At 60.8% G+C, this 115,343-nt stretch carries 99 protein-coding genes (1 of these 99 only partly in view); 48 read left to right on the top strand and 51 right to left on the bottom strand.

Going from position 1 to position 115,343, the window contains the following annotated elements; translation table 11 throughout:
• Window positions 1–14: 14 nt before the first annotated feature.
• Window positions 15–515: a phosphate-starvation-inducible protein PsiE gene (locus KVQ82_RS25305; RefSeq protein WP_003221775.1), complete on the top strand. Its 501-nt coding sequence runs from the start codon at window positions 15–17 to the stop codon at window positions 513–515.
• Here KVQ82_RS25305 and KVQ82_RS25300 read toward each other — a convergent pair.
• From KVQ82_RS25300 to KVQ82_RS25290, 3 genes are all read right to left on the bottom strand, one after another.
• Window positions 512–829: a DUF3509 domain-containing protein gene (locus KVQ82_RS25300; protein ID WP_108181719.1), complete on the bottom strand. Its 318-nt coding sequence runs from the start codon at window positions 827–829 to the stop codon at window positions 512–514. The two genes, KVQ82_RS25305 and KVQ82_RS25300, sit on opposite strands and share 4 nt — an antisense overlap.
• A 295-nt stretch (window positions 830–1,124) precedes the next feature.
• Window positions 1,125–2,426 carry an HAAAP family serine/threonine permease gene (locus KVQ82_RS25295; protein ID WP_222016478.1) on the bottom strand — a complete coding sequence of 434 codons (1,302 nt, stop codon included), beginning with the start codon at window positions 2,424–2,426 and terminating at the stop codon, window positions 1,125–1,127.
• 86 nt (window positions 2,427–2,512) lie between these two features.
• Window positions 2,513–3,889 (bottom strand): L-serine ammonia-lyase, encoded by a 1,377-nt coding sequence (locus tag KVQ82_RS25290; protein ID WP_222016476.1) that lies wholly within the window; start codon window positions 3,887–3,889, stop codon window positions 2,513–2,515.
• A gap of 135 nt (window positions 3,890–4,024) precedes the next feature.
• On the opposite strand from KVQ82_RS25290, the gene KVQ82_RS25285 reads away from it, so the two are divergent.
• Window positions 4,025–4,972 (top strand): LysR substrate-binding domain-containing protein, encoded by a 948-nt coding sequence (locus tag KVQ82_RS25285; RefSeq protein WP_123587209.1) that lies wholly within the window; start codon window positions 4,025–4,027, stop codon window positions 4,970–4,972.
• A 200-nt stretch (window positions 4,973–5,172) separates the two neighbouring features.
• Window positions 5,173–5,577, top strand: a complete 405-nt coding sequence (locus KVQ82_RS25280; protein WP_007968091.1) for an HPF/RaiA family ribosome-associated protein — start codon at window positions 5,173–5,175, stop codon at window positions 5,575–5,577.
• A 112-nt stretch (window positions 5,578–5,689) separates the two neighbouring features.
• Here KVQ82_RS25280 and fecA read toward each other — a convergent pair whose 3' ends face one another.
• The 3 genes from fecA to KVQ82_RS25265 all read right to left on the bottom strand — a co-directional run bounded on the left by fecA (window position 5,690) and on the right by KVQ82_RS25265 (window position 9,615).
• Entirely contained in the window at window positions 5,690–8,020 is a 2,331-nt protein-coding gene (gene fecA / locus KVQ82_RS25275) for a TonB-dependent Fe(3+) dicitrate receptor FecA (protein WP_222016475.1), read from the bottom strand.
• Window positions 8,021–8,197: 177 nt separating this feature from the next.
• The gene (locus tag KVQ82_RS25270; RefSeq protein ID WP_222016473.1) at window positions 8,198–9,130 is read right to left on the bottom strand and encodes a FecR domain-containing protein; all 933 of its coding nucleotides are present in this window, start codon (window positions 9,128–9,130) and stop codon (window positions 8,198–8,200) included.
• Window positions 9,127–9,615: a sigma-70 family RNA polymerase sigma factor gene (locus KVQ82_RS25265; RefSeq protein ID WP_086793825.1), complete on the bottom strand. Its 489-nt coding sequence runs from the start codon at window positions 9,613–9,615 to the stop codon at window positions 9,127–9,129. The genes KVQ82_RS25270 and KVQ82_RS25265 overlap by 4 nt, the downstream gene beginning before the upstream one ends.
• Before the next feature lie 179 nt (window positions 9,616–9,794).
• Here KVQ82_RS25265 and KVQ82_RS25260 point away from each other — a divergent pair, with 179 nt between their 5' ends.
• The 6 genes from KVQ82_RS25260 to KVQ82_RS25235 all read left to right on the top strand — a co-directional run bounded on the left by KVQ82_RS25260 (window position 9,795) and on the right by KVQ82_RS25235 (window position 16,205).
• On the top strand, window positions 9,795–10,100 hold the full coding sequence (locus tag KVQ82_RS25260) for a DUF3649 domain-containing protein (protein WP_041073980.1): 306 nt from the start codon (window positions 9,795–9,797) through the stop codon (window positions 10,098–10,100).
• Window positions 10,097–11,683 carry a PepSY domain-containing protein gene (locus KVQ82_RS25255; protein ID WP_222016471.1) on the top strand — a complete coding sequence of 529 codons (1,587 nt, stop codon included), beginning with the start codon at window positions 10,097–10,099 and terminating at the stop codon, window positions 11,681–11,683. The genes KVQ82_RS25260 and KVQ82_RS25255 overlap by 4 nt, the downstream gene beginning before the upstream one ends.
• Window positions 11,683–12,009: a DUF3325 domain-containing protein gene (locus KVQ82_RS25250; RefSeq protein WP_222016469.1), complete on the top strand. Its 327-nt coding sequence runs from the start codon at window positions 11,683–11,685 to the stop codon at window positions 12,007–12,009. Before KVQ82_RS25255 ends, KVQ82_RS25250 begins: the two co-directional genes overlap by 1 nt.
• A gap of 1 nt (window position 12,010) precedes the next feature.
• The gene (locus KVQ82_RS25245) at window positions 12,011–12,577 is read left to right on the top strand and encodes an RNA polymerase sigma factor (protein WP_041073983.1); all 567 of its coding nucleotides are present in this window, start codon (window positions 12,011–12,013) and stop codon (window positions 12,575–12,577) included.
• Complete coding sequence (locus KVQ82_RS25240; RefSeq protein WP_222016467.1) at window positions 12,574–13,563, top strand: FecR family protein; 990 nt, start codon at window positions 12,574–12,576, stop codon at window positions 13,561–13,563. Before KVQ82_RS25245 ends, KVQ82_RS25240 begins: the two co-directional genes overlap by 4 nt.
• Before the next feature lie 212 nt (window positions 13,564–13,775).
• Complete coding sequence (locus KVQ82_RS25235) at window positions 13,776–16,205, top strand: TonB-dependent receptor (RefSeq protein ID WP_222016465.1); 2,430 nt, start codon at window positions 13,776–13,778, stop codon at window positions 16,203–16,205.
• A 99-nt stretch (window positions 16,206–16,304) separates the two neighbouring features.
• Here the strand turns inward: KVQ82_RS25235 and KVQ82_RS25230 are convergent, their stop codons facing one another.
• The gene (locus KVQ82_RS25230) at window positions 16,305–17,180 is read right to left on the bottom strand and encodes an AraC family transcriptional regulator (RefSeq protein ID WP_222016463.1); all 876 of its coding nucleotides are present in this window, start codon (window positions 17,178–17,180) and stop codon (window positions 16,305–16,307) included.
• A gap of 253 nt (window positions 17,181–17,433) precedes the next feature.
• Between KVQ82_RS25230 and KVQ82_RS25225 the strand changes: the two genes are divergently transcribed.
• Complete coding sequence (locus tag KVQ82_RS25225; RefSeq protein ID WP_222016461.1) at window positions 17,434–18,336, top strand: DMT family transporter; 903 nt, start codon at window positions 17,434–17,436, stop codon at window positions 18,334–18,336.
• A gap of 26 nt (window positions 18,337–18,362) precedes the next feature.
• Here the strand turns inward: KVQ82_RS25225 and KVQ82_RS25220 are convergent, their stop codons facing one another.
• The 4 genes from KVQ82_RS25220 to KVQ82_RS25205 form a co-directional block, all read right to left on the bottom strand.
• A complete protein-coding gene (locus tag KVQ82_RS25220) occupies window positions 18,363–18,872 on the bottom strand; it encodes a DUF2165 family protein (RefSeq protein WP_222016459.1) in 510 nt (169 codons plus the stop codon).
• A gap of 148 nt (window positions 18,873–19,020) precedes the next feature.
• Entirely contained in the window at window positions 19,021–19,995 is a 975-nt protein-coding gene (locus tag KVQ82_RS25215; protein ID WP_222016457.1) for a D-glycerate dehydrogenase, read from the bottom strand.
• 958 nt (window positions 19,996–20,953) lie between these two features.
• Window positions 20,954–21,328, bottom strand: a complete 375-nt coding sequence (locus KVQ82_RS25210; protein ID WP_222016455.1) for a DUF6124 family protein — start codon at window positions 21,326–21,328, stop codon at window positions 20,954–20,956.
• Window positions 21,329–21,573: 245 nt separating this feature from the next.
• Window positions 21,574–22,542, bottom strand: coding sequence for a LysR family transcriptional regulator (locus KVQ82_RS25205; protein WP_025112118.1), 969 nt, complete (start codon window positions 22,540–22,542; stop codon window positions 21,574–21,576).
• A gap of 282 nt (window positions 22,543–22,824) precedes the next feature.
• On the opposite strand from KVQ82_RS25205, the gene KVQ82_RS25200 reads away from it, so the two are divergent.
• From KVQ82_RS25200 to KVQ82_RS25185, 4 genes are all read left to right on the top strand, one after another.
• Window positions 22,825–24,324 carry an efflux transporter outer membrane subunit gene (locus KVQ82_RS25200; RefSeq protein WP_222016452.1) on the top strand — a complete coding sequence of 500 codons (1,500 nt, stop codon included), beginning with the start codon at window positions 22,825–22,827 and terminating at the stop codon, window positions 24,322–24,324.
• A 233-nt stretch (window positions 24,325–24,557) separates the two neighbouring features.
• The gene (locus tag KVQ82_RS25195) at window positions 24,558–26,750 is read left to right on the top strand and encodes an FUSC family protein (RefSeq protein WP_222016450.1); all 2,193 of its coding nucleotides are present in this window, start codon (window positions 24,558–24,560) and stop codon (window positions 26,748–26,750) included.
• Window positions 26,740–26,940 carry a DUF1656 domain-containing protein gene (locus tag KVQ82_RS25190; RefSeq protein WP_003221811.1) on the top strand — a complete coding sequence of 67 codons (201 nt, stop codon included), beginning with the start codon at window positions 26,740–26,742 and terminating at the stop codon, window positions 26,938–26,940. Before KVQ82_RS25195 ends, KVQ82_RS25190 begins: the two co-directional genes overlap by 11 nt.
• A gap of 10 nt (window positions 26,941–26,950) precedes the next feature.
• Window positions 26,951–27,817 (top strand): HlyD family secretion protein, encoded by an 867-nt coding sequence (locus KVQ82_RS25185; protein ID WP_222016447.1) that lies wholly within the window; start codon window positions 26,951–26,953, stop codon window positions 27,815–27,817.
• Between the two features lie 129 nt (window positions 27,818–27,946).
• Here KVQ82_RS25185 and KVQ82_RS25180 read toward each other — a convergent pair whose 3' ends face one another.
• Entirely contained in the window at window positions 27,947–28,345 is a 399-nt protein-coding gene (locus tag KVQ82_RS25180) for a DUF4440 domain-containing protein (protein WP_222016445.1), read from the bottom strand.
• Entirely contained in the window at window positions 28,342–29,712 is a 1,371-nt protein-coding gene (locus KVQ82_RS25175; RefSeq protein ID WP_222016442.1) for an MFS transporter, read from the bottom strand. The genes KVQ82_RS25180 and KVQ82_RS25175 overlap by 4 nt, the downstream gene beginning before the upstream one ends.
• A gap of 109 nt (window positions 29,713–29,821) precedes the next feature.
• On the opposite strand from KVQ82_RS25175, the gene KVQ82_RS25170 reads away from it, so the two are divergent.
• Window positions 29,822–30,703: a LysR family transcriptional regulator gene (locus KVQ82_RS25170; RefSeq protein WP_222016439.1), complete on the top strand. Its 882-nt coding sequence runs from the start codon at window positions 29,822–29,824 to the stop codon at window positions 30,701–30,703.
• A 134-nt stretch (window positions 30,704–30,837) separates the two neighbouring features.
• Here KVQ82_RS25170 and KVQ82_RS25165 read toward each other — a convergent pair whose 3' ends face one another.
• Together KVQ82_RS25165 and KVQ82_RS25160 are read right to left on the bottom strand one after the other, a co-directional pair.
• Window positions 30,838–31,662 (bottom strand): SDR family oxidoreductase, encoded by an 825-nt coding sequence (locus KVQ82_RS25165; RefSeq protein ID WP_222016437.1) that lies wholly within the window; start codon window positions 31,660–31,662, stop codon window positions 30,838–30,840.
• Window positions 31,663–31,696: 34 nt separating this feature from the next.
• Window positions 31,697–32,161, bottom strand: a complete 465-nt coding sequence (locus tag KVQ82_RS25160) for a multidrug transporter (protein ID WP_095667447.1) — start codon at window positions 32,159–32,161, stop codon at window positions 31,697–31,699.
• Window positions 32,162–32,349: 188 nt separating this feature from the next.
• On the opposite strand from KVQ82_RS25160, the gene KVQ82_RS25155 reads away from it, so the two are divergent.
• Window positions 32,350–35,175, top strand: coding sequence for an RHS repeat domain-containing protein (locus KVQ82_RS25155; protein WP_222016435.1), 2,826 nt, complete (start codon window positions 32,350–32,352; stop codon window positions 35,173–35,175).
• 87 nt (window positions 35,176–35,262) lie between these two features.
• Here the strand turns inward: KVQ82_RS25155 and KVQ82_RS25150 are convergent, their stop codons facing one another.
• From KVQ82_RS25150 to yaaA, 13 genes are all read right to left on the bottom strand, one after another.
• Entirely contained in the window at window positions 35,263–36,714 is a 1,452-nt protein-coding gene (locus KVQ82_RS25150) for a mannose-1-phosphate guanylyltransferase/mannose-6-phosphate isomerase (protein WP_041064843.1), read from the bottom strand.
• Between the two features lie 211 nt (window positions 36,715–36,925).
• Window positions 36,926–37,582: an alginate O-acetyltransferase AlgF gene (locus KVQ82_RS25145; protein ID WP_202370116.1), complete on the bottom strand. Its 657-nt coding sequence runs from the start codon at window positions 37,580–37,582 to the stop codon at window positions 36,926–36,928.
• 15 nt (window positions 37,583–37,597) lie between these two features.
• Entirely contained in the window at window positions 37,598–38,770 is a 1,173-nt protein-coding gene (locus KVQ82_RS25140; RefSeq protein ID WP_222016433.1) for an alginate O-acetyltransferase, read from the bottom strand.
• A 10-nt stretch (window positions 38,771–38,780) separates the two neighbouring features.
• Window positions 38,781–40,358: an MBOAT family protein gene (locus KVQ82_RS25135; protein ID WP_222016431.1), complete on the bottom strand. Its 1,578-nt coding sequence runs from the start codon at window positions 40,356–40,358 to the stop codon at window positions 38,781–38,783.
• A 210-nt stretch (window positions 40,359–40,568) separates the two neighbouring features.
• Window positions 40,569–41,693, bottom strand: a complete 1,125-nt coding sequence (locus tag KVQ82_RS25130; RefSeq protein WP_222016429.1) for a mannuronate-specific alginate lyase — start codon at window positions 41,691–41,693, stop codon at window positions 40,569–40,571.
• A gap of 8 nt (window positions 41,694–41,701) precedes the next feature.
• Complete coding sequence (locus KVQ82_RS25125; RefSeq protein WP_222016427.1) at window positions 41,702–43,162, bottom strand: alginate O-acetyltransferase; 1,461 nt, start codon at window positions 43,160–43,162, stop codon at window positions 41,702–41,704.
• Between the two features lie 10 nt (window positions 43,163–43,172).
• Window positions 43,173–44,759 (bottom strand): mannuronan 5-epimerase AlgG, encoded by a 1,587-nt coding sequence (gene algG / locus KVQ82_RS25120; protein ID WP_108184363.1) that lies wholly within the window; start codon window positions 44,757–44,759, stop codon window positions 43,173–43,175.
• 26 nt (window positions 44,760–44,785) lie between these two features.
• On the bottom strand, window positions 44,786–46,267 hold the full coding sequence (locus KVQ82_RS25115) for an alginate export family protein (RefSeq protein WP_086792226.1): 1,482 nt from the start codon (window positions 46,265–46,267) through the stop codon (window positions 44,786–44,788).
• Window positions 46,264–47,775 carry an alginate biosynthesis TPR repeat lipoprotein AlgK gene (gene algK / locus KVQ82_RS25110; RefSeq protein WP_222016425.1) on the bottom strand — a complete coding sequence of 504 codons (1,512 nt, stop codon included), beginning with the start codon at window positions 47,773–47,775 and terminating at the stop codon, window positions 46,264–46,266. The genes KVQ82_RS25115 and algK overlap by 4 nt, the downstream gene beginning before the upstream one ends.
• 9 nt (window positions 47,776–47,784) lie before the next feature.
• Entirely contained in the window at window positions 47,785–48,954 is a 1,170-nt protein-coding gene (locus KVQ82_RS25105; RefSeq protein WP_047292670.1) for an alginate biosynthesis protein Alg44, read from the bottom strand.
• A 35-nt stretch (window positions 48,955–48,989) separates the two neighbouring features.
• On the bottom strand, window positions 48,990–50,474 hold the full coding sequence (gene alg8, locus KVQ82_RS25100) for a mannuronan synthase (RefSeq protein WP_169843210.1): 1,485 nt from the start codon (window positions 50,472–50,474) through the stop codon (window positions 48,990–48,992).
• A 193-nt stretch (window positions 50,475–50,667) separates the two neighbouring features.
• A complete protein-coding gene (locus KVQ82_RS25095; RefSeq protein WP_041064820.1) occupies window positions 50,668–51,984 on the bottom strand; it encodes a nucleotide sugar dehydrogenase in 1,317 nt (438 codons plus the stop codon).
• An 810-nt stretch (window positions 51,985–52,794) separates the two neighbouring features.
• Window positions 52,795–53,574, bottom strand: a complete 780-nt coding sequence (gene yaaA / locus KVQ82_RS25090; RefSeq protein ID WP_108181747.1) for a peroxide stress protein YaaA — start codon at window positions 53,572–53,574, stop codon at window positions 52,795–52,797.
• A gap of 250 nt (window positions 53,575–53,824) precedes the next feature.
• On the opposite strand from yaaA, the gene KVQ82_RS25085 reads away from it, so the two are divergent.
• From KVQ82_RS25085 to KVQ82_RS25060, 6 genes are all read left to right on the top strand, one after another.
• A complete protein-coding gene (locus KVQ82_RS25085) occupies window positions 53,825–54,949 on the top strand; it encodes a polysaccharide deacetylase family protein (RefSeq protein ID WP_222016424.1) in 1,125 nt (374 codons plus the stop codon).
• 337 nt (window positions 54,950–55,286) lie between these two features.
• Window positions 55,287–56,681 carry a PhoH family protein gene (locus tag KVQ82_RS25080; protein WP_041064814.1) on the top strand — a complete coding sequence of 465 codons (1,395 nt, stop codon included), beginning with the start codon at window positions 55,287–55,289 and terminating at the stop codon, window positions 56,679–56,681.
• A 249-nt stretch (window positions 56,682–56,930) separates the two neighbouring features.
• A complete protein-coding gene (gene moaC, locus KVQ82_RS25075) occupies window positions 56,931–57,404 on the top strand; it encodes a cyclic pyranopterin monophosphate synthase MoaC (RefSeq protein ID WP_007972660.1) in 474 nt (157 codons plus the stop codon).
• Window positions 57,401–57,643: a MoaD/ThiS family protein gene (locus tag KVQ82_RS25070; RefSeq protein WP_222016422.1), complete on the top strand. Its 243-nt coding sequence runs from the start codon at window positions 57,401–57,403 to the stop codon at window positions 57,641–57,643. Before moaC ends, KVQ82_RS25070 begins: the two co-directional genes overlap by 4 nt.
• 3 nt (window positions 57,644–57,646) lie before the next feature.
• Window positions 57,647–58,099: a molybdopterin synthase catalytic subunit MoaE gene (moaE, locus tag KVQ82_RS25065; RefSeq protein ID WP_007965204.1), complete on the top strand. Its 453-nt coding sequence runs from the start codon at window positions 57,647–57,649 to the stop codon at window positions 58,097–58,099.
• 269 nt (window positions 58,100–58,368) lie between these two features.
• On the top strand, window positions 58,369–59,145 hold the full coding sequence (locus KVQ82_RS25060; RefSeq protein WP_222016419.1) for an ABC transporter substrate-binding protein: 777 nt from the start codon (window positions 58,369–58,371) through the stop codon (window positions 59,143–59,145).
• Between the two features lie 124 nt (window positions 59,146–59,269).
• Here the strand turns inward: KVQ82_RS25060 and KVQ82_RS25055 are convergent, their stop codons facing one another.
• The 5 genes from KVQ82_RS25055 to KVQ82_RS25035 all read right to left on the bottom strand — a co-directional run bounded on the left by KVQ82_RS25055 (window position 59,270) and on the right by KVQ82_RS25035 (window position 64,559).
• Entirely contained in the window at window positions 59,270–59,896 is a 627-nt protein-coding gene (locus KVQ82_RS25055; RefSeq protein ID WP_047292678.1) for a transcriptional regulator, read from the bottom strand.
• A 92-nt stretch (window positions 59,897–59,988) separates the two neighbouring features.
• A complete protein-coding gene (locus KVQ82_RS25050; protein ID WP_222016418.1) occupies window positions 59,989–61,116 on the bottom strand; it encodes an FAD-binding oxidoreductase in 1,128 nt (375 codons plus the stop codon).
• Between the two features lie 135 nt (window positions 61,117–61,251).
• Complete coding sequence (locus KVQ82_RS25045; protein ID WP_222016416.1) at window positions 61,252–62,196, bottom strand: ornithine cyclodeaminase family protein; 945 nt, start codon at window positions 62,194–62,196, stop codon at window positions 61,252–61,254.
• A gap of 137 nt (window positions 62,197–62,333) precedes the next feature.
• Window positions 62,334–63,806 (bottom strand): ATP-dependent RNA helicase RhlB, encoded by a 1,473-nt coding sequence (rhlB, locus tag KVQ82_RS25040; RefSeq protein WP_222016412.1) that lies wholly within the window; start codon window positions 63,804–63,806, stop codon window positions 62,334–62,336.
• 96 nt (window positions 63,807–63,902) lie between these two features.
• The gene (locus KVQ82_RS25035; RefSeq protein WP_222016410.1) at window positions 63,903–64,559 is read right to left on the bottom strand and encodes an alpha/beta hydrolase; all 657 of its coding nucleotides are present in this window, start codon (window positions 64,557–64,559) and stop codon (window positions 63,903–63,905) included.
• Window positions 64,560–65,027: 468 nt separating this feature from the next.
• On the opposite strand from KVQ82_RS25035, the gene KVQ82_RS25030 reads away from it, so the two are divergent.
• From KVQ82_RS25030 to KVQ82_RS25015, 4 genes are all read left to right on the top strand, one after another.
• Complete coding sequence (locus KVQ82_RS25030; RefSeq protein WP_047292688.1) at window positions 65,028–66,059, top strand: amino acid ABC transporter substrate-binding protein; 1,032 nt, start codon at window positions 65,028–65,030, stop codon at window positions 66,057–66,059.
• A 65-nt stretch (window positions 66,060–66,124) separates the two neighbouring features.
• Window positions 66,125–67,306 carry an amino acid ABC transporter permease gene (locus KVQ82_RS25025; protein WP_041064783.1) on the top strand — a complete coding sequence of 394 codons (1,182 nt, stop codon included), beginning with the start codon at window positions 66,125–66,127 and terminating at the stop codon, window positions 67,304–67,306.
• 10 nt (window positions 67,307–67,316) lie between these two features.
• Entirely contained in the window at window positions 67,317–68,414 is a 1,098-nt protein-coding gene (locus tag KVQ82_RS25020; RefSeq protein ID WP_095667440.1) for an amino acid ABC transporter permease, read from the top strand.
• A gap of 13 nt (window positions 68,415–68,427) precedes the next feature.
• On the top strand, window positions 68,428–69,192 hold the full coding sequence (locus tag KVQ82_RS25015) for an amino acid ABC transporter ATP-binding protein (protein ID WP_003221897.1): 765 nt from the start codon (window positions 68,428–68,430) through the stop codon (window positions 69,190–69,192).
• Window positions 69,193–69,262: 70 nt separating this feature from the next.
• Here KVQ82_RS25015 and KVQ82_RS25010 read toward each other — a convergent pair whose 3' ends face one another.
• Window positions 69,263–70,888 carry a S8 family serine peptidase gene (locus tag KVQ82_RS25010; RefSeq protein WP_222016408.1) on the bottom strand — a complete coding sequence of 542 codons (1,626 nt, stop codon included), beginning with the start codon at window positions 70,886–70,888 and terminating at the stop codon, window positions 69,263–69,265.
• A gap of 248 nt (window positions 70,889–71,136) precedes the next feature.
• Here KVQ82_RS25010 and KVQ82_RS25005 point away from each other — a divergent pair, with 248 nt between their 5' ends.
• From KVQ82_RS25005 to KVQ82_RS24985, 5 genes are all read left to right on the top strand, one after another.
• Window positions 71,137–71,796, top strand: a complete 660-nt coding sequence (locus tag KVQ82_RS25005; protein ID WP_222016406.1) for a FadR/GntR family transcriptional regulator — start codon at window positions 71,137–71,139, stop codon at window positions 71,794–71,796.
• Window positions 71,786–73,072: a CynX/NimT family MFS transporter gene (locus KVQ82_RS25000; RefSeq protein WP_222016404.1), complete on the top strand. Its 1,287-nt coding sequence runs from the start codon at window positions 71,786–71,788 to the stop codon at window positions 73,070–73,072. The genes KVQ82_RS25005 and KVQ82_RS25000 overlap by 11 nt, the downstream gene beginning before the upstream one ends.
• A 193-nt stretch (window positions 73,073–73,265) precedes the next feature.
• Window positions 73,266–73,736 carry a nuclear transport factor 2 family protein gene (locus KVQ82_RS24995; RefSeq protein WP_003221901.1) on the top strand — a complete coding sequence of 157 codons (471 nt, stop codon included), beginning with the start codon at window positions 73,266–73,268 and terminating at the stop codon, window positions 73,734–73,736.
• Window positions 73,737–73,775: 39 nt separating this feature from the next.
• Entirely contained in the window at window positions 73,776–74,078 is a 303-nt protein-coding gene (locus tag KVQ82_RS24990; RefSeq protein ID WP_047292696.1) for a GIY-YIG nuclease family protein, read from the top strand.
• Window positions 74,079–74,162: 84 nt separating this feature from the next.
• Complete coding sequence (locus KVQ82_RS24985) at window positions 74,163–75,098, top strand: glutathione S-transferase family protein (RefSeq protein ID WP_222016402.1); 936 nt, start codon at window positions 74,163–74,165, stop codon at window positions 75,096–75,098.
• Between the two features lie 158 nt (window positions 75,099–75,256).
• Here KVQ82_RS24985 and KVQ82_RS24980 read toward each other — a convergent pair whose 3' ends face one another.
• Complete coding sequence (locus tag KVQ82_RS24980) at window positions 75,257–75,607, bottom strand: glutaredoxin family protein (RefSeq protein WP_139053793.1); 351 nt, start codon at window positions 75,605–75,607, stop codon at window positions 75,257–75,259.
• On the bottom strand, window positions 75,607–76,611 hold the full coding sequence (gene yejK / locus KVQ82_RS24975) for a nucleoid-associated protein YejK (RefSeq protein WP_047292700.1): 1,005 nt from the start codon (window positions 76,609–76,611) through the stop codon (window positions 75,607–75,609). The genes KVQ82_RS24980 and yejK overlap by 1 nt, the downstream gene beginning before the upstream one ends.
• A gap of 542 nt (window positions 76,612–77,153) precedes the next feature.
• Between yejK and KVQ82_RS24970 the strand changes: the two genes are divergently transcribed.
• Entirely contained in the window at window positions 77,154–77,435 is a 282-nt protein-coding gene (locus KVQ82_RS24970; protein WP_003221909.1) for an HU family DNA-binding protein, read from the top strand.
• Between the two features lie 179 nt (window positions 77,436–77,614).
• Here KVQ82_RS24970 and rlmF read toward each other — a convergent pair whose 3' ends face one another.
• The 5 genes from rlmF to KVQ82_RS24945 form a co-directional block, all read right to left on the bottom strand.
• Window positions 77,615–78,634, bottom strand: a complete 1,020-nt coding sequence (rlmF, locus tag KVQ82_RS24965) for a 23S rRNA (adenine(1618)-N(6))-methyltransferase RlmF (protein ID WP_222016400.1) — start codon at window positions 78,632–78,634, stop codon at window positions 77,615–77,617.
• A 226-nt stretch (window positions 78,635–78,860) separates the two neighbouring features.
• The gene (locus KVQ82_RS24960; protein ID WP_222016397.1) at window positions 78,861–81,707 is read right to left on the bottom strand and encodes a valine--tRNA ligase; all 2,847 of its coding nucleotides are present in this window, start codon (window positions 81,705–81,707) and stop codon (window positions 78,861–78,863) included.
• 252 nt (window positions 81,708–81,959) lie between these two features.
• Window positions 81,960–82,346: a DNA polymerase III subunit chi gene (locus KVQ82_RS24955; protein WP_222016395.1), complete on the bottom strand. Its 387-nt coding sequence runs from the start codon at window positions 82,344–82,346 to the stop codon at window positions 81,960–81,962.
• An 8-nt stretch (window positions 82,347–82,354) separates the two neighbouring features.
• Window positions 82,355–82,783 carry a DNA polymerase III subunit chi gene (locus tag KVQ82_RS24950; protein WP_222016393.1) on the bottom strand — a complete coding sequence of 143 codons (429 nt, stop codon included), beginning with the start codon at window positions 82,781–82,783 and terminating at the stop codon, window positions 82,355–82,357.
• A gap of 60 nt (window positions 82,784–82,843) precedes the next feature.
• A complete protein-coding gene (locus KVQ82_RS24945) occupies window positions 82,844–84,334 on the bottom strand; it encodes a leucyl aminopeptidase (RefSeq protein WP_047292705.1) in 1,491 nt (496 codons plus the stop codon).
• A gap of 308 nt (window positions 84,335–84,642) precedes the next feature.
• Between KVQ82_RS24945 and lptF the strand changes: the two genes are divergently transcribed.
• The 8 genes from lptF (at window position 84,643) to pdxJ (ending at window position 93,062) form a co-directional block, all read left to right on the top strand.
• Complete coding sequence (gene lptF / locus KVQ82_RS24940; RefSeq protein ID WP_222016391.1) at window positions 84,643–85,764, top strand: LPS export ABC transporter permease LptF; 1,122 nt, start codon at window positions 84,643–84,645, stop codon at window positions 85,762–85,764.
• Window positions 85,757–86,818, top strand: a complete 1,062-nt coding sequence (lptG, locus tag KVQ82_RS24935; RefSeq protein ID WP_222016389.1) for an LPS export ABC transporter permease LptG — start codon at window positions 85,757–85,759, stop codon at window positions 86,816–86,818. Before lptF ends, lptG begins: the two co-directional genes overlap by 8 nt.
• Before the next feature lie 172 nt (window positions 86,819–86,990).
• Window positions 86,991–88,787 (top strand): translation elongation factor 4, encoded by a 1,797-nt coding sequence (gene lepA / locus KVQ82_RS24930; RefSeq protein WP_222016387.1) that lies wholly within the window; start codon window positions 86,991–86,993, stop codon window positions 88,785–88,787.
• A 9-nt stretch (window positions 88,788–88,796) separates the two neighbouring features.
• Entirely contained in the window at window positions 88,797–89,651 is an 855-nt protein-coding gene (gene lepB / locus KVQ82_RS24925) for a signal peptidase I (protein WP_041064734.1), read from the top strand.
• A 183-nt stretch (window positions 89,652–89,834) separates the two neighbouring features.
• Window positions 89,835–90,524 (top strand): ribonuclease III, encoded by a 690-nt coding sequence (gene rnc, locus KVQ82_RS24920; RefSeq protein ID WP_024011703.1) that lies wholly within the window; start codon window positions 89,835–89,837, stop codon window positions 90,522–90,524.
• Window positions 90,517–91,419: a GTPase Era gene (era, locus tag KVQ82_RS24915; RefSeq protein WP_041064729.1), complete on the top strand. Its 903-nt coding sequence runs from the start codon at window positions 90,517–90,519 to the stop codon at window positions 91,417–91,419. The genes rnc and era overlap by 8 nt, the downstream gene beginning before the upstream one ends.
• Window positions 91,420–91,586: 167 nt before the next feature.
• Entirely contained in the window at window positions 91,587–92,276 is a 690-nt protein-coding gene (recO, locus tag KVQ82_RS24910; protein WP_222016385.1) for a DNA repair protein RecO, read from the top strand.
• Between the two features lie 39 nt (window positions 92,277–92,315).
• A complete protein-coding gene (pdxJ, locus tag KVQ82_RS24905; protein ID WP_222016383.1) occupies window positions 92,316–93,062 on the top strand; it encodes a pyridoxine 5'-phosphate synthase in 747 nt (248 codons plus the stop codon).
• 87 nt (window positions 93,063–93,149) lie between these two features.
• On the opposite strand, the gene mltF is transcribed toward pdxJ, so the two are convergent.
• Window positions 93,150–94,610: a membrane-bound lytic murein transglycosylase MltF gene (gene mltF, locus KVQ82_RS24900; protein ID WP_080963251.1), complete on the bottom strand. Its 1,461-nt coding sequence runs from the start codon at window positions 94,608–94,610 to the stop codon at window positions 93,150–93,152.
• Window positions 94,611–94,895: 285 nt separating this feature from the next.
• Here mltF and purL point away from each other — a divergent pair, with 285 nt between their 5' ends.
• The 3 genes from purL (at window position 94,896) to KVQ82_RS24885 (ending at window position 100,624) form a co-directional block, all read left to right on the top strand.
• On the top strand, window positions 94,896–98,792 hold the full coding sequence (gene purL, locus KVQ82_RS24895) for a phosphoribosylformylglycinamidine synthase (RefSeq protein WP_222016381.1): 3,897 nt from the start codon (window positions 94,896–94,898) through the stop codon (window positions 98,790–98,792).
• Between the two features lie 5 nt (window positions 98,793–98,797).
• Window positions 98,798–99,109 carry a YqfO family protein gene (locus tag KVQ82_RS24890; protein ID WP_222016379.1) on the top strand — a complete coding sequence of 104 codons (312 nt, stop codon included), beginning with the start codon at window positions 98,798–98,800 and terminating at the stop codon, window positions 99,107–99,109.
• A gap of 1,152 nt (window positions 99,110–100,261) precedes the next feature.
• Window positions 100,262–100,624, top strand: coding sequence for a DUF6124 family protein (locus KVQ82_RS24885; protein WP_041063089.1), 363 nt, complete (start codon window positions 100,262–100,264; stop codon window positions 100,622–100,624).
• Between the two features lie 247 nt (window positions 100,625–100,871).
• Here the strand turns inward: KVQ82_RS24885 and nagE are convergent, their stop codons facing one another.
• From nagE to KVQ82_RS24850, 7 genes are all read right to left on the bottom strand, one after another.
• Entirely contained in the window at window positions 100,872–102,587 is a 1,716-nt protein-coding gene (gene nagE / locus KVQ82_RS24880) for an N-acetylglucosamine-specific PTS transporter subunit IIBC (RefSeq protein ID WP_222016377.1), read from the bottom strand.
• Window positions 102,588–102,622: 35 nt separating this feature from the next.
• A complete protein-coding gene (gene ptsP, locus KVQ82_RS24875; RefSeq protein ID WP_222016375.1) occupies window positions 102,623–105,136 on the bottom strand; it encodes a phosphoenolpyruvate--protein phosphotransferase in 2,514 nt (837 codons plus the stop codon).
• Between the two features lie 142 nt (window positions 105,137–105,278).
• Window positions 105,279–106,301, bottom strand: a complete 1,023-nt coding sequence (locus KVQ82_RS24870; RefSeq protein ID WP_222016373.1) for an SIS domain-containing protein — start codon at window positions 106,299–106,301, stop codon at window positions 105,279–105,281.
• Window positions 106,282–107,388 carry an N-acetylglucosamine-6-phosphate deacetylase gene (gene nagA, locus KVQ82_RS24865; RefSeq protein WP_222016371.1) on the bottom strand — a complete coding sequence of 369 codons (1,107 nt, stop codon included), beginning with the start codon at window positions 107,386–107,388 and terminating at the stop codon, window positions 106,282–106,284. The genes KVQ82_RS24870 and nagA overlap by 20 nt, the downstream gene beginning before the upstream one ends.
• 30 nt (window positions 107,389–107,418) lie before the next feature.
• On the bottom strand, window positions 107,419–108,159 hold the full coding sequence (locus KVQ82_RS24860) for a GntR family transcriptional regulator (RefSeq protein ID WP_161794889.1): 741 nt from the start codon (window positions 108,157–108,159) through the stop codon (window positions 107,419–107,421).
• 273 nt (window positions 108,160–108,432) lie between these two features.
• A complete protein-coding gene (locus tag KVQ82_RS24855) occupies window positions 108,433–108,948 on the bottom strand; it encodes a murein L,D-transpeptidase family protein (RefSeq protein ID WP_041063109.1) in 516 nt (171 codons plus the stop codon).
• A gap of 92 nt (window positions 108,949–109,040) precedes the next feature.
• A complete protein-coding gene (locus KVQ82_RS24850) occupies window positions 109,041–109,592 on the bottom strand; it encodes an NUDIX hydrolase (protein ID WP_041063112.1) in 552 nt (183 codons plus the stop codon).
• 146 nt (window positions 109,593–109,738) lie between these two features.
• On the opposite strand from KVQ82_RS24850, the gene KVQ82_RS24845 reads away from it, so the two are divergent.
• From KVQ82_RS24845 to purT, 5 genes are all read left to right on the top strand, one after another.
• Window positions 109,739–110,338, top strand: a complete 600-nt coding sequence (locus KVQ82_RS24845; RefSeq protein ID WP_007967803.1) for a CoA pyrophosphatase — start codon at window positions 109,739–109,741, stop codon at window positions 110,336–110,338.
• A 47-nt stretch (window positions 110,339–110,385) separates the two neighbouring features.
• The gene (locus KVQ82_RS24840) at window positions 110,386–110,910 is read left to right on the top strand and encodes a gamma carbonic anhydrase family protein (protein WP_084321873.1); all 525 of its coding nucleotides are present in this window, start codon (window positions 110,386–110,388) and stop codon (window positions 110,908–110,910) included.
• Complete coding sequence (locus KVQ82_RS24835; protein WP_108181779.1) at window positions 110,907–111,122, top strand: DUF1289 domain-containing protein; 216 nt, start codon at window positions 110,907–110,909, stop codon at window positions 111,120–111,122. The genes KVQ82_RS24840 and KVQ82_RS24835 overlap by 4 nt, the downstream gene beginning before the upstream one ends.
• A gap of 136 nt (window positions 111,123–111,258) precedes the next feature.
• Window positions 111,259–111,726: a preQ0 transporter gene (locus tag KVQ82_RS24830; RefSeq protein WP_086792211.1), complete on the top strand. Its 468-nt coding sequence runs from the start codon at window positions 111,259–111,261 to the stop codon at window positions 111,724–111,726.
• A gap of 99 nt (window positions 111,727–111,825) precedes the next feature.
• Window positions 111,826–113,007: a formate-dependent phosphoribosylglycinamide formyltransferase gene (gene purT, locus KVQ82_RS24825; RefSeq protein ID WP_041063124.1), complete on the top strand. Its 1,182-nt coding sequence runs from the start codon at window positions 111,826–111,828 to the stop codon at window positions 113,005–113,007.
• Between the two features lie 114 nt (window positions 113,008–113,121).
• On the opposite strand, the gene KVQ82_RS24820 is transcribed toward purT, so the two are convergent.
• Together KVQ82_RS24820 and KVQ82_RS24815 are read right to left on the bottom strand one after the other, a co-directional pair.
• Complete coding sequence (locus KVQ82_RS24820; protein ID WP_222016369.1) at window positions 113,122–114,438, bottom strand: MFS transporter; 1,317 nt, start codon at window positions 114,436–114,438, stop codon at window positions 113,122–113,124.
• Between the two features lie 309 nt (window positions 114,439–114,747).
• Window positions 114,748–115,343, bottom strand: partial view of an HlyC/CorC family transporter gene (locus KVQ82_RS24815; RefSeq protein WP_222016367.1) — the 3' portion only. 646 nt of this gene lie beyond the right edge of the window; only the last 596 of its 1,242 coding nucleotides appear in the window; its start codon lies beyond the right edge, outside the window; it ends in the stop codon at window positions 114,748–114,750.

Genomic DNA, 115,343 nt, shown 5'->3' with positions numbered 1-115,343 from the left:
TAAGGAACATCATCGTGAAAATCAACTGGGCCGAGAAATTGCGGCAAAACGTGCATCAACTGGCCGAGTCCCTGGGCAACCTGTTTGTCGAGACCTTCCACTACCTGGCGCTGTTCGCCATCGGTGCGGTGACCGCGTGGGCGGCGGTGATGGAATTTCTCGGCATGCTCGAAGAAGGCCACATCAAGATCGATGACATTCTGTTGCTGTTCATCTATCTGGAACTGGGCGCAATGGTCGGGATTTACTTCAAGACCAACCACATGCCAGTGCGCTTCCTGATCTACGTGGCGATCACTGCGCTGACTCGCCTGCTGATCTCCAACGTCTCGCACCACAACCCGCCGGACATGGGCATCATCTACCTGTGCGGCGGCATTCTGCTGCTGGCGTTCTCGATTCTGGTGGTGCGCTACGCCTCGTCGCAATTCCCGTCGGTGAAGATCGAAAAACCGCAACGCAAACTCGGCGCCGGTTCCGGTGAACACCCCGAGATCGAGAAGGGCGAGCTTTAAAGTCCCATCGACGGCCGAGGCTGGCCGTTGTTCTGCTGCGGTGGCGGGGGCAGCCCGTCGCCGCTGGTCATCGCTTCGAGGATCGCCATGGCACTGTGGCCCTGTTCGATGGCAATGCCGAATTGAATGCTTTGCACCAGCCGCTTAAGCCGTACCGGGTCGTTGCGCTGTTCGGCGCTGATCATCCGTTTGGCCACGATCCGGCCGCTGTTGGACAGGGTCAGCATGATGCTGCCGTCCAGTCCCTGAATGCTCAGGTTGATCTGATAGTCCGGCGCGAAGGCATCGGTAATGATCTGAAAAGGGTTGTCCATGATGCGTCACCGCCTGATTGAACGTGCAGTTGTTGACCGGCCGTGATCGGGTTGGTTCGCAATACCTGATCATCGGCGATTCCGTGGCCTGTGTTGTTGCGTTTTGTAGGAGCTGCCGAAGGCTGCGATCTTTTGATCTGCGCTGTTTTGACTTCGGTCATGAAGATCAAAAGATCGCAGCCTGCGGCAGCTCCTACATAGGAATTGCAAGGGCTGTGCCGGGAAAATTGTTGGACAATGGATACGGCGTAAAAAAGGCGAGCCCATGGCTCGCCTTTGTCATTTGTGGCCCGTTTCAGGGCAGAACCGAGTAGATGATCGCCGACAGTGCAATCAGGCCGATCAGCACCACGAACACGTTGGAGGCCTGTCCCGAGTACTGGCGCAAGGCTGGCACTCGGCGGATGGCGTACATCGGCATCAGGAACAACAGGCAGGCAATCACCGGCCCGCCGAGGGTTTCGATCATGCCCAGAATGCTCGGGTTGAAGGTGGCCACGGCCCAGCAGCTGAGGATCATGAACAGCGCGGTCGCACGGTTCAGCCAGCTCGCCGACATCACCTTGCCACGGCCGCGCAGGCTCTTGACGATCATGCCCTGAAAGCCTTCGCTGGCGCCGATGTAGTGGCCGAGGAAGGATTTGGTGATCGCCACCAGCGCAATCAGCGGCGCGGCGTAGGCGATGACCGGGGTCTGGAAGTGGTTGGCCAGGTACGACAGGATCGATATGTTCTGCGCCTTCGCTGCTGCAAGATCCGCCGGCGACAGCGCCAGCACGCAACTGAAGCAGAAGAACATCACCGTCACCACCATCATGCCGTGGGCCATGGCGAGGATGCCGCTGCTCTTGCGTTCGGCCTCCGCGCCGTAACGCTGTTTCTGATCGACCGCGAAGGCGGAGATGATCGGCGAGTGGTTGAACGAGAATACCATCACCGGGATCGCCAGCCACAGGGTCTTGAGGAACGTCGACAGCGGCATTGCCTCTTGAGCGCTGGCGAAGAACGCGCCGTTCCAGTTTGGAATCAGACTGAGGCCGAGTAACAGCAGCGCGGCGACGAACGGGTAAACCAGCACGCTCATGGCTTTGACGATCACGTTCTGGCCGCAGCGCACGATCGCCATCAGGCCGAGGATCAGCACCAGCGACAGGATTGCCCGTGGTGGCGGGGCGATGTGCAACTGGTGTTCGAGAAAACTGCTCAGGGTGTTGGTCAGCGCCACGCTGTACACCAGCAGGATCGGAAAAATCGCAAAGAAATACAGCAGGGTAATCAGCTTGCCGGCGCCGATACCGAAGTGTTCTTCGACGACTTCGGTGATGTCGCCGGAACGCCCGGACAGCACGAAGCGGGTCAGGCCTCGGTGAGCGAAGAAGGTCATCGGGAAGGCCAGCAGCGCCAGAATCAGCAACGGCCAGAAACCGCCAACGCCGGCATTGATCGGCAAGAACAATGTGCCGGCACCAATCGCGGTGCCGTACAGACCGAGCATCCAGGTGGTGTCGGATTTGCTCCAGCCCTTGTGAGCGGTTTCGGTGTTGCGTGTGCGATCTACAGCGGGATTTTCGGCAGCAGGTGTACGTACATCGGTCATCGTTTTTGCCTCGTTATTATTTTTGCTCGGGCTCACGGTTGGCAGGCCGTTGTCTGCGGCCTGCCGGGGCGGTCAGGGAATGCGCGTCAGCACTCCACCCAGCTCACGGCCAGGCCGCCCCGTGAAGTCTCTTTGTATTTGTCGTGCATGTCGGCGCCGGTGTCGCGCATGGTGCGGATCACCCGGTCGAGGGAAATGAAGTGTTTGCCGTCGCCGCGCAGGGCCATTTGTGTGGCATTGATCGCTTTCACCGCGGCGATGGCATTGCGCTCGATGCACGGCACCTGCACCAGGCCGCCGACCGGGTCGCAGGTCAGGCCGAGGTTGTGTTCCAGGCCGATTTCGGCGGCGTTTTCCAGTTGTTCCGGAGTCGCACCCAGCACTTCAGCGAGGCCCGCCGCGGCCATCGCGCAGGCCGAACCGACCTCGCCCTGGCAGCCGACTTCAGCGCCGGAGATCGAGGCATTTTTCTTGCACAGAATGCCGACGGCGGCGGCGCCCATGAAGAAAGCGACCACGTCATCGTCAGACGCGTCCGGATTGAATTTCATGTAGTAGTGCAGAACGGCCGGAATGATCCCGGCCGCGCCATTGGTCGGCGCGGTGACCATGCGCCCGCCAGCAGCGTTCTCTTCGTTGACGGCGAGGGCGAACAGGTTGACCCACTCCATCGCCGACAGCGTCGAACTGATCACGTTCGGCTTGCCGATTTCCAGCAGGCTGCGGTGCAATTTCGCCGCGCGGCGCGGCACGTTCAGCCCACCGGGCAGGATGCCTTCGTGGCGCAGGCCCTGTTCGACACACTCGCGCATCACCGACCAGATGTGCAGCAGACCGTTACGGATTTCAGCGTCACTGCGCCAGGCCCGTTCGTTGGCCATCATCAGCTCCGACACGCGCAAGTTGTGCTGCTTGCACAGGCTGAGCAGTTCGGCGGCGCTGGAAAAATCGTACGGCAGCACCACGTCGCCGGCCGGCGCCACACCGGACTCGGCTTGCGCCGCTTCGATGATGAAACCGCCGCCAATCGAGTAGTACGTTTGCGTAAACAGCTCGACGCTTTCGCCAAAGGCTGTCAGCGACATGGCGTTGGGGTGGTAGGGCAGGCTTTCGTCCAGCAGCAGGAGATCGTGCTGCCAGTTGAAGGAAATTTCTCTCTGGCCGGCCAGAAGCAACAGGCCGCTTTCGCGCAGTTGCTGGATGCGTGGGTCGATGGTCGCCGGATCGATGCTGTCCGGCCATTCGCCCATCAGGCCCATGACCGTGGCGCGGTCGGTGGCGTGGCCGACGCCGGTGGCCGACAGCGAGCCGTACAAACGGATTTCCACCCGACGCACATCGTTGAGCAAGTGCTGCTCGATCAGCGCCTGGGCGAAGGTCGCGGCGGCGCGCATCGGGCCGACGGTGTGGGAACTGGACGGACCGATGCCGACTTTGAATAGATCGAAAACACTGATAGCCATGCTAAACCCTTACAAGCAATGGAGTAGGAATCGCTGCCATTTTTTGTAGGACAAGCGCAATGTCGGCGATACTGCCCACCTCGGTCCTACGTGACCAACGAAACTTCCTAAGAAAGCCTTTAGCAGGACTAAACGATGAGTCGTCAATTGCACGCCCAGACCTATGTCTGGCTGCAGGTGTTTTCCTGTGCCGCGCGGCACCTGTCGTTCACCCGTTGCGCGGAAGAGCTGCACATCACTCCGGGGGCGGTCAGCCAGCAGATTCGTCAGTTGGAAGAGCGTCTTGGTTTTCGCCTTTTCCATCGCCGGGCGCGAGGGGTCGAGTTAAGTGCGGAAGGCCAGCGGCTGGCCATCACCGTCAATGAGGCCTACGGCAGCATCGATGCTGAATTGCGTCGTCTGGATGCGGGGATGATCAGCGGGATTCTGCGGGTGCGTTCGATTCCGTCGTTCCTCAGCAAATGGCTGACCCCGCGTTTGCCGCGCCTGCAACAGCGCTATCCGGACATCCAGTTACGGCTGGTGGCCGAGGACAGCAGCGTGCCGTTGCACGAGGGCGATTTCGATCTGGCGATTGACCTGAACGACGGCAGTTATCCGGGACTGTTATCCACAACCTTGCTCGACGAGCAGATTTTCCCGGTGTGCGCGCCGAGTTTGCTGCGCGGGCGCCCGCCGCTGCATGGGCCGGCGGATCTGGTGCATTTCCCGTTGTTGCACGACATCACCGCCTGGCGCGGCAGTTATGAATACGCGGAGTGGGAGTTCTATCTGAACGCGATTGGTTTTGAGGGCGCCGACGTACGGCGTGGGCACACGTTCAATCGCAATCACCTGACCATCGAAGCGGCGATCGCCGGTATGGGCGTGGCGATTGCACGGCGCACGTTGCTCAACGATGAGCTGGAGCGCGGGACGTTGATCGTGCCGTTCGGCCTGTCGGTGCCCAACCACAAACGCTACGTGCTGCTGTATGCGCCGGGGGCCTTGAGCCATCCGGGCGTGCGCGCCGTGCATGACTGGCTGGTGGAGGAGGCGGGGATTTTCCGCAGTTTGCACCCGCTGAATGACGGGCAATTGTGAGCAGATTTTGCAGGGTTGCCAGGCGACCCAACTCCCGACCTTACCAGTGACTTGCTCGGTTGTCCGGCTTTTTTTGCGAATGAATATTTATCTTTTTTCAGGGGTTGAAATGTTCGCCGGTCGGGCCGATTGTTGTAACCAGGAGGTCAGGAAATTCAATTCAAGGCCTCTGGCGAGCTAGCTGAAATAAGGGATGAACTATGCAAATCCAAGTCAACAGCGATAACCATATTCAAAGCAGTAAGCGACTGGAGGAGTGGGTACGTACAACTATTGAGAGCACGCTCGACCGTTATGAAGAAGACCTGACCCGTGTCGAAGTCCACCTGAGCGACGAGAACGGCGACAAACCAGGTCCCCATGACTTGCGCTGCCAACTGGAAGCGCGGCCAAAAGGCCATCAACCGATTTCCGTCACCCATAAAGCCGATTCGCTGGAACAGGCGATCGACGGTGCAGCCGAAAAACTGGAACACGCGCTGGAGCACCTGTTTGGCAAACTGCGAGGCAAGCCCCGCGCCGCCATCGTGCCATTCAGCAAGGCGAACGACGCACTGCTGGAAGAAGAGTTTCTGGAGAACGAACAGGCAGCGATCAACAGTTGATGCGCTGATTTTTCAAGCCACCCCATGAGAACGGGCCTGCGCAAGCAGGCCCGTTTTTGTTTGTGTTGCTGAACAGTGTGGCGAGGGAGCAAGCTCCCTCGCCACAGTTTTTTTAGAAAGCTACAGACGTTTGTACATACACCGTGCGCGGTTCACCCACGTACTTGCCCTTGTTGTTGTCATCAAACGAGCGGGTGAAATACTGCGTGTTGAAGATGTTCTTCACCCCCACTGCCACGTTCAGATCCGACAGTTGCGGGCCGAAGTCGTAACCGGCGCGGCTGCTGAACAGCATGTAGCCGGGGATTTTGCCGGTGCTGCCGTCAGCACTTTCCTTGGAGGTGTTGGCGTTGTCGGCGAACTGGTCGCTCTGGAAGCTACTGTCAAAGTTGAGCTTCCACGACCCTTCGGTGTAACCGACGCCAATCGTGCCTTTGTGTTTCGAAGAGAACGGTACGCGGTTGCCCTTGTTCGGCCCGTCTTCGCGGATGGTCGCGTCGACATAGGCATAAGTGGCGTATACATCGAAACCGGCCAGTGCCGGGCTCAAGTCATCCAGTGCGTAATTGACGCTGGTCTCGATGCCCTGATGACGGGTCTCGCCACGGGCGATCACTGAATCATTGGTCTGGTTGCTTTCGTACTGGTTGTCGAAGTTGATCAGAAATGCGCCGATCTCCGCGCGCAATGCACCGTTGTCGTAACGGGTGCCGAGTTCCCAGGTGCGAGCCTTCTCCGGTTTCACTTCGCCGCTGCTCACGCGGTTAGGCATCTGGCTGTACTGCACGCTGCCGAACGAGCCTTCGGTGTTGGCGTACAGATTCCAGCTGTCGGTCAGGTGATACAGCACGTTCAGTGCCGGCAGCGCGGTGTTGTAGTCGCCTTGATATTTGACGTTGGTCAGATTGTTGGTCTGCTGCGACTCGATCATCTCGTAGCGCATGCCCGGGGTGATGGTCCATTTGCCGATGTCGATGCGATCGTCGACGAAGAGTGCATTGGCTTCGGTGCCACCGCGGGTGTCGCGGTCGTTGCGGCTGTTGGTGGTCGGGTATTGGTTGCTGCTGATCGGCGTGCGATAGCGCAACTCGTGGCCGGCCTCGTTGATGTAGCGATAACCGACGCCGACTTCGTGGCTGGTCGGGCCGAGGTCGAAGCCTTGGGCGAAACGTGTTTCGAAACCGCGCACCCAATACTCGCGTGGCGACAGCGAAAGGAAGCTGCCCTGATCCAGATAGCCGCTGCGCAAAGTCTTGGTGAAGAACGTGTTGGCGGTGAATTCGCGGCGATCCTCCTGATAGCGATAGCCAAAGTTGAACATTGTGCGGCGACCCCAGAACTGGTCTTTCAGGCGCGTCGACTGGTACGGATCGGCGTCGTAATCGGCGACGCTCAGGCCACCGGGCATGTCGGCCTTGCCTTCGTAATACTGGGCCATGGCGTTGAAGCTGTTGGCCTCGTCGAGCTGGTATTTGCCCTTGAGAATCAGGTCGTCGATCTCGCTGTCGCTGTGTTCACGCCAGTCGCCACCGCGAGTGCCAGAATACAGCAACGCGCCGCCCAGACCGTTGGCATTGGTGCCGCCGGCCAGCAGATTGGCGCTGGTCTTGAAGCCGTCATGGCTCGACGACGGACTGGTTTCTGTCTGGAACCCACCCTTGACCGTCGGCTCATCGGGGATGGCACGGGTGACGAAGTTGACCACACCGCCGACGTTTTGCGGGCCGTAACGTACCGCGCCGCCGCCACGCACCACATCCACCGCGTCCATGTTGCCCATGCTGATCGGCGCAAACGACAACTGTGGCTGGCCGTAAGGGGCGAACGGCACTGGAATGCCGTCCATCAGTACCGTCGAACGTGCAGCCAGGCGCGGGTTAAGACCGCGAATGCCAAAGTTCAGCGCCATGTCGTGGCTGCCGGTGCCGTTCTTTTCCGGCGCGTTGACCCCGGGGATGCGGTTGAGCACATCGCGCGCCTGGGTCGCGCCTTGGCGTTCGAAGTCTTCACGGCGGATCACGTCGCGGGCGCCCGGATGCTCGAACACGTTGACCTGCGCCGCGTCACCGAGCCAGTCACCGACGACTTTCGAGGCGTCCAGCTCCAGCGCGGTGTCGCCGACCGGTTGCAGGCTGAACGCGTTGTTACCTTCGGCGCGGGCTTGCAGGCCGGTGCCCTCGAGCAATGCATCGAGACCTTGGGCGGCGGTGTAGCTGCCTTCCAGGCCACGACTTTGCACGCCGCGGGTGATCGGCGAACCGAAGGAAATCAGCACGCCGGCCTCACGACCAAACTGGTTGAGGGCGTTTTCCAGCGACGCCGGAGCGATGTGGTAAACCTTGGTTTCGGTGGCCATGGCTGGCAGAGCGCTGAAGCTCAGGCTGGCGCCCAGTACGAGGTTGCGCAGGCGGCGGGCCAGTGGCGTGAGGCGGGTGGGGTGCATGAAGGTTGATCCTGAGAAGGTTGAATCAAAGGGGCTTTCCTTCTCTGTCACGCCAGATCTGAAAAACGGCTCATTTATTTTTCGAGAGCAAAAGATCGCAGTCTTCGCCAGCTCCTTCAGGATGTACACCGAGCCAATGTAGGAGCTGCCGCAGGCTGCGATCTTTTGATCTTGCTGCTAAACCCGAGCCTCGACGCTGACCCAATAGCGGGTAAACCGCCGTACGTTCACCGGCAGACTGATTTGCAGCAGATCCAGAATCCGCTCGCTGTCGTCCAGTGGATAAGTCCCGGAGATCAGCAAGTCGGCCACTTTCGCATCGCAATGCAACTGGCCGCGACGGTAGCGCCCAAGCTCTTCAAGGAAGTCGCCCAGGCGCATGTGCGCGGCGATCAACATGCCGTCCGCCCAGGCGCCGCTGTTGGCGTCCAGTGGCCTGGCTTCGCTGATCGAGGTGGCGCTGAAGCTCAGCTGACGGGCGATGGGCAATAACATCGGCGCACGCCCTTGGGCATTCAACTCCACTTGACCCTCAAACACTGCCACCTGCGTGCGATCGGCGAACTGCCTCACGTTGAGGCGTGCCGCCCGGGTTTGCAGAGTGCCTTGCGCCGTGCGCACTTCGAACGCTTGCGTGGTGCTCAGGAGGATCTCGCCTTCCAGCAGACGGATCAGTCGTTGCGTGCTGTCCACGTCCGCTGCACTGGCGGTATTGAGCTGCAACTGGCTGCCCGTGCCCAGCGCCACCTTGCGGCGCTGACCCAACGGGCTGCGGTAATCGGCGAGCAGCGTCGGCAGCGGATTGTGCTCGCGCATGCCCCAGGTGACGGCGGAACCGGCACCGAGAAGCAGGAGCAATTTGAGCGCCTGACGGCGGCTGGAGGACTTCGGCCCGTTCAACGCGGCATGGGCCAATGGCGAAGATACACCGCGCAAGCGCTGGTTGACCCGCTGCATGTGCTCCCACGCGCGACGGTGTTCGCTGTGGGCGTCCAGCCATTGCTGCCAGGCTTGTTGCTGGCGCGGGGAGAGCGTCCCCTGCTGCATTTCCATCAGCCAGTGCACGGCCTGTTCGGCCACTTGCGCAGAGAAATCCGGGACGCGGTTCATAGGGCGAAATAGCAGCGCAGGGCGGCTTTTTGCAAATGACGCTTGACCGTGGCTACGGAGATGCCCAGCTCGGCGGCGATTTGCGGATAAGTCAGGCCATCGACCTGCGCCAGCAAAAAGGCGCGTTTGACCAAGCGCGGCAAGCCATCGAGCAACTGGTCCAGCTCGATCAGGGTTTGCAGGATGATCGCTTTGTCTTCTTCCGATGGCGCAACCATTTCCGGCATCTGCGCCAGGGTCTCGAGATAGGCGCGTTCCAGGTCCTGGCGACGGTAATGATTGAACAGCACGCGTTTGGCGAGGGTAGTGAGAAAGGCGCGCGGTTCGATGATCGCTGCAGGTTCGCGGGCGCTGAGCACGCGAATGAAGGTGTCCTGGGCCAGATCTGCGGCGCTGTCCGGGCAGCCGAGTCTGCGCCGCAACCAGCCGGTGAGCCAGCTGTGGTGGTCGTGGTAAAGCGATTCGACGGGATGGGCGGACGACAAGGGTATTACTCCGGGCGCATGATCGATGCGTTAGAGAACAAGAACTGTTCGCATTGTAGGGGTGTGTAGCGCTGCCCGGCAATCAGATGCTTTTGCGTATGAGAATATTTATCATTAATATTGCTCGCCTGTTGGTTCGGCTTTATCGGCTGGACGTTTTTTCGTTTCAGGGTCGAAACATGAAAGGCAAACTCGCCTCACTTCCCATGTCCTATCGTCTGGCCATCACCTCGCGGGTGCTGGCGGCGGTGTTCGGCGGCTATCTGGTTGCGGCGCTGGCCAGTGTCGCCCTGACGCTGTGGCTACCGTTGAGTCGTGCCGAAGCGGTGGTGACCGGCATGACCATTTCCTTTCTGGTTTATCTGGTCGCGGTGCTCTGGTGTTTCGCCTGTCGCACGGCGTGGTCGGCGTGGGTCGGTCTGCTGGTGCCCAGCGTGATTCTGGCGACGGTATCCGGCGCCGCGCGGGGCTTGGGCTACGCATGAAGGAGGGCTTTCGTCAGTCGATGGCCTGGCTGCATACCTGGACGGGACTGGTGTTTGGCTGGCTGCTGTTTGCGATTTTCCTGACCGGAACGCTGGCCTATTTCAAGGATGAAATCAGCCACTGGATGCAGCCGGAAATTCCCGTGCACGCCATCGATTCAGCGAACAGCCTGAGCCTGGCGCAAGGCTATCTGCAGCAGCACGCGCCGGCTGCTTCGCGTTGGTTGATTGATTTGCCGAATGCCCGTGATCCTGCGTTGACTGTGCGCTGGCAAGACACACCGGCCGAAGCCGGCAAGCGCGGAAGCTTCACGCAAAAAACACTCGATGCGCAGACCGGTGCAGAAATACACGCCCGGGACAGCCGGGGCGGCGAGTTCTTTTATCGCTTCCATTTCCAGCTGCAAATGCCTTATCCGTGGGGCCGCTGGCTGGCGACGACAGCCGCGATGGTAATGTTCATTGCGCTGATCACCGGCATCATCACCCACAAGAAAATCTTCAAGGACTTCTTCACCTTTCGCCCGCGCAAAGGCCAGCGTTCATGGCTCGACGGGCATAACGCGGTCGGCGTGCTGGTGCTGCCGTTTCATCTGATGATCACTTACAGCAGCCTGGTGATTTTCATGGCGATGGTCATGCCGGCCAGCATACTGGCGTCCTACGGCACTGATCGCGAAGCGTTTTACCAAGACATGTTTCCCGAAACGCCAACCCCGCGACGCGCCGCTCAAGCGAGTTCGCTGCCACCGCTGGCACCCTTTTTGGTACGGGCAAGCGAGCAGTGGGCGGGGGGGCATACGGCGCGGGTCAGCGTCATCAACCCCGGCGACGCCAATGCCACGGTGCAGCTGTCGCGCGCGAGTTCTGACCGGATCGCCTATGAGTACGCCAGCAACCTGACCTTCAACGGCGTCACCGGGCAGATGCTCGGCGCCACGCCCGACAAGCCGCTGCCGATGACGATCGCCAGTGGTTTCTACGGTTTGCACATCGGTCATTTCGCCGGCCCGATCCTGCGTTGGCTGTACTTCATCTGCGGTCTGGCGAGTACCGCGATGATCGGCACCGGGCTGGTGATCTGGCTCGGCAAGCGCCAGCTCAAACATGCCAAAAGCGGCGTGATGCCGTTCGAATTGCGCGTGGTGGAGGTGCTGAACATCGCCAGCATGGCCGGGCTGACAGCGGCGGTGGCGGTGTTCTTTTTGGCCAATCGCCTGTTGCCGGCGGACCTGGCCGGGCGCGCCGATCAAGAAGTGAATGCGTTTTTTATCGCCTGGGCCTTGAGCGTGGTGCATGCGCTGCTGTGCAAGGGGCGAACGGCCTGGGTCGAACAGCTGGGGCTGGCTGGCGTGCTGTTTATCGCGGTGCCACTGATCAATCTGGCCACGCCATGGAGTCTCGGCGTAACGCTGGCGCAAGGCGACTGGACGCTGGCGGGTTTCGATCTGACGTGCCTGGGCGCAGGCCTGTTCCTCGGTTGGGCCGCCTGGAAAATGCAGCGTGCCGGCAGCGCCGTCAGCGTGAAAAAAACTCCCCGCGAAAAGCCGCGGCCGATCACGCTTGAGCAGGAGGTGAGCTGATGTTGCTGGCGTTGTTGCTGTGCTATGCCGGGTTCAGCGCGTTGTGTCTGTCGATGCCACGGCACCACGATGAGCTGCTTGGCAACAAACCCTCGGCCCGACGTGCACGGGTTCTGAAACTCGCCGGGTGGCTGTTGCTCGGGCTGTCGCTCTGGGCAGCTGTCGGGGCGAACGGCTGGGGTTTCGGTCTGGTCGACTGGTTCGCGGTGCTCATGCTCAGCGCCTTGGCGTTGGTGTTGTTGCTGCCCTATCGCCCACGTCTGGCACTCGCACTGGCCGGGTTGAGCCTGCTGGCCAGTCCGGTCGCTGCTTGGGCGCGGTGCTGAGATGCTGATCGGTCATCCTCCGGAATCTCGCGACGACGAGCCGCACGGCGCGCGTGCGCATTTTCTCCAGGTGTTCCTGTCGCAGCGCTCGCAAATGGAAGCGCTGGTCAACCGGCGCGTTGGTTGCCGGGCCACGGCGGCGGATCTGGTGCAGGACCTGTTCCTGCGTTTCTGGCGGCGGCCGCTGGTGCAGGTCGAAGAACTCAGCACCTACCTGTTGCGTTGCGCCGGCAACATCGCCATCGATCATTTGCGCAGCGAAGGCACGCGGGTGCGGATCAACGAGGGCTGGCAACCGGATGCGCCGGACAGCCACGGCAGCGAACCGCAAGCCGCGCTCGAAGCGGGCAATGATCTGCGCCATGTCGAGGCGGCGTTGCGCGCCTTGCCCGAGCGCACCCGGCAGATTTTTTTGCTCAATCGCATTCACGGTCGCAAGTACGCAGACATCGCCAAGGCGATGGGCCTGTCTCAAAGTGCCGTGGAAAAACATATGATGCGCGCCCTTGAGGCCTGCAAGGCCAGCCTGCGCGAACCCGCGCCACGCCTGCCAGGGAAAGCACCGTGAAAGCCACCGACCGCGTCATCCCCACGCCCGCTCAGGAACAGGCCGCACTCGCCTGGCTGAGTCTGCTGCACGACCGCCCGAGCACCGGCGATCAACTGACCTTCAGCCAGTGGCTGCGCGCCGACCCGGCTCACGCCGAGGCCTACGCCCAGGCGCAAGTCGTGTGGGAGTTGAGCGAAAGTCCGGCGCGCACCCTGGCCGATGAGGACGCGTTTGCGTTGCAGGGCTACCTCAATGCAATGGAGCGTCCACGTCGTTCAACGCTGCTGCGCTGGTCGGGCGCGCTGGCGATGGCCGCGTGTCTGATGCTGATGATCAGCCTTGGCACGGGTTGGCAGCCGCAGCGCTGGATCGATGATCTGGGTGCCGATTACGTTTCGGCACCGGGGGAAGTCCGCACGGTGACCCTGGCCGATCAATCGCAAGTCACGCTGGATGCCGACAGTGCCATCGCGGTGGATTTCAGTCATGGCGAGCGGCATGTGCAATTGCGTCGCGGTGCCGGATTTTTCAGTGTGACGCACACCGGTGACCCCTTTGTGGTCGAGGCTGAGAAAGGCGAGGCGCGGGTCCTCGGTACGCAGTTCGAAGTGCGTCTGCAACCGCAGGGCGCGCAGGTCACGGTGTTGTCCGGGCGCGTTGGCGTGACGGCGGATCGCAATGCGCAACAGCAGATTCTGACGGCTGGCCAGCAAGTGGCTTACGGACAAGGCCGCGCAGAAAAACTGCACGCCGTGGACAGCGAAGCACAACTGGCCTGGCGGCAGGGCTGGCTGACATACTACAAGGCGTCGCTGGCCGATGTGGTGCAGGATTTGCGTCGCTATTACCCAGGGCGGATTGTTGTACTCAACGATGAGTTGGCTGCGCGCAAGGTCAGCGGCAGTTTTCCGAGCGAGGATCCGCAGGCTGTTTTGAGTTCGCTGCAAGGGGTGATGGGGTTTGAGCAGCGTCAGGTGTTGGGGCATCTGATTATTCTGCGATGAGGGGGCTGGCCCTTTCGCGAGCAGGCTCGCTCCCACCTTTGGAATGCATTCCCTGTGGGAGCGAGCCTGCTCGCGAAGGCGTCGGCACTGAAAACGCACGTCCCAAAAAATATTTTCAAGTTTGTGGTGAGGTAAACCACAGCCCCATCCGTGTAGTGACTGAAACTGCGAGTCATTCGCATCCGTTGCGGTTCTACACAGGTCATTGAGCAATGAAGTCCAGGGCAAAATCGGGTTCGGTCAAACAGTGGTTGGGCGTTTCGGCATTGAGTTTTTCAGCATTGGCGCTGTTGCCGATGAGCGTTGCACTCGCCGCTGAAGCCGTCAGCAGCCCCGCGCAGAAGCAGTTCAATTTTTCCCTGAGCGCCAAACCGCTGCCCCAGGCCCTGAGCGATTTCAGCCGCGTCACCGGGCAGAGCGTGGTCTACACCGATGAGGCGCCGTACGGCATTAACGCCCCGGCCGTCAGCGGCCAGATGAGCGCCGAACAAGCGCTGCAACGCCTGCTCAGTGGTTCGGGCATGACCTTCCGCCGTACCGACAGCCACACCCTGGCGCTGGAACCGCAGCCCACCGCCGGTGCGCTCAACCTCGGCGCCACCACCATCACCTCGTCCCGCGACGAGTCGATGAGCTACCAGCCGCCGCAGACCAGTTCGGTGATGCGCTCCTCGGCGTCGCTGCAGGAAATCCCGCAGACCGTCAACGTGATCCCGGCCCAGGTGATCCGCGATCAGGCCCCGCGCAATCTCGACGATGCGCTGGCCAATGTCAGCGGCATCACCCAGGGCAACACCTTGGGCAGCACCCAGGACTCGGTGATGACCCGCGGCTTCGGCGACAACCGCAATGGCTCGATCATGCGCGACGGGATGCCGATCGTGCAGGGCCGTGGCATGAACGCGACGGTCGATCGGGTCGAAGTGCTCAAGGGCCCGGCCTCGTTGCTCTACGGCATTCAGGACCCGGGCGGGGTGGTCAATCTGGTGAGCAAAAAGCCGGAATTGACCCAATACAACGCGCTGACCCTGCGCGGTTCGAGCTACGGCGACGGCAAGAATGGCAGCGGCGGCACCTTCGACAGCACCGGGGCACTGGGTGAATCCGGGCTGGCCTACCGGCTGGTGCTGGACCATGAAGACGAAGATTACTGGCGCAACTACGGCACCCATCGCGAGACGCTGATCGCGCCTTCGCTGGCCTGGTATGGCGAGCGCACCCAGCTGTCGTTCGGCTACGAGCATCGCGAGTTCCTCACGCCGTTCGACCGGGGCACGGTGATCGATCCGCGCACCAACCACCCGCTGGACATCTCGCGCAACGAGCGTCTGGACGAGCCGTTCAACGACATGGATGGCCGCTCGGACCTCTACCATTTCGAGGCCGACCACGAACTCAACGACGACTGGAAAGCCCACTTCGGTTACAGCTGGAACCGCGAAACCTACGACGCCAGCCAAGTCCGCGTGACCGCCATCGACACCAAAAAAGGCACACTGACCCGCAGCATGGACGGCACGCGAGGCGCGATCAGCACCGACCGCTTCACCACCGCCAGCCTTGAGGGCAAGGTCAACCTGCTGGGCATGCAACATGATCTGGTGTTCGGCGTCGACGACGAGTACCGCAAAATCTACCGTGCCGACCTGATCCGACAGAAAAGCCTGAGCACCTTCAGCTACGTCAATCCGGTGTATGGCCGTGAAGTCGAAGGCACCACGGTCAGCCCGGCGGACAGCGCGCAGACCGATCTGCTGCGCAGCGATTCGGTGTTTCTGCAGGACTCCATTCACCTCAATGACCAATGGATTCTGGTCGCCGGTGGACGTTTTCAGGAGTACGACCAGTACGCCGGCAAGGGGGTGCCGTTCAAGGCCAACACCGACAGCAACGGGCAGAAGTTCGTACCGCGCGCCGGTCTGGTGTATCGCTACACCGACGAGTTGTCGTTCTACGGCAGCTACACCGAATCGTTCAAACCCAACTCGACCATCGCCCCGCTCAGCGGCAGCAGCACCGTGCTCGACGGCAGCATCGCGCCGGAAGAAGCCAAGTCGTGGGAACTGGGGGCGCGTCTGGATATGCCAGGGCGCATCACTGGCAATATCGCGTTGTTCGACATCAAGAAGCGCAACGTGCTGGTCTCCAATTCTGAAGGCCCGACCACGATCTACAGCGCGGCTGGCGAAGTGCGTTCCCGAGGCCTGGAACTGGACCTGACCGGTCAACTGACTGACCGTTGGAGCCTGATCGGCGCCTATGCCTACACCGATGCCGAGGTCACCGAAGACCCCGACTACAAAGGCAATCGCCTGCAGAACGTGGCGAAAAACAGCGGCTCATTGTCGGCGGTGTATGACTTCGGCAGCGTGATCGGTGGCGATCAGCTGCGGGTCGGCGCCGGGGCGCGGTATGTTGGTGAGCGCGCGGGCAACGCGGTGAATGATTTCGACCTGCCGAGCTACACCGTGGCCGATGCGTTCGCCACTTACGACACCCGACTCGAAGGGCAGAAGGTCAAGTTCCAGCTCAACGTGAAGAACCTGTTTGACCGCACCTACTACACCTCGGCGGCGAGCCGGTTCTTTGTATCGATGGGCGATTCGCGGCAGATTTCGCTCTCCAGCACGCTGGAGTTCTGATCCGAAAACAGCAAAAGATCGCAGCCTGCGGCAGCTCCTACAGTTGGAATGCGTTTCCCCTGTAGGAGCTGCCGCAGGCTGCGATCTTTTGATCTGGCTCTAACGCAAAAACGCCTGCCGATATTCCCCAGGCGTCCCACCCAACACTTGGCGAAACCGGTTGGTGAAATGACTGGCGCTGGCAAACCCGCATGCCAGCGCAATCTCTCCCAGCGGCAACGCGGTGCAGCGTAACAACTCCCGCGCCCGGCTCATGCGTCGCGCCAGCACGTACTGATGCGGCGGCAAGCCGAAGCTCACGCGAAACATCCGCGCAAAGTGGTATTCCGACAACGCACATAGACCGGCGAGTTGCCCTAGGCTGATCGGTTCGGCCAATTGACTGTCGATGAACTCCACCAACTGCCGGCGCTGGTGGGGCGCCAGTCCGCCCTTGAGGCGCAAACCCTGGCGCGCGCCGACCTGGCTGAGCAGGGTGTGGCTGATCAATTCGTGAGCGAGGCTGCTGGTCAGCAAACGTTCGGCCGGCTCGTCCCAGTTCAGCGTGAGCAATTGCCGAAAGCGCTGTGCCTGTTGCGGATCTTCGAGAAAAGTCTGCTCGCGCAACTGCATTTCTCGCGGCTCGCGATCGAGCAAGGTGACGCAGCCCAACGCAAATTGCTCGGCACTGAAATACAGGTGAGCGAGGCGAATGTCACCGTTGATCACCCAGCCGGATTGGTGATCGGCGGGCAGGATGCACAACTTGTCCGGCCCGCCCTTGTGCCCCGGCTGCCCGCGCCGAAAGGTGCCGGTGCCGCCGGCGATGTAGCAGGACAGCGTGTGGTGGCTCGGCGCTTCGTACTCCTGGGCATCATGATGGTTGGTCCACAAAGCCGCAGACAAGCCGTCACCGAGCTCGGCGCTGTGCACAAGGCGTGCGTTCGGCGAGCGGTTGAGGGCTTGAAAGACTTGCAGGGTATCAATAGCGGCCATGTGCGGTTCTCTCCAACGCCTTGCATCCTACTCCGTAGCCTTCGCGCTGCCAGCCTGTCGGGCGACAAAAGCGCAAGAATCTGCAAGCGCCCCGATCGTTGCTGCCGCATCCTGAATCTCCATACAACACAACCCTGTGGCGAGGTAGCTTGCTCCCGCCGGGCTGCACAGCGGCCCCATCAGTGAGTGCTATGCACTCAAGCGCGAGCAAGCTCGCTCGCCACAGAGGTCCGGTGTCCTTAGGAGTCTCGCCATGAACCTTTCGCTGTATCTGCTGACTGTGCTGATCTGGGGCACCACCTGGATTGCCCTGAAATGGCAATTGGGGGTGGTGGCGATTCCGGTGTCGATCGTCTATCGCTTCGGCCTCGCCGCGCTGGTGCTGTTCGTGCTGTTGCTGCTCAGTCGGCGCCTGCAACCGATGAATCGCCGCGGTCATTTGATCTGCGTGGCGCAGGGGTTGTGCCTGTTCTGTGTCAACTTCATGTGCTTTCTGACGGCCAGCCAGTGGATTCCCAGCGGTCTGGTGGCGGTGGTGTTTTCCACCGCCACCTTGTGGAACGCGCTCAATGCGCGGGTGTTCTTCGGCCAGCGCATTGCGCGCAATGTGCTGATGGGGGGCGCGCTCGGTTTGTTCGGTCTGGGGATGTTGTTCTGGCCGGAACTGTCCGGCCATCAAGCCAGTCCGCAGACCTTGCTCGGTCTGGCGTTGGCCCTGTGCGGCACGCTGTGTTTCTCGGCGGGCAACATGCTGTCGAGTCTGCAGCAGAAGGCCGGTCTGAAACCGTTGACCACCAATGCCTGGGGCATGGCCTACGGGGCGGCGATGTTGTCGGTGTGGTGCCTGGTCAAAGGTATTGCGTTCGACATGGACTGGTCGCCACGTTACGTCGGCGCGCTGTTGTATCTGGTGATCCCGGGTTCAGTGATTGGCTTCACTGCCTACCTGACGCTGGTCGGGCGCATGGGCCCGGAGCGCGCGGCCTATTGCACAGTGTTGTTCCCGGTGGTGGCGCTAAACGTTTCGGCGTTTGCCGAAGGCTACCAGTGGACTGCTCCGGCGCTGGTCGGCCTGGTGTTGGTCATGCTTGGCAACGTCTTGGTATTTCGTAAACCTCGTGCCGTGGCATTGCCCCGTCAGGGCAAGTTGGCGTGAGGCTGTAACTGTGCGAGCGCTGATGTTCAGCGCTCGACTTTTATCACGATGTAAATCATCAACGGCAAGATAAAGTCGACAATATGTCGGGCCCAATCCTTGGCGTTCCAGATCTTTGAAGTGTCCATGTCGAACCATTCGACACCGACAACTTGAAAACATACGTAGTAGATGAAAACAGCGATTAAAAGACCAATGATCGAAAACTTCTTGGCTTCATGGAATTCCTCGCTGGAGCCGTTGATGTTCTTGAGTAATTGATAGACACCCAACATGCAAAATGCGCTGAAAGTGACTTCCAGGGTAATGATCAGCCAATAGATACGGTGGTGCAGCATTGGCGAGGTGATGGCGCGGTAGCGCAGGTTGGCGTTGTGTTCGGTCGTGTCCATGCTCAGGACGTGCGCGACATATTCGTAGTTTGAACCGTAGTCGGTGAAATTGCTGAACATCATCAGCAAGCCAAAAAAACTGAAGTAACTCATCAGTATGACTTTGCTGTAGCGGATAATTTTATCCATGGTCAGAGCGTTCAAGTGTGTTCTCCATAACATTTGTCGAGGGTTCGATATGTCGGGAGAGTTTATAGCGGGGTCTATTGTTTTGGTGTCGGGTTGAATTGCAAAGTATGTGGGCGTGCATAACGTGTCGGGCAAGTGTCTTTTGGCACTTGCCCGATTTTGTTTAACCGCGCCAGACCTGCGGGTTCACCAGATCCTTTGGACGCTCGCCCATCAAGGCGCTGCGCAGGTTGGCCAGCGCGCGATTGGCCATGGCTTCGCGGGTTTCTCCGGTGGCCGAGCCGATGTGCGGCAATGTCACAGCATTTTTCAACTGGAACAGCGGGGACTCGGCCAGCGGTTCTTTTTCGTAGACGTCGAGACCGGCGCCACGGATGCGATTGTTCTGCAGCGCCTCGATCAGCGCTGGCTCATCGACCACCGGACCACGGGAGATGTTGACCAGGATCGCGCCCGGCTTCATCAGGCCCAGTTCGCGATGGCTGATCAGGTGGCGGGTCTTGTCGCTGAGCGGCACCACCAGGCAGACGAAATCGGCTTCGGCGAGCAACTGGTCGAGGCTGCGAAAGTGTGCGCCGAGTTGTTGTTCCAGTTCGGGCTTGCGGCTGTTGCTGCTGTAGATAATCGGCATGTTGAAGCCGAAGTGGCCACGGCGGGCGACGGCGGCGCCGATGTTGCCCATGCCGACGATGCCCAGGGTCTTGCCGTGGACGTCGCAGCCGAACAATGGCGCGCCGACGCTGGCTTGCCACTGCCCGGCCTTGGTCCAGGCATCGAGTTCGGCGACGCGGCGGGCGCTGCTCATGATCAGGGCGAAGGCGAGGTCGGCGGTGCTTTCGGTGAGCACGTCCGGGGTGTTGGTGAGCATGATTCCGCGTTGGTTGAAGTAATCGAGGTCGTAGTTGTCGTAGCCGACGGAGACGCTGGAGACCACTTCGAGTTTTGTGGCGGTTTCGAGTTGGGCTTTGCCGAGTTTACGGCCGACGCCGATCAGTCCGTGGGCGTGGGGCAGGGCTTCGTTGAATTGGGCGTTGATGTCACCGTTCTTCGGGTTGGGGACGATGACGTCGAACTCTTGCTGGAGGCGTTCGATCATGGGCGGGGTGATGCGGCTGAAGGCCAGGACTGTTTTTTTCATTGGGCTTGGGCTCGGCTGTCTTTATTACCAAGCACGCTAACATTTCTTTGTGGGGTTTGGCTTGTCTTGGCGGCCTCTGGGCCGACCATGCTCCTGGGGTTTTGGGTGTTTATCCGTTGCTTCGGGTGTTGCGGCTGGCGGTTTCGCCCTTACGGCGAGTCACTTTTGCAGACGCCCAAAAGTAACCAAAACGCTGGGCCCCGGCGTACGGCCCTCGCTCAGGCTCGGGTACCTTCGTTGCGGGGTTCATCCGGGGGCATCGCCTCCGGTTTGCTTCGCTGCACCTCCTCTCGATGTGTTCGACTGCGTCGAACGGTCGCTGCGCTCCCACCCCCGGATAACCCCCTCCACTCAGCCTGCCGAAGGGGCCGGCACGGCAAGATCAAGAGCTGCAGCCGAGCTAACGCTCATCCTGTTGAATGGTGAAAAGCATGCGGTTTGCCTGGACTGCTTTGCTTTTCTGTAGGAGTGAGCTTGCTCGCGAAGGCGGCCTGGCAGCCGACCTGGATCTAACTCAATCCACTCAGTCCTTGTGGGAGCTGGCTTGCCAGCGAAGGCGGCCTGACAGCCGACCTGGAACTAACTGAATCCACTCAGTCCTTGTGGGAGCTGGCTTGCCAGCGAAGGCGGCCTGACAGCCGACCTGGATCTAACTCAATCCATTCAATCCTTGTGGGAGCTGGCTTGCCAGCGAAGGCGGCCTGACAGCCGACCTGGAACTAACTGAATCCACTCCATCCTTTTGGGAGCTGGCTTGCCAGCGAAGGCGGCCTGACAGCCGACCTGGAACTAACTGAATCCACTCAATCCTTGTGGGAGCTGGCTTGCCAGCGAAGGCGGCCTGATAGCCGACCTGGAACTAACTGAATCCACTCAGTCCTTGTGGGAGCTGGCTTGCTCGCGAAGGCGGCCTGACAGCCGACCAGTCTCTAACCGACTCGCCCGCTCCCACAATGGCTCAGCTGTGTGCTGCAGATTGGCTGCTTTCCACGTTATCCAGCACCCGATTCACCGCCAGTTCGGCGAGCATGATGATTTGCTGGATCGCCAGTATCGTTTGTCGCTGCGGGCTGTCGACGTAGGCCGCAATGTCGCTGGTCATGATGCTCGCCGAGGCCAGTGATTCACAGGCGTGAACCAGCAGGCTTTCGTTGTCCATGTCGGGGGCGACCTGGAACATGCTGCTGGGTTTGTGGCATCTCACAGCGGCGGCGGGCGGTTTCAGGTAGTGGTCGAGGGCGCGTTCGGCGGCGTCGTGGAGCTTTTTTGAATCGAGGGATTCGTAGGGGGAGGTGCTTTCCGCTTGGGGCGGATTTTGGTTGGGATTAGGCATGGTGAAATTCCTTAGGTGCGCCATTCATAATCCGAGCGACCAAGCCCGTTCGCTGAGTTTTCAGCGATCGGAAAAGCCTATCCATCCCACTTCCGAGCCACAACCGTCAAAACCTGTCGGAAAACTCCCTTCAAATCACCGCTTCTGTAGGAGCTGCCGCAGGCTGCGATCTTTTGATTTTTAAACATCAAAGGCAAAGATCGCAGCCTTCGGCAGCTCCTACAGGTTTGGCGGTGTGTTTAAGGTCAGTTGGCGACGCGGGCGCCGGCGAGGCTGCCGCTGAGTTCGTAGGCGGCCAGTTCTGCCTGGTGCGCGGCAAGGATTTCCGGCAGTGACCCGCGCAAATACTCGACCCAGGTCTTGATTTTCGCGTCCAGGTATTGCCGCGACGGGTAGATCGCGTACAGGTTGAGTTCCTGCGAGCGGTAGTTGGGCATCATCCGCACCAGCGTGCCGTTGCGCAGGCCTTCGATGGCGGCGTAGACCGGCAGGACGCCGACGCCCATGCCACTGATGATCGCGGCCTTCATCGCGTCGGCGGAGTTCACCAGGAACGGCGAGCTGTTGATGGTGACCATTTCCTGGCCGTCGGGGCCGTTGAAGGCCCATTTTTCCAGGGGTATCACCGGGCTGACGAGGCGCAGGCAGGCGTGGTTCAGCAGGTCGCTGGGTTTTTGCGCGCAGCCGTTGGCTTTCACGTAGGCCGGGGAGGCGCAGACGATGCTGTAGGTGATGCCCAGGCGTTGCGAGACGAAGCCCGAGTCCGGCAGTTCGCTGGCCAGCACGATGGACACGTCGTAGCCTTCGTCGAGCAGGTCCGGCACGCGGTTGGCCATGGTCAGGTCGAAGGTCACGTCCGGGTGGGTCTTGCGGTAGCGGGCGATGGCGTCGATCACGAAGTGCTGGCCGATACCGGTCATGGTGTGCACCTTCAGTTGGCCGGCGGGGCGCGCGTGGGCTTCGCTGGCCTCGGCTTCGGCTTCTTCGACATAGGCCAGGATCTGTTCGCAGCGCAGCAGGTAGCGCTTGCCGGCCTCGGTCAGGGCGATGCGCCGGGTCGTGCGATTGAGCAGGCGGGTTTGCAGGTGGGCTTCCAGGTTGGAGACCGCGCGCGAGACGTTGGCCGTGGTGGTGTCGAGTTGCACGGCGGCAGCGGTGAAGCTGCCAGCTTCGGCCACGCAACTGAAGGCGCGCATGTTTTGCAATGTGTCCATGGGGTGCTCTCAAGGGAGATGGCAAATTGTGACACGAAGTTTCAGGGGCTGAGACCCCCGACCAAGGGATTATCTCGTTAACGGTAACAAAGATTCACAGGAATCCCAGCTTATCGCCACCAAGGCGCCCACCTAGAATTGCGCCGTGCCCATGTAGGAGCTGTCGAAGGCTGCGATCTTTTGATTCTGTTTTAAGGGAATCAGGATCAAAGATCGCAGCCTTCGCCAGCTCCTACAGAAGGGAACACGTCCCGCCTTATCCTCTTTCAGGAATTCGCAGCTGTGCCGCGTCGCATCAACAGAGCGCTTTTGCCGCTCAGTGTTCTGGCTTTTACTTTGGGTCTTGGCGGCTGCATCGGTACCGGAGGAATTGCCCCGCAGGGCAAGGCACTGGAGGCCAATACCCTGGCCACCGACGATGCGATTGCCCACGCCGCCAAAGACGCCAATTGGCCCACCGCACAATGGTGGCAAGCCTACGGCGACCCGCAACTCAATCGCTGGATCGACCTCGCCGTGCAGGGCAGTCCGAGCATGGCCATGGCCGCTGCACGAGTGCGTCAGGCCAAGGCGCTGGCCGGTGTCGCCGAGGCCGCCGAGTCGTTGCAGATCAATGGCGAGTCAACGCTCAAGCGCCACAACTGGCCGACCGACCAGTTCTACGGCCCGGGCGAGCTGGCCAACACCACCACCTGGGACAACAACGCCGCGCTGGGTTTCAGCTACGCCCTCGACCTCTGGGGCCGCGAAAGCAATGCCAGCGAACGCGCGGTGGATCTGGCGCACATGAGCGCCGCCGAAGCACGGCTGGCGCAGCTGGAATTGCAGAACAACCTCGTGCGCGCCTACATCGAGCTGTCGCTGCATTACGCCCAGCGCGATATCGTCGCCGCGACGCTCAAGCAGCAACAGCAGATTCTGGATCTGGCGCAGAAGCGTCTGGATGGCGGGATCGGCACGCACTTCGAAGTCAGTCAGGCCGAAACACCGTTGCCTGAAACCCATCGGCAACTGGATGCGCTGGACGAAGAAATCGCCCTGAGCCGCAACCAGATCGCCGCGCTGGCGGGCAAAGGCCCGGGCGCGGGCGCGCAGTTGCAGCGGCCGACGCTGGCGCTGGGTGCTGCGCTGAAACTGCCGTCGGCATTGCCCGCCGAGTTGCTCGGTCAGCGCCCGGACGTGGTCGCCAGTCGCTGGCAGGTCGCGGCGCAGGCGCGCGGTATTGATGTTGCGCATGCCGGTTTCTATCCCAACGTCGATCTGGTTGGCAGCCTCGGCTACATGGCCACCGGCGGCGGGGCGCTGGAGTTTTTGACTGGCAAGAAGCTCAACTACAACGTCGGCCCGGCGATCTCGCTGCCGATCTTCGACGGTGGGCGTTTGCGCAGCGAACTGGGCGAAGCGTCTGCCGGCTATGACATTGCCGTGGCGCATTACAACCAGACGCTGGCCAATGCGCTGAAGAACATCTCCGACCAGTTGATCCGCCGCGAGTCGATGGACAAGCAGCAAGCCTTCGCCGCCGAATCCGTGGCCACCGCGCAGAAGACCTACGACATCGCGATGATCGCCTATCAGCGCGGCCTCACCGATTACCTCAACGTGCTCAATGCGCAGACCTTGCTGTTCAAGCAACAGCAAGTGCAGCAGCAGGTGCAGGCGGCGCGCTTGAGTGCGCATGCCGAGCTGGTGACGGCGTTGGGTGGCGGCCTCGGGGCGGGTAATGACGTGCCGACTGCCGAGCAAACAGCAGCCCCGAAAACCCCGACCCTGTTGCGGTGAACACACAATCCACTACACAAAACCTTTGTGGTGAGGGGATTTATCCCCGATGGGCTGCGGAGCAGTCCCAAAACCTGCAAACCGGTTCTGCTTGGCACACCGCATTGGCTTTTCTTGGGGCTGCTGTGCAACCCATCGGGGATAAATCCCCTCACCACAGAGTTTGTGTTCACCACAAAAATTGATGTTTGCCACAGATAACTCTTCAGTCCTCAATCATTGAGCAAGATTTAATGACTCCCTTGCCCGCACCTCTACGCTGGCTCTCCTCCCTGGAATGGCGCCGTGGCTTCTTTGACTGGGCGCGCAGTGATGGCGTGACCTGGGTCTACATCTTCAAGGTCTTGCTCGCCGCGTTCCTGACGTTATGGCTGGCCATGCGTCTGGAACTGCCACAGCCGCGCACGGCGATGATCACCGTGTTCATCGTCATGCAGCCGCAGAGCGGCCAAGTGTTCGCCAAAAGTTTCTATCGCTTCCTCGGCACGCTGGCCGGGTCGGCAATGATGGTCACGCTGATCGCGCTGTTCGCGCAGAACACCGAATTGTTCCTGGGCTCGCTGGCAATCTGGGTCGGCATCTGTTCGGCGGGTGCGGCGCGCTGCCGTAATTTTCGCGCCTACGGTTTTGTCCTCGCTGGCTACACCGCGGCGATGGTCGGACTGCCGGCGCTGGCACATCCGGACGGTGCGTTCATGGCCGCTGTGTGGCGGGTGCTGGAAATCTCGTTGGGGATTCTCTGCTCGACCGTGATCAGCGCCGCGATCCTGCCGCAAACCGCCAGCGCAGCCATGCGCAACGCGCTGTATCAGCGCTTCGGTGTGTTCGCGCTGTTCGTCACCGATGGCCTGCGCGGGCGCAGCAAGGCCGAGTCGTTCGAAGCGAGCAACGTGCGCTTCATCGCCGAAGCGGTGGGCCTGGAAGGGCTGCGCAGCGTGACCGTGTTCGAAGACCCGCACATGCGTCGGCGCAACGGTCGCCTCAGTCGTCTGAACAGCGAGTTCATGGGCATCACCACGCGCTTCAACGCCTTGCATCAGTTGCTGGAACGCTTGCGCGTGAATGACGAAGAACACGTGGTGGCCGCGATCAGGCCGGGCCTGCAGGACCTGGCCGAAGTGCTCGACGGCTTCAGTGGCCGTGCCTTGACCAGCCCCGACGCGGCACGTTTGGCGACGGCGTTGGCGACGTACAAGGAAGGCCTGCCGACACGCGTGCGAACCTTGCGCGGCATTTTCCAGGAAACCGCTCCGAGTGAAGCCGAGCAACTGGACTTCCACACCGCCTACGAATTGCTCTATCGCTTCGTCGATGACTTGCACAGTTATGCACAGACCCACGCCTCGCTGGCCGATCACCGCCACGAGCGTGAGCGCTGGGACGAGCCGTTCACCCCGCAAACCAACTGGTGGGCCGCGGCGGCTTCGGGGATCCGCGCCTCGTTCATCCTGATTGTGCTGGGCAGCTATTGGGTGGCCACCGCGTGGCCGAGCGGCGCGACCATGACCTTGATCGCCGCCGCCACCGTGGGTTTGTCCGCCGCCACACCGAACCCGAAACGCATGGCGTTCCAGATGGCCTGCGGGACGTTCCTCGGGGCGCTGATCGGCTTCGTCGAGATGTTTTTCATCTTCCCGTGGATCGACGGTTTTCCGCTGTTGTGCGTGATGCTCGCGCCGGTGATCGTGCTCGGTTCGTTCCTCACGTCGCGGCCGCAATATGCCGGGGTCGGCCTGGGGTTGCTGATCTTCTTCAGTACAGGTTCTGTGCCGGACAACCTGACCGTCTACAACCCCTACACGTTCATCAACGACTACATCGCCATGGTCATGGGCATGCTGGTATGCGCGGCGGCGGGGGCAATCATTCTGCCGCCGAACAGCCGCTGGTTGTGGAAGCGTCTGGAGCAGGACCTGCGCGGTCAGGTGGTCTACGCCATCAGCGGCAAACTCAAGGGGCTGGCGTCGAGTTTCGAGAGTCGCACCCGCGATCTGTTGCATCAGGCATACGGCCTCGCTGCCGGCCAGCCGAAGGTACAAAAAAACCTGCTGCGCTGGATGTTCGTGGTGCTCGAAGTCGGCCACGCGATCATCGAGTTGCGCAAGGAACAGGCAATCCTCCCGGTGCACCCGGCGTATTCCGAATCGCAGCCGTGGCGTCAGGCGATCCGCGTCATGGGCCGGGCGCTGGTGCGGCTGTTTCTGCAACCGAACCCGAGCAATCTGGAGCGCGCACTGGTCGCGGTCGATCACGCGATCAGCCGGGTCGCCGCGACCGACGAGCCGTTCGCGCCGCACTTCGACACCTCCGCGCTGCGTCGGGTGAAGAGCTACCTGCACTTCATCCGCACCTCGTTGCTCGACCCGCAATCACCGCTCGCCGCCTATGCCGTCGCCAAGCCCGAAGGACTTGCTCATGCCTCGTGAAATCGCTTTCCACGGCGTGTACATGCCGACCATGACCCTAATGTTTTTTGTCGCCGCGGCGCTGGCCTGGGCGCTGGACCGGTTCCTCTCGGGGTTCGACCTGTACCGCTTTTTCTGGCACCCGGCGCTGCTGCGCCTGAGTCTGTTTACCTGTCTGTTCGGCGCCATGGCGCTGACCGTCTACCGTTGAGAACGTTCTGATGAAAAAGTTTTTCAGCCTGCTCGCGACCCTGCTGGTGTTGGCCCTGGCACTGTGGATTGGCCGGACCCTGTGGGAGCACTACATGAACACCCCGTGGACCCGCGACGGCCGGGTGCGGGCGGACATCATCAACGTCGCGGCTGACGTCACCGGTGAAGTCATCGATGTGCCCGTGCGCGACAACCAGTTGGTGAAGAAGGGCGACCTGTTGATGCAGATCGACCCCGAGCACTACCGCATCGCGGTCAAGCAGGCGCAGTCGCTGGTCGCTTCGCGCAAGTCGACGTGGGAGATGCGCAAAGTCAACGCACATCGCCGCGCCGACCTCGACAACCTGGTGATCTCCAAGGAAAACCGCGACGACGCCAGCAATATCGCCGACGCCGCGCTGGCCGATTACCAACACGCGCAAGCGCAACTGGAAGCCGCCGAACTTAACCTCAAACGCACCGAAGTGCGCGCGGCGGTGGACGGTTACGTGACCAACCTCAACGTGCATCGCGGCGACTACGCGCGCATTGGCGAAGCGAAAATGGCCGTGGTCGACATGAACTCGTTCTGGGTCTACGGCTTCTTCGAAGAGACCAAACTGCCGCACGTGCGCGTGGGTGACAAGGCCGACATGCAACTGATGAGCGGCGAAGTGTTGAAGGGCCACGTGGAGAGCATTTCCCGCGGCATCTACGACCGCGACAACCCGGAAAGCCGCGAGCTGATCGCCGACGTGAACCCGACCTTCAACTGGGTGCGTCTGGCGCAGCGGGTACCGGTGCGCATTCACATCGATGACGTGCCGGAGGGCGTGTTGCTGGCGGCGGGGATTACTTGCACAGTGGTGGTGAAACAGGACGCTGTGGATAACTGAAATACCGAGTCGCTTTCATTCGCGAGCAAGCTCGCTCCCACAGGGGGCCGGGGTGCAACAAACATCCCTTGTGGGAGCGAGCTTGCTCGCGAAGAGGTCGACTCGTTACTTCAGAAAAACGCTGAGCAATCACTCAGCGCAAAACGTCTCCTGCAAATGCCGCCACAGCACCCGCCCGTCTTCGCTCTTTTCAAACACCACTGTCGACCGGCGATCAGTGTGCAACCCGCTCGCATCGCTCTGCTGCTCGCGATAACTCAACGTCGCGCCATGCGCATGCAGGGCAATCCCGCGCAGCTCACTGAGCTCGATCCGGAACCCGGGCTTCTTCCCGCCTGCTGACTGAAACAGCCCGCGCAAGGCTTCGATATCCAGCATCCGGCCCAGCGGCGTGACCATGGAAAAATCCGTGGAGAACCGGCTCAGCAAACGCGCCAGTTCCGTCGGATCCTGCTCCACGGCAAACCAGCGTTCGATGACCAGATGGGCCTGGATCACTTCATCAAAATATTCGTTGTAGTCAATCATGTAGATTTTTCCTGAAGGGAAGGTGGGCTCAGAAGGGCGAGCACTTTGCTCGCATCGAAACGCAGCACCGCGACCATTGGCAACAGCGTCAGCACAGCGGCGGCGAGAAAGCAGTAGCGGAAACCGTCGCCACCCAATGCGCCCAACAGCGAACTGAGCAGCGCGGTGCCAAGACAAAAGCCGAGCTGGCGGTTGATGTTCCACAGGGCGCTGGAGTGGGCCATTTTTTCCGGCGCGATGCCGACAAACGCCAAGGTCTGTGCGGTCACGCTGCACAGGCTGCCGCCCAGTCCCATCAAGGCATAGGCGATGATCAGCGGCGCGGCGGCGGGCTGCTCGATGCGCATCAACAAGACAATGCCCAGACATTGCAAAAGCATTCCGGCGATCAGCAACGGTTTGGGGCCGATGCGGTTGAAACTGCGTTTGCCGAGCATGATCGCCACGCCCGAGGCAGCGGCCCAGGACAGCATCAGCGCACCGGTTTGCGCGGCGCCGAAGCCGAGGTCATGCAGGTACAACACGGCAATCATGTTGGTGCCGGTAAACACCCCGGGCACAAACAGATAAATCAGCATTGCCAGGCGCAACGACGGACTCTTGAGTAGTTGCAGGTCGAGCACCGCGTCGGGCTTGTGCCAGCCATCACGCAGGTATAGCCATAAGGTGATGGCGCCGATCAGCAGCACGCCGCCCGCAAGATGTCGGGTCGTGGGCGCGCTCGCCAGACTCACGGCCATCAACAACAGACTCAGGGTTGCCACCGCCAGCAGCAGGCCGCGTACGTCCAGCGTCGGACGCTCGGTGGTGGGTTGATCCGCTTGCAACCACAACAGACCCAATGCGAACACGAGCAGCGCCAGCGGCATGTTCAGGTAGAAAATCCAGCGCCATGACAAGGCCTCGACGATCAGGCCGCCCGCCGCCGGCGACAGGGCTGGCACCATCAGCGCGACCAGCAACACCACACCAGTGAGGTGTGCCCGCTGCGCCGCCGGGAATTGCCGATACGCCAGGGCCTGCCCGATCGGCAGCAACAATCCGCCGCCGAGCCCTTGCAGCAGACGCCAGCCGATCAGGCATTCAATCGATCCGGCCTGGGCCACCAGGCCCGAGGCGATGCCGAACAGCAGCAGCGAACCGAGAATCAGCCGGCGCTCGCCCAGCCGTGCAGCCAGCCACACGCTCAGCGGAATGATCAGCGTCAGCCCGAGCATGTAGGCGTTGGTGATCCACGCCAATTGCGTCACCGATGCCTGTAATTCCCGGGCGATGTCCGGGTAGGCAATGCTCGCGGCGAACATGTTCAGCAGGTCGAGGGCGAACCCGGACAAATACACCAGCGCGACTTTCGAGCGATAGGCCATGGCAGCTTCCCTGTGATGAGGCGTGCAGGGTAGGGCGGTTCGGACGTTAGGAAAACGCGGGTTTTCCTGCTAGTTTGTCAAAATTATTTTGACAGGGAGTGCGCCGGAGATGGTCAGCCTGGACCGTTTTGACACCTTCAAAGCCGTGGTCGAGGCCGGGTCACTGACGGCCGCCGCCGATACCTTGGGCCAGACCCGCGCCGTGGTGAGCTTCAACCTCAAGCGTCTGGAAGAGGAATTGGGCGTCACGCTGCTCACGCGCAACACCCGGCAACTGGCCCTGACCGATGCCGGCGAGCGCTTTTATCGCCGCTGTCTGCGCACCCTCGACGAAGCACGATTGGCGATCGAGGAGGCGCGCTCCGAGCATGCGCAACTCAAGGGCACGTTGCGCATCACCACCACCGTGGAATTCGCCTTGGCTCAGGTGGTGCCGGCGCTGGAGGTGTTTCGTCAGCAACAGCCGCAACTGAACATTCATTTGTCGACGTCCTCGACCCATGCCGATCTGATCTCCGAACGCTTTGACCTGGCGATTCGCCTGGGCCGCATGCACGACTCCAGTCTGCGCGCGGTGCAGTTGTCGACGTTCGAAGTGTTTGCGGTGGCGGCGCCGCCGCTGGTCGAGCGCTTTGCCCCGGCTGCCACGTTGGCGATGCTGGAATCAATGCCGACGCTGGGGCATGGCCGCGTCCCGGAAATGCCCGTGACCGACCCGGCGGGTACTGAGCATGTCTACCAGCCCAAACCGGGGACTACCGCCATCGTCGCTGACAACTCGGCGACGCTGCGAGCGTTTGCGTTGACCGGGCAAGGCGTGGCGATTCTGCCGCAGTGGCTGATTCAGGATGATCTGCAGGCGGGGCGATTGGTGCGGTTGTTGGCCGATTACCGTTTTGCTCAGCAGGGGGTGTATGCGCTGTACCCGGATACCCGGCATTTGCCGCTGAAAGTGCGGGCGTTCATTGATTTCATGAAGGGCTGGGGCTGAGGATCTCGGCTGACTGTGCCGGCCTCATCGCGTGCAAGCCACGCTCCCACAGGTTTTTGTGTTGCTCTGGATATTCGTGTACGGCGCAAAACCCTGTGGGAGCGTGGCTTGCCCGCGATGGGGGCACCTCGGTCTCAGAGCTTCCCACGCAACCCGAACCGCCGCATCAACGTCGACTCCAGCAACCCCTTGGGCAACACCATCGCCAGCAACGGCAACGCCCGGCTGCCATTACCAATGCGGATCAGTCGTGGCGGCTTGCTTTGTTGCACAGCCTTGAGCAACTCAGCCGCAAACTCACTGGCCGGCGTCGGCTTGTCCTGCGAGGCCTTGGCCCGTGCGCGGATTCCCTCACGCAAGGGAAACCACGGCGACTGCTCGTTGATCAGTTGCTCGGCTTCGTGTCCGGCGTTCTTGGCGAAGCTCGACTGAATCGCCCCGGGCTGGACCTCCATCACGCGAATGCCGAACGGCGCCAGTTCCATGCGCAGTGCATCGCTCAACGCATGCACCGCCGCTTTCGAGGCGCAATACGCGCCAGCGAACGGCGTCACCAGCACGCCTGAGACACTGCCGATATTCACCACCAGCCCCTTGGCCCGGCGCAGCACCTGAAACAGCGCGCGGGTAACGCCGACCATCGAAAACACGTTGGTCTCGAACTGGCGCTGCATGGCCGGCACGCCGCCATCGAGCAACGGCCCCATGGCGCCATAACCGGCATTGTTGATCAGCACGTCGAGGCCGCCGTGTTGCTGGTTGAGGCGTTCGGCGAGCTGTTCCAGCGCCACGCTGTCATTGACGTCCAGCGCGATGGCGGTGAACCCGGCAGCGGCGAGGGCCGCGACATCTTCGGTTTTGCGCGCCGTGGCCCAGACTTCGTAGCCGGCGGCTTTGAATGCATCGGCGAGGGCGCGGCCAATGCCGCTGGAGCAACCGGTAATCAACGCAACGGGCATGGCGCATTCCTTGTGCAAAAAAGGGGGGTAAGGATCAGTCGGAGAAGCTGCCCTGCAAGCGCTCGGCACGAAACTCCAGGGTTTGTGGGCGATAACCGGGGCGCAGCGGTGGCATCGGCAGGCAGTCTTCCCAGTTACCGCCGGCCTGCAGTTCGCCGGGGCCGCGATAGCGTGGGGCGGTGTATTGGTTGTCGGCCAGATTGACCGTGTCACCGGGCGCGTAGGCTGCGATGCGCCAGCGCAGTTCGGTCAGCGGCACGTCGTTGCCGTTGTTCATTTTCAGTTGCAGCGGACGATCCGCCGGGCATTGTTCGGGCGCATAGACAATGCGCATCTCAAGGCGTGCCAGTTGCTTGAGCTCGCGGTTGTCCAGCCACACTACCCAGACCGCGACCAGTCCCAGACCCACGGCGGCCGCGACCGACACCGGCACGGCCTTGGCCGGATAGCGCAGCAACAGGATCAGCCAGGTAATGACCAGCAGCACGCCGATGAACATGTTTGAACGCTCCTTGAACTCATGAGCACCATCCTACCGAAGGGGCGCGGGAATGGATATTCACCGAGCAAAGCATGACGCCATTGGTCGGGACTGTAATTTCTGACAGTGGGCATCCGGACTGTCGAGCGGTTTGATGTCTCCGCCGGAACGAAATGGCGCGGTCATGAATATTGAGTACGAGACATATGGGCGTTCATTACAAGACTCCGACCCTTTCGGCGAACGACCCTCGGGGGCTTGCGATTCGCACGGTCGACTATTGGCGCGGTGATGACGTCGGCCCCGCTCAAAGTCGCATCCACCGTACCTTGCACGACGTGGCCGGGCGTGCTGTTGCGCAGTGGGACCCGCGTTTGTGGGCACTGCAAATGTCCGACCCACTGACCCCGGCCAATCTGACCACAGTGTACTCGTTGAATAGCCAGGTGTTGCGCTCGGACAGCGTCGACGCGGGCACGCAGGTCGCGTTGTACGGTCTCGGAGCGCAAGTGCTGCTTGATTGGGACAGCCTTGGAACCCGTCGTGAGGCGGAATATGACGTGTTGCTGCGACCGCTGGCGGTGTTCGAAGAAGGTGTAGCGACGCCCCGACGCTGCGTCGAGCGTTACCGGTATGGCCAGCCCGGCGCCGGTGAACCGAGTAAAAATCAGCTCGGCCAGCTGATACGCCATGACGATCCGGCGGGCAGCGTGTTGTTTGAAACCTTTGCGATCACCGGCCAGTGCAGTGAAAACATCCGCTATTTCACCCGCGACCCTGTCACCCCCGATTGGCCCGAGCGAATGGAAGACCGTGCATGGTTGCTTGAGCCGGGCGAGGGCGCCGCTAGCCGATGGCGCTTCGGCCCGCTGGCACAAGTGCTCGAACAAGTCGACGCGCGAGGTAACAGGCAGGGGGTTGAACTGACCGTCGACGGGCGCTTGCGTGCGGCACATGTGCAGTTGAAGCTGCAGCCCGATACCCGGCCCATGGTCAGCGACATTCGTTACAACGCTGACGGGCAGGTCGAACATGAGTTGGCGGGCAACGGCGTTCGTGCCTCGCTGATCTATCAGCCGCAGAACGGTCGTCTCGTCAGCCGTCGCACGACTGACGCCAGCGCCAAGCTGCTGCAGCATCTGCTTTACACCTATGACCCGATGGGTAATGTGTTGAGCATCGAAGACGCGGCCCAGCCTATCCGTTACTTCGCCAATCAGCGTATTGACCCGATCAGCCGTTTCACTTACGACAGCCTCTATCAATTGAGTGAGGCGAGCGGCTGGGAGGCGGGGGCAAATAATCAGGGGCCGACGCCGGTGAGTCGCGCTGATCCAGCGGCGTTCAGCAACTACCGGCAAACCTATCGTTACGATGCCGGCGGCAATTTGCTCGAGTTGACGCATGTCGGCGCTCAAGCGCACGGACGCCAGTTCAAGACCGCCCGCTACAGCAATCGCGGCCTGTCGTGGCGCAATGGCCTGCCGCCGACTGAAGCGCAAATCGCGGCAGCTTACGACGCTCGTGGCAATTTGCTGGAGCTGGATCAAGGGCGATTTGTGCAGTGGGATCTGCGCAATCAACTGCACCTGGTCAGCCCGGTAGAGCGCGTGAGCGAATCTGACGATCAGGAAATTTATCTGTACGACGCCGGCGGTCAGCGCGTGCGGAAAATCCGTTCGCTGCAGACCCATACCCGTACTGTCATCAACGAAGTGCGCTACCTGCCAGGACTGGAGTTGCGGGTCGACAGTGCTGGCGAAGTCCTGCAGGTGATCTCGGCACAAACAGCAATTAACAGCATCAACGTCCTGCTCTGGGAAGGTCCGCCGCCGTCGGGAAGCAATGATCGGTATCGGTACAACGTTGTTGATCATCTTGGGTCGGCCAGCCTGGAGTCAGGCGAGGAGGGGCGGATCATCAGTCAGGAAAGCTATTACCCGTTTGGCGAGACGGCGTGGAGCCGTGAGTCCGAGGTCAGTTACCGCACGCTTCGATATTCGGGCAAGGAGCGAGATGCGACGGGACTGTATTATTACGGTTTGCGCTATTACGTCCCGTGGCTGCAGCGTTGGATGAACCCGGATCCCAAAGGCTTCATCGATGGAAGTAATCTCTACAGGATGGTGTTGAACAATCCGATGACCTATCTCGACAGCGACGGAGCGATCACGCGAAAACCGTTGGCCAATGGCTTATGGGAACCCGTTATTGCATCAGGCTCAAAGCGCGAAATGACCGCCGTCGCATTCACGGATAAAGGCGAACCCAATCGGTTTGTACCTGCGATGGGTAACCCCACCCCTATCGCGAAAGCGCTGCAAACACCTGAGTTCGGCAAGGTGGTGGTCGACACCAAGTTTTTAGACCCGACGCCCGGGCGTTATTCCAAAGCGGTGGTCAGCGGCCTCAGTAATACTGCGGGTGGAGCCGAATTCATATTCACCATGGATAAGCTGACCTACTCAGGAGCCAGCAATGGTGCTTTCAACGCATTGAGAATTGTCGACATCGCTGCCGGCCAGATGCCTGATAAAGCCAACGCCGTTTCTGGCTATTGGGCGCCTCAGGGGGGGTATGTCGATATTCCTGTGAATCCTTCCGGGGTTCAGCCAGATCATGTCTTTACCCCGGCCTTCAGTGGCTGCTCGCTGACGGTGGAACAGTTGAACAGAAACGTCCTCCGCGTGCGTCACGTGGAGGGTGGCAAGGAAGATACCCAGTTCAATAACCTGCCGCGCAGCGAGCATGGTCTGGGCCTCGGTGCAACAATGGAGTACCCGGACTATGGCTATGCCGCTAACGACAGCGGACAGCTACAGGAGTTTAAAAACGCGTTCGCCTTCATGAAATTCGATCGAAAACAGCAGGCATGGAATATCCACTACCAGACCATTGAGGGTACCGCCAGCATTACGCGTTACGAGCCGGCCAAGAGGGGCTTGTTCACCAAAACCAATGCCAGTGTATCCGCGCATGCTTCTATCAAAGTCCGGCAGTCGATGAGCAAGCGTGTGGCGATTGCGCGGTAACCGACAAAAGAATGAAAAAGCCCCCGCCCAACCCACTGCGGATAGGGGACGCAGCGGGCTGGACGGGGGCTTCTTATTGCCGGGAGATCACTGCGCGATGGTTTTCACCGACACGCCGCGTTCGATCGGGGTGGAGCGACCGTAGATGTCTTCGAAGCGCTCGATATCGTCTTCACCCAGGTACGAACCCGACTGCACTTCGATGATTTCCAGCGGGATCTTGCCCGGGTTGCGCAGGCGATGCACCGAAGCGATCGGGATGTAGGTCGACTGGTTCTCGCAGAGCAGGAACACGTTGTCATCGCAGGTCACTTCGGCGGTGCCACTGACCACGATCCAGTGTTCGGCGCGGTGGTGGTGCATCTGCAGCGACAGGCACGCGCCCGGCTTCACCGAGATGTGCTTGACCTGGAAGCGGCCGCCCATGTCCACCGAGTCATACGAGCCCCACGGACGGTAGACCTCGCAGTGGTTCTGGGTTTCGCTACGACCCTGCTCGTTGAGCGTGTTGACCATCTGCTTGACGCCCTGAACCTTGTCCTTGTGGGCGATCATCATCGCGTCTTTGGTTTCGACCACGACGATGTTTTCCAGGCCGATCACCGACACCAGTTTGCCGTTGCCGTGGATCATGCAGTTCTTGCTGTCTTGGATCACCACGTCGCCTTTGCTGACGTTGCCGTTGGCATCCTTCTCATTGACTTCCCACAGCGACGACCAGCAGCCGACATCGCTCCAGCCGGCGGTCAGTGGCACCACGCAGGCGCGCTGGGTTTTTTCCATCACCGAGTAGTCGATGGAGTTGTCCGGGCAGCAGGCGAAGGTGGCTTCGTCGAAGGTGATGGTGTCGGCGTCCTGCTGGCTGCGCTCGAGGGTCAGCAGGCAGGTGTCGTAGATGTCCGGATCGTGTTTTTTCAGTTCTTCGAGGAAGCGACTGGCGCGGAACAGGAACATGCCGCTGTTCCAGTAGTAGCCGCCGGATTCGACGTATTCGGTGGCGCGTTTGACGTCAGGTTTCTCGACGAAGTGCGAAACGCGGCTGACGCCTTCGGGCAGCAGCGAGTCGCCGGTGGATTTGATGTAGCCGTAGCCGGTTTCCGGTTTGGTCGCCGGCACGCCGAACAGCACCATCTCGCCGTTTTCGGCGGCGACGGTGGCCAGGGCCAGGGCGCGTTGCAGGGCTTTCTGGTCTTCCAGCACGTGGTCGGCCGGCAGCACCAGCATCAGTTCGTCACGTCCTTCGTTGACCAGCATCATCGCGGTCAGCGCCACGGCCGGCGCGGTGTTGCGGCCAAACGGTTCCATGAGGATGCGCTGGCATTCGAGGTTACGGTTGGCCAGCTGTTCGTTGACGATAAAGCGGTGATCCTTGTTGCAGACCACGATCGGCGTGTCCATGCCTTCGAACACCAGGCGCTCCAGCGTTTGCTGGAACAGCGTGTGTTCACCGGTCAGGGCGAGGAATTGTTTAGGGAATTGCTTGCGCGAAAGCGGCCAAAGACGTGAACCGCTACCACCTGACAAGATCACCGGAATCATGTTGTTTACTCCATAAAAATCGATTGGTTAGAGGCACGAACGTTGTGTCGTTTCACTCTTGTTGTTGTCGCGTATCCGAACTCTTGCCTCGGTCCCTGTGGGAGCCTGGCTTGCCAGCGATGGCATCACCTCGGTGTATCTGCAGAACCTAGGTGTCTGCATCGCTGGCAAGCCAGCTCCCACAGGGGGCCGGGTCAGTTCATGAAATGTGTTAGCGCGTCGACACCGGGCGTTTCACCCAGACTGGCGACAGGCTGCTGCCGGAACCGGTGACGTACAGCACCGCGGCTTCACCACGCTCCAGCGCGACCGGTTTCACGTCGCCGACTTTCTTGTCGCCTTCGTACAGCGCCAGGCTGACTTTCACCGGGTTGATTTCACGCTCGCCACGGCCCTTGGCGGCCACGTTCGGCACCACCTCGGTCTTGCCGTCGGCGGTCTTCAGGGTCAGCGGCTTGTCGCTGAGGTTCTGCACGCGCACCAGGGATTTCTGCTTGTTCTTGAACGGCGGCTCTTCGATCAGTTGCGGCGCGCCGGACGCGTTGTTGACCAGGGTGTAGTAGTGGTCACCGGCCAGTTTGACCGGCAGGGTCTGGCTGCCGATTTTGGCGCTGTAGTCGCCGCCCGGCATGAAGCTGAAGTCGCTGCTGGCCAGTGGCGCAACATCGCTCAGGTTGGTGCTGCCGACGGTGGCGCTGACTTCGGCGTTGCTGGCGTTGTAGACCCGCACGAAGGTCGAGCCTTTCGGTGCGGTCGGGCCGTACAGCGCGGCGTCGCCACCGGCGAAAGCCTGGACGGAAAGCACGCTGAGGCCTGCAACCAGTGCGAAGCGTTTGGCGAGACGACGAGGAGTAGTAGTGAAAGTCATGGTGTTACCTCTCTTTCAGTTTTGCGCCCGATCGGGCGTCTCGGATTTAGTGTTTACAGCTACGTTTTGTTGGCGAGCACCGGCTTGTTTGAGCTCTGCGACCCACTGCGGGTCGGCGTCGCCGATTTCGTTGTTCACAGGCAGATATCGTTCAGGAAACTCCCAGATCAGCACCTGTGGCGGGCTGTTCTTGAAGTCATCGCTTTTCAGGTAGCTGAGCATCGGCAGGATCGGGCCGTGGCCGTCCTCGGCGTAGTTCACGACGTCGCTGTGCAGCGCTTGCTTGAGCGCCCCGACGAAGTTCCAGTTGGGGTTGGCGCTGTAGCTGGTGCCAATCAGTGCGACCGGTACTTCGTTGCTGGCGAACAGCGCGTCGTCACCGGCCGGTTGCTCGGCGGCCACGGTGTTGCGCTTTTGCAGCGGCTCTTGCGCCGGCATCAGGTTTTCGAACAGCGGATCCAGCGGCAGGAACAGACGCAGGTCGCCTTTGTGCGTGACCTTCTCCGCTGGCGTGGTGACGAAGCGCTGCGGCTCGCCGCTGAGCGGGAACTTGTCGGCGATGGTCTTGGCCAGGGTGTTGGCGGCGATTTCGGCGCCTTCCGGGGTCCAGTGGGTGTCGGTGCGCAGGAACACTTGCTGACCGTTTTGCTTGGCTTGTTGCAGCGGGCCGAGCAGGTCCGGGGCGAGGATCTTGTCCGCCGCGACACGGGCGTGGAAGTCCTGATAAAGGTTGGCGTGAATGCTCGCCGGTTTCACTTCACCCAGGTGTTCCGGGTACAGGCGCACCTTGGCCGGCACGATCGCCATCACCAGTTTCACGCCTTTCTCTTTCAGAGTCTGGCGCACGCCTTCGACCAGCGCGTAGTTGCCTTGCAGGTTCAGCTCTTCGTTGACGATCGGGTTGAATTCCTCGTCGCTGTACAGCCACTGATCGCGACCGAGCACCACGCCCGGACGCCCTTCATTGAACAGTTTGAAATCCAGCGCCGCCCAGAGGTTGGTGCCCAGCCGCTTGATCGGAAACTGATCGTCGTAGTGGGTTTCCACGGCTTTGGTCCAGCGGCCGTTGAGCACCGTCGCGTCGGCATTGGTATTGAAGCCGAAGAAGCTGCGCACCGACCACAGACCGAGCACCAGCAGGGTCAGCAGAAACAGCGCGATGTAGAAGATGCGTAATGAGCGGGTCATGTCAGATCCCTCAGAACTGGAAGTAAAGGAACGGCGAGAAGCTTTGCGCCGAGAGTTTGAGAATCGAGGCGATGAACAGCAGCAGGATCAGCCCGCGCATCACGTAGCGCGACCAGTCCGCCGTCCAGTCCGCCGTCCAGTACGCCGGTTGCACCTGGGCTTCGACGCCGACGGTGTAGCCAGGCTCATGGATGTTCGCCGGGTTTTCGCCAGGCGCGGCTTTGATCATGCCCGGGGTCGCGGTGGCAGGGCCGTTGGCCTCGACGTTGACTTCAGGTTTGCTCTTCACCGGAGGCTGATTGGTGTACAGATCACGCAAGCCAAAGAACGCCAACGTTGCGTACGCCACCACCAGGGTTGCCACTTGCAGACCGGTGAGGCTGGCGCGGTTGAGTTCCGACAGCGACCAGTCGCTGAAGCTGAACATCGCGCCGTACATGCGCCCGGCGACGTGCAGGTTTTCGGCACGGAAGATCACCCAGCCCATCACCACCAGCAGGAAGGTCAGTGCCCAGCGGATCGGGTTGAGGCTGCGCGGCGAGGTGTTGATGCCGAGCATTTTTTCGATCGCCAGCCACATGCCGTGCCAGGCGCCCCAGACGATGTAAGTGATGTTCGCGCCGTGCCACAGACCACCCAGCAGCATGGTCAGGAACAGGTTGCGATAGGTCATCAGCGTGCCTTTGCGGTTACCGCCGAGGGTGATGTACAGGTAGTCACGCAGCCAGGTCGACAGGCTGATGTGCCAGCGACGCCAGAACTCGGTGATCGACTGGCTGATGTACGGCTGCTTGAAGTTTTCCATGAAGCGGAAACCCATCATCAGGCCCAGACCGATGGCCATGTCGCTGTAACCGGAGAAGTCGAAATACAGCTGCGCGGTGTACGCCAGTGCGCCAAGCCAGGCATCCCCGGTGGTCGGGTTTTGCAGGGCGAAGCAATGGTCGGCGACCACCGCGAGGGTGTCGGCGATGAACACCTTCTTGATGAAGCCCTGCATGAACCGCGTGCAGCCTTCGGAGAACTTGTCGAGGGTGTGGGTGCGGTTGTTGAACTGGTCGGCGAGGTCGCGAAAGCGCAGGACCGGGCCGGCAATCAGGTGCGGGAAGATCGCCACAAACGCCGCGAAGTCGATCAGGTTGCGCGTGGCCGGGGTGTCGCCGCGGTACACGTCGATGATGTAGCTGATCGATTCGAAGATATAGAACGAGATGCCGATCGGCAGCAGCACGTGGGTCAGGATGAACGGCTCCAGACCGAACGAGGTCATGATCGCGTTGATGCTGTCCACGCCGAAATTGGCGTATTTGAAGTAGCCGAGGATGCACAGGTCGACCGCGACGCCGAGCAGCAGCCAGCGCTGCGCCGGTTTGGTGCGCACGCCGGCGGCGCCGACTTTCAGGCCGATCCAGTAGTTCCACAGGGTGACGCCCGCGAACAGCGCCAGGAAGTCCACCCGCCACCACGCGTAGAACACGTAGCTGGCGATCAGCAGCAACAGGTTGCGATAGCGTTGCCCGCTCAAGTAGTACAAGCCGAGAAAGATCGGCAAGAACAGAAACAGGAACACGTTGGATGAAAATACCATCCCGATCTCTCCATGTTTGAACCAACAGTCAAGGGCCAAGGCCCCCCCAAACCCCCCATGAAAATTCCGGGGGATGTATTGCATCCAGATTCACCACAACCCGAGTGGGAGCTGGCTTGCCAGCGATAGCGTCAGGTCGTTCGACATCCGTGTTGAATGTCGGATTGCAATCGCTGGCAAGCCAGCTCCCACAGGGTTTTGTGTCCTGTCCTACGAACCCTTGTTGCCCTTCTCATGCGACGGGTCGTAGACCTTGGTCAGGTCCCCGCCGAGGCGGAAGGTCTTGAACGGTTGCATGCCGTGCTTCTTCTCGATCACATCCGCCGGGCAGGTGTAGAGGGTGCAGAACGGTTCGAGCCAGGCGAATTTCATGTCCTCTTTCAGGTCGGTCATGTCCTGCTCTTTGCCGTTTTTCTTCTCGAACTGATCCGGGTCTTTCACCCCGGCCAGCACCCGGTCACCCAGACGCTTGAGTGCGCTGTTGTTTTCCTGACGCAGATCGACGCCGTTGACCTGGGCGAAACTGGCGATCATCGCCAGTGGCGGCAGGGCGTAGTTGTGATAGGCGAGGGCGCGTTGCTGGCGCTTGAGTTCGTTGGGCAGGAAGCCGTCGGCGTCGACTTGATTGACCCCGACCTTGTATTCCTTCACCGCCCAGTCGAACAGGTCGCGACGGTTGGTGGCGACGGCGGTGGCCATCACCGACCAGGCGGCCCAGTACGAGTGGTTATTGGTTTTTTCCAGCGGCAGGTTGTCCCAGTCGCTGACCACCTGATCGGCCATCTTGCTGAACCACGCCTCGATCTGCTGCGCTTCTTGCTGATGCGTGGCCAGCGGATGCGAGTCGGAGAACTTCAGGCGAATGTACGAAGAGGCCATGCTGCCCAGCGCCCATTTGCGCATCGACTTGCCGGTGTGGTTGAAGTCTTTCGACATCAATGCATCGGCCTTTGCCCACGCGGTCAACCAGTTGAGCGTGCAGTCGAGCTGCTCCGGACGGCCGTCGCGCATGAACTGCATCACTCGTTTGGCGGTGCCGCGCTCCAGCGTGGTGATGTCCTTGGTGGTGTCGCGGAAGGCTTTTTCCGACTGCACGTTCAGCGTCGCGCGAGCCTTGTCCGAGCCTTCGTATTTGCTGCGAAATTGCAGCGGCCCGGTGTACGGCGCCGGCATCGCGTCGCAGCCTTCGCTGTTGTCGCCGGACTTGAATTTATCCACCGGGGCGAAGTAGCCCTGCGGCGGGCGCAATGGCGCGGCGGCCTGAGTGGCCCCGGCGAACATCGCCAGGGTCAACAGGGATGGCGCAAGCAGGTGTTTGATTGTTCGATTTCGCATAGCAGACCTCATTGCCCGACTTGCGCGGTTTGTGGCCCAGCGCCCGGGAATATGTTGCGTTTGCAGATTTTCGCTTCGACTTTTTGCGGCGCGGTACCCGCTTCCGGGCCCTGGACTTCGACGGCCAGCAGGTTTTGCGAGGCCCAGTCTTCGTCCGTGCGCAACTCAAAGGCGAAACGACCGTCGGTGTCGGAGGTTTCCGGTTTCTCGATCTTGATGTCCTCGTGGCGACCGTTCATGTACCAGAGGGTGGCTTGCAGGGTTTTCACCGAGGTGTCGGCGAAGCGGATGTCGACCTGATGGCTGCTGTTCTGCAGGTTCAGGTTCTTGCTGTTGACCAGCAGTTCCTGTTTGCCGCCAGGCTTGAGTGTGGTGCTGGCGGACATTTGGGTTTCCTTGCCTTCGCAACCGTTATCCAGCAGCGCCATCATTTGGCGATAGATGGTTTCCTGGTCGAGGCGGTACAGCGGCGAGAATTCCCAGATCAGAATCTTCGGCGGGGTCTTCTGGAATTCGTCGCTACCGAGGTACTGCAGCATCGAACCTTCGAGACCACCGCCGGGGAAGGCGACGTTGAGGATGTCGGCGCCGATTGCCTCTTCGAGGAAACCGGCGAAGTTGTAGTTCTTGCCGCTGTGCGAGGTGCCCACGAGGGTGATTTGCGGGTTGCCGGAATCACCGAACAGGTCGCCGTCACCGGCTTCGCCTTTCGGCTCGGTGGTGAACTGGTCCATGTACTGGATCGCGTAACTGGTGCCGCACAGTTGCCCGGCCATGTTGTGCAGGGTGCCGGTCTTGCCCATGCGCCCGGTGCGCTTGGTCTCGAATTCACGCTTGGGAATGTCGGCGAAGGCCGGGATCTGCTTGACCTTCTCGGCGACGATTTTCGCTGTGCGCTGAGCACCGTATGGGGTCCAGTGCTGGTCGCCACGGAAGTAGAAATCGTGGGCGGGCAGGGTGTCCGGCAGCGATTCGTTGGTCAGCGGCGACAGGTCCGGTACCACGTAACCCATCTTGGCGAAACGGCCGAGCATGGTCTTGTAGTTGCCCAGCGCTTTCTCGTAATCGAACGCGGCTTTTTCCTGCGGGTTGAGCTTGTTGCGGTTCACCAGGCCACGGGTCGGCTGGTAGACGATCACCAGTTCGACGCCTTTGGCCTTGAACGCATCGTGCAGCTGTTGCAGGCGTTTGTAGCCGGCCGGGGTGGTGTTGAACTCGGTGCGCAAATCTTCCTGGGTACGGAACAGCCAGTCACCCTGCGCCTGCACCAGGGTGGTGAAGTTCTGCTGGTAGCGCGTGGTGTAGTTCTTCGCATCGTGCGCGGCCGGGCACAGGTTGCAGCACGGTTCGGCGCTGAATTTTGGCGCGGTGGCGCCCGCCGCTTCATCGGCGCGAGCAGCATTGCTGGCCGCCAGAATGCCCACGGTCAGGGCCGACAGGCTGAGTAATTTGATCAAGTGTGGGTGCATAAAATTATCCTCAGTCCCGCAGTTCGGTCTGGCGTTCGACAGGGTCGATCAGTACGGCTTTCTGCTGGCGCACCAACAGGTCGAGAATTTCATCCTGGCGCTCGCCGAGGATGCCGTTGAAGCTGATGCCGCTGGATTTGGTCGGCGCCAGCATCGATACGCGATACAGCTCGACGCTCAACGGCGAGTCGATGGCCATCGGGCCGCTGCCGTTGGCCGCCAGTTCACCGCCAACCACGATCAGCGAGACTTGCGCGTCGAACGGGTCGAGCTTGATGTCGCGGTCGGTGTCGGTCAGGTCCTTGATGTGGCCGTAGACGCCGGTCAGCCCGTTGGCCATGGCGACGTTTTCGTAGAGGCGGATGTTCACGCTGTTACGAATGCGGATGCCGTGGCGCTTGTTGCTGATGACCTTGTTGCCCCACAGCAGGTTGTCGGCGGACTCGTAGAGCGTGATGCCGTCCGTGTGGTTCTTGTAGATCTCGTTGTAGGCGATGATGTTGTTGACGCTGTTACGGTCGATCACCAGGCCCGAGAGGTGGTTGTCGTAGCTCTTGTTGTTGAAGATGAAGCTGTCGTTCACTTCACGGGAAATGATGATGCCGTGCTTCTTCTTCGTGCCGTGGACGGTGTTCTCGGCAATGATCAGACCGTGGGAACGGTCGTGCGGGTCGATGCCGTAGACGATGTTGTCCTTGTAAGTGTTGCCCTTGACCACGAAGTCGCGGGTCTCGTAGCAGTAGAAGCCGTACCACATGTCGGAGAACTCGGAGCCGACGATCCAGCCGGTCGGTTCAGGGCGCTTGAGCACCTTGGCCATGTTCGGCGTGTACTGGGAAATACTCACCCCGTACGACTTACTGTTGGCGTAGCCGAAACTGGCCATCTTGCTGTTGACGATGTAGGTTTCGGTGCCGCCCCAGGCCAGCAGAAACGGCCGGAATTCCTTCGGCGAACGGAAGGTTGCCGGGCCGTTGTCCTTCTCGCGCCAGCCAGTGACTTTGGTGTCACGCACGAACAACTGACCGTCGTTGACCAGGAACGAACCGGCCTCTTGGGACAGACGCAGTTCCTGGGTCTGGCCGTCGATTTCGAGGATGCCTTTACGGCCGACCACGATCGGCAACTTCGCCAGGTACACGCCCGGCGCGGTTTCGCTGAAGTACTGCTTGGGCAGCTTCTGCGCCAGATCCTTGAGGTTCAGGTAACCGTCGTCGACGAAGATCGCCTGCGGGATGCCGTGCTGACGCACCACCCATTCGGCCATCTTGTTGTCACCGCCGATGAAGTCCTTCAGGGCGTCTTCCTGCATCATCCGGCGCACGCTGATCTTGCCCGGTTTGCTGCGGTTGATCTTCGCAGCGGCAGCCTCGGCGGTGAAGCCGGACAGGTCGGGCAGTTTCGGCTTGGCCAGTTCCAGCGCCTCGGTCGGCGCGCTGCTGACGGTGTAGGTCTTGGCTTGTTGCAGCTCTTTGGCGGTGGTCACCGGTTTGCCCTGTTGAGGCACGGCCGGTTCCACCGTGGCGAACGCGCCAGCGGAGGCCAGCAGCATGGCGCCGGCCAACAGGCTGAGCGAGCCTTTCCTTGCATGGTGCATGTCGGGCACTCCCTTGGCGGTTTGCATCAGAAGCGCCAGATCACGTCGATGAACGCGCGGTGCATGTACGAATCGACCTGGCTGCCATAGGCATCACCCGGCTTGAACACACCGCCACGGAAACGCACCAGCGCCGACGGTTCGTCGATCGACTGGCTCAACGCCGCCGGCAGCAAGCCTTGCTTGAAGTACTTGGTCACCACCAGATCCATTTCCTGACCCAGGTCCTTGTTGCCATCCTGCAGTGGCAGCGAGGTGCTGGAGAGGATCGCGCCAGTGACGTCGTCGGTGTTGTTTTCCACGGCGTTGATGCCGTTGCTGCCCACCGGCTTGTTGCCGTCCACGCGCCAGAACTTGTGGTAGATCAGGCTGGCGTCGTACTGGTCGTTGAGCATCCACGAACCGAACAGGGTGGCGGTCTGCATGTTGTTCATTTCGCCACGGAACGCTTCGCCGAAACGGTGCACCCGCGAGCGGGTACCGGTGTAGTTGGAGCGGTTGCTTTCCAGACCGTTCTGCTGGTAATCGGCGCTGGCGCGGGCGTAGGCCGCACCGACCTGCCACTGCGGATCGAGGCGCAGGCGTACGCCAAGGTCGGTGGCCCAGCCGTTGATGTCATCACTGCGCTTGGCTTGCGCCGGACGACTGCCATCGGCATTCAGCGGATTGACCGAGTCGAGGTCGCCGCTCATGCCGGTGATGCTGCCCCAGTAGTTGACGGTGTTGGTGTTGCGCCAGTTGTAGGCATCGCTGTCGGCGGTCAGACCGAGCCAGCTGATGTCGCCGTTCTGGGTTTTGTCGAGGGTGTCGCGGGGCACGCCCGGTTCGGCGTAATCGAGCTTGCCGTTGTCGTGGGTGTGATGACCGCGAATGCCGACCCAGTTACCCGGGGTCCACTGATAGGCGGCATCGGCGTAGGCGTGCAGGCGATCCTTGTCTTTCGGCGCGAGCTCTTTGAGGTCAGTGCGGTATTCGCTGAAGCGTTCGGCAACACCGACGTTGGCGCGCAACAGGGTGGTGTCGAAGGTCCAGTTCAGCGCTTCGATGTTGGTGTCGCGCCATTGGCCGTCGTCATTGCGCAGGCGCTGGCGACCGAACTTGAGCATTTCGCCGGGGTACGGCGTCAGGCCGCTGTAGCCGACCCAGAATTCGCGCATCGCCAGATAGTTTTTCTTGGTTTTGCGGTCGCTGTTGTCGGTGGTTTGTTCACCGTCGGACTGCTGCAGGGTGTCGGTCTCGATGATGTCGGTCGAGGTCACAGCCTGACCCATGGCGTAGGCACTCCACGCGCCGCTTTCGCCGTAGATCCAAGGACGCAGGTCCAGGCCCACACCGTTGACGTCGCCACCGCTGGCGGTGCCGAGGTCGCGGTCGTCTTCGGACTGGCCGGTGATTTTCACTTCCAGACCGAAGTTCTTGGTTTCAGTGATCGCGGCCAGTGTCGGGCAAGACCAGATCAGCGCGAACGTGAGGCCAATGCCGGCCTTCACAAAGGGATTCAACTTCATAGGGATTCCTCGCCGTCTTCTTCTTGCAGGGCGTGCAGTTGCAGCGTGTTCTGGTTCAGGGCGCCACGGCTGGCCTGTTCCTGTTGCAGCAGGCGCTGGGCTTCGGCCAGACGCTCGGGCGGCAATTGTGCTGCCAGGGTGGTCGCCAGTTCATCGGCTTGCGGGGTGTTCTGCGCCTTGGCCAATTGGCTGAATACGTAGGCGTTGAGCGGGTCGGGCTTGGTGCCCTTGCCTTGGGAAAACAGTTGGGCGATGGCGAAATCGGCGCTGTTCTGGCCACTGCGCGCAGCGGTCAGCAGGTGGTCGAGAGCCTTCTGCGGATAGACCTTGCCCAGGTAACCACGGCGATAAATCTGGCCGAGGTAGTAGTCGGCGGCGACTTCGCGGCCGACGGCTTTCTGGAAGTGTTCTTCGGCGACTTTCGCGTCGGCCGGCACCAGTTTGCCTTCGTAGTAGAGCTTGCCCAGCAACAGTTCGGCGCGCGGCTGGTCGGCGGCGCGGCCGTTGTCCAGGTACTTCATCATCTGATCGACGTCGCCCAGTTCCGGGAAGTCGTAGAGCAGTTGCGCGAGGGTCACCCACGACGCCGGGTAGCCCGGTGCGATCGGTTCGAGCAGCGACTGCGCGGTCTTCTCGTCGGTTTTGCCGAGGGTCGAATCGGCCAGCACGCGGGCCACCGAATCGACGCGCTGCGCGCTGACCGTGCCGCGGCTGTAACCGGCCTGCATCTGCTTGAGCAGCGCGGCCTGTTGCTCCGGCTGGGCGCGTTTCTGATAGACCGTGGCCAGTTCGACGTAGCAGATGTCGGTGGTGTTGAGCGCGGCCTTGCAGATCTTTTCCACGTCATCCAGATGCTGGTCGTAAGTGCCTTGGGTGCGATACAGCAGCACCTGCGCCAGACCCGCTTCCGGGTAACCGGATTTGCGCCACTGATCGATCTGCTGCTGTGCGTTGATGTTCGGGAAGCTGTGCGGGAATTGCAGGTACAGCATCGCCAGCGGGATCAACGTGTTGCCTTCGCCGTTGGCGGCGGCTTTTTTCAGCAGGCTTTCAGCTTCGTGGTGCTCGGCTTCGGTGGAACCGGGCTTGGCCACCAGCAGGCGACCGAGACGGGCCTGGGCCCGTGGCGACACGTCGGCGGCGGCGCGGTAGGTCGCTTCGGCCTGTTTGATCTGCTCGGGGTCGCGGCTGTCGACCTGGATATCGGCGAGACCGACTTGCGCCTCGCTGTAACCCAGATCCGCCAGCGCACGGTAGTTCTGCGCGGCAGTGGCAGTGTCGCCGCGCTTTAGCGCTTCGTTGGCCAGGCGCTGGTCGGGCAGGCCGGCGCAACCGGCGAGGCTGACGGCCAGTGCCAGCGAGCACACCATATGACCTTTGTGGGAGCTGGCTTGCCAGCGATTCAGGCGGCTCGGTGTGTCAGACAGACCGCGTTGATCCAATCGCTGGCAAGCCAGCTCCCACAGGGATCGCGGTGTTCTCAGGAGACTGATGATAGTCACAGGCATGTCCTCGACTTAAAGACCGGCGGCCATGGCTTTGTCGATCAGCCAGTTCAGGTTCGGGCCACGGTCGCTGTTCACTTCCACCGGACGGCCGGCGAAGCTGCTGTCCAGCGGCTCGTCCGGCTGGATCTGCACGCGAATGTCGGAGGACAGGTCGGCGCTTTTCAGGCTGGTGCTGCTGACGATCTTGCCGGTGCGGGTCTGGTCTTCGCCGGCGATCTGGAAGCTCACTGGCGTACCCGGACGCACGTCGCCGAACTGGCGATAGGAGAAGCGCGCATCGACGGTGGCCTGGGTGTTGCGCGGTACCAGGGTGAAAATCACGTCGCCTTTGCTTGCGTATTGACCGTCAGCCACCAGTTGCTGGGCCACGGTGCAATCGCACGGCGAGGTCAGGGTGCCGGTCATCTGCTTGCCGAACAGTTCTTCCACCTTGGCCGGTTGCAACTGGTCTTCGTCGAGATGGCCTTTGAGCACATCGAGCATGCTGGTGCTGAAGGTCGCCAGCGGGGCGCCTTTGGCGGCGACGCCGTCGGACTTGACCAGGCTCTGCACGGTGCCGTCACGCGGCATGGTGATGTTCATTCCCGGTACGCTCACCAGACCGGCCTGCGCATGGCTGACGAAGTACATGCCGTACACCGACTTGAAGACGAAACCGAACGCCACCAGGCCGATGGCGAACACCCCGGCGCTGAAGGTCACCGCTTTCAGACGCCCGAACGGGGTCATGCCGCTGCCGCCGTCCTTGACCTTGCGCGCCTTGGTGAAGTTGTCGCGCTGCAGCGTCGCCAGCACTTCACCCATGCTGACGATGTCGCCGGCCAGGTGCGACGTGATCAGGTGACGCAGGGTCGAGATGTCTTGCGGTTCGAGGTTCTGGAACTGGCAACCGACGCGGCCGCTCTGGCGGTCGTAGGAGCGCACTTGCAGTTCGACGTCCATGGCCAGGCCGAGGTTGTCGATCACGAATTGCAGGCGTGCCTTGTACACGTCGCCGGTCTTGAGCGGCAGTTGTCCGGCGTTGAACGCCAGACCACCGGCTGACAGGTCCAGGACCCGCGCCTCGACCGGCGTCCGGTCCGGGCCGAAGAAGCGCAGTTTGGCCGGGATTTTCACTCGGGCGTGCTGACGCTGGGCTTCGGATTCATGCACTACGTTGGCGTTGACGGCGGTATTCATGGGGGCGATTTCCTTGTTAATTCAATAGGGGCAGGTCAGACCATCATCAGCAGCACGGCGACGAAAATGCTGCCGGCGGAGAAGGTCATGGTCCGAGACGACCAGGTGTTGAACCAACGTTGAAAGCTGGCGAGATCACGGGTCAGGGAAGTGGGTTGGCGCGTCCAGGATTGCTGGTCGAGGCGGAAGAACACGTAGATCTTCACCAGCGCACCGACGATCTGGTTGTAATACAGAATCACGGGATAGGCCGGGCCGATCCGGTGACCGGAGCACGACAACAGCAAGGTCAGAATCAGGCGCGTGATGCCGATCCACAGCAGGTAGGCGAGGATGAACGCACCGCCGTACTTGAAGCTGGCGATGATCGCCACGGTCAGGCCCAGCAGCGAGGTCCACATCGATACGCGCTGGTCGAACAGCACCACCGAGGTGAAGGCGCCGAGGCGTTTCACGCCCAGGCCCAGCGCTCGCGAGTTCTGGCGCAGGTTGTTGCCGTACCAGCGGAACATCAGTTTGCGGCTGGCCTTGATGAAGCTCTTTTCCGGCGGGTGTTCAACGGTGTTGATCGCGGCGTCCGGCACGTAAAAGGTGTCGTAACCCAGACGCATCAGGCTGAACCAGCTCGATTTGTCGTCACCGGTGAGGAACTTGAAACGCCCCAGGCGCCAGTGTTGCAGCGAGTCGCTTTCGACGTCGGCGATGAATTCCGGGTCGGTCACCACGGTGGCGCGGAACACCGACATACGCCCGGTCATGGTCAGTACGCGCTTGGACAGGGCCATCGAGCACATGTTGATGTGACGCTGGGCGAAACGCAGCTTGTGCCATTCGCTCATGATGTAGCCGCCGCGCACTTCGCAGAATTCGTTGGTGGTCAGGCCGCCGACATTGCCGAACAGCTGGAACCACGGCACGGTCTTGCGCACGGTGCCTTCACCGAGCACGGTGTCACCGTCGATCACGGCCACCACGGCGCGGTCGTCCGGCAGGTGACGGGAGATCGCGCGGAAACCGTAGGCCAGGCCATCACGCTTGCCGGTGCCGGGAATGCGCACGAAGTCGAGCTTCACCCGGTCTGGCGGATTCATCCGCGCCCACAGCGCCTTGACCAGCAGCTCATCGGACATTTCGACGATCGAGCAGACCACGGTGGTCGGCAGTTCGCAGTCGATGGCTTCGCGGATCACCGAGCTGTAGACCTGCGCGGTGGTGAGCGCGTCGATACGGAAACTGGTGACCATCAGAAACACATGCGACGGGTCCGCCGCTTTACCCAGCTTGCGCACTTTGCGGCGCAGGTGCGGGTAAACGATGTAGAGAAAAATCATGCCGCGCACAAAGTGCGTTGCACCCATCGAGTAGCGCCAGATACCCACGGCGCCAATCAGGAAAATGAAGTCCTTCGACTCGGAGTCGAATGTGGACGTGGGCAGCATCAAGGCCAGACCCATCAACAAACTGAGGTAAAACAGCCAACCGGCGGCCTGAAGTAGGCCGTGCTTTAGCCTGTGCATAATCTGCATCCGTCTCTATCTCGGGCGAGCCTGTCGGGTGGCCCGATGGGGTTAAGGCAGGCATACAAAAACTTGCAAGGACATGTAGGAGCTGCCGAAGGCTGCGATCTTTTGATCTTTGCGGGTTCACTCAAGACTCAAGTGGCCGGGGTAAAGATCGCAGCCTCGTTTCACTCGTCAGCTCCTACAGGGCTGTTTACCAGCAGATACCTTCAGTGCGAGTACCTGGGTTGGTGGCTTTGGCCATGAAGCCGACCAGGTCGATGACCTGTTTGCCTTGCGGTGCTTCCTGGGCCAGCGCGCGGAATTTCTCGTCGCGGTTGCCGAGGATGATCACGTCGGAGTTGTCGATCACCGAATCGAAGTCCGCGTTGAGCAGGGACGACACGTGCGGGATCTTCGACTCGATGTAGTCCTTGTTCGCGCCGTGAACACGGGCGTACTCGACGTTGCTGTCGTAGATGCTCAGGTCGTAGCCCTTGCCGATCAGCATTTCGGCCAGTTCCACCAGCGGACTTTCGCGCAGGTCGTCGGTACCGGCCTTGAAGCTCAGGCCGAGCAGGGCGACTTTGCGTTTGTCGTGGCTTTCAACGATGTCGAAGGCGTTCTGCACTTGCGATTCGTTGCTGCGCATCAGCGAGTTGAGCAGCGGCGCTTCGACGTCCAGCGAACCGGCGCGGTAGGTCAGGGCGCGTACGTCTTTGGGCAGACACGAACCACCGAAGGCGAAGCCCGGGCGCATGTAGTACTGGGACAGGTTGAGCGTCTTGTCCTGGCAGACCACGTCCATCACTTCGCGGCCATCGACGCCGACCGCTTTGGCGATGTTGCCGATCTCGTTGGCGAAGGTGACCTTGGTTGCGTGCCAGACGTTGCAGGTGTACTTGATCATCTCGGCGACAGCGATGTCCTTGCGGATGATCGGCGCGTCGAGTTCTTCGTACAGCGATTGCAGAACGTCGCCCGAGGCCTTGTCGAACTCGCCGATGACGGTCATCGGTGGCAGGTCGTAGTCCTTGATCGCGGTGGATTCACGCAGGAATTCCGGGTTGACCGCGACGCCGAAATCGACACCGGCCTTCTTGCCCGAGCAGTCTTCGAGGATCGGGATGACCACGTTGGCGACGGTGCCCGGCAGCACGGTGCTGCGCACCACGATGGTGTGACGGGTGGATTTTTCACGCAGCACGAAACCGATCTCGCGGCACACCGCCTCGATGTAGTTCAGTTCCAGGTCGCCGTTCTTCTTGCTCGGTGTACCGACGCAGATCATCGACAGGTCGGTGTCACGAATTGCCTCGGCGAAGTTGGTTGTACCGCGCAGACGACCGGTCTCGATACCCTGGGCCAGAAGTTCGCCCAGACCCGGTTCAACAATCGGCGACTTGCCGGCGTTGATCATGTCGATCTTGTCTTTGGCAACATCGACGCCAACCACGTCATGGCCCCGTGCAGACAGGCAACCGGCACATACTGCGCCAACGTAACCCAAACCAAATATGCTGATGCGCATCGCAAATACCTCTGTGTTTTATCAAGCCATTAGATGGCCGGAGTTAATGGTGTTCAGCGGTCATAGTGCACTCGAAAGTGCGGCAAACAGGCGCCACAATGCCGTGTGCAGGCATACTAAGTTCCGAGTGTCTAAATAAGTGCACTCAAGATGTGCGCAACTAGGCCTGGTTGTTATGACTTGCCCTGTTATGCAGCGGATCTTCTTGCTGGAAGACTCTCGTGCATGTTTTCAGTCCACCTGATGTCGGTCGAAAAGCCCGTAGATCAAGCGGTTGGGTGCTCAGGCGAGCACGTTTACAGGGGCGCAGCCTTGGCCTTGTAGAGGATGTTTATGGTGCGTATCACCTATCCATCGTTAGTTGATCAGATGAGTGAACCATCTAGGCAAGTTGCTGTGACAACTTGGTTACATGGTTCTCCGCTCTGCGTAAGTTATCTCGTACAAACTCGGCGAGAATCGTTACCGGTGGTATGAGCTATGCATTTGGACATAGTTCCTACCCGCTCATCGCGAAATCTGAAATTTTTTGAAATATTGACAAAGATGGCACTGGTCTCAATTTGATAGCACTTTCGATTTGGGCCTTTATTAATCGGTGCGCAATCGAGCTAGATAGTTTTGTGCCACTACCGTAAAAAAATTTGCGTGCCACTACTGAAAAAAAGTGCGGCTGTCGAGTGAAACTAAAATTAGAATTGGGTGGGACGATTTTATGGCGCCAATAAAAAGGCGAAATGTGGCGGGGGATTTTTGACGTCGTGCGAGCTGCACGACTCTTTATAGAAAGAGTCGTGCAATGGGCATGCTTTATTCCGGGGCGTGATCGCGCAGAAACACCAGATTGTCCGGTTTCGATTGCTCGGCGCTGTAGCGATAACCCTGCACATCGAACTGCTTGAGCAGGGCAGGATCGTTGATTTTTTCCTGAATCACGAAACGGCTCATCAGGCCGCGGGCCTTCTTCGCGTAGAAGCTGATGATCTTGTACTGGCCGTTCTTCAGGTCCTTGAAATCGGTGTTGATGATCCGGGCGTTCAGGGCGCTGCGTTTGACCGCCGAAAAGTACTCGTTGGAGGCCAGGTTCAGCAGCACATCGTCGCCCTGATCGGCCAGCGCTTCGTTGAGCCATTCGCTGATGCGCGTGCCCCAGAACGCGTACAGGTCCTTGCCACGGGCGTTGGCCAGTTTGGTGCCCATTTCCAGACGATACGGCTGCATCAGGTCCAGCGGACGCAGCAGGCCATAGAGACCGGAGAGCATGCGCAAGTGCTTTTGCGCATAGTCGAACTGAGCTTCGCTGAACGATTGCGCGTCGAGGCCGGTGTACACGTCACCCTTGAACGCGAGCAGCGCCTGCTTGGCGTTTTCCGGGGTGAAGGCGGGCGTCCAGCTGCCGAAACGCGCGGCATTCAGGCCGCCGATCTTGTCGGACACGTGCATCAGTTCGCTGATTTGTGCCGGGCTCAGTTCGCGCAGTTGCTGGATCAGCTCCTGAGAGTGATCGAGGTATTGCGGCTGGGTAAAGCGCTGGGTCGCCGGCGGTGTTTCGTAATCGAGGGTCTTGGCGGGGGAAATCACCATCAGCATGAAGTCGTCTCCTTTAATCGTGGGGGCGATTCTAGGGGGTTGGCCGGGTTGACTCCAGCTATCAAGCCCATAGGTGATCGATGGTGTGCTGGAAAAGATCGCAGCCTTCGGCAGCTCCTACAGGTTACGGTCGATTGTTGGCTGCCTTTGTAGGAGCTGCCGAAGGCTGCGATCTTTTGATTTTTCTTTTGATCGTCCTGCGATCACCCGCGATATAGTGCCGCGCGGGTTTGGTTATGGAGACACCCCTTTGCGCATTGTTCTTTTATTCACAGCGTGGCTGATGAGTTGCGGGGCCATGGCGGCACCGGGCGATGTGGCGACGCTGGATCGCAGCACCTGGCCGGAGCAGCTCAGCAATCCGACGCTGTTCGACGTCGCCTCGCGCGCGGAAATCCTCATGTTCGCCCGGGGCCTGCTCGGCACCGAGGCGCTGGACGAGGCTGCGCTGGCCCAGCGTTTGGGGCTGCGCACGGTCAATGTCGACGCGATCAGCCGCCTGCGGCAGCGGCTCTGGGAGCGTCTGTTGACCAACTACAATTTCGCCCAGCAGAGCTGCGATCAGGATGCTTCGTTCTGCTTCCTCGTCGAAGACCTGCCGACCCTGCGCGAGCAGGCCGCCAAGTTCGTGGTCAGCGACGACAGTTATTACACCAAATGGGCCGAACCGAGCCGGTTGTTTCATCTGCAGTACCTGGACGAGCTGATGCGCAAGGCCGCGCTGTCGCCGCAGACCAGCAGTGAAATCGATCGTTTCGGCGACTATGAACGCAGCGGCGACGAGATGCATGACCGGCTGTTTCTGCTGAGTTTCGACAGCGCTGCAAACCTGCAGCCGGACAACACCGACTGGATCGCCGACTACCTGCGCAAAGCCAATCTCAGCGGCACGTTCTTCCTGTTGGGCAAGGACGTGCAGGCGCGACTGGCGGATCGCTCGGTGAGCAATCTGCAATCGGAGTTCTCGAAACAGTGTGTCGGCGTGCAGGGTTGGGAGTTCCGTTCCCACAGTTATTGGCAGGACTGGCAGGACTCGGTGCGCCGCAGCAGTGACCTGGTGAAGAACAAGTTGCCGGAAAACTACGTGCCGCTGTTCCGTCCGCCGGAGGGGCAGCGTCGCTCTGATGCCGGCAGTTTCTTGCGCAATCAGGGCCTGCAAGTGGCGCTGTGGGACATCGATGCCCAGGATGGTGCCGGCAAGCTGAAGGGCGCGCAGAGCGCGCAGCGAGTGCTGACCCTGATGCTGCTATGGCGTCACGGGGTGATCAATTTCAACATGAAACAGGATGCGGTGAAGACCGCGTTGCCGTGGCTGATCACGCAAACTGCGCAAAGCGGCATCGGCTTTGAAGACTGTCAGGACGGGTTTCGCTGATAAACGGAGAAAGCCCGGAAACATTGGGCTTGGGGCGATTTTTCTAGAGAATTCGATGCAGGCGGACTTCCGACTTTAGCGGGGTCTGGACGGTCCGCCAAGGGCTTTTCGTCACTCTGCAAAATAAACTTAAAAAAACCGTCAAAGTGCTTTTTTATGTCATGGGTTTTGGAGTATTACGAAGACAGACCGCCGAAACCTGCAACACAGGTGGCGTCTTCCAAGACTCCTTTTGTGTGCAGTTCATCCAGGCCCTCGCGGATGAATTCGGCAGTCACTTCGAGGCGCAGCACCGCCCAGGTATTGCGTCGAATGGCTCCCACAAAGGTGACCGAGTATGGATGATCACGGACGTAGCCCTTCTTCCAACCAGCCAATCCTTTATGTACTCGATACCAACGTATTGATTCACGATCCAAATGCCCTGCTGAATTTCGAAGAACACCACGTCGCGATCCCGATGACCGTGCTTGAGGAGCTGGACAAGCTCAAGAGCGGCCATCACAGCGTTGCTGCCGAATGCCGCCAGGCGATCCGGCTGATCGACAAGACCCTGGGCGATGCCTCCCCCGAGGACGTCGAGCTGGGTGTGCCGATCCAGCGCGGCAAGGGTGGGCCGAAAGGCTTGCTGTCAATTCTGATGAGCAAGCAGGCCGAGTCGAACCTGATTCTGCCCGAGCACCTGAACGACAACAAAATCATCAACCAGTTGATCGACCTGCACACCCGTGATCCGCAGAAGGCGGTGGTGCTGGTCACCAAAGACATCAACATGCGCCTCAAGGCACGTGCCTGCGGCATCGATGCCGAGGACTACAGCACCGACCAACTGGTCGACGACGTGTCCCTGCTGCCCAACGGCTACCACAACATGACCGGCTCCTTCTGGGACCGCGTGAGCAAGGTCGATACCCGTCAGGATCACGGCCGCACCTGGCATCAGGTGCAGTTGATCGACAACCTGCCCGCGGTGCACATCAACGAGTTCATCATTGACGAACAAGGCTTTGTCGGCTGGATCAAGGAAATCCAGGAAGACAAGCTGCTGATCCTCGACTTGCACCAGGAACCGCTGCTGCACCAGGAAGCCTGGGGCCTCAAACCACGGGACATCTATCAGAGTCTGGCGCTCTACGCGCTGCTGGATCCGGACATTCATCTGGTCAACCTGTCGGGTGCTGCCGGTTCCGGTAAAACCATTCTGGCGCTGGCCGCGGCGATCGAGCAGACCATGGTCAGCAAGCGCTATCGCCGCATCATCGCGACCCGCAGCGTGCAGGGCCTGGACCAGGAGATCGGCTTCCTGCCCGGCACCGAAGCGGAAAAAATGGAGCCTTGGCTGGGCGCCATCACCGACAACCTCGAAGCCTTGCACATGGATGATGAAAACACCCATGGCAGCGTCGATTACATCCTCAGCAAAGTGCCGTTGCAGTTCAAATCGCTCAACTACATTCGCGGTCGCAGCTTCCAGCAGAGCCTGATCCTGATCGACGAATGCCAGAACCTTACGCCGCACCAGATGAAAACCATCATCACCCGGGCCGGCGCCGGTTCCAAAGTGGTGTGCCTGGGCAACCTGGCACAGATCGACACCCCTTACCTGTCCGCGACCAGCTCCGGGCTGACCTACCTGACCGAACGCTTCAAGGATTTCCCCAATGGGGTGCACATCACCCTGCAGGGCGTGCCACGCTCGATCCTGGCCGAATACGCCGAATCGCATCTGTAACCCTTCCAACAAAACCGGGCGGCCGCAAAGCCGCCCGGTTTTTTATGCCTGAACCACAAATCCCTTGATTGATGCACCACTGATCCGATGTAGGAGCTGCCGAAGGCTGCGATCTTTTGATCCTGCTTTAAAAATCAAAGTCAAAAGATCGCAGCCTGCGGTAGCTCCTACACAAAGAGCGTCATATTCGTGGATGCGGAAATTTGACCCACAGGTTTACAATCCACGCTCCTGATCAGGAGTAATCCCGTGCTGACTCATCTCGATTCCCAAGGTCGCGCCAACATGGTCGACGTCACCGAAAAAGCCGTGACGTTCCGTGAGGCGACGGCCCAAGCGCTGGTGCGCATGCTGCCCGAAACCCTGCAGATGATCGTCAGCGGCGGCCATCCCAAGGGCGACGTGTTTGCCGTGGCGCGCATTGCCGGCATTCAGGCGGCGAAGAAAACCAGTGATCTGATCCCGCTGTGCCATCCGCTGATGCTGACCGGGGTCAAGGTTGAACTCAGCGCTGAAGGTGACGACAGCGTACGCATCGTCGCCCGCTGCAAGCTCTCCGGGCAGACCGGCGTGGAGATGGAAGCACTGACCGCTGCCAGCGTTGCCGCGCTGACCATTTACGATATGTGCAAGGCCGTGGATCGGGGCATGACCATCGAAAGCGTGCGTTTGCTGGAAAAGGTCGGCGGCAAGAGCGGGCATTTTCAGGCGGAGCAACCATGAAACTGACGGTTAAATTCTTTGCGCGTTATCGTGAAGCGCTGGGCTTGGACTCGGTCAAGGTCGAAGGCGATTTCGCCACGGTCGACGATGTCCGTGCGCTGCTCGCGCAACGCGATGGCGCCGAGGTCTTGAGCGAGCAGAACCTGATGTGCGCGCGCAACGAAGACCTGTGCCAGCTCAACGAGCCGGTGAGCGACGGCGACGAAGTGGCGTTTTTTCCCACCGTGACCGGAGGCTGACGGATGGCGATTCGTGTGCAGTCCACGGCGTTCGATCCCGGCGCTGAAGTCAACGCGATGCACGCGGCGAATGTCGGTGTCGGCGCGGTGGTGAGTTTTGTCGGCTACGTGCGCGACTTTAATGACGGACTGGATGTGGCCGGGATGTTCCTTGAACACTATCCGGGCATGACCGAAAAAGCCCTTGGCAAGATCGCCGTCGAGGCCGAGCAGCGCTGGCCGCTGCTGAAGCTGGAAGTGCTGCACCGCATCGGCGCGCTGGAGCCGGGCGAGCCGATCGTGTTTGTCGGTGCGGCCAGTGCCCATCGCCAGGCGGCGTTCGACGCCTGCGCCTTCGTCATGGACTACCTGAAAACCCGCGCGCCGTTCTGGAAAAAAGAAAACACCAGTGACGGCCCGCGCTGGGTCGAAGGGCGTGACAGTGATCATGCTGCGGCGGATCGCTGGAAGAAGTAATTTCTGCATCGCCCTCTAGTCAGTCATCGCTGGCAAGCCAGCTCCCACAGTGTTTTGTGTCATGCACATATTCATGTACACCACTGAACCCTGTGGGAGCTGGCTTGCCAGCGATGAGGCCATCCGCAACACCAAATACCTTTCTTCAGCTAATTGACGATTTGTACGTGCGAGTCCAATATGGATTTATAAGTACAAAAAAGGCATTCCTCTTTCCAGCTCTTTTCTTCTGTCTTGCCAAACCAACAACAACCCGCGAGAGAACGAACATGAAGAAACTCCCCCTCATCACCGGTCTGGCCCTGAGCCTGTTGGCGTGCACCCATTCGTTTGCTGCGGAGAAAACCCTGCGCATCGGCATTGAGGCCGCTTATCCACCGTTCGCCTCGAAAACCGACAAGGGCGAGATCGTCGGTTTCGACTACGACATCGGCAACGCCCTGTGCGCGCAGATGAAGGTCAAGTGTGTGTGGGTCGAGGGTGAGTTCGATGGCCTGATCCCTTCGCTGAAAGTGAAGAAAATCGACATGGCGCTGTCGTCGATGACCATCAACGAAGACCGCAAGAAGTCGGTGGATTTCACCCACAAGTACTACTTCACTTCGTCGCGGCTGGTGATGAAGGAAGGCGCCACGGTCGATGACCAATACGCCAGCCTCAAGGGCAAGACCGTCGGCGTGCAGCGCGCGACCACCACCGACCGTTATGCCACCGAGGTGTTCGAGCCCAGGGGCATCATCGTCAAGCGCTACGGCAACAACGAAGAAATCTACATGGACCTGGCGGCCGGGCGGCTCGATGCGATTTTTGCCGACACCATTCCGCTGACCGACTTCCTGTCGATGCCACGCGGCAAGGGTTACGCGTTTGTCGGGCCGGAACTGAAGGATCCGAAGTACGTGGGCGAAGGCGCGGGGATTGCGGTGCGCAAGGGCAATACTGAACTGGTCAGCGAGTTGAATACGGCCATCGACGGAATTCGTGCCAGCGGCGAATATCAGAAGCTTTCCGAGAAATATTTCAAGTCCGATATCTACGGCGACTGATCTACCGCTTTCGCTGGCAAGCCAGCTCCCACAGTGACCGAGTCGTGCACGGATTCTGTGTACACCAAAAATACTGTGGGAGCTGGCTTGCCAGCGATGGGGCCGGAAATGCCAATGCAGATCTTCAGCCCTTCAATTCCTTCAAATGCTTGTACACCGTCGCCCGCCCCATGTTCAGCACATTGGCCACATAGTTCGAGGCGCTCTTGCCCTTGAACGCGCCTTCGGCGTGCAGCGCCAGAACCAGTTCGCGCTTGTGATCGCGGGTCAGCAGATTCAGGCTCAGCTGGCGCTCGCGCAGCCAGGCGTGGAGGAAGGTGTTGATGCGTTCCTGCCAGTCATCGCGAAACAGTGAATCCGGCTGCGGGATCAGTTTGCTCGGCGACAGGAACAGGTCCAGCGCAGCCTTGGCATTCTCGAACAACGAAATATTCAGGTTGATGCACAGCACCGCCAGTGGCCGCTCTTCGCTGTCGCGCAGCACGGTGCTCAGGCTGCGTATCTTCTGGCCGTCCCAATTGAGCTTTTCGTACGGACCGATGTTGCGCTCACTGACCTCCTCGCTGAGCATGTCTTCAAGCGATGAATCGTCGCCGATCTCGCGTTTGGACAAGTTGTTGGCGATGTAGTCGACCTTCTGCGTGCGCAAGTCGTGCAGCACCACTTCGGCGTGGGGAAAGAACAGCGTGGCGATGGCGTCGGCGATGGCGCGGAAATTATCCAGTGCCGGATCGAATTCGGGGGCGGTCATGTTTGTGGAGCTCCAGGCGGCGTCAACGCCCCCGTGCACGGGGGCGCTGCGAGTGTGCCGCAATCCGTTGGGCGCGTCATCCGCCAAGGGGTTCAGCCGAGCCTTGCGAGGGAGAGCATGGCGCTGCTCAGGCCGAACTGCTGCAGATGTTCAGGCAAGGCTTCACCGCGTACCAATGCCGCACTGGCCTGGCCCATGGCCGGTGAGGTCTGAATACCGTAACCGCCTTGGGCCGCGACCCAGAACAGCCCGGGCACCTGCGGATCGAAACCGCTGAGCAGATCACCGTCGGCGACAAAGCTGCGCAAACCGGCCCAGGTGCGGGTCGGACGGCGGATGGTCAGGGTCGTGGCTTCTTCGATCTGGTAGATGCCCATGGCGATGTCCAGCTCTTCCGGCTGCACGTCGTGGGGTTCGACCGGGTCGGCGTTGGCCGGCGAGCCGAGGAACATCCCGGCGTCGGGCTTCATATAGAACGACTCATCGAGGCTGACCAGCATCGGCCAGTGATGAATGTCCATGCCCTCGGGACCGGCGAAAATGAACGCCGCGCGGCGCTTGGGTTGCAGGCCCAGCGCTTGGGCACCGGCCAGTGCGCCGATCTGGTCGGCCCAGGCGCCGGCGGCGTTGATGATGACCGGCGCGCTGAAAGTCTGACCGTTGGTCTGCACTTGCCACTGGCCGTCAGTGTCACGACGCAGGCCCAGCACTTCGCAATCGGTGTGCACTTGGCCGTTGTTGCGGCGGATACCGCGCAGGTAGCCCTGATGCAGGGCGTCGGTGTCGATGTCGCTGGCGGTCGGGTCGTAGATCGCGCCGTGGACTTTTTCCCGACGCAGTATTGGCAGGCGAGCGCAGGCTTCATCGGCGCTGAGCAGTTGCATTTCCGGCACCGTGGCTTTGGCACTGAGGTACTGGTTGTTCAGCTCGGCGGCATCACCGGTGAAATCCACGGTCATTTCGCCGCGTGGCGTGAGCAATGGGTGCTCGCAAAAGCCGCTCGGCGGATGGTCGAAGAACGCACGGCTGGCCAGTGTCAACGCCCGCACCTGCGGCGTGCCGTAGGCGGCGGTATAGAGCGCCGCGGAACGTCCGGTGGAGTGATAGGCCGGGTGTGATTCGCGTTCGAGCACGATCACTCTGGCGTGGCGCGACAGCCAGAAACCGGTGGAAGCGCCGGCAATCCCGCCGCCGATGATGATGAAATCTGCCTGGCTCATGAAATCTCCCAATTTATCTGGAATCCTGTAGGAGCTGACGAGTGAAACGAGGCTGCGATCTTTTGATCTTGTCTTCTGAAAATCAAAAGATCGCAGCCTCGTTTCACTCGTCAGCTCCTACAAGGGATCGAGGTGTCAGTGCTTGAGGTGATAAATCGCATTGGCCAGCGCAATGTCTTCCAGGCCCAGGCCTATTGAACGGAAAAATACGTGACGGTCGTAACCGGGACGCGGCACTTTCTCGCTGAGCAGATCGGCCAGGTCGCCGATGATCAAATCCTTGTTCCAGCCATGCTGATCGGCGGCGATCAGCATTTCACCCGCCGAGCCCGGCGTGGTCAGCCGATAGTCACAGAACACCTGCATGTCGCCCAAGCTCTGTGGGGGCACCTCATGGGCGCGCGGAGCGTTGGTGCTGATGGAGGTGATCAGTGCTGGTTTGCTCAAGCTGGCCGGGTCGATCACCGGGCCGGCGGACGAGGTGCAGAGCATGATCACGTCGGCCTCGGCGAGGGCGGTTGTGCGGCTGTCGGCAATGGTCACCCCCGGGTAGATCTCTTTCAGCAGCGCCCGGGTTTCAGCGTCTTCAGACAGGCTCGGTGAGTACACGCTGATGCGCTGCCAATCGCGCAGCCCTTTCACGTAATGCAGATGCGCTTGGGCAACCTTGCCGCTGCCGATGATCGCCAGTCGCGAGGCGTCCAGCGGGGCGAGGGCATCGACCGCCACCGCAGTGGTCGCGGCGGTACGGGCGGTGGTCAGTTCGCCGGCGTCGCACAGCAGCAGTGGCTGGCCGGTTTGCATCGACATCAACAGCGTCCACGCCGTCACCAGCGGCCCTTGTTCGCGGACGATGTACGGCGAGGTCTTGACCCCGTACACACCGTCCTCGGCCAACACCCCCAGGTAGTTGATGAAGTCGCCGGCGCCCTGCGGAAACTCCACCAACTGCTGCGCCGGTTGCACGGCGTGGCCGGCGGCGAGGTCGCGGAACAGTTTGCGCAGGATTTGCGGTACGTCGATGCGCGCCAGCAGCTCGCGGGCCTGGGTGTGGTCGATCACGTAGGGTGTACTGGTCATGTCAGGCTCCACGCTCTGGATATAAACTAATTTGTCCATTATGGACTTTTAGTTGTCTACCGCAAGCGCCTGTTGAAAACGCCGGGCAAAAAAAAGCGCAGTCCGTTGCCGGCTGCGCTTTTTGCGTTACAAGTTGCTTACTGCGGCTGCGGACGCTTGCGTTCGACTGCGCGCAGCAGGTGCGTCGGCGGTGTTTCGCAACTGATCTTGCGGCCGAGCTTCTCTTCGATGGACGGCAACTGGTACGAGTCGTCCTCACCGGCGAAGCTGATCGACACGCCATCGGCGCCCGCGCGACCGGTACGGCCGATGCGGTGCACGTAATCGTCCGGGACTTCCGGGAGGGTGAAGTTGATCACGTGGCTGATGCCGTCGATGTGGATGCCGCGACCGGCGACATCGGTGGCCACCAGCACGCGGATCTTGCCTTCGCGGAAGCCTTCGAGGGTCTTGATGCGCTTGTGCTGTGGTACGTCGCCGGACAGTTGCGCAGCGTTGATGCCGTCACGCACCAGACGCTCTTCGATGCGACGCACTTCGTCCTTGCGGTTGGCGAAGACGATCACGCGTTCCCAGCCGTTGTCGTTGACCAGGTTGAACAGCAATTTGTACTTGTCCGCACCGGCTACCGCGTAGATGTGCTGCTCGACGTTTTCGTTGGCCACGTTGGTGACTTCGATTTCGACGATTGCCGGATCGGTGGTCCATTGCTTGGCCAGGTTCATCACGTCTTCGGTGAAGGTCGCGGAGAACAGCAGGGTCTGACGCTCGGACTTCGGCGGGGTCTGGCGAATGATCTGCCGCACTTGCGGGATGAAGCCCATGTCGAGCATGCGGTCGGCTTCGTCCAGCACCATCACTTCGACCATGTCCAGGTGCACGTCGCCGCGCTGGTTGAAGTCGAGCAGACGGCCCGGGGTGGCGACGAGAATGTCGCAGTGGCGCGCTTCGAGGTGCTTGAGCTGTTTGTCGAAGTCCATGCCGCCAACGAACGTCATGACGTTGAGGCCGGTGTACTTGGTCAGGTCGGCAGCATCCTTGGCGATCTGCACCACCAGCTCACGGGTCGGCGCGATGATCAGTGCACGGGGTTCGCCCATGTAGCGTTCTTTCGGCGGCGGGGTCTGCAACAGCTGGGTGATGATCGAGATCAGGAACGCGGCGGTCTTGCCGGTACCGGTCTGCGCGCGACCGATGGCGTCTTTGCCGGCGAGGGTGAAACCCAGCACCTGCGCCTGAATCGGTGTGCAGTATGGAAAGCCCAGGTCCTGAATGGCGTGCATCAGTTCCGGAGCGAGTTTGAAATCGTGGAAGCGGGTTTTGCCTTCCTGGGGTTCGACGACGAAATCTTCGAGTTTCCAGGGAATGACCGGTGCCTTGGGCTTCGGTTCGCGGCGCGGCCGAGGCGGCTTCGGTGCTTCGGCGCGGACAGATTCGGTGGCGATGGCAGGCTGCGGCTCGGGCTGGGGTGTCGTTACCGGTGCCGGACGTTCGGCTTTGGGCGCATCGCTGCGAGGGCCGGGGGCGCGTGAGGGCGCACTGGGGGCTGGCGCGAGCTGCTCAGCCTCGCTTTTGCCGAACATTTTCTTGAGTGCTTTGAGCACGGTCATCTCATCAATTGGTTAAGGAATGTACGCCGGCCAGTGTAATGCAAGAAGCGGGCTCGGCGTAGTGGGATGATCAAAGGGACGTTCGAACTGAAACGATCAACGCAGGTGTTCACCCAGCCAGACCCCGATGTCGCGAATTTCTTCGGGTAACACTTCATGCTCCATTGGGTATTCCTGCCATGTCACGGTGACACCATGCTTCACCAAATGCTCATAGGCACTTCGCCCCATCGAGTTCTGCACCACGCCATCGAACTGGCCGTGCAGGCACAGTGCAGGAATACGCTGCTGACTGGCTGAAAGCTCCAATTCATCGGTGAAGGTCGGGGCATAGGTGGACAGGGCAAGTACGCCACCCAACGGGCCTTGCCATTTTATATAAGCAGTGTGCAGAACGACGGCGCCGCCCTGGGAAAACCCGGCGAGAAAAATCCGCGAGGCGTCTATTCCGCTGGCGCGCTCCTTTTCGATCAATTCGATGATGCGACCCGCCGACACTTCCAATTGGTCACGGTCAATCGACCGCGCCGGGCTCATGGCCTTTATGTCGTACCAGCTCGGCATCGCGTAACCGCCGTTGATGGTGACGGGCAGGGTTGGCGCTTGCGGTAATACGAAGCGCGTACTCAGCAGGCTTTCCTGCAGCGCTTCAGCCACTGGCAGGAAGTCATAGCGGTCCGCGCCGAGGCCGTGCAGCCAGATTACGCAGGCGTCTGCGGGCTTTTCGGGTTGAAGAATCAGGGGCTCGGTCATGGCTGCTCCAAAAATGTGCGGGCGCTCTCAATAAGTGCGTGATTTGCGTGCGCGCCCGGTCGATCCGTTAAGAAGATGTCGCAAGGCTACAAGTTTTGCTATTGACCTGTCGCGCAACCGCTTCAGCAAGCGGTGTGGTACGGGCTTTGCTATGGAGGATTCTGTATGAAGCGTCCTACGCCTTGCGGTAACACTATCAGTGTACGTCGTGCGAAGGGATTGCAAAGAATCCGGTGATGGATGTTCGCCAATGGCCGCTACGGGCAACGCGAACGTGAAAGGGCTACAGCCCGTTCGGCCGACTGGTGAGAAGTGAGTTGTCCATGATGTGGATTTTCTCCTACTAGACTCATAGCGAAGGTCTTACGTCGGTTGACCCCAAAAAAAGCCAACACGGGTCAACAACGCCTCAAAAGGGTGCGACTGGACTCAAGCTCCGACACAACAAGAGCAAAACTGGAGGTTTGAATGAAGATGTTGAAATCCACTCTGGCGGTCGTGACTGCTGCAGCAGTACTCGGCGTCAGCGGGTTCGCTCAGGCGGGTGCAACCCTGGATGCCGTGCAGAAGAAAGGTTTCGTGCAATGTGGCGTGAGCGACGGTCTGCCGGGTTTCTCGGTGCCGGACGCCTCGGGCAAGATTCTCGGGATCGACGCTGACGTTTGCCGCGCTGTGGCCGCTGCCGTATTCGGCGACGCCAACAAGGTCAAGTTCAGCCAGTTGAACGCCAAGGAGCGCTTCACCGCGCTGCAGTCCGGCGAAATCGACCTGCTCTCGCGCAACACCACCATGACCAGCTCGCGTGACGCCGGCATGGGCCTGAAATTCCCGGGCTTCATCACTTACTACGACGGCGTGGGCTTCCTGGCCAACAACAAGCTGGGCGTGAAAAGTGCCAAGGAACTGGACGGTGCAACCATCTGCATCCAGGCCGGTACCACCACCGAACTGAACGTCTCCGACTACTTCCGCGCCAACGGCCTGAAGTACACCCCGATCACCTTCGACACCTCCGATGAAAGCGCCAAGTCGCTGGAGTCCGGGCGTTGCGACGTGCTGACCTCCGACAAGTCGCAGCTGTACGCACAGCGCAGCAAACTGGCCTCGCCGAAAGACTACGTGGTGCTGCCGGAAACCATCTCCAAAGAACCACTGGGCCCGGTCGTGCGTAATGGCGACGACGAGTGGCTGGCGATCGTTCGCTGGGTTGGCTACGCGCTGCTGAACGCCGAAGAAGCCGGCGTGACCTCGAAAAACGTGCTGGAAGAAGCCAAATCCACCAAGAACCCGGACGTTGCTCGCCTGCTGGGTGCTGACGGTGAATACGGCAAGGACCTGAAACTGCCGAAGGACTGGGTTGTGAAAATCGTTTCGCAGGTCGGTAACTACGGTGAAATCTTCGAGAAAAACCTCGGCAAGAGTACTCCGCTGGAAATCGACCGTGGCCTGAACGCGCTGTGGACCAACGGCGGCATTCAGTACGCACCACCAGTGCGCTAATGGTTCTATCACCCGGCGGGCCAACCGCCGGGTGATGTTCTGTTCCATTTTTTCCGGGGCACTTCATGCAAAATTCAATCGGCGCACCAAAGCAGAGGTTCAGCCTCAGCGATCCGCGAGTGCGTGCGTGGCTGTTTCAGATCATCACCGTCGTGGCGGTGGTCGCCATGGGCTGGTATCTGTTCGACAACACCCAGACCAACCTGCAGCACCGGGGCATCACCTCCGGTTTCGATTTTCTCGAGCGCAGTGCCGGGTTCGGCATCGCTCAGCACCTGATTTCCTACACCGAAGCGGACAGTTACGCGCGGGTGTTCGTGATCGGCTTGCTCAACACCCTGTTGGTGACCTTCATCGGTGTGATCCTGGCGACCCTGCTGGGCTTCATCATCGGTGTGGCGCGGCTGTCGCCGAACTGGATCATCAGCAAACTGGCGACCGTGTATGTGGAAGTGTTCCGCAACATTCCGCCGCTGCTGCAGATCCTGTTCTGGTACTTCGCGGTGTTCCTGACCATGCCGGGACCGCGCAACAGCCACAACTTCGGTGACACCTTCTTTGTCAGCAGCCGGGGCCTGAACATGCCGGCCGCGCAAATGGCTGACGGCTTCTGGGCATTCTTCATCAGCGTGGTGCTGGCCATCGTCGCCATCGTGCTGATGTGCCGCTGGGCCAACAAGCGATTCGAAGACACTGGCGAACCATTCCACAAGTTCTGGACCGGCCTGGCAATCCTGCTGGTGATTCCGACCTTGTGCGCGCTGATCTTCGGCGCCCCGCTGCATTGGGAAATGCCGCAACTCAAGGGCTTCAACTTCGTTGGTGGCTGGGTGCTGATCCCGGAACTGCTGGCGTTGACCCTGGCGTTGACCGTGTACACCGCAGCATTCATCGCGGAAATCGTCCGTTCCGGGATCAAGTCGGTCAGCCATGGCCAGACCGAAGCGGCGCGTTCGCTCGGCCTGCGCAACGGCCCGACCCTGCGCAAGGTGATCATTCCGCAAGCCCTGCGGGTCATCATTCCGCCGCTGACCAGCCAATACCTGAACCTGGCGAAGAACTCGTCGCTGGCCGCCGGTATCGGTTATCCGGAAATGGTTTCGCTATTCGCTGGTACCGTGCTCAACCAGACCGGCCAGGCCATCGAAGTCATTGCCATCACCATGAGCGTGTACCTGGCGATCAGTATCAGCATTTCCCTGCTGATGAACTGGTACAACAAGCGCATTGCGCTGATCGAGCGGTGAGGAAACGCGCATGACAACCCATACTTTCAAACCCGACATGCCACCGCCGGCCAAGGTTTTCGGCCCGATGGCATGGATACGCGCCAACATGTTCTCCAGCTGGCTCAACACCCTGCTGACCCTGTTTGCGTTTTACCTGATTTATCTCGTCGTGCCGCCGATCCTCAGCTGGGCGATCCTCGACGCCAACTGGGTCGGCACCACCCGCGCCGACTGCACCAAGGACGGCGCCTGCTGGGTGTTCATTCAGCAGCGTTTCGGCCAGTTCATGTACGGCTACTACCCGGTGGAACTGCGCTGGCGTGTAGACCTGACCGTGTGGCTGGCAGTGCTCGGCGTGGCGCCTCTGTTCATCTCGCGCTTCCCGCGTAAAGCGGTGTACGGCCTGAGCTTCCTGGTGATCTACCCGATCGTCGCCTGGTGCCTGCTGCATGGCGGCGTGTTCGGCCTCGACACTGTGGCGACCAGTCAGTGGGGCGGTCTGATGCTGACCCTGGTGATCGCCACCGTAGGTATCGCCGGCGCCTTGCCGCTGGGGATCATTCTGGCACTGGGCCGGCGCTCGAACATGCCGGCGATTCGCGTGGTCTGCGTGACGTTCATCGAGTTCTGGCGCGGCGTGCCGTTGATCACGGTGCTGTTCATGTCCTCGGTGATGCTGCCGCTGTTCCTGCCCGAAGGCATGAACTTCGACAAGCTGCTGCGGGCGCTGATCGGGGTGATTCTGTTCCAGTCGGCCTACGTCGCCGAGGTGGTGCGCGGCGGTCTGCAAGCGATCCCCAAAGGGCAGTACGAAGCGGCTGCGGCGATGGGCCTCGGTTACTGGCGCGCCATGGGTCTGGTGATTCTGCCGCAAGCCCTGAAGCTGGTGATCCCGGGCATCGTCAACACCTTCATTGCGCTGTTCAAAGACACTAGCCTTGTGATCATCATCGGCCTGTTCGACCTGCTCAACAGCGTCAAGCAAGCCGCTGCCGATCCGAAATGGCTGGGCATGGCCACCGAAGGCTACGTGTTCGCCGCCCTGGTGTTCTGGATTTTCTGTTTTGGTATGTCGCGCTATTCCATGCATCTGGAACGCAAGCTCGACACTGGCCACAAGCGTTAGGAGTTCTCTGTAAATGAGCGAAGCAATCAAAAAGCCTGTGGGCCCTGAAGGCATTATCCAGATGCAGGGCGTGAACAAGTGGTACGGCCAGTTCCACGTGCTGAAAGACATCAACCTCAACGTCAAACAGGGCGAGCGTATTGTTCTGTGCGGCCCGTCGGGTTCCGGCAAATCGACCACCATCCGCTGCCTCAATCGCCTGGAAGAACACCAGCAGGGCCGCATCGTGGTTGATGGCGTGGAGCTGACCAACGACCTCAAGCAGATCGAAGCGATCCGCCGCGAAGTCGGCATGGTGTTCCAGCACTTCAACCTGTTCCCGCACCTGACCATCCTGCAGAACTGCACGCTGGCGCCGATGTGGGTGCGCAAGATGCCCAAGCGCAAGGCCGAAGAAATCGCCATGCATTACCTGGAGCGCGTACGCATTCCGGAGCAGGCGCATAAATTCCCGGGGCAGTTGTCCGGCGGTCAGCAACAGCGTGTGGCGATTGCCCGCGCGCTGTGCATGAAACCGAAAATCATGCTGTTCGACGAACCGACCTCGGCACTCGACCCGGAGATGGTGAAAGAGGTGCTCGACACCATGATCGGCCTCGCCGAAGACGGCATGACCATGCTCTGCGTGACCCACGAAATGGGCTTCGCCCGCACCGTGGCCAACCGGGTGATCTTCATGGACAAGGGTGAAATCGTCGAACAGGCGGCGCCGAACGACTTCTTCGACAACCCGCAAAATGACCGCACCAAGCTGTTCCTGAGCCAGATCCTGCATTGATCGCTTGAGACGTTCGCCCGACAAAAAAGCCCTGCCGGTATGCCGACAGGGCTTTTTTCATGGAGAAGAATCAACCCGCATTTGTTTTGAGCTCAAGTGCCAACTGCACGGCACGCAGCGCATTGAGTCGACCGTGCCCGTAGTAGTGACTGTGGCCGTTTTTGTCGTACTGGCCGAGCGGCCCGTCATCGGGGTGGCCGATCTTGTCGCAACAATCGGCAAGAATCTGCCGTACCGCAGTGCGATCAAGCTCAGGGTTGACGCCGAGCACCAGTGCAGCGATGCCCGCAGCGCCAGGGCAGGCGCTGGAGGTACCGCTGAAGGCCTCGGTATAGGCCGGCAATGTGGCTGCGACAAACTTTGCGCTCAAATCGGTGGTGCGGATACCCCGGGTCTGCGGGATCGAGGTTGCAGGCTTGAACTTCGGATCCGGGTGTTGTTGATCTCCGCTGGGAAAGCAGCACCAGACGGACTTGCCATAATCACTGTAGGCACTGCGCCGGTTCTGATCGTTGCAGGCCCCTACCGCAATGACCTCAGGGTGGCTGGCGTAGCCATCGTTATCGGCGCATTCGTTACCGTTTCCCGCGCCAAAAAAGATCACACAGCCTTTGCCATTGCGGCCCTTGGTGGCGGCATATTCGATTGCCAGCCGTGTACTGGCAGCCAAAGGAAACACTTGCGTGTGACGCGGGTCCGCCGGGTCTGCCCAATGACCTTCAGCCGGCCCCCAACTGCAGGAAATGACGTCCGCTCCCTGATCGGCAGCCCAGAAAAAGGCGTCGGCCTCCGCGCGTGCTCCCAAGGGTTTGGTGAGCTTCAACGGCATCAGGCTGGCCTTGGGGGCGACACCGCTGGCGCCGTCCTGTCCATTGGCGCAAGCCACTCCGGCAGCGGCCGTACCGTGGCGCTCCAGGGCGTTCAGTGGGCGCGGGCCCCCTTTGGCGTTACGTCGGTCAAAGTTCTTTGCGCCGACCACTTTGCCTTCTCCGGAAAATTCGGGATGGTCAATATCAAACGCGTTATCGATGACGGCGATCACGATGCCTTCGCCCTGCGCGAGCTCATGTGCGTCTTCGACGTTGGCGCTGGCATCGATTTCAACCTGATAGGTCACGGTGGTTTTCTTCAGGTGCCACTGATTGGCATGGATCGCTCGGCGTTGACCCTGTCGCAGCAATTCCGGATGGCAGTACTCGACCTCGTCGCGCTCCAGCCATTTACCGGTGAGGGTGCAGATATCGATGCCATGAGTGCCAGGGTGATGGACAAAGAAAGCATTGGTTGCATAAGGCACCTGTTGTTTGATCATCAGCCCCAGCTCTTCAAGTATGACCATGCACTCAGTGGCTTTCAGCGAATCGACGAACTTCAAAAAGACATTTTCGGTATAGAGCACCGGCTCCTGAGTGACGGGTTCCACCAGCACACTGCCGGCGAAGCGCACGTCGGGCAATTCGCGTAACAGCGCCTTGCGGTGCGATGTGTCCGAGTGTTCAGGCAGTTTGAAAACCTGCACATCAGCGTCCTCGATATGCATCAAAAGCTCACAGCCCTCCAGCGCGGTGTGAGCGGACTCACAGCAAAGCGTTTGAGCCAACGGCGTTCCTGCGTGGCTGCGGACCGCCAGCAATTGGCGATTTTTCTGCAGAACAAAAGGGCGGTCGTGCTGCTTGCCGAAATTGACTTCTACCATGAGCGTTGCATCTTCCTTTGGATAATGACGGGGCAAAACGCCCCTGGATCAATGTCCAGAGTCTGCAGTCCGGCGTCTGCAAGTGATGTCGGCACTATTCCCGCGAAGTGTGGGAAATCACTTTTCCAGTCAGTGGCTTTTACAGCTTGCCAAGTAGGATTGATGTCTCGGTTGGGGTTGTGCGCGGTACCTGAGCTGACTACCATGTCAGAAAATTCATCCTATGATTGGATGAAAGGGCGAATTTCATGACAGACACCTCACCTTTGATCAAGCGATCCCTGGTCGATCAGGCCCTGGATCAGTTGCGTCAGCGCATCACCGATGGCGTGTGGCAGGTCGGCGAACGACTGCCGACCGAGCCTGAGCTGTGCACCGAGCTGGGCATCAGCCGCAACACCGTGCGTGAAGCCATGCGCGTGTTGGCGTTTTCCGGGTTGATCGAAATCCGGCAGGGCGATGGCAGTTATTTGCGCGCAGTGGTCGATCCGATGGACACGCTCAAGGCGTTGTCCCGCTGCTCGCTGGAGCAGGCGCGCGAAACCCGGCACATCCTCGAAGTCGAGGCGATTGGCTTGGCCGCGTTGCGTCGCACCGATGAAGATCTCGCCGCATTGCGCGCAGCGCTCGGCACCAGCGGCAGCCACTACCACGGCGATCTCGACACTTACATTGCCTGCGATCTGGTGTTCCACCGCCGTCTGGTGGACGCCGCGCACAACCCGACCCTCAGCGAGTTGTATCGCTATTTCTCCAGCATCGTCGGCGCGCAATTGCGCCAGACGCTGAACATCGTCCCGCGCCGTCAGGAAGTGTTCGACCTGCATATCGAGTTGCTCGATGCGGTCGAACAACGCGACCCGGAACGGGCCAAAGCCATATCGAGGCAGTTGATCAATGAACCTTGAAAGCGAGAAAAACTTTTCAATCCCCAAGCGCACGGCGGAGCTCGAAGAGCTGCTGATCGACGCCGAGGCCGACGACGATCACGTGCAGCAAAGCCATCCGCTGGTGCGCCGGCCGTGGCTGTTGCTGCTGGGGCTGATTCTGGTGGCGCTGAACCTGCGCCCGGCGCTGTCGAGCATGGCGCCGTTGCTCAGCGAAGTGTCGAAAAGCCTTGGCCTGTCTGCGGCGCAGGCCGGTTTGCTGACCACGTTGCCGGTGTTGTGCCTGGGACTGTTCGCGCCGCTGGCGCCGATTCTGGCGCGGCGTTTCGGCGCCGAACGGGTGGTGCTGGGGATTCTGCTGACCCTGGCCGCCGGAATCATTGTGCGCAGCAACTTCGGTGAGATCGGGCTGTTCGCCGGCAGTGTGCTTGGTGGCGCGAGCATCGGCATCATCGGTGTATTGCTGCCGGGCATTGTCAAACGCGACTTCACCAAACACGCCGGAACCATGACCGGCGTCTACACCATGGCCCTGTGCCTGGGCGCGGCAATGGCAGCGGGTTCCACCGTGCCATTGAGCGAACACTTCGACCACAGCTGGGCGCTGGGCCTGGGTTTCTGGGTGATCCCGGCGCTGGTGGCAGCGCTGTTCTGGCTGCCGCAAGTCGGGCAGAAACACGGCGCACACCACGTCGCCTATCGGGTGCGTGGGCTGCTGCGCGATCCGCTGGCCTGGCAAGTGACGTTGTACATGGGCCTGCAATCCTCGCTGGCGTACATCGTGTTCGGCTGGTTGCCGTCGATCCTGATCGGCCGCGGCCTGACCCCGACCCAGGCCGGCCTGGTGCTGTCCGGCTCGGTGATCATTCAGCTCGCCAGCTCCCTCGCGGCGCCGTGGCTGGCGACCCGGGGCAAGGATCAGCGCCTGGCGATCGTGGTGGTGATGGCGCTGACCCTCGGCGGTCTGTTCGGTTGCCTGTATGCACCGATTGAAGGGCTCTGGGGCTGGGCGATTCTGTTGGGGCTGGGGCAGGGCGGTACGTTCAGTCTGGCGCTGACCCTGATCGTGCTGCGCTCGCGGGATTCGCACGTGGCGGCGAACCTGTCGAGCATGTCCCAGGGCTTCGGCTACACCCTGGCGTCGATGGGACCGTTCGCGGTCGGCGTGGTGCATGACTGGACTGGCGGCTGGAATGCCGTGGGCTGGATCTTCGGCATCATTGGCACCGGTGCGATCATTGCCGGGCTGGGTGCGGGCCGGGCGCTGTACGTGCAAGTGCAAAGCGAGAAAATCTGACACCTGTAGGAGCTGCGGCACGCTGCGATCTTTTGATGTTGATCTTGACGGTCTTGAAGATCAAAAGATCGCAGCGTGCCGCAGCTCCTACAGGATTTGTGTGCTCCGGGTATTCGGTGCACGAATGCCGATAGTGTTTCTGCGATTTGCAGCTTATCGTGCTGGCAATCTGTCCATTCCCCGGAGTTTGCCCATGAGCGAAGCCCACGCCGCCCTGATCACCCGCTTCTACCAAGCCTTCCAGCGCCTCGACGCCGAGGCCATGGCCGCGTGCTATACCGACGATGTGGTGTTCAGCGATCCGGCCTTCGGTGAACTGCGCGGGCGTGATGCCGGCGACATGTGGCGCATGCTCACCACTCGCGCCAAGGACTTTTCCTTGACCTTCGACAATGTCCGCGCCGACGAGCGCAGCGGTGGCGCGCATTGGGTGGCGACGTATCTGTTCAGCCAGACCGGCAACGTGGTGATCAACGATATTCAGGCGCGCTTCGTCTTTCGTGACGGCAAGATCTGCGAGCACCACGACCATTTCGACCTGTGGCGCTGGTCGCGTCAGGCGTTGGGTTTCAAGGGCTTGCTGCTGGGCTGGACACCGCTGGTACGCAACGCCGTCCGGGCGCAGGCGCTGAAAGGGCTGAAGGCATTTCAGGCCGGTCGCTGATAAGATCGCGGCCTGTTTCCTACACGTCCAGATCCCGAAGTGACCAGCCTCAGCGAAAAACCGGTTGATGTTGTCGAACCCGTGAGCAAGTCCTGGTTCGTCTACCTCGTGCGCGCGGCCAATGGCTCACTGTACTGCGGGATCAGCGACGATCCGGTGCGCCGCTTTGCCAAGCATCAGAGCGGCAAGGGTGCGCGGTTCTTCCTGTCCAGCCCGGCGATGGCGCTGGTCTACACCGAACGTTGCCGCGACAAGAGCGATGCGTTGCGTCAGGAACGCTTGATCAAGAAGCTGCGCAAGAGCGCCAAGGAATGTCTGGTCGCGTCTTATCAATCTGACTGATCGGTTCCCATCAGCCAGATCTGTAGGCTGCTAATCAAATGCACGCTAAGCTGCCAATTCACTTTCTGTGCGGCGGAGCCGAGCATGTCCGAGTTGATTCTGCATCATTACCCGACCTCTCCATTTGCCGAAAAGGCTCGCCTCCTGTTGGGCTTCAAAGGCTTGTCCTGGCGCTCGGTGCACATTTCGCCGGTGATGCCCAAGCCGGATCTGACCGCGCTGACTGGCGGCTACCGCAAGACTCCTGTGTTGCAGATCGGCGCGGACATCTATTGCGACACCTCGTTGATCGCCCGTCGTCTGGAGCAGGAAAAAGCCCTGCCAGCGTTTTTCCCGGAAGGCCAGGAAATGACCAGCGCCAGCTTTGCCGCGTGGGCCGATTCGGTGGTGTTCCAGCATGCGGTCAGTCTGGTGTTCCAGCCAGAATCGGTGGCGGTGCGTTTCGGCAAGTTGCCGCCGGAAGCGATCAAGGCGTTTATCGCTGACCGTGCCGGTCTGTTCAGTGGTGGCAGCGCCACGCGGTTGCCGGCCGAACAGGCCAAACACCAATGGCCAACGATCATGGCGCGCCTGGAGCAGCAGTTGCAGCGCGAGCAGGGCGACTTTCTGTTCGGTGAGCCATCGATTGCCGACTTCGCCTTGGCGCATCCGCTGTGGTTCCTCAAGGCGACGCACGTCACTGCGCCGTTGGTCGATGAATATCCGGCCGTAACGGCCTGGCTTGGGCGTGTGCTGGGCTTTGGCCATGGCGCCGCGAGCGAAATGACCGCCGAAGCGGCGCTGGAAGTGGCGCGCACCTCGACGCCGGCGGCGCTGCCGGATGAGCGATTTGTCGATCCGAACGGGTTCAAGGCCGGGCAGCAGGTGGCGATTGCTGCGGTCGATTACGGGGTTGACCCGGTGGTGGGGGAGTTGCTGTTTGCTGGCCGCGAAGAGCTGATCCTGCGCCGCGAAGACCCGCGTGGTGGCGTGGTGCACGTGCACTTCCCGCGCTTTGGTTTCCGCATCGAAGCCCGCTGATCAGCAAGCGGCCTTTGCTTGGGGGGCAATTGTGGTGAGGGGATTTATCCCCGATGGGGCGCGAAGCGCCCCCAAAAAACTGCACGCCCTACCAGGCAGATTTTGCGACGGCTTCGCCGCCGATCGGGGATAAATCCCCTCGCCACAGAGGAGTTGTGTTATTTCAGGGCGGCGAGGATTTCGTCCGGGTCGAACCCGCGAATCAACGTGCCATTCACGTCGATCAGCGGAATCCCGCGCCCACCCAGCGCCTCATACGCTTTGCGCGCCTCGGCGTCCTTCTCGATATCGAATTCCCGGAAAGGAATCCCCTTGCTGTCGAGAAAGCGCCTGGTCTGTTTGCAGTAGCCGCACCAGTCGGTGGCATACAGCACGACACGGGCCTGCGCCCGCGTCTGCTCAGAGACCATCTGCGACGGGTTGAACACCCGCTCGATCTTGCCCCAGTTCTGATAGATCACCACCACCAGCAGAACCAGCGCAACCTTCTTCAGCACATTGCCCAGCATCAGTTGCGGCGCTTGAGCTGATCGGTGAGCGAGGTCGGCAGGCCCTTGATGATCAGGGTGCCGGCCTCTTCGTCGTATTCGATCTTCGAACCCAGCAGGTGCGCTTCAAAGCTGATTGACAGGCCTTCGGCGCGGCCGGTGAAGCGGCGGAACTGGTTAAGGGTGCGTTTGTCCGCCGGAATTTCCGGCGACAGACCGTAGTCCTTGTTGCGGATGTGATCGTAGAAGGCTTTCGGCCGTTCTTCGTCGATCAGCTCCGACAGCTCTTCCAGGCCCATTGGCTCGCCGAGCTTGGCCTGACTGCTGGCGTAATCGACCAGAGTCTTGGTTTTCTCGCGGGCGGAATCTTCCGGCAGGTCTTCGCTCTCGACGAAGTCGCTGAAGGCCTTGAGCAGGGTGCGGGTCTCGCCCGGGCCGTCGACGCCTTCCTGGCAGCCGATGAAGTCGCGGAAGTACTCCGAAACCTTCTTGCCGTTCTTGCCCTTGATGAACGAGATGTACTGCTTGGACTGCTTGTTGTTCTGCCACTCGGAGACGTTGATCCGCGCCGCCAGGTGCAGTTGGCCGAGGTCGAGGTGACGCGACGGGGTGACGTCCAGCTCGTCGGTCACCGCCACGCCTTCGCTGTGGTGCAGCAGGGCGATCGCCAGGTAGTCGGTCATGCCTTGCTGATAGTGGGCGAACAGCACGTGGCCGCCGACCGACAGGTTCGACTCTTCCATCAGTTTCTGCAGATGCTCGACCGCGACTTTGCTGAACGCAGTGAAGTCCTGGCCGCCTTCCATGTATTCCTTCAGCCAGCCGCTGAACGGAAACGCGCCGGATTCCGGATGGAACAGGCCCCAGGCTTTGCCTTGCTTGGCGTTGTAGCTCTCGTTGAGGTCGGCAAGCATGTTCTCGATGGCCGCAGACTCAGCCAGTTCGGAGTCACGGGCGTGCAGAACTGCGGGCGTGCCGTCGGGTTTTTTGTCGATCAGGTGGACGATGCAATGACGGATCGGCATGGGCTTCTCGGCTGGTGGAAGGGAGGAGGGCGGGCTCCCCCGAAAAAGCGCCCAGTGTACCCGATTCTCCACTTGGGACGATGCAACCGTCCCCGTGTAGGAGCTGCCGAAGGCTGCGATCTTTTGATCTTGTTTTTGAAAAATCAAAGTCAAAAGATCGCAGCCTTCGGCAGCTCCTACAAAAACAGGGCGCAGCAAAAAATTGTGGCCCATGGCAGCGTAATCAGGGGGTGGAAGGGCAAATCCGGGGCAAGCGCCTGCGCTTATGCAGTTTTTTACCGATTTAGAGCAATAAACCTGACCAAATGGGTAGCTAGAGGCGGATATTTCCCCGTCTCTGTGCTAGTTTTGCCCGGTCTTACGCGAAGTCACTGCGTTAAGCGTGCAATCAGCATTTGTCAGGTCGAACCAAACCCTGATTTCGGTATCTATAACCCGACTCGTCGTGGTTATCGCCGAGGGTGCCAGATCCAGAAGATCGGGCTCGATGGCTGACACTGCACTCTGCAATCCATATGAATTTGATAGGGAAGGAACACTACATGGCTCTTACTAAAGACCAACTGATCGCCGACATCGCTGAAGCTATCGACGCGCCGAAAACCACCGCGCGTAACGCTCTGGACCAACTGGGCCAAATCGTTGCCGATCAGCTGGAAAACGGCGGCGAAATCACCTTGCCAGGTATCGGCAAGCTGAAAGTGACCGAGCGTCCTGCCCGCACTGGCCGTAACCCTTCGACTGGCGCTGCCATCGAAATCCCTGCCAAGAAAGTGATCAAGCTGGTTGTGGCCAAAGGCCTGACCGACGCTGTGAACAAGTAAGACGCAGCGATAAAAAAAACCGTGCACCGGAGCGATCCGGGCACGGTTTTTTTGTGCCTGCGATTTGGCAAGGCGTTACGCCGCCCTGTAGGAGCTGTCGAGTGAAACGAGGCTGCGATCTTTTGATCTTGTTTTCAAGCAGGATCAAAAGATCGCAGCGTGCCGCAGCTCCTACAGAATCAGCGAACCCAGCGCTCGCGACGCCAGATCTGCTGCTCGGACTTGGTCTGAAAAGTCCACGCCACAAAGCGGCTCTGTTTCTGCCCTTGCGACATCTCCACCACCTGGCTTTCCAGCACGCCAGCCTTTTTCAGGGCGGTTTCGATGGCCGGCAGGTTCGAGGCTTTCGAGACCAGGGTGCTGAACCACAGCACCCTGTGCTGGAAGTTCGCGCTCTCGGCGATCAGTTGCGTCACGAAACGCGCTTCACCGCCTTCACACCACAGCTCGGCAGACTGACCACCGAAGTTCAGCACCGGCAGTTTGCGTTTCGGATCAGCCTTGCCCAGTGCGCGCCATTTGCGCTCGCTGCCCTTGGTTGCCTCTTCCATCGAGGCGTGGAACGGCGGGTTGCACATGGTCAGGTCAAAGCGCTCACCCGGTTCCAGCAGGCCAATCAGGATGTGTTTGCGGTTTTCCTGCTGGCGCAGCTGGATCACCTTGTTCAGGCCGTTGGACTGGACGATGGCTCGGGCGGCAGCCACGGCGGTCGGGTCGATTTCCGAGCCGAGGAAGTGCCAGCGGTATTCGCTATTGCCGATCAGCGGATAAACGCAGTTGGCGCCCATGCCGATGTCCAGCACGTTGACGATTGCACCGCGCGGCACCTTGCCGTCGTTCATGCTGGCTAGCAGGTCCGCAAGAAAGTGCACGTAATCGGCACGGCCCGGTACCGGTGGGCAGAGGTAATCGGCCGGGATGTCCCAATGCTCGATGCCATAAAACGCCTTGAGCAGCGCCCGGTTGAAAACGCGCACCGCGTCGGGGCTGGCGAAGTCGATGCTTTCCTTGCCGTACGGGTTGGTGATCACGAATTTCGCCAGTTCCGGCGTGGTCTTGATCAGCGCCGGGAAGTCGTAGCGACCCTGGTGGCGATTGCGCGGGTGCAGGCTGGCCTTTTCACGCGGCTCGACGGCTTTGGCCGGGGTCGCGGCATCAGGTTTCTTGCGCGCAGGTTTGGGGGGGCGGGGGGCGTTCATGGGTGTGATCGATTCGGGTATGGCTGAAAGTGGCGGGTATTGTCCCACATTGATGAGTCATGCGCCGAACGCATGTAGGAGCTGCCGAAGGCTGCGATCTTTTGATCTTGTTTTTAAAAAAATCAAAGTCAAAAGATCGCAGCCTTCGGCAGCTCCTACAGGGGATTGGTGTTCTGGAATAAAAAAGGGAGGCCACTTGGCCTCCCTCTTTCATTGCGGCTTGCCCTTACAGGCTGGAAATCCGCGCATGTTGCTCGGCCAGTTTGCCCAAGGCCTGTTCAGCCTCGGCCAGTTTGGCGCGTTCCTTCTCGATGACTTCGGCCGGCGCCTTGTCAACGAAACCGGCGTTCGACAGCTTGCCGCCAACGCGCTGGACTTCACCTTGCAGACGCAGGATTTCCTTGTCCAGACGCGCCAGCTCGGCGCCCTTGTCGATCAGGCCGGCCATCGGCACCAGCACTTCCATCTCGCCAACCAGCGCGGTGGCGGACAGCGGCGCCTCTTCGCCGGCGGCGAGTACGGTGATCGATTCCAGACGCGCCAACTTCTTCAGCAGCGCTTCGTTCTCGGTCAGGCGACGCTGGTCTTCAGCGCTGACGTTCTTCAGGTAGATCGGCAGCGGTTTGCCCGGGCCGATGTTCATCTCGCCACGAATGTTGCGCGTGCCGAGCATCAGGCCTTTGAGCCATTCGATGTCGTCCTCGGCGGCCGGATCGATGCGCTCTTCGTTGGCCACTGGCCAAGGCTGCAGCATGATCGTCTTGCCCTGAATACCGGCCAGCGGCGCGATGCGCTGCCAGATTTCTTCAGTGATGAACGGCATGAACGGATGCGCCAGACGCAGCGCCACTTCCAGCACGCGCACCAGCGTGCGACGGGTGCCGCGCTGACGCTCGACCGGCGCGTTTTCGTCCCACAGCACTGGCTTGGACAGTTCCAGGTACCAGTCGCAGTACTGGTTCCAGATGAACTCGTACAGCGCTTGCGCGGCGAGGTCGAAACGGAACTGATCCAGTTGACGGGTCACTTCGGCTTCGGTGCGTTGCAGTTGCGAGATGATCCAGCGATCCGCCAGCGACAGCTCGTAGGCCTCGCCGTTCTGGCCGCAGTCTTCGCCCTTGTCCAGAACATAACGCGCGGCGTTCCAGATCTTGTTGCAGAAGTTGCGATAGCCTTCGACGCGGCCCATGTCGAACTTGATGTCGCGACCGGTCGAGGCCAGCGAGCAGAAGGTGAAGCGCAGGGCGTCGGTGCCGTAACTGGCGATGCCATCGGCGAACTCGTCGCGGGTCTGCTTTTCGATCTTCTTCGCCAGTTTCGGCTGCATCATGCCGGAGGTGCGTTTCTGCACCAGGGCTTCCAGCTCGATACCGTCGATGATGTCCAGCGGGTCAAGGACGTTGCCCTTGGACTTGGACATCTTCTGGCCCTGGCCATCACGCACCAGGCCGTGCACGTAAACGGTCTTGAACGGTACTTGCGGGGTGCCGTCCTCGTTCTTGATCAGGTGCATCGTCAGCATGATCATCCGGGCAACCCAGAAGAAAATGATGTCGAAACCGGTGACCAGCACGTCGGTGGAGTGGAATTTCTTCAGGAACTCGGTCTTTTCCGGCCAACCCAGAGTGGAGAACGTCCACAGGCCCGAGCTGAACCAGGTGTCGAGCACGTCGTTGTCCTGTTGCAGCGCAACATCCGGGCCGAGGTTGTGCTTGGCACGCACTTCGGCTTCGTCGCGACCGACGTAGACCTTGCCCGACCCGTCGTACCAGGCCGGAATCCGGTGGCCCCACCACAGCTGACGGCTGATGCACCAGTCCTGGATGTCGCGCATCCACGAGAAGTACATGTTTTCGTATTGCTTCGGCACGAACTGGATGCGGCCGTCTTCAACGGCGGCAATCGCCGGCTCGGCCAGAGGCTTGGTCGACACGTACCACTGGTCAGTCAGCCACGGCTCGATCACGGTGCCGGAACGGTCGCCTTTCGGCACTTTCAGGTTGTGATCGTCGACGCTGACCAGCAGGCCGGCGGCGTCGAACGCCGCGACGATCTGCTTGCGCGCTTCGAAACGCTCGAGACCGGCGTACTCGGCCGGGATCTTGCCGTCGATGCTGTCGTTCAGCGTGCCGTCGAGGTTGAATACCTGGGCTGCGGGCAGCACGTTGGCGTTCTTGTCGAAGATGTTCAGCAGCGGCAGGTTGTGGCGCTTGCCGACTTCGTAGTCGTTGAAATCGTGGGCCGGGGTGATTTTCACGCAGCCGGTGCCGAATTCAGGGTCGCAGTAATCGTCGGCGATGATCGGGATGCGGCGGCCAACCAGTGGCAGCTCGACAAATTTGCCGATCAGGGCTTTGTAGCGCTCATCGTTCGGGTTAACCGCGACGGCGGAGTCGCCGAGCATGGTTTCCGGACGGGTGGTCGCGACGATCAGGAAATCGTTGCCTTCAGCGGTTTTCGCGCCGTCGGCCAGCGGGTACTTGAGGTTCCACAGGAAACCTTTTTCGTCGTGGTTTTCCACTTCGAGGTCGGAAATCGCCGTGTGCAGCTTGGTGTCCCAGTTGACCAGACGCTTGCCGCGGTAGATCAGACCGTCTTCGTGCAGGCGTACGAAGGCTTCCTTGACCGCTTCCGAGAGGCCGTCGTCCATGGTGAAGCGCTCGCGGCTCCAGTCCACGGACGAGCCGAGGCGGCGGATCTGACGGCTGATGTTGCCGCCGGACTGATCCTTCCACTCCCAGACTTTCTCGAGGAATTTTTCGCGGCCCAGGTCGTGGCGGTTCTGCCCGGTGGCTTCCAGTTGACGCTCCACCAGCATCTGCGTGGCGATACCGGCGTGGTCGGTGCCCGGCTGCCACAGGGTGTTGCGACCCTGCATGCGGCGGAAACGGATCAGGGCGTCCATGATCGCGTTGTTGAAACCGTGACCCATGTGCAGGCTGCCGGTGACGTTCGGCGGCGGGATCATGATGGTGTAGGAATCGCCCGCGCCTTGCGGTGCGAAATAGTTCTCGGACTCCCAGGTGTTGTACCAGGAAGTTTCAATGGCGTGCGGCTGGTAGGTCTTATCCATGCGCGGCGGGACCCTATTGGCATTTATTCAGGAAAAGCCGGGAAGTATAGCGGGGCATGGGGCCGAGGGCGAGCGGGGGGGAGGCTGGGCGGACACTAATGTTGGGGGGAACCCTTGTGGTGAGGGGATTTATCCCCGATGGGCCGCGCAGCAGCCCCAAATAATTCAATCACGCTGCGTATTCGCAGGGTTCACGACTGCTGCGCAGCCGATCGGGGATGAATCCCCTCGCCACAAGGGGATCCATCCGGGTTATTCGTATTGGCTGAGCAACCGCTCCATCCGCGCCTCGAGGCGGCGTTTGATTTCGGTTTCGATGTGCGGTGCGAAGTCGTCGATCACGTCCTGCATGATCAACTGCGCGGCGGCGCGCAGTTCGCTGTCCAGGTGCAGCAGCGCGTCCGGGCCTTTATTCACAGGTGCGGTAGCGGGTGCCGGAGCCGGAGCAGGTGGCGGTTCGATGGTCGGCGGCGTGCCGTCGACGGCCTCGAACAGCATCGGAATCTGTTCCTGTTCACCGTCATCGACCGTGTCGGTCAGCAGCGGCGGTTGCAGGTTGTCATCGCCGAGCAACTGGCGGATCGATTCGAGATCGTCCAGCAGGTGCGCAGGCTTTTGCAGCGGTTTTGGAGTGTCCATCGGCGTACTCAGAGTCGCTGTAAACGGTGATCTTGCAGAGGATAGCCCTGTTCGCGGTAGAAACGGAAACTCTCCCGTGCCGCCGCGCGAATCGTCGGATCTTCCACCACCACTTCCGCCACGCGGGCGAATTGGCTGGCAAAGGCCGGGACTTTCAGGTCGAGATTGACCAGCAGATCCTGATGCGCGCCGCAGTCCGCGCCCGTTCCCAGCACAATCAAACCGTCCGGTTCGCTCTCGGCAGGGCCATGAGGGACGAAGGTTTCGCCCTTGAACGCCCACAGGCGCGCATCGAGATCATCGCGCTGAGCAGCATCGCTGCAATGCAGGTAGATGCGGTGGCCCATGCGCCAGGCTTTTTCGGTGAGCTTGCAGGCAAAGTCCAGGCGAGCCGAAGGGTCGGCGCTGGGCAGGATGTAGAAGTCGACTTTGGTCATTACGGTTCCTGAGCCTGGAACGGCGTCACCGCCAAGTGACGCCGTTCAGGTTCATCGGTTTCAGGCTTTGGCGCGGTCCAGCAGGTATTGGGTCAGCAGCGGAACCGGACGGCCAGTGGCGCCTTTGTCCTTGCCGCCGCTGGTCCATGCGGTGCCGGCGATGTCCAGGTGCGCCCAGTTGAGGTTCTTGGTGAAGCGCGACAGGAAGCACGCGGCGGTGATGGTGCCGGCCTTAGGGCCACCAATGTTGGCGATGTCGGCGAACGGGCTGTCGAGCTGCTCCTGGTATTCGTCGAACAGCGGCAGTTGCCAGGCACGGTCGTCAGCGGCCTTGCCGGCACTGAGCAGTTGCTCGATCAGCTCGTCGTTGTTGCCCAGCAGGCCAGACGTGTGTGCACCGAGTGCAACCACGCAGGCACCGGTCAGGGTGGCGATATCGATCACCGCTTGCGGCTTGAAGCGCTCGGAGTAGGTCAGCGCGTCGCACAGCACCAGGCGGCCTTCGGCGTCGGTGTTGAGGATTTCCACGGTCTGGCCGCTCATGGTGGTGACGATGTCGCCCGGACGCGACGCAGTGCCGCTCGGCATGTTTTCCGCACAGGCGAGGATGCACACCAGATTGATCGGCAGCTTCAGTTCGAGCACAGCACGCAGGGTACCGAACACGGAGGCCGCGCCGCCCATGTCGTACTTCATTTCGTCCATGCCGGCGCCAGGCTTTAGGCTGATGCCGCCGGTGTCGAAGGTGATGCCTTTACCGACCAGCGCGTAAGGCTTCTCGGACTTCTTGCCACCGTTGTATTGCATGACGATCAGGCGCGGTGGCTGGGCGCTGCCTTGGCCGACGGCGTAGAACGAGCCCATGCCCAGGGATTTGATCTTCTTCTCGTCGAGGACTTCGACTTTCAGATCCTTGAACTCTTTGCCGAGGTTCTTGGCTTGCTCGCCGAGGAAGGTCGGGTGACAGATATTCGGGGGCAGGTTGCCCAGATTACGGGTGAAGGCCATGCCGTTGGCAATCGCGGTGGCATGGTTCACGGCGCGCTGCACTTCGGCCTGCGCAGCCTTGATGGTCAGCAGGGTGATTTTCTTCAGGGCGCGCGGTTCGGCTTTCTGGCTCTTGAACTGGTCGAAGGTGTATTCGCCGTCCACCAGGGTTTCCGCCAGCAGACGGGTCTTGCCGTAGCTGTCGCGGTTCTTGACGATGATTTCATCCAGGGCCAGCACGGCATCGCTGCCACCCAGACCTTTCAGGGTGTTGAGGATGCCAGCCACGATTTTACGGAACGGACGGTCGCCCAGTTCTTCATCCTTGCCCACGCCGACCAGCAGCACGCGCTCGGCCTTGAGGTTCGGCAGGCTGTGCAGCAGCAGGCTTTGACCGACCTTGCCGGCCAGATCGCCACGCTTGAGCACGGCGCTGATCGCGCCACCGCTCAACTCGTCGACCTGTCTGGCGGCAACGCCGAGTTTGCGGCCTTCGCCGACGGCAACCACCAGGGTGGCGGTTTTCAACGTTTCTGGGCTAACGCTTTTTACAACCAGTTCCATGTCCGGATCCCTGAATGAATGGTCAACACGCAGGCGTTCGACGGTGTCCGCAGTCGCCTGCTTATAGATAGAAGAGGCGCAGGTCTGTGCCTGCGACGAAGGCGGCAGTTTGAACCTCGCTCACCGCGCCTGACAACCCTCGGTTGTGCGATCTTCAACGGAATCTACGCTTGGGTGAGTGTGCGCAGTGACAGGCGCCCTCAATCACAGGATAATGCCGCATCTTTTTTCGACGGCTCTGCCTTGCGGGTCGCTCGAAACGTTTGCTTGTTTGGCCGCCTTAGCCTGACAACCCTGGAGTGTCTGGTTTGATCGTCTTCCGTTATCTGTCCCGTGAAGTGATGTTGACCCTGAGCGCCGTCAGCGCCGTGCTGCTGGTCATCATCATGAGCGGTCGCTTCATCAAATACCTTGCCCAGGCCGCTGCGGGCCAACTCGATCCGGGATCGCTGTTCCTGATCATGGGTTACCGCCTGCCGGGTTTCATGCAACTGATCCTGCCGTTGGGCCTGTTTCTCGGGATCCTGCTGGCTTACGGCCGGCTGTATCTCGAAAGCGAAATGACCGTGCTCTCGGCCACCGGCATGAGTCAGCAGCGTCTGCTGCGCATGACCCTGTTTCCGGCGACGCTGGTGGCACTGGTGGTGGCGTGGCTGAGCCTGAGTCTGGCCCCGCAAGGCGCTAACCAGTTTCAGTTGCTGCTGAACAAGCAGGACGCCCTGACCGAATTCGATACCCTCGAACCCGGCCGTTTCCAGGCGTTGCGTGACGGGACTCGGGTGACCTACACCGAAAGCCTGACCGACGACCGTGTCAACCTCGGCGGCGTGTTCATCTCGCAGAAAAATCTCGGCTCCGATCAGAAAGATCGGGGGATTTCCGTGCTGGTGGCCGAGAAGGGCCGTCAGGAGATTCACCCGGACGGCAACCGCTATCTGATCCTCCACAACGGTTACCGCTACGACGGCAGCCCGGGTCAGGCCGATTACCGCGCGATCAAATACGACACCTACGGCGTATTGCTGCCCAAACCCGATGCCAGCGACGAAGTCACCGACCGTGATGCGATCCCGACTTCGACCCTGCTGAGCGCCGATGACGAGCGTTCCAAGGCTGAATTGCAATGGCGGATTTCACTGCCGTTGCTGGTATTCATCGTGACCCTGATGGCGGTGCCGCTGTCGCGGGTCAATCCGCGTCAGGGCCGTTTCCTGAAGCTGCTGCCGGCGATTCTTCTTTATATGGCTTACCTGACCATCCTGATTGCCGCCCGCGGCGCCCTCGAAAAAGGCAAGATTCCAGCGGTGCTCGGCTTGTGGTGGGTGCACGGGATCTTCCTGGTCATCGGTCTCGGCCTGCTGTACTGGGAGCCGTTGCGCCTGAAGCTGGCCAGCCGTCGCAGCGCTGCGCTGGAGGTGGCCCGTGGTTAAACTCGACCGCTACATCGGCAGTAGTGTATTCGTGGCGATCATCGCCGTGCTGGCGATCATTCTGGGTCTGGCGACCCTGTTTGCCTTCATCGACGAGATGAGCGACGTCAGCGATACCTACACCCTGGCCGACGTGCTGAGCTTCGTCATGCTCACCGCGCCGCGTCGCCTGTATGAAATGCTGCCGATGGCCGCGCTGATCGGCTGTCTGATCGGCCTCGGCAGTCTGGCCAGCAGCAGCGAGCTGACGGTCATGCGTGCCGCGGGTGTGTCCATCGGGCGCATTGTCTGGGCGGTCATGAAGCCCATGCTGGTGCTGATGCTGGCTGGCGTGCTGATTGGCGAATACGTGGCCCCGGCCACCGAAAGCATGGCCCAGGCCAATCGCTCGCTGGCGCAAGGCAGCGGCGATGCGCAGAGCGCCAAACACGGTATGTGGCACCGTCAGGGCGAGGAGTTCATCCATATCAACGCCGTGCAACCCGACGGCCTGCTGTATGGCGTGACCCGCTATCACTTCGACAAAGAGCGCCACCTGCTCAGTTCCAGCTTCGCCAAGCGTGCGGAGTTCGACGGCAAGCGCTGGCTGCTCACTGACGTGACTACTACGGTGTTCCATGAGCGCAACACTGAAGTGGTGAACGCGCCGAGCGAGGAGTGGGATGTATCGCTGAGCCCGCAATTGCTCAACACGGTGGTGATGGCGCCTGAGGCGTTGTCGATTTCCGGACTGTGGGGCTATATCCACTATCTGGCGGATCAAGGCCTGAGCAACGGTCGTTACTGGCTGGCATTTTGGGTCAAGGTGTTGCAGCCGCTGGTCACCGCTGCGCTGGTGCTGATGGCGATCTCCTTCATCTTCGGTCCGTTGCGTTCGGTCACCCTCGGTCAGCGAGTGTTCACTGGTGTGCTGGTGGGCTTCACCTTCCGCATCGTCCAGGATCTGCTCGGCCCGTCGAGCCTGGTGTTTGGCTTCTCGCCGCTGTTCGCGGTGCTGGTGCCGGCCACGGTCTGTGCGCTGGCGGGTGTCTGGTTGCTGCGACGCGCCGGTTGATGGCCACGTTGTTGCCAATGCTTTAACCGCGAAAACGCCTCGGTCGACAGATCGGGGCGTTTTCGTATGCAATCCGGGTGACAGGCGAACGTGACGCTTGCGCCGTGTATCAGGTACAATTCCCGGCTATTTTTCGGCGGGCCAAGCCTGCAGCCTTTTTGAGTGTTGATCCGTGAGTGATTTGAGTCATATCCGCAATTTCTCCATCATCGCCCACATTGACCATGGCAAGTCGACGCTGGCTGACCGTTTCATCCAGATGTGCGGTGGCCTGGCCGAGCGTGAAATGGAAGCCCAGGTACTGGATTCCATGGATCTGGAGCGCGAACGCGGGATCACCATCAAGGCCCACAGCGTTACCCTCTATTACAAAGCCAAAGACGGCGTCACCTACCAGCTGAACTTCATTGACACCCCGGGTCACGTCGACTTCACCTACGAAGTCAGCCGTTCCCTGGCCGCGTGTGAAGGCGCATTGCTGGTGGTCGATGCCGGTCAGGGTGTTGAAGCCCAGTCCGTGGCCAACTGCTACACCGCCATCGAGCAAGGCCTCGAGGTCATGCCGGTGCTGAACAAGATCGACCTGCCACAGGCCGAGCCGGACCGCGTCAAGGACGAGATCGAGAAGATCATCGGCATCGACGCCACTGACGCCGTTACCTGCAGCGCCAAGACCGGCCTGGGTGTCGACGAAGTGCTCGAGCGTCTGGTCGCGACCATTCCTGCGCCGACCGGCAACATCGAAGGTCCGCTGCAAGCGTTGATCATCGATTCCTGGTTCGACAACTACCTGGGCGTTGTTTCCCTGGTGCGCGTGCGTCATGGCCGCGTGAAGAAGGGCGACAAGATCCTGGTGAAATCCACCGGCAAGATCCACCTGGTGGACAGCGTCGGTGTGTTCAACCCGAAACACACTGCCACTGCTGACCTCAAGGCCGGCGAAGTGGGCTTCATCATCGCCAGCATCAAGGACATTCACGGTGCACCGGTCGGTGACACCCTGACCCTGAGCTCGACCCCGGACGTTGAAGTGCTGCCCGGCTTCAAACGCATCCAGCCACAGGTTTACGCCGGTCTGTTCCCGGTCAGTTCCGACGACTTCGAGGACTTCCGCGAAGCGCTGCAGAAACTGACCCTGAACGACTCCTCGCTGCAGTACACCCCGGAAAGCTCCGACGCACTGGGCTTCGGCTTCCGTTGCGGGTTCCTCGGCATGCTGCACATGGAGATCATCCAGGAGCGCCTCGAGCGCGAATACGACCTGGACCTGATCACCACCGCGCCAACGGTAATTTTCGAGCTGGTGCTGAAAACCGGTGAAACGATTTACGTCGACAACCCGTCCAAGCTTCCGGATGTGTCGGCCATTGAAGACATGCGCGAGCCGATCGTGCGAGCCAATATTCTGGTTCCGCAGGAACACCTGGGCAACGTCATCACCCTGTGCATCGAGAAACGCGGCGTACAGGTCGACATGCTGTTCCTCGGCAATCAGGTACAAGTGACCTACGACCTGCCGATGAACGAAGTGGTCCTGGACTTCTTCGACCGTCTCAAATCCACCAGCCGCGGCTATGCTTCGCTGGATTACCATTTCGATCGTTACCAATCGGCTAATCTGGTGAAACTGGACGTGCTGATCAACGGTGACAAGGTCGACGCCCTGGCGTTGATCGTGCACCGTGACAATTCGCACTTCAAAGGTCGCCAGTTGACCGAGAAGATGAAAGAACTGATTCCTCGTCAGATGTTCGACGTGGCGATTCAGGCTGCCATTGGCGGTCAGATCGTCGCCCGGACCACCGTCAAGGCACTCAGAAAGAACGTATTGGCCAAATGCTACGGCGGTGACGTAAGCCGTAAGAAAAAGCTGCTTGAAAAGCAAAAGGCCGGTAAAAAACGCATGAAGCAGGTCGGCAACGTGGAAATTCCACAAGAAGCCTTCCTCGCCGTGCTCAGGTTGGAATAGTCAGGTCCTATGTCACTAAATTTCCCGCTGTTGCTGGTCATCGCCGTGTTCGTCTGCGGCCTGTTGGCGTTGCTCGATCTGCTGTTCCTGGCGCCGCGTCGGCGTGCTGCGATTGCCTCTTATCAAGGCAGTGTCAGCCAGCCGGAGCCCGTGGTGGTCGAGAAACTGAACAAAGAGCCGTTGCTGGTCGAATACGGCAAGTCGTTCTTTCCGGTGCTGTTCATCGTGCTGGTGCTGCGTTCGTTCCTGGTGGAACCGTTCCAGATTCCGTCCGGCTCGATGAAACCGACGCTGGACGTCGGCGACTTCATTCTGGTGAACAAGTTTTCTTACGGGATCCGCCTGCCGGTGATCGACAAGAAAATCATCGAAGTCGGTGATCCACAGCGTGGCGATGTGATGGTGTTCCGCTACCCGAGCGACCCTAACGTCAACTACATCAAGCGTGTAGTCGGCGTACCGGGCGACACGGTGCGTTACACCGCCGACAAGCGTCTGTTCGTCAATGGTGAGTCGATTGCCGAGCAACTGGTCGGCTCCGAGCCGGGCACGCTGGGCAGCGCGGAACTCTACAAGGAAAAACTCGGCGCCGCCGAGCACCTGATCCGCAAGGAAATGAGCCGCTACCGCGCGACGCCGGACCATACCTGGACCGTGCCGGCCGGGCACTACTTCATGATGGGCGACAACCGCGACAACTCCAACGACAGTCGCTATTGGGATGATCCGAACATTCCCAAGGATCTGCTGGGCATGGTTCCCGACCAGAATATCGTCGGCAAAGCCTTCGCTGTCTGGATGAGCTGGCCGGAACCGAAACTCAGCCACCTGCCGAATTTCTCGCGGGTTGGCCTGATCAAGTAATCAATCACGGCGCTGTTGACCACAGCGCCGAATGCATTTCTGGCGTCGACACAAATTGGCGCCAGGGCATGAAGCCACGATATTCAGGACGTCATTTTTGAACACAGCGTTAATTGTCCCAGGCCTGCGCCGTACCCCGGCGATGGCAGTGGAATCCAGCCACGAACTCAGCGTGGGTAAACCGTGAGCGTTTCTCTAAGCCGTCTCGAGCGCCAGCTCGGTTACACCTTCAAGGATCAGGAGCTGATGCTGCTGGCCCTCACGCACCGCAGCTTTGCCGGGCGTAACAACGAACGCCTGGAATTCCTTGGCGATGCCATCCTCAACTTCGTCGCCGGCGAGGCGCTGTTCGATCGCTTCCCGCTGGCTCGCGAAGGCCAGTTGTCGCGTTTGCGCGCACGCCTGGTGAAGGGTGAGACACTGGCCGTGCTGGCCCGTGGTTTCGACCTGGGCGACTACCTGCGTCTGGGTTCGGGCGAACTGAAAAGCGGTGGTTTCCGTCGCGAATCGATTCTGGCCGATGCCCTCGAAGCGCTGATCGGCGCGATCTACCTGGATGCCGGCATGGACGTCGCTCGCGAGCGCGTGCTGGCCTGGTTGGCCGGTGAGTTCGAAGGCCTGACGCTGGTCGACACCAACAAGGATCCCAAGACCCGTCTGCAGGAACACCTGCAATCGCGCGGTTGTGAACTGCCACGCTATGAAGTGGTGGACATCCAGGGTGAGCCCCACTGCCGTACCTTCTTCGTCGAGTGCGAAGTGGTCTTATTGAATGAAAAAAGCCGAGGTCAGGGTGTGAGCCGTCGTATTGCCGAACAGGTAGCGGCCGCCGCAGCACTGATTGCCCTGGGCGTGGAGAATGGCAATGACTGATACAAACGCAACTCGCTGTGGCTACGTTGCCATCGTCGGCCGTCCCAACGTTGGCAAGTCGACGTTGCTCAACCACATCCTCGGCCAGAAGCTCGCGATCACCTCGCGCAAGCCGCAGACTACCCGTCACAACATGCTCGGGATCAAGACCGAAGGTGACGTGCAGGCGATCTACGTCGACACCCCCGGCATGCACAAGGGTGGCGAAAAGGCCCTGAACCGCTACATGAACAAAACCGCCTCGGCGGCCTTGAAAGACGTCGACGTGGTGATCTTCGTGGTTGACCGCACCAAGTGGACCGAAGAAGACCAGATGGTGCTGGAGCGCGTGCAGTACGTGACCGGCCCGCTGATCGTCGCGCTGAACAAGACCGACCGCATCGAAGACAAGGCCGAGCTGATGCCGCACCTGTCGTGGTTGCAGGAACAGCTGCCGAACGCGCAGATCATCCCGATTTCCGCGCAGCAAGGGCACAACCTCGACGCGCTGGAAAAGGTCATCGCCGATCACCTGCCGGAGAACGATCATTTCTTCCCGGAAGACCAGATCACCGATCGCAGCAGCCGCTTCCTCGCTGCCGAACTGGTGCGCGAGAAGATCATGCGTCAGATGGGCGCCGAACTGCCTTACCAGATCACCGTCGAGATCGAAGAATTCAAGCAGCAAGGCAAGACGCTGCACATCCATGCACTGATCCTCGTTGAGCGTGACGGCCAGAAGAAGATCATCATTGGCGACAAGGGCGAGCGCATCAAGCGCATCGGCACCGAAGCGCGCAAGGACATGGAGTTGCTGTTCGACGCCAAGATCATGCTCAACCTGTGGGTCAAGGTGAAGGGCGGCTGGTCCGACGACGAGCGTGCTCTGCGTTCGCTGGGTTACGGCGACCTGTAAGTACGCGGTTGTCGCAACACCGAAAAAACCTGTGGGAGCGAGCTTGCTCGCGAAGGCGTAGTGCCAGACGACATATTTGTTGACTGACACCCTGCATTCGCGAGCAAGCTCGCTCCCACAGTGGTTTTTGGGTGAATATAAAACCGCGTTTTATCCATGAGAGTTCCATGTCTTTAAACCCACCTCCCGCCCAACTCGCCTACGTCCTGCATTCGCGCGCCTACCGCGAATCCAGCGCGCTGGTCGACTTCCTCACGCCGCAAGGTCGGCTGCGGGCGGTGTTGCGCAGTGCGCGGGGCAAGGCCGGGACATTGGCGCGACCGTTCGTGCCGCTGGAGGTCGAGTTTCGTGGCAAGGGTGAGCTGAAGAATGTCGGGCGCATGGAAAGTGCCGGCAACGCGACCTGGATGGTCGGTGATGCGCTGTTCAGCGGCCTCTATCTCAATGAGCTGCTGATCCGCCTGCTGCCCGCCGAAGATCCGCACCCGGCGGTGTTCGATCACTACGCTGCAACCCTGCTGGCCCTGGCCGAAGGCCGCCCGCTGGAGCCGTTGTTGCGCTCCTTCGAATGGCGCCTGCTGGACGATCTCGGTTACGGCTTCTCGATGAGCACTGACATCCACGGCGAGCCAGTGGCCGCGGACGGCCTCTATCGCCTGCAAGTGGATGCCGGGCTGGAACGCGTCTTCCTGTTGCAGCCGGGTCTGTTCAACGGCACCGAACTGCTGGCCATGGCCGAAGCCGACTGGACCGCGCCCGGTGCACTGTCGGCGGCCAAACGTCTGATGCGTCAGGCACTGGCCGTTCACTTGGGCGGTCGGCCCCTCGTCAGCCGCGAGCTATTTCGCAAGCCCTGATATGCTGTGCGCCGAATCTTTCCCTTCAGGAGCGCAGCCGTGACCACCAGCAATCGCATTCTTCTTGGCGTGAACATCGACCACGTCGCCACCCTGCGTCAGGCCCGTGGCACGCGCTACCCGGATCCGGTCAAGGCTGCGCTGGACGCGGAAGAGGCGGGCGCCGACGGCATCACCGTGCACCTGCGCGAAGACCGCCGGCACATTCAGGAGCGCGACGTGTTACTGCTCAAGGATGTGCTGCAGACTCGCATGAACTTCGAAATGGGCGTCACCGAAGAAATGATGGCGTTCGCCGAGCGCATCCGTCCGGCGCACATCTGCCTGGTCCCGGAGACCCGTCAGGAACTGACCACTGAAGGCGGTCTGGATGTAGCGGGGCAGGAAGAGCGGATCAAGGCGGCGGTCGCGCGTCTGTCGAAGATCGGCAGCGAAGTGTCGCTGTTCATCGATGCCGACGAGCGCCAGATCGCTGCGTCCAGGCGCGTAGGAGCACCGGCGATCGAGCTGCACACCGGGCGTTACGCTGATGCCGAGACCCCGACCGAAGTTGCTGAGGAATTGAAGCGTGTGGCGGACGGCGTGGCGTTTGGTCTGGCGCAGGGCCTGATCGTCAATGCCGGGCATGGCCTGCATTATCACAACGTCGAAGCCGTGGCAGCGATCAAGGGCATTAACGAATTGAACATCGGCCATGCGCTGGTGGCGCATGCGTTGTTCGTGGGCTTCAAATCTGCTGTTTCTGAAATGAAAGCGCTGATTCTGACGGCTGCGCTCAAAGGCTGAAGATCAAAAGATCGCAGCCTTCGGCAGCTCCTACATCATGGTCTAAAAAAAATCGACCACAACACCGAAGGCTGCGATCTTTTGCTTTTAGAGCGGGGCAGGCTCTTGAGCCGGTTTTGACTTGTCGATCCCCGGCACATGCAGATTGCCCTCGGCCACCTGATCGCCCTCGAGCTGCGGCTGGGTCACCCAGGTGAGGATGTCGTAGTAGCGACGGATGTTCGCCACGAAATGCACCGGCTCGCCGCCCCGGGCATAGCCGTAGCGGGTCTTGCTGTACCACTGCTTCTGCGACAGGCGCGGCAGCATCTTCTTCACGTCCAGCCACTTGTCCGGGTTCAGGCCTTCGCGGGACGCCAGTTTGCGCGCGTCATCGAGGTGGCCGCTGCCGACGTTGTACGCCGCCAGGGCGAACCAGGTGCGGTCCGGTTCCTGAATCGACTCGTCGAGCTGATCCTTCATGTAGGCCAGGTACTTGGCGCCGCCCATGATGCTTTGCTTGGGATCGAGCCGGTTCGACACGCCCATCGCCTGAGCGGTGTTCTGGGTCAGCATCATCAAGCCGCGCACGCCGGTTTTCGAAGTGACCGCCGGTTGCCACAGCGATTCCTGATAACCGATGGCCGCGAGCAGGCGCCAGTCGATTTTCTCTTTCTTGGCGTAGGCCTTGAAGTGCTGTTCGTATTTGGGCAGGCGCTGCTGCAGGTGCTGGGCGAAGGTGGTGGCGCCCATGTAGCCGAGGACATCGACGTGGCCGTAGTAACGGTCTTTCAGGCGCTGCAGGGTGCCGTTTTTCTGCACCTTGTCGAGGTAGGCGTTGATCTCGTTGAGCAGGCTGTTGTCTTCACCGGCGGCCACCGCCCAGCTCTGGCTGCGCGCATCGCCGAGGTCGAAGGCCACGCGGATGTTGGTGAAGTACACCTGGTTCATTGCCACTTCGTTGGAATCAACCAGCGTCAGGTCGATCTGGCCTTCATCGACCATGCGCAACAGATCGACCACCTCAACGGCGTCGGATTCTTCATATTCGATGCCGGGGAATTTCTTTTTCAGCTCTGCCAGTTGTTCGGCGTGGGTGCTGCCCTTGAGCACCATGATCTTCTTGCCGACCAGATCGCCGGGATCCGTCGGCCGCGACTGGCCGTTGCGATAGATGATCTGCGGGGTGACTTCGAGGTAGGAGTGGGAGAACCGCACCTGCTTCTTGCGTTCCTCGCTGCTGACCAGGCCCGCCGCCGCCAGCACCGGGCCGTTCGGCTTGCCGATCTGGTTGAACAGGTCATCGAGGTTGTCGGCGGTCTCGATCTTCAGTTCGACCCCCAAATCGTCGGCGAAGCGCTTCACCAGCTCGTATTCGAAGCCGGTTTCACCGCTGCGATCCTGAAAGTAGGTGGCGGGGCTGTTACGGGTAATCACCCGCAGCACACCATCCTCCTTTACGCGCTCAAGTGTGTTGGGTTTATCAACACAACCACCGAGCATCAGGAAGAGTCCGGTTGCGATCAGCCATTTGGCGTACCGCGGACGCAAAGCCGTTGGGAAAAACATGTGCGCAGTATACGCAAACGGCTGCGGGCGCCATATCTCGACAGTGAGGGGCTTGTCTGCTAGAGATCACAAAACCGCACGAAACCCCGCAGGAATGGGGCTTAGCGGCATTTTGTGACAGAAAAAATAAGCGTTGGCCGCGCCCTCTCGAAATTTGACTTCAAAGGCAGAAACACAGATTGATATCCGAGTGCAACCGTGCGTAGCGTTTCGGGTGATGTTGAGGGCGGTTTAGGCTAGAATGCACGGCCTCAAAGCACACCCCTTCCCGAGGCTGTCCCGAAGATGTTGATCCTGCGCGGCGCTCCTGCCCTTTCTGCCTTTCGCCACAGCAAACTCCTTGAGCAACTGAGCCAGAAGGTTCCAGCTGTCAATGGCCTGTATGCTGAATTCGCTCACTTCGCCGAAGTCACCGGCGTCCTGACCTGCGACGAACAGCAGGTGCTTGCGCGCCTTCTGAAGTACGGCCCAAGCGTTCCGGTACAAGAGCCGACCGGCCGTCTGTTCCTGGTGTTGCCGCGTTTCGGCACCATCTCGCCATGGTCGAGCAAGGCCAGCGACATCGCCCGCAACTGCGGCCTGAGCAAGATTCAGCGTCTGGAGCGCGGCATCGCGTTCTACGTGGCCGGCCAGTTCAGCGACACCGAAGCCCAACAGATTGCCGACGTGCTGCATGACCGCATGACCCAGATCGTCCTGGGCAATCTGGAACAGGCCGCGGGTCTGTTCAGCCACGCCGAGCCGAAACCGCTGACCGCGATCGACATCCTCGGTGGCGGCCGCGCCGCGCTGGAAAAAGCCAACACTGAACTGGGCCTGGCCCTGGCCGAAGACGAGATCGACTATCTGGTCAACGCCTTCAACGGTCTCAAGCGCAACCCGCACGACATCGAACTGATGATGTTCGCCCAGGCCAACTCCGAGCACTGCCGCCACAAGATCTTCAACGCCAGTTGGGATATTGACGGCGAGAGCCAGGAAAAAAGCCTGTTCGGCATGATCAAGAACACCTACCAGATGCACAACGAAGGCGTGCTGTCCGCTTATAAGGACAACGCTTCGGTGATCGTCGGCAACGTCGCCGGCCGCTTCTTCCCGGATCCGGAAACCCGCCAGTACGGCGCGGTGCAGGAGCCGGTGCACATCCTGATGAAGGTCGAGACCCACAACCACCCGACCGCGATCGCCCCGTTCCCGGGCGCCTCCACCGGTTCCGGTGGCGAGATCCGCGACGAAGGTGCCACCGGCCGTGGCGCGAAGCCAAAGGCCGGCCTGACCGGTTTCACCGTGTCCAACCTGCAGATCCCGGGCTTCGAACAACCGTGGGAAGTGCCGTACGGCAAGCCTGAGCGCATCGTTACCGCGCTGGACATCATGATCGAAGGCCCGCTGGGCGGCGCCGCGTTCAACAACGAATTCGGTCGTCCGGCCCTGACCGGCTACTTCCGTACCTTCGAACAATCGATCACTACTCCGCACGGTGACGAAGTTCGCGGTTACCACAAGCCGATCATGCTCGCGGGCGGTATGGGCAACATCCGCGAAGAACACGTCAAGAAAGGCGAGATTCTGGTCGGCTCCAAGCTGATCGTGCTCGGCGGCCCGGCAATGCTCATCGGTCTGGGCGGCGGTGCTGCGTCCTCGATGGCCACCGGCACCAGCTCGGCGGATCTCGACTTCGCTTCCGTACAGCGTGAAAACCCTGAAATGGAACGTCGCTGCCAGGAAGTCATCGACCGTTGCTGGCAGCTGGGCGACAAGAACCCGATCAGCTTCATCCACGACGTGGGCGCGGGCGGTCTATCCAACGCCTTCCCGGAACTGGTCAACGACGGCGACCGCGGTGGCCGTTTCGAACTGCGCAACATTCCAAACGACGAGCCGGGCATGGCCCCGCACGAAATCTGGTCCAACGAATCTCAGGAACGTTACGTTCTGGCGGTCGGCCCGGCCGACTTCGAGCGCTTCAAGGCGATCTGCGAACGTGAGCGCTGCCCGTTCGCCGTGGTCGGCGAAGCCACTGCCGAGCCGCAACTGACCGTGACGGACAGCCACTTCGGCAACAACCCGGTGGACATGCCGCTGGAAGTGTTGCTGGGCAAGGCCCCGCGCATGCACCGTTCGGTGGTTCGCGAAGCCGAGCTGGGCGATGACTTCGATCCGTCGAACCTGGACATCAGCGAATCCATCGAGCGCGTCCTGCATCACCCGGCCGTGGCGAGCAAAAGCTTCCTGATCACCATCGGCGACCGCACCATCACCGGCCTCGTGGCCCGTGACCAGATGGTTGGCCCATGGCAGGTTCCGGTGGCCGACGTCGCCGTCACCGCCACCAGTTTCGACGTCTACACCGGTGAAGCGATGGCCATGGGCGAGCGCACTCCGCTGGCGCTGCTGGACGCTCCGGCGTCGGGCCGTATGGCTATCGGCGAAACCCTGACCAACATTGCCGCTTCGCGCATCAACAAGATTTCCGACATCAAGCTGTCGGCGAACTGGATGTCCGCTGCCGGCCACCCGGGCGAAGACGCGCGTCTGTACGACACCGTGAAAGCGGTCGGCATGGAACTGTGCCCTGAGCTGGGCATCACCATTCCGGTCGGCAAGGACTCGATGTCCATGGCCACCCGCTGGAACGACAACGGTGAAGAAAAAACCGTGACCTCGCCGATGTCGCTGATCGTGACCGGTTTCGCCCCAGTGGCTGACATCCGTCAGACCCTGACCCCGGAACTGCGCATGGACAAGGGCACCACCGACCTGATCCTGATCGACCTCGGTCGAGGCCAGAACCGCATGGGGGCCTCGATCCTCGCTCAGGTTCACGGCAAGCTCGGCAAGCAGGCACCGGACGTCGATGACGCCGAAGACCTGAAGGCCTTCTTCGCGGTGATCCAGGGCCTCAACGCCGACGGTCACCTGCTGGCTTACCACGACCGTTCCGACGGTGGTCTGCTGACCTCCGTGGTGGAAATGGCGTTTGCCGGCCACTGCGGTCTGAGCCTGAACCTGGACAGCGTTGCTGAAAATTCGGCAGAAATCGCCGCGATCCTGTTCAACGAAGAACTGGGTGCGGTGATCCAGGTTCGTCAGGACGCCACCCCGGACATCCTCGCGCAATTCAGCGCGGCCGGTCTGGGCGACTGCGTGTCGGTGATCGGTCAGCCGATCAACAACGGCCAGATCAACATCACCTTCAACGGTGACACGGTGTTCGAAGGCCAGCGCCGTCTGCTGCAACGTCAGTGGGCCGAGACCAGCTACCAGATCCAGCGTCTGCGCGACAACGCCGACTGCGCCGAGCAAGAGTTCGATGCGCTGCTGGAAGAAGACAACCCGGGCCTGAGCGTCAAGCTGAGCTACGATGTCAACCAGGACATCGCCGCGCCTTACATCAAGAAAGGCATCCGCCCACAGGTTGCCGTGCTGCGTGAGCAGGGCGTCAACGGTCAGGTGGAAATGGCCGCCGCGTTCGACCGCGCCGGTTTCAACGCGATCGACGTGCATATGAGCGATATTCTCGCTGGCCGTGTCGACCTGAACGAGTTCAAAGGCCTGGTGGCCTGCGGTGGTTTCTCCTACGGCGACGTCCTCGGCGCCGGTGAAGGTTGGGCCAAGTCGGCACTGTTCAACAGCCGTGCCCGCGATGCGTTCCAGGGCTTCTTCGAACGTAACGACAGCTTCACCCTCGGCGTGTGCAACGGTTGCCAGATGATGTCCAACCTGCACGAGCTGATCCCGGGCAGCGAGTTCTGGCCGCACTTCGTGCGCAACCGCTCCGAGCAGTTCGAAGCGCGCGTGGCGATGGTGCAGATCCAGGAATCGAACTCGATCTTCTTGCAGGGCATGGCCGGTTCACGCATGCCGATCGCCATCGCGCACGGTGAAGGCCATGCCGAGTTCTCCAGCGAAGAAGCCCTGCTGGAAGCCGATCTGTCCGGTTGCGTGGCGATGCGTTTCGTCGACAACCACGGTAAGGTCACCGAAGCCTACCCGGCCAACCCGAACGGTTCGCCACGCGGGATTACCGGTCTCACCAGCCGCGACGGTCGTGTGACGATCATGATGCCGCACCCGGAGCGGGTGTTCCGCGCGGTGCAGAACTCATGGCGTTCGGAAGACTGGACCGAGGATGCTCCTTGGATGCGCATGTTCCGTAACGCGCGCGTCTGGGTGAACTGAGGCCTGTGTACAAGCTCGGGTTTTTTGTTCCCGATAGTCATGTCGAGGTGGTCAAGGACGCTGTATTCGCTGCCGGTGGTGGGCGGATCGGGGACTATGACCACTGTGCTTGGCAGGTGCTTGGGTCTGGCCAGTTTCGACCGTTGGACGGCAGTCAGCCGTTCATTGGTGAGGCGGGGCAGGTTGAGCGGGTCGAGGAATGGAAGGTTGAGCTTGTGGTTTGTGATGAGCTGATTCGTGAGGTGGTGGCGGCTTTGAAGTTGAGTCACCCTTACGAGACGCCGGCTTATGAAGTGTGGCGGCTGGAGGATTTCTGATCTTCTTTCCGCTGGAATGGGAAACCCGCAGATGAGTGATTGTCTGCGGGTTTTTTGTTGCCTGCGATTTGAGGGGTGAATGCGTTTCATTGTGGGAGCTGGCTTGCCAGCGATGGCGCCCTTATAGGCGACCATGCTCTGTCTGATTGAGTGAGTATCCGTTGCTTCGGGTGCGGCGGCTGGCGGTTTCGCCCTTACGGCGACTCGCTTTTTTTACAAACGCCTAAAAAAGTAAGCAAAAAAACGCTTGCTCCTGCGTTCGGCCCGCTCGCTGGGGCTCGGGGTCCCTTCGCTGCGGGCTCGATCCGGGCGCAGCGCCTACGGTTTGCTTCGCTGCACCTCCTCTCGCTGTGTTTGGCTGCGCCAAACGGTCGCTGCGCTCCCACCCCCGGATCAATCCCTCCACTCAGCCTTCCGACGTCGCCCGTGGATCAAGATCAAAAGCCACAGCCGAGCTTGCGCTCATCCTGGAGTGGGGCGGCTTCGCCGCATGGCGGTGTTCACAAGTTAAAAATATGGGAGCTGGCTTGTCAGCGATGGCGGCCTGACAGCCGACCAATCTCCCACTGAAGTCACTCAATTTCCCTGTGGGAGCGAGCCTGCTCGCGAAGGCGCCCTGCCAGCCAACCGTTCTCCAAATGAATACCCCAATCCATTGTGGGAGCTGGCTTGCCAGCGATGGCGGCCTGACAGCCGACCATTTTCTATCTGGTGCATCTCCCCTCTGTAGGAGCTGCCGAAGGCTGCGATCTTTTGACTTTGGTTTTTTACAGTCAAAGGGCAGATCAAAAGATCGCAGCCTTCGGCAGCTCCTACACGAGATGTTTTGTGTTTAAGAGTGTGTGGAATTACCAGAACCTTCCCACAAGATTTTCAGGTTGTCCCTCGGACGTCCGGTCTCTAGGCTTCGTCTGTCGCTGCCAATTCAGCGACCGGGAGGTGAGATACCCGATTTGGATCCCCAGACAAGTGCCCCCATAATTGCGGCCAGCTTTCGCTGTCAGCAATTCCTTATGGCGGCTATGTACGGGCGGACTTCGGTCCGGCCGGATTTGGGGTCCTTACCGGTAATCTCACTCCGTACATGGCTGCCACCTCTTCTCCGAGTGAGATCGGGAGCAAGTGGCTACGACACTTAAAAGGACTTGTTCGATGGACAAACTGATCCCCGACCCACCCCACAAAACCACAGCACCACCCGTCGACGCCATCCGCGTCGAAGACCTGACGAAAGACCGTGAAGCCATCAAGCGCGCTGTCGATTTCTACTTCACCCAGCAACCCGCTCAGGCGCATCAGCCCAGCACAATGTTCCTGGTCAACCCCAGCATCGACACCGAAACCCTGCTAGCCCACGCCTACGAATCGTTGGCCTGCGCCAGTGCCATGGCCAGCAACTTCGCCAGCGAACTCAGCGGCCTGCAACGCAGCAACGCACTGGCGATCCAGCAAATCGTCATGCTCGCCGAACTGGCGGTAAACCGCGCGCTGGACCGGGTCGATCCACAAACCTGACAACGCGACATCGTTGATCGCCAGTAGGCTTGCTTCCACAACGTCGTGTACGATTTTGAGAACTTTGCCCAACCTGTGGGAGCCTGGCTCGTCAGCGATGGCGACCTGATTCTTGGGAAAGATAGCTTCCATGTAGGAGCTGTCGAGTGAAACGAGGCTGCGATCTTTTGATCTTTGATTATGATTGTAAAAAGCAAAATCAAAAGATCGCAGCCTGCGGCAGCTCCTACATGGGTGATGTGTGGGGTCAGACTTTGGCGCTGACCTCACTGCGATTAACCAACGCCTCAATCGCCCCACTCAAACTCGCGGCTTTCTCGCCAATCAACAAGTGCCAGACCCCACCTTCCAACGGGCTTACACCCTGGCAACCCAGCTCTTTCAACTGAGCCTCGGAAAGCGCTTTACCATCGGCCAGTTGCAGGCGAATGCGGGTCAGGGCGATGCAGTCCAGCTGCAGCACATTCTCGCTACCACCCAGTGCTGTCAGCCATTGCTGGGCTTCCGGTGCAGCGACGAATGCAGCTTTCGATTCCTCGACCACCACCGTAGGCGTAGCCACCAACGCACGCCCCAGCGCTGGCATCGCGAGGCGGATTTCGTCGGCGATGCTGTCGGCCAATGGCCCAACCACCACCTGCAAGCTGCCGCCCTTGCCCGGGCGTACCACGGCCATCGCGCCCAGCGCTTTCAAATCCGCATCGGATGCCTTGTTGCGATCGACCATTTCCAGTCGCAGACGAGTCGTGCAGGCGCCCACGGTAAGCAGATTCTCGGCACCGCCCAAGGCCTTGATGTACGCAGCGGCACGTTCGTTTTCCGTGAGCACTGACTTCTCGGTGGCGGCCACATCCTCACGCCCCGGCGTCTTCAAATTGAAGCGACGAATACAGAAATCAAACACCGCGTAATACACCACGGCATACGCCAGTCCGACCGGAATAACCAGCCAGCCATTGGTCGAGCGCCCCCAACCCAGCACCATGTCGATGAAGCCGCCGGAGAAGGTGAAACCCAGGTGAATGTTCAGCGCATTGGTGATCGCCATCGACAGGCCGGTCAGCAGCGCATGCAGCAGATACAGCAGCGGGGCGAGGAACATGAAGGCGAATTCGATGGGCTCGGTTACCCCGGTCAAAAACGAGGTCAGCGCCATCGACAGGAAGATCCCGCCCATGACCTTGCGCCGCTCTGGCAGGGCGTTGCGGTACATCGCCAGGCATGCGGCGGGCAGGCCGAAGATCATCATCGGGAACATGCCGGTCATGAACTGGCCGCCCTTTGGATCGCCGGCGAAGTAGCGTGACAGGTCGCCGGTGACCAGTGCACCGGTGGTCGGATCGGTGAAGTTGCCGAACACGAACCACGCCATGTTGTTGAGGATGTGGTGCAGGCCGGTGACGATCAGCAGGCGGTTGAACACGCCGAAGACGAACGCGCCAATGCTGCCGCTTTCCATCATCAGCGCGCCGAAGGCATTGATGCCGTGCTGGATCGGCGGCCAGATGTAGCCGAACACCACGCCCAGCCCGACGGCTGCGAACCCGGTGACGATCGGCACGAAGCGCCGGCCGCCGAAGAACGCCAGGTACTCCGGCAGCTTGATGTCCTTGAAGCGGTTGTACAGCGCGCCGGCCATCAGGCCGCTGACGATCCCGGCGAGCATGCCCATGTTGATGCTTGGGTCGAGCACCTTGAGGGTGGAGATCATCACCAGGTAACCGATCACCCCGGCCAGGCCTGCGGTGCCGTTGTTGTCCTTGGCGAAACCGACAGCGATGCCGATGGCGAAGATCATTGCCAGGTTGGCGAAGATCACTTGCCCGGCATCGTGGATGATCGCGATGTTCAAAAGGTCGGTGTCACCCAGACGCAGCAGCAGGCCGGCAATCGGCAGGATCGCGATCGGCAGCATCAGCGCGCGGCCGAGGCGTTGCAGGCCTTCGATGAAGAGTTGGTACATGGTGGTTCTCCCTGCTCTTTATAGAGAGCTTGTTGTTAGTGCAGAGGCCAATGCTGGTGGCAGGCGTGACGAACCGCAGCGGCGCTGTTGAGTTTCAACAGGTCAAGGCTGAGGCGTTGGCATTCGGCCTCGTGCAACTGGCGCACGCGATCCTTGATTTCACCGATCTGCACCGGGCTCACCGACAACTCGGTCACGCCGAGGCCGATCAGCACCGGCGTCGCCAGTGGATCGGAGGCGAGGGCGCCGCAGACGCCGACCCAGCGTTTGTGCGCCGCCGCACCTGCGCAGGTCATGGCGATCAGCCGCAGCAGCGCCGGGTGCAAGGCATCGACCCGGGCGGCGAGGCCGGCGTGGTCGCGGTCCATGGCCAGGGTGTATTGCGACAGATCGTTGGTGCCGATCGACAGGAAGTCGGCATGTTCGGCCAGTTGTTCGGCCTGCAAGGCAGCCGCGGGGACTTCAATCATCACGCCGATTTCCGGGCGCTGGCTGATGCCCAGTTCCAGGCACAGCGCATCGACGCGCTGACGGATCTGCAGCAGTTCATCGACTTCGGTAACCATCGGCAGCAGGATCCGGCAACGCTGCAACGGGCTGACTTGCAGCAGTGCGCGCAGTTGCTGATCGAGGATTTCCGGACGGGCCTGAGCCAGACGAATGCCACGCAAGCCGAGTACCGGGTTGGCTTCGGCAGGCAGCGGCAGGTAGTCGAGTTGCTTGTCGCCGCCGACGTCGATGGTGCGAATAATCACCGAATGTTCACCCATGGCATCGAGCACCGCTTGATAGGCAAAGCGCTGCTCTTCGACGTCCGGCGCGGTTTGCCGGTCGACGAACAGAAACTCGGTGCGTAACAGGCCGACGCCATCGGCGCCGTTGGCAAAGGCGTCCGCCGCTTCATGGCTGGAGGCAACATTGGCGACCACTTCGATGACCACGCCATTGCGGGTTTCGGCGGGCAGATGGGCCTTTTTCTGTTGCGCATCGCGGCGTTGCTGACGCTCGATTTGCGCCTGCTGCACTTCGGCCAGACGCTCGGCATTTGGCTTCAGTTCGAGGCGACCGCCATCGGCATCCAGCACCACCGACTGACCTTGTGCTTGATCGAGTAAAGCGGCGCCCAGTGCAACCAGGCACGGCAGGCCTTTGCCGCGCGCCAGAATCGCCACATGCGAGGTCGCGCCGCCTTCGGCCATGCACAATCCCGCGACACCCTGCGCGCTGAGTTGCAGCAGATCCGACGGCGTCAATTCATGCGCAGCAACGATGGCGCCGGCCGGCACGTCGTAATGCCAGGCTTCGCCGAGCACGGCGCGCAGCACCCGTTGCTTGAGGTCGCGCAGGTCGTTGGCACGTTCGGCCAGCAGCGCGCTGCCGGTGTGTTGCAGCACTTCGCATTGCACATCGATCGACTGGCTCCAGGCGTGAGTCGCCGCTGTGCCTTGATCGATGGAATGCTGCGCGGCGTCGAGCAGGGCCGGGTCTTCGAGCAGGGCCAGGTGCGCGGCGAAGATCGCTTCTTCATCGATGTTCTTGTGCTTTTTTGCTTGGGTGAGCGTGGCGTTGATTTCGCCGCGAACCTGATGCAGCGCCGACTCCAGCACCTGCTGTTGCACCTGCGGATCATGCTTGCCGACATCTGCCGGCAGGCTGATCGCGTTCAGGCGAAACAACGGCCCGCCAACCAGTCCAGGTGCGGCACACACCCCTTGCAGCACGCCCGCCTCGGCTGGGCGTTTGCGCGGTGTGGCGCTGGCCGGCGCAGCGGCGTGATGATCATCGGGCAGGGCGGTCGCCAGTGCATTGAGCAAAGCTTGCAGCGCGGCTTCGGCGTCCGGTCCCTGACAGCTGACCTGCACCTCATCCTGCTCGCCGATGGCCAGGCCCATTAGCCCGATCAGGCTGTTGCACGGCGCCGATTGGCCGGCGAAGTGCAGTTGCGACTGGCTCTTGAAACCTTGTGCGGTCTGGCGAATTAGCGCGGCCGGGCGCGCATGCAAGCCGCCGCGATGTGCCACCAAGACCAGCCCCTGCACCGCTGGCCCACCCAGCACTTCAGCATTCGCCGCCGTACTGGTGCGGGCAATGATGTGCAGCAGCGGCTCGCCGACCTTCACCGCTTTGAGCGTGATCGGGCGCACCTGGAAGTCCTGGCTGTTGGTCAGGATCAACAGGCTGACCAGGCTTTTGCACTGTTGGCCGACCTTGTCCAGGTCGTAGCGCAACAACGGTTGGCCCTTGTCGACCCGCGTGCCTTGCTTGACCAGCATCGAGAAGCCTTCGCCGTTCAGTTCGACAGTGTCCAGGCCAAGATGCAGGAGGATTTCCGCGCCGTTGTCGGCGCGCACGGTCAGCGCGTGGCCGGTGCGGGCGACGTGGATGATCTCCCCGGCACAGGGCGAGTACAGGGTGTCATTCAACGGGTCGATGGCGATACCGTCGCCCATCGCGCCACTGGCGAACACCGCGTCCGGGACTTTGGCGAGCGTGAGCACCGGGCCGCTGAGCGGGGCGCTGAGGGTCAGCTCTTTATTGTTGTTGTGCATGGCTCGGTCTCATCAGTAATTTCGCTTTCCCCTGTAGGAGCTGCCGCAGGCTGCGATCTTTTGATCTTGTTTTTTTGAACGTCAAAATCAAAAGATCGCAGCCTTCGGCAGCTCCTACACGGGTTACATGCCTAAACAGTGGTCAGTGCGTACGGGTCACTTTGCTCAGGTGACGCGGCTGATCCGGGTCCATGCCGCGAGCCACGGCCAGGCCGGCGGCCATCACGTAGAAGCTCTGGATCGCCAGAATCGGGTCGAGGGCCGGGTGTTCGGCGCGGCTCAGGGTCAGGTCGCGTTCGAGAATGTCGTCCGGCGCGGCCAGCAGCACGCGGGCACCGCGTTGACGCATCTCTGACGCGAGGCTGATCAGACCGGCCTGTTCGGCACCGCGTGGGGCGAACACCAGTAGCGGGTAATGCTCGTCGATCAGTGCCATCGGGCCGTGACGGACTTCGGCACTGCTGAACGCTTCGGCCTGAATGGCCGAGGTTTCCTTGAATTTCAGCGCGGCCTCTTGGGCGATGGCAAAACCGGCGCCACGGCCGATGACCATCAGCCGTTCGCAATCTCGCAAGGCATCGATGGCCGCGCTCCAGTCCTGTTGCGCCGCGTCGCGCAGGCCTTCGGGTAGGGCGTTGTGCGCTTCCAGCAGTTCGCTGTCTTCTTTCCAGTGCGCGATCAGACGGGCGCTGGCGCTCAGGGTGGCGATGAAACTCTTGGTCGCGGCGACACTGCTTTCGATACCGGCGAGCAACGGCAGGCTGAATTCACACGCCGCTTCCAGTGGCGAATCGGCGGCGTTGACCATCGACACGCTCAGCGCGCCACGCTTGCGCAGCAGACGCAGGCTGTTGACCAGATCCGGGCTTTGCCCCGATTGCGAGAACGCGAACGCGACCTGACCGCTGACCTTCAACGGCGCCTGCTGCATGGTCACCACCGACATCGGCAACGACGCCACCGGTACCCCCAGTTGCTGCATGGTCAGGTAGGCGAAGTAGCTCGCCGCGTGGTCGGAGCTGCCGCGCGCGACGGTCATCGCCACTTGCGGCGGCTGACGGCGCAGGCGCCCGGCGATCTCGATCATCTGCGGGTCGAGCTGTTGCAGTTGGGCTTGCACGGCCTCGAACGAGGACAGCGCCTCTTCAAGCATTTTTGAAGTCAATGTCTTCTCCTTCGACCATGACGGCGGTCAGTGTGAGTGAGCGATCCAGCCGCACGCAGTCGACCCAGGCGCCCGGTTCGAGGCGCCCGCGTTCGGTGATGCCGAGGTAGTCGGCGGGAAATTGCGACAGGCGCTGCGAGGCCTCGGCGATCGGCAATCCGATCTTCACCAGGTTGCGCAGGGCCTGATCCATGGTCAGGGTGCTGCCGGCCAGCGTGCCGTCGGGCAGGCGCACGCCGCCCAGGCATTTGGTCACGGTGTGGCTGCCGAGCTTGTATTCACCGTCGGGCATGCCGGCTGCGGCGGTTGAATCGGTGACACAGTACAGGCACGGGATCGCACGCAGGGCCACGCGGATCGCGCCGGGGTGCACGTGCAACAAGTCCGGGATCAGCTCGGCGAATTTGGCGTGGGCCAACGCGGCGCCGACGATGCCCGGCTCGCGGTGATGCAGCGGGCTCATGGCGTTGTACAAATGGGTGAAACTGGTCGCGCCGGCATCGAGGGCGGCGACGCCTTCCTCGTAGCTGCCGAGGGTGTGGCCGATCTGCATGCGGATGCCGCGGCTGCTCAGTTCACGAATCAACCCGTCGTGGCCGGCGATTTCCGGAGCGATGGTGATCACCCGGATCGGCGCCAGCGCGAGGTATTGCTCGACTTCGACCATCAACGCGGTGTGGGCGAAATTCGGTTGCGCGCCGAGTTTGCCGGGGTTGATGTACGGGCCTTCCAGGTGCACACCAAGGACGCGGGCGGCGCCTTGCGGACGCTGTTCGCAGAACTCGCCGACTTCTTTCAGCACGCTGGAAATCTCGGCACTCGGCGCGGTCATGGTGGTGGCCAGCAGTGAAGTGGTGCCGAAGCGCACGTGGGTTTTGGTGATGGTTTCGAAGGCGCTGGCGCCTTCCATGATGTCTTTACCACCACCGCCGTGGACGTGCAGGTCGATGAAACCCGGCAGCAGGTACGGCAGGTCATTGTCGGCCGGATCGCAGGGTACGCCTTCGATCGACACGACTTTGCCGTGTTCGTGAATCAGCCGGCCGCGAACCCAGCCGCTGGCGGTGAGGATGTTGTCTTCGGACATTTTGCTTCTCTCGTTTGGCCTGGCTGCCGGTCAGCGGCGAAGCTCTGCAACAAAGTCGTAGTAGTCGTTGCGGCAATAGGTGTCGGTGACTTCGATCGGCGTGTTGTCTTCCAGATAGCCGACCCGGGTCATCAGCAGCATGGCGGTGCCGGGGGCGATGCCGACCAGCGCGGCGAACTCGTCCGAGGCGTTGATCGCCTGGATGTGCTGCAGGGCGCGGACGATCGGTTTGCCGATGCCGTCGAGGTATTCGTAGAGCGAATCGCCGACCAGGTGCGGCTTTGGCATGATCGAGGCGGGCAGGGTGCTCATCTCGATGGCCATCACCGTGTCATCGGCCTTGCGCAGGCGTTTCATGCGCGCCACCTTGTCGTTCGGCGACAGGCTCAGGCGGATCAGTTCTTCGTGAGTCGGCAGGGTGATTTCGCGTTCCAGCCACTGCGAGCTGGGGACGAAACCCTTGAGGCGGAGCATTTCGCTGAAGCCCGAGAGGCGTGACAGCGGTTGTTCCAGACGTGGGGTGATGAAGGTGCCGGAACCTTGCAGACGGCGGATCAGACCTTGATCGAGCAGCACTTCCAGCGCCTTGCGCGCGGTGACCCGGGAGATCCCCAGTTGCTCGCTGAGGTTGCGCTCGGAGGGCATGGCCTGCTCGGCCTTCCATTGCCCGGAATGGATCGCCGATTCCAGATTGCGCGCCAGCTGCAGGTACAGCGGCGTCGGCTGGGAGTCATCTGGGCGTAGGGCCTGAAGGTCGTTCATGTAGGTCATTTCCGACGCGAGTATAGGATTGTTGTTCCTCGCTTGTGGGGCGGAAATTAATACCACTTGAATACCATGTCAACGCGGGGAAATGGCGTTTAGCCCAATGAAATGGCGGGTTTCGGGGGTTGTGGTTTGAAGTGGTATTATGGGTGGGCTGTAAAAAACAAAAGATCGCAGCCTGCGGCAGCTCCTACAGTGGGAAGTGGTATCAACCCTGTAGGCGCTGCCGCAGGCTGCGATCTTTTGATTTATTTTTTTCAGGTGACCAGTGGTCAGTCGTTAAGGGCGAATCTCGATCATCGTGCCGTCCGGCACCAGACCCCAGACTTCACGCATGTCCATGTTGCGCATGGCGATGCAGCCGTCGGTCCAGTCCAGGGTGTGGAACAGGTCTTCGGGGGTTTCTTCCGAATCCGGCGTGCCGTGAATCATGATCATCCCGCCAGGCTCGACGCCTTCGCGGCGGGCGCGGGCCGAGTCGCTGATGTTCGGGTAGGAGATGTGCATCGCCAGGTTGAATTTCTCGCTGACCTTGCGCCAGTCGATCCAATAAAAACCTTCCGGCGTGCGTTTGTCGCCTTCAATCAGTTTCGGACCTTTTTTCGCGCCCTTGCCCAGGGAAATCCGATAGGTCTTGATCGGCTTGCCGTCGGCGATCAACTGCAGTTGATGCGCCGATTTGAGCACCAGGATTTTTTCGATCAGCGGGGTGTTCGACGGCGTCACGGTGGTCACGAAGGACGCTTGGGAGACTGAGACGAATGACAGGCAAAACAGAGCAAACAACCAGCGCATTGAAACAATTCCCCAAAGAGTGACGCAACGTTAAGTGTAGGAGCTGCCGAAGGCTGCGATCTTTTGATCTTTTGATCTTTGGATTTTTTGAGTCAGCTAATGGCAGGCTGAGCCAGCGGCGGAATCGATTCGGAGCGAACCGGGTAGTTTTCGGCGCGGCGATCAGCGAAGAAACATTCTAAGGTACGCCCCACGGTGCGGAAAGCCAGCTCGTCCCAGGGAATGTCGGCTTCGTCGAATAGTTGCACTTCGAGGCTTTCGGGGCCGGCCGCGAAGTCCAGGTCGGCCAGTTCGGCGCGAAAGAACACATGCACCTGGCTGATGTGCGGCACATCGATCAGGGTATAGATGCTCAGATTGCGCACTCGGGCGCAGGCTTCCTCGGCGGTTTCGCGGATCGCGGCCTGTTCGATGGTCTCGCCGTTTTCCATGAAGCCGGCGGGCAGCGTCCAGTAACCCAGGCGTGGCTCGATGGCGCGGCGGCAGAGCAGCACCTGGCGACCCCAGGTCGCGACACAACCGGCGACGATATTGGGGTTTTGATAGTGAATGGTCTGACAGCTGTCACAGACAAATCGCAGTCGCGAGTCGCCTTCGGGAATGCGCTGGGTCACCGGGTTGCCGCACTGGCTGCAAAATTTCATGCTGGGGTTCCTGAATGCTGCGCCTATCTTGGCGTGCAGCGGTGTCGGTCGGCAAGTTGTCGTTTCGCGACATGGCCCGGCGAAGGGCTTGGGCGGCTGCAATGATTGGTGCATGATGCAGGGTAAGGCACAGATCGAGAACACTCATGCTGGACGAGCTACTGCATAGGGTAAGCAACCACACACCGCGCACGCTGGAGACCGATAAACGTTTCCCCGAGGCCGCTGTTCTGGTGCCGATCACCCGCAGTGACGAGCCCGAGCTGGTGCTGACCCTGCGGGCCAGCGGCCTCTCGACCCATGGCGGCGAAGTGGCCTTTCCCGGCGGTCGCCGCGACCCCGAAGACCCCGACCTGATTTTCACCGCCTTACGCGAAGCCGAAGAAGAAATCGGCCTGCCACCGGGGCTGGTCGAAGTCATCGGCCCGCTCAGCCCGCTGATCTCCCTGCATGGCATCAAGGTCACGCCGTATGTCGGGGTGATTCCGGACTTTGTCGAATACCAGGCCAACGATGCCGAGATCGCTGCCGTCTTCAACGTGCCGTTGGAGTTCTTCCGCAAAGACCCGCGTGAGCATACGCATCGTATCGATTATCAGGGCCGCAGCTGGTACGTGCCGAGTTATCGTTACGGCGAATTCAAGATCTGGGGATTGACCGCTATCATGATTGTCGAGCTGATCAATCTGCTCTATGACGAACAGATCAGCCTGCATCACCCGCCCAAAAGCTATATCAACACCTGAAGCCATCGCTCGAATGGCCCGTCATCGTGAGCCCTGAGGAAAACAAGATGAAATACCGCCTGGGCGACGCCCGCGTCGAGACCCATCCACAGAGCTGGGTTGCACCCAATGCCGTGCTGGTGGGCAAGGTCAAGCTGGAAGAAGGCGCCAACGTCTGGTTCAACGCCGTGCTGCGCGGCGACAACGAGCTGATCCTGATCGGCAAGAACAGCAACGTCCAGGATGGCACGGTGATGCACACCGACATGGGCTATCCGCTGACCATCGGCACCGGCGTGACCATCGGCCATAACGCCATGCTGCATGGCTGCACCGTTGGCGACTACAGCCTGATTGGCATCAACGCGGTGATCCTCAACGGCGCGAAAATCGGCAAGAACTGCATCATCGGCGCCAATTCGCTGATCGGCGAAGGCAAGGAAATCCCCGATGGCTCGCTGGTGATGGGGTCTCCGGGCAAGGTCGTGCGTGAACTGACCGAGCCACAGAAGAAAATGCTCGAAGCCAGTGCCGCGCACTATGTGCACAATTCCCAGCGCTATGCGCGTGATCTGGTCGAGCAGGAAGCATGAACACGCCCGAAAGACCGGTTGCCTCGCCGTGCGTGAATATCTGTGCGCTGGATGAGGACGATATCTGCACCGGCTGCCAGCGCACGGTCGCGGAGATCACCCGCTGGGGGCGCATGACCAACGACGAGCGGCGGGTGGTGCTCGGCTTGTGTCATGAGCGGGCGAAGGCCAGTGGGTTGGTGTGGATGATCCCGGCGACCCCAAACAAGTAGCGAAGATCAAAAGATCGCAGCCTTCGGCAGCTCCTACAGGAAGATCGCATTCCCATGTAGGAGCTGCCGCAGGCTGCGATCTTTTGCTTCTGCTTTGCCTGAAGTAACCTGTGCGCCAATTTCCCAGGTCGCCAGCATGATTTTCCTCATCGCCTACATCAGCAGCGTCGTGCTGATCAACTTCGCTTTCTCCACCGCACCACACCTGGACATCATCTGGTCGGCCTGGGGCGGATTGGTGTTCGTGTTGCGCGACATGGTGCAAACCCGTTTCGGTCACGGTGCCATCGTGGCGATGCTGGTGGCGCTGGTGTTGTCCTACGTCACCTCGGATCCTTCCATCGCCCTGGCCAGCGCCACGGCGTTCGCGATCTCCGAATGCATCGACTGGCTGGTCTTCAGCATCACCAAACGACCGCTGCGCGACCGCCTGTGGATCAGTTCGGCGCTGAGCATTCCCCTCGATACCTTCATCTTTTTCGGCATGATCGACCTGATGACGCCACCGGTGATCATCACGGCATTGGCCTCGAAGTTCGCAGGTGTTACTGCCGTCTGGCTGATCATGGCCTGGCGCGAGCGCAAACAGGCTGTCGCCAGCTGAGCCAAACCCTGCGGTTCATGTAAAATGCCGCGCTTTCTCCCCATGGAAAGCGCGTCTGGCGTTGCTTTCCTCGATGATCCGCTTCTTTGAGGACCTGAGATGACCCGTATCGGAACTCCATTGTCGCCGACCGCGACCCGCGTATTGCTGTGTGGCTGTGGTGAGTTGGGCAAGGAAGTGGTGATCGAGCTGCAACGCCTGGGCGTTGAAGTGATTGCCGTCGACCGTTACGCCAACGCGCCGGCCATGCAGGTGGCGCACCGCAGCCACGTGATCAACATGCTCGACGGCGCCGCGCTGCGTGCAGTCATCGAAGCCGAGAAGCCGCACTTCATCGTGCCGGAGATCGAAGCCATCGCCACCGCCACGCTGGTCGAGCTGGAAGCCGAAGGCTTCACCGTGATCCCGACCGCCCGCGCCGCGCAATTGACCATGAACCGCGAAGGCATCCGTCGCCTGGCCGCTGAAGAGCTGGACCTGCCGACCTCGCCGTACCACTTTGCCGACACCTTCGAGGACTACAGCAAAGCCGTGCAGGATCTGGGCTTCCCGTGTGTGGTCAAACCGGTCATGAGCTCGTCGGGCAAAGGCCAGAGCCTGCTGCGCAGCGCCGATGACGTGCAGAAAGCCTGGGAGTACGCGCAAGAAGGCGGTCGCGCCGGCAAAGGTCGGGTGATCATCGAAGGCTTCATCGATTTCGACTACGAAATCACCCTGCTGACCGTGCGCCACATCGGCGGCACCACGTTCTGCGCACCGGTCGGTCACCGTCAGGAAAAGGGCGACTATCAGGAGTCCTGGCAGCCGCAGGCCATGAGCCCGATTGCCTTGGCTGAGTCCGAGCGCGTGGCCAAAGCCGTGACCGAGGCCTTGGGTGGTCGCGGGCTGTTCGGCGTCGAGTTGTTCATCAAGGGTGATCAGGTGTGGTTCAGCGAAGTCTCGCCGCGCCCGCACGACACCGGTCTGGTGACCCTGATTTCTCAGGACCTGTCGCAGTTCGCCCTGCACGCGCGCGCCATTCTCGGTCTGCCGGTGCCGCTGATCCGTCAGTTCGGCCCATCCGCTTCGGCGGTGATTCTGGTGGAAGGGCAGTCGACCCAGACCGCGTTCGCCAACCTTGGCGCAGCGCTGAGCGAGCCGGATACCGCACTGCGGCTGTTCGGCAAGCCTGAAGTCAACGGTCAGCGCCGGATGGGCGTGGCGTTGGCGCGGGATGAGTCGATTGAGGCGGCTCGTGCCAAGGCGACCCGTGCGGCTCAGGCTGTTGTTGTAGAGCTGTAAACCGAGGCGCGGCATTCGCGAGCAAGCTCGCTCCCACAGGTTTTTTGGTTGTGCACAAAATTTGTGATCAACCGAAAACCCTGTGGGAGCGGGCTTGCCCGCGATAGCGATCTATCAGGCAACCTGATTCAGATCGTTGCCACGCGTTTCCTTCAGGCACAGCACCGCAATCAGGCTGAGCACCGCTGCCGCCGACACATACCCGCCGACATAACTCAAACCGCCCATCGCCACCAGTTTCTGCGCAAAGAACGGTGCCGCCGAGGCGCCGACGATGCCGCCCAGATTGTAGGCCGCCGATGCGCCGGTATAGCGCACGTGGGTCGGAAACAGTTCCGGCAGCAGCGCGCCCATCGGGGCAAACGTCACGCCCATCAGGAACAGCTCGATGCACAGGAACAGCGCCACGCCCCAGGTCGAGCCCTGCGTCAGCAACGGCTCCATCAGGAATCCGGACAGGATCGCCAGCACACCGCCGACGATCAGCACCGGTTTGCGCCCGTAACGATCGCTGGCCCAGGCGGACAACGGTGTAGCCGCCGCCATGAACAGCACGGCAAAACACAGCAGTCCAAGAAACGTCTCACGGCTGTAGCCGAGGGTGGACACGCCGTAGCTCAGGGAAAACACCGTCGAGATGTAAAACAGCGCATAACACACCACCATCGCCGCCGCGCCGAGCAGGGTTGGCGCCCAGTATTGGCTGAACAGCTCGACCAGCGGCACTTTCACTCGCTCCTGACGGGCAATCGCGTTGGCGAACACCGGCGTTTCGTGAAGCTTGAGGCGTACATACAGACCGACCATCACCAGCACTGCGCTGAGCAGAAACGGAATCCGCCAGCCCCAACTGCGGAACTGCTCGTCATTGAGGGTCATGGCCAGGGTCAGGAACAACCCATTGGCCGCGAGAAAACCGATCGAAGGCCCCAGTTGCGGGAACATGCCGAACCACGCCCGCTTACCCTTCGGCGCATTCTCGGTGGCCAGCAACGCCGCGCCACCCCATTCGCCGCCCAGGCCCAACCCCTGACCGAAACGCAGCACGCACAACAGAATCGGTGCCCAGGCGCCAATGCTGTCGTAACCCGGCAGCACGCCGATCAGCGTGGTGCACACGCCCATCAGCAACAGCGAGGCGACCAGCGTCGATTTGCGCCCGATGCGGTCACCGAAGTGGCCGAACAGCGCCGAACCCAGCGGTCGGGCGAGGAAGGCGATACCGAAAGTGAGAAACGCCGAGAGCATTTGCGCGGTGCCGGACGTCTGTGGAAAGAACACCGGTCCGATCACCAGTGCAGCGGCGGTGGCGTAGACATAGAAGTCGTAAAACTCGATGGCGGTGCCGATGAAGCTCGCCGTTGCCACGCGGGTGGCGGAGTTGGTCGGCTGGGCAGGCGCGGTGGCGCTGTAAGCGATACTGGTCGTCATGCGGTGATCCCTGACAGTCATGGCTCCGTTGGAGCGAATTATTATGGTTGAACACCCAGGGATGTGGGATGAGACGCGAGCGCTGTTTCGAGTAGGAACAGTCGTCGGGGTAGTGCGGAAAATGGCCAAAACCGCTTTAGTGCGGGGTAAGCACAGGGCTCGGCAGCGCTTGGGTAAGCGGCTCGATTATAGGAAGGGGGCTAACGAATGAACAAGAGCAAAGATCGCAGCCTTCGGCAGCTCCTACAGAGTACAGAGGAACGCATTCCCAAATGTAGGAGCTGCCGAAGGCTGCGATCTTTTGATCTTTTATCTGGCCGGCACCAAAGCAGGCACCGCGCTCGTATGCCAGATCAACACCTTGCTCACCCGGTTGTCCTCGGTCTCGAGAATCTCCAGCCGATAACGCCCGATCTTCAGACACACCGCGCTGTCCGGAATGGTTTCCAGCGCCTCGGTCACCAGGCCGTTGAGGGTTTTCGGCCCGTCGCTCGGCAAATGCCAGCCCAGGCATTTGTTCAACTCGCGGATCGACGCGGTGCCGTCGATCACCATGCGCCCGTCGGGCTGCGGATGGATGTGCGGGTTGTCGAGGCTGTGCTCGCTTTCGAATTCGCCGACGATTTCTTCGAGAATGTCTTCCAGGGTAACGATGCCCAGCACTTCGCCGTATTCGTCCACCACCATGCCCAGCCGGCGCTGCTGTTTGTGGAAATTGAGCAGTTGCAGTTGCAGCGGCGTGCTTTCCGGAACGAAGTACGGTTCGTAGCTGGCGGCCAGCAGTGCTTCGCGGGTCAGCTCGCCATCGTTGAGCAGATGGCGGATTTGCCGGGTGTTGAGCACCGCTTCGACCTGGTTGATGTCGCTATGGAACACCGGCAGGCGCGTGCGTTTGTTGTGGCGCA

It is taken from the genome of Pseudomonas sp. AO-1 (assembly GCF_019775695.1).
GTDB classification, from domain to species: Bacteria; Pseudomonadota; Gammaproteobacteria; order Pseudomonadales; family Pseudomonadaceae; genus Aquipseudomonas; species Aquipseudomonas parakoreensis.
This window is presented reverse-complemented; position numbering and strand designations above follow the sequence as displayed.

Bases quoted from the DNA above. Each gene is read 5' to 3' on its own strand.
- KVQ82_RS25020 (WP_095667440.1), top strand. From the start codon at position 67,317: ATGACAACCCATACTTTCAAACCCGACATGCCACCGCCGGCCAAGGTT.
- KVQ82_RS25225 (WP_222016461.1), top strand. From the start codon at position 17,434: ATGAACCTTTCGCTGTATCTGCTGACTGTGCTGATCTGGGGCACCACC.
- KVQ82_RS25255 (WP_222016471.1), top strand. From the start codon at position 10,097: ATGAAGGAGGGCTTTCGTCAGTCGATGGCCTGGCTGCATACCTGGACG.
- KVQ82_RS25000 (WP_222016404.1), top strand. From the start codon at position 71,786: ATGAACCTTGAAAGCGAGAAAAACTTTTCAATCCCCAAGCGCACGGCG.
- KVQ82_RS25015 (WP_003221897.1), top strand. From the start codon at position 68,428: ATGAGCGAAGCAATCAAAAAGCCTGTGGGCCCTGAAGGCATTATCCAG.
- KVQ82_RS24885 (WP_041063089.1), top strand. From the start codon at position 100,262: ATGGACAAACTGATCCCCGACCCACCCCACAAAACCACAGCACCACCC.
- KVQ82_RS25195 (WP_222016450.1), top strand. From the start codon at position 24,558: ATGACTCCCTTGCCCGCACCTCTACGCTGGCTCTCCTCCCTGGAATGG.
- KVQ82_RS25095 (WP_041064820.1), bottom strand. From the start codon at position 51,984: ATGCGCATCAGCATATTTGGTTTGGGTTACGTTGGCGCAGTATGTGCC.
- KVQ82_RS24850 (WP_041063112.1), bottom strand. From the start codon at position 109,592: ATGAAATTTTGCAGCCAGTGCGGCAACCCGGTGACCCAGCGCATTCCC.
- yejK (WP_047292700.1), bottom strand. From the start codon at position 76,611: ATGCCGATCCGTCATTGCATCGTCCACCTGATCGACAAAAAACCCGAC.
- KVQ82_RS24985 (WP_222016402.1), top strand. From the start codon at position 74,163: ATGTCCGAGTTGATTCTGCATCATTACCCGACCTCTCCATTTGCCGAA.
- KVQ82_RS25250 (WP_222016469.1), top strand. From the start codon at position 11,683: ATGTTGCTGGCGTTGTTGCTGTGCTATGCCGGGTTCAGCGCGTTGTGT.
- KVQ82_RS25080 (WP_041064814.1), top strand. From the start codon at position 55,287: ATGGATGATCACGGACGTAGCCCTTCTTCCAACCAGCCAATCCTTTAT.
- KVQ82_RS25210 (WP_222016455.1), bottom strand. From the start codon at position 21,328: ATGCCTAATCCCAACCAAAATCCGCCCCAAGCGGAAAGCACCTCCCCC.
- KVQ82_RS25215 (WP_222016457.1), bottom strand. From the start codon at position 19,995: ATGAAAAAAACAGTCCTGGCCTTCAGCCGCATCACCCCGCCCATGATC.
- KVQ82_RS25010 (WP_222016408.1), bottom strand. From the start codon at position 70,888: ATGGTAGAAGTCAATTTCGGCAAGCAGCACGACCGCCCTTTTGTTCTG.
- KVQ82_RS25115 (WP_086792226.1), bottom strand. From the start codon at position 46,267: ATGAAGTTGAATCCCTTTGTGAAGGCCGGCATTGGCCTCACGTTCGCG.
- KVQ82_RS25025 (WP_041064783.1), top strand. From the start codon at position 66,125: ATGCAAAATTCAATCGGCGCACCAAAGCAGAGGTTCAGCCTCAGCGAT.
- KVQ82_RS25270 (WP_222016473.1), bottom strand. From the start codon at position 9,130: ATGAACCGCGTCCCGGATTTCTCTGCGCAAGTGGCCGAACAGGCCGTG.
- KVQ82_RS24835 (WP_108181779.1), top strand. From the start codon at position 110,907: ATGAACACGCCCGAAAGACCGGTTGCCTCGCCGTGCGTGAATATCTGT.
- KVQ82_RS25235 (WP_222016465.1), top strand. From the start codon at position 13,776: ATGAAGTCCAGGGCAAAATCGGGTTCGGTCAAACAGTGGTTGGGCGTT.
- KVQ82_RS25245 (WP_041073983.1), top strand. From the start codon at position 12,011: ATGCTGATCGGTCATCCTCCGGAATCTCGCGACGACGAGCCGCACGGC.
- KVQ82_RS24840 (WP_084321873.1), top strand. From the start codon at position 110,386: ATGAAATACCGCCTGGGCGACGCCCGCGTCGAGACCCATCCACAGAGC.
- KVQ82_RS25070 (WP_222016422.1), top strand. From the start codon at position 57,401: ATGAAACTGACGGTTAAATTCTTTGCGCGTTATCGTGAAGCGCTGGGC.
- KVQ82_RS25205 (WP_025112118.1), bottom strand. From the start codon at position 22,542: ATGGACACATTGCAAAACATGCGCGCCTTCAGTTGCGTGGCCGAAGCT.
- KVQ82_RS25185 (WP_222016447.1), top strand. From the start codon at position 26,951: ATGAAAAAGTTTTTCAGCCTGCTCGCGACCCTGCTGGTGTTGGCCCTG.
- lepB (WP_041064734.1), top strand. From the start codon at position 88,797: ATGTCACTAAATTTCCCGCTGTTGCTGGTCATCGCCGTGTTCGTCTGC.
- KVQ82_RS25045 (WP_222016416.1), bottom strand. From the start codon at position 62,196: ATGACCAGTACACCCTACGTGATCGACCACACCCAGGCCCGCGAGCTG.
- KVQ82_RS25030 (WP_047292688.1), top strand. From the start codon at position 65,028: ATGAAGATGTTGAAATCCACTCTGGCGGTCGTGACTGCTGCAGCAGTA.
- KVQ82_RS25300 (WP_108181719.1), bottom strand. From the start codon at position 829: ATGGACAACCCTTTTCAGATCATTACCGATGCCTTCGCGCCGGACTAT.
- rhlB (WP_222016412.1), bottom strand. From the start codon at position 63,806: ATGACCGTGCTCAAAGCACTCAAGAAAATGTTCGGCAAAAGCGAGGCT.
- KVQ82_RS24860 (WP_161794889.1), bottom strand. From the start codon at position 108,159: ATGACCTACATGAACGACCTTCAGGCCCTACGCCCAGATGACTCCCAG.
- KVQ82_RS25150 (WP_041064843.1), bottom strand. From the start codon at position 36,714: ATGATTCCGGTGATCTTGTCAGGTGGTAGCGGTTCACGTCTTTGGCCG.
- KVQ82_RS24945 (WP_047292705.1), bottom strand. From the start codon at position 84,334: ATGGAACTGGTTGTAAAAAGCGTTAGCCCAGAAACGTTGAAAACCGCC.
- KVQ82_RS25170 (WP_222016439.1), top strand. From the start codon at position 29,822: ATGGTCAGCCTGGACCGTTTTGACACCTTCAAAGCCGTGGTCGAGGCC.
- ptsP (WP_222016375.1), bottom strand. From the start codon at position 105,136: ATGCACAACAACAATAAAGAGCTGACCCTCAGCGCCCCGCTCAGCGGC.
- KVQ82_RS25005 (WP_222016406.1), top strand. From the start codon at position 71,137: ATGACAGACACCTCACCTTTGATCAAGCGATCCCTGGTCGATCAGGCC.
- yaaA (WP_108181747.1), bottom strand. From the start codon at position 53,574: ATGCTGATGGTGATTTCCCCCGCCAAGACCCTCGATTACGAAACACCG.
- KVQ82_RS24960 (WP_222016397.1), bottom strand. From the start codon at position 81,707: ATGGATAAGACCTACCAGCCGCACGCCATTGAAACTTCCTGGTACAAC.
- KVQ82_RS25160 (WP_095667447.1), bottom strand. From the start codon at position 32,161: ATGTTCATCGGCGTGCTGCTGGTCATTACCTGGCTGATCCTGTTGCTG.
- KVQ82_RS25280 (WP_007968091.1), top strand. From the start codon at position 5,173: ATGCAAATCCAAGTCAACAGCGATAACCATATTCAAAGCAGTAAGCGA.
- KVQ82_RS25140 (WP_222016433.1), bottom strand. From the start codon at position 38,770: ATGACCCGCTCATTACGCATCTTCTACATCGCGCTGTTTCTGCTGACC.
- KVQ82_RS24845 (WP_007967803.1), top strand. From the start codon at position 109,739: ATGCTGGACGAGCTACTGCATAGGGTAAGCAACCACACACCGCGCACG.
- rlmF (WP_222016400.1), bottom strand. From the start codon at position 78,634: ATGAACGCCCCCCGCCCCCCCAAACCTGCGCGCAAGAAACCTGATGCC.
- KVQ82_RS25060 (WP_222016419.1), top strand. From the start codon at position 58,369: ATGAAGAAACTCCCCCTCATCACCGGTCTGGCCCTGAGCCTGTTGGCG.
- KVQ82_RS25290 (WP_222016476.1), bottom strand. From the start codon at position 3,889: ATGGCTATCAGTGTTTTCGATCTATTCAAAGTCGGCATCGGTCCGTCC.
- KVQ82_RS24995 (WP_003221901.1), top strand. From the start codon at position 73,266: ATGAGCGAAGCCCACGCCGCCCTGATCACCCGCTTCTACCAAGCCTTC.
- era (WP_041064729.1), top strand. From the start codon at position 90,517: ATGACTGATACAAACGCAACTCGCTGTGGCTACGTTGCCATCGTCGGC.
- recO (WP_222016385.1), top strand. From the start codon at position 91,587: ATGTCTTTAAACCCACCTCCCGCCCAACTCGCCTACGTCCTGCATTCG.
- KVQ82_RS24950 (WP_222016393.1), bottom strand. From the start codon at position 82,783: ATGACCAAAGTCGACTTCTACATCCTGCCCAGCGCCGACCCTTCGGCT.
- mltF (WP_080963251.1), bottom strand. From the start codon at position 94,610: ATGTTTTTCCCAACGGCTTTGCGTCCGCGGTACGCCAAATGGCTGATC.
- KVQ82_RS25130 (WP_222016429.1), bottom strand. From the start codon at position 41,693: ATGCGAAATCGAACAATCAAACACCTGCTTGCGCCATCCCTGTTGACC.
- KVQ82_RS24980 (WP_139053793.1), bottom strand. From the start codon at position 75,607: ATGCTGGGCAATGTGCTGAAGAAGGTTGCGCTGGTTCTGCTGGTGGTG.
- KVQ82_RS25055 (WP_047292678.1), bottom strand. From the start codon at position 59,896: ATGACCGCCCCCGAATTCGATCCGGCACTGGATAATTTCCGCGCCATC.
- KVQ82_RS25285 (WP_123587209.1), top strand. From the start codon at position 4,025: ATGAGTCGTCAATTGCACGCCCAGACCTATGTCTGGCTGCAGGTGTTT.
- KVQ82_RS25105 (WP_047292670.1), bottom strand. From the start codon at position 48,954: ATGAATACCGCCGTCAACGCCAACGTAGTGCATGAATCCGAAGCCCAG.
- KVQ82_RS24855 (WP_041063109.1), bottom strand. From the start codon at position 108,948: ATGCGCTGGTTGTTTGCTCTGTTTTGCCTGTCATTCGTCTCAGTCTCC.
- KVQ82_RS25230 (WP_222016463.1), bottom strand. From the start codon at position 17,180: ATGGCCGCTATTGATACCCTGCAAGTCTTTCAAGCCCTCAACCGCTCG.
- KVQ82_RS24970 (WP_003221909.1), top strand. From the start codon at position 77,154: ATGGCTCTTACTAAAGACCAACTGATCGCCGACATCGCTGAAGCTATC.
- purL (WP_222016381.1), top strand. From the start codon at position 94,896: ATGTTGATCCTGCGCGGCGCTCCTGCCCTTTCTGCCTTTCGCCACAGC.
- KVQ82_RS25295 (WP_222016478.1), bottom strand. From the start codon at position 2,426: ATGACCGATGTACGTACACCTGCTGCCGAAAATCCCGCTGTAGATCGC.
- KVQ82_RS25175 (WP_222016442.1), bottom strand. From the start codon at position 29,712: ATGGCCTATCGCTCGAAAGTCGCGCTGGTGTATTTGTCCGGGTTCGCC.
- KVQ82_RS25260 (WP_041073980.1), top strand. From the start codon at position 9,795: ATGAAAGGCAAACTCGCCTCACTTCCCATGTCCTATCGTCTGGCCATC.
- nagA (WP_222016371.1), bottom strand. From the start codon at position 107,388: ATGTCCGAAGACAACATCCTCACCGCCAGCGGCTGGGTTCGCGGCCGG.
- KVQ82_RS25035 (WP_222016410.1), bottom strand. From the start codon at position 64,559: ATGACCGAGCCCCTGATTCTTCAACCCGAAAAGCCCGCAGACGCCTGC.
- KVQ82_RS25180 (WP_222016445.1), bottom strand. From the start codon at position 28,345: ATGATTGACTACAACGAATATTTTGATGAAGTGATCCAGGCCCATCTG.
- nagE (WP_222016377.1), bottom strand. From the start codon at position 102,587: ATGTACCAACTCTTCATCGAAGGCCTGCAACGCCTCGGCCGCGCGCTG.
- KVQ82_RS25135 (WP_222016431.1), bottom strand. From the start codon at position 40,358: ATGGTATTTTCATCCAACGTGTTCCTGTTTCTGTTCTTGCCGATCTTT.
- KVQ82_RS25165 (WP_222016437.1), bottom strand. From the start codon at position 31,662: ATGCCCGTTGCGTTGATTACCGGTTGCTCCAGCGGCATTGGCCGCGCC.
- KVQ82_RS25125 (WP_222016427.1), bottom strand. From the start codon at position 43,162: ATGCACCCACACTTGATCAAATTACTCAGCCTGTCGGCCCTGACCGTG.
- KVQ82_RS25145 (WP_202370116.1), bottom strand. From the start codon at position 37,582: ATGACTTTCACTACTACTCCTCGTCGTCTCGCCAAACGCTTCGCACTG.
- purT (WP_041063124.1), top strand. From the start codon at position 111,826: ATGACCCGTATCGGAACTCCATTGTCGCCGACCGCGACCCGCGTATTG.
- KVQ82_RS24955 (WP_222016395.1), bottom strand. From the start codon at position 82,346: ATGGACACTCCAAAACCGCTGCAAAAGCCTGCGCACCTGCTGGACGAT.
- KVQ82_RS25155 (WP_222016435.1), top strand. From the start codon at position 32,350: ATGGGCGTTCATTACAAGACTCCGACCCTTTCGGCGAACGACCCTCGG.
- KVQ82_RS25190 (WP_003221811.1), top strand. From the start codon at position 26,740: ATGCCTCGTGAAATCGCTTTCCACGGCGTGTACATGCCGACCATGACC.
- KVQ82_RS24830 (WP_086792211.1), top strand. From the start codon at position 111,259: ATGATTTTCCTCATCGCCTACATCAGCAGCGTCGTGCTGATCAACTTC.
- algG (WP_108184363.1), bottom strand. From the start codon at position 44,759: ATGCACCATGCAAGGAAAGGCTCGCTCAGCCTGTTGGCCGGCGCCATG.
- algK (WP_222016425.1), bottom strand. From the start codon at position 47,775: ATGCCTGTGACTATCATCAGTCTCCTGAGAACACCGCGATCCCTGTGG.
- moaE (WP_007965204.1), top strand. From the start codon at position 57,647: ATGGCGATTCGTGTGCAGTCCACGGCGTTCGATCCCGGCGCTGAAGTC.
- fecA (WP_222016475.1), bottom strand. From the start codon at position 8,020: ATGCACCCCACCCGCCTCACGCCACTGGCCCGCCGCCTGCGCAACCTC.
- KVQ82_RS25050 (WP_222016418.1), bottom strand. From the start codon at position 61,116: ATGAGCCAGGCAGATTTCATCATCATCGGCGGCGGGATTGCCGGCGCT.
- KVQ82_RS24820 (WP_222016369.1), bottom strand. From the start codon at position 114,438: ATGACGACCAGTATCGCTTACAGCGCCACCGCGCCTGCCCAGCCGACC.